Source organism: Pseudohalioglobus sediminis, from assembly GCF_008370495.1.
Lineage (GTDB): Bacteria > Pseudomonadota > Gammaproteobacteria > Pseudomonadales > Halieaceae > Halioglobus.
In genome coordinates this window covers 113,880-227,997 of the sequence record NZ_VTUX01000003.1, presented here as the reverse complement: position 1 = coordinate 227,997, position 114,118 = coordinate 113,880, and the positions used below count along the sequence as shown (strand labels likewise).

Annotated in this window: 103 protein-coding genes and 1 riboswitch (2 of these 104 only partly in view); of the genes, 50 read left to right on the top strand and 53 right to left on the bottom strand. The window is 60.2% G+C overall.

The window, feature by feature from the left end; translation table 11 throughout:
- From F0M18_RS07655 to F0M18_RS07630, 6 genes are all read right to left on the bottom strand, one after another.
- On the bottom strand, positions 1-305 hold the start of the coding sequence (locus F0M18_RS07655; protein WP_027948881.1) for a tyrosine-type recombinase/integrase. The gene continues 859 nt to the left of window position 1, outside the view; 305 of the gene's 1,164 nt are visible here — the first part of the coding sequence; the start codon lies at positions 303-305; its stop codon lies off the left edge, out of view.
- Positions 306-526: 221 nt separating this feature from the next.
- On the bottom strand, positions 527-1,393 hold the full coding sequence (locus tag F0M18_RS07650; RefSeq protein WP_027948882.1) for a phage integrase N-terminal domain-containing protein: 867 nt from the start codon (positions 1,391-1,393) through the stop codon (positions 527-529).
- Positions 1,394-2,443: 1,050 nt separating this feature from the next.
- Complete coding sequence (locus F0M18_RS20170) at positions 2,444-2,845, bottom strand: PaaI family thioesterase (RefSeq protein WP_076001765.1); 402 nt, start codon at positions 2,843-2,845, stop codon at positions 2,444-2,446.
- Between the two features lie 5 nt (positions 2,846-2,850).
- Positions 2,851-3,318, bottom strand: coding sequence for a PaaI family thioesterase (locus tag F0M18_RS07640; RefSeq protein WP_027951252.1), 468 nt, complete (start codon positions 3,316-3,318; stop codon positions 2,851-2,853).
- 5 nt (positions 3,319-3,323) lie between these two features.
- On the bottom strand, positions 3,324-6,401 hold the full coding sequence (locus tag F0M18_RS07635) for an efflux RND transporter permease subunit (protein ID WP_051230677.1): 3,078 nt from the start codon (positions 6,399-6,401) through the stop codon (positions 3,324-3,326).
- Complete coding sequence (locus F0M18_RS07630; RefSeq protein ID WP_158413443.1) at positions 6,388-7,509, bottom strand: efflux RND transporter periplasmic adaptor subunit; 1,122 nt, start codon at positions 7,507-7,509, stop codon at positions 6,388-6,390. The genes F0M18_RS07635 and F0M18_RS07630 overlap by 14 nt, the downstream gene beginning before the upstream one ends.
- Positions 7,510-7,609: 100 nt before the next feature.
- Between F0M18_RS07630 and F0M18_RS07625 the strand changes: the two genes are divergently transcribed.
- Positions 7,610-8,071: a MarR family winged helix-turn-helix transcriptional regulator gene (locus tag F0M18_RS07625; protein ID WP_051230679.1), complete on the top strand. Its 462-nt coding sequence runs from the start codon at positions 7,610-7,612 to the stop codon at positions 8,069-8,071.
- Positions 8,072-8,140: 69 nt separating this feature from the next.
- The gene (locus F0M18_RS07620) at positions 8,141-9,376 is read left to right on the top strand and encodes a cytochrome P450 (RefSeq protein ID WP_076001762.1); all 1,236 of its coding nucleotides are present in this window, start codon (positions 8,141-8,143) and stop codon (positions 9,374-9,376) included.
- 416 nt (positions 9,377-9,792) lie between these two features.
- Here the strand turns inward: F0M18_RS07620 and F0M18_RS07615 are convergent, their stop codons facing one another.
- The 3 genes from F0M18_RS07615 to F0M18_RS07605 all read right to left on the bottom strand — a co-directional run bounded on the left by F0M18_RS07615 (position 9,793) and on the right by F0M18_RS07605 (position 11,879).
- Entirely contained in the window at positions 9,793-9,996 is a 204-nt protein-coding gene (locus F0M18_RS07615; protein WP_035526823.1) for a type II toxin-antitoxin system RelE/ParE family toxin, read from the bottom strand.
- Positions 9,993-10,238, bottom strand: coding sequence for a type II toxin-antitoxin system ParD family antitoxin (locus F0M18_RS07610; RefSeq protein ID WP_027949335.1), 246 nt, complete (start codon positions 10,236-10,238; stop codon positions 9,993-9,995). Before F0M18_RS07610 ends, F0M18_RS07615 begins: the two co-directional genes overlap by 4 nt.
- 417 nt (positions 10,239-10,655) lie before the next feature.
- Positions 10,656-11,879: an ISL3 family transposase gene (locus F0M18_RS07605; RefSeq protein WP_149610822.1), complete on the bottom strand. Its 1,224-nt coding sequence runs from the start codon at positions 11,877-11,879 to the stop codon at positions 10,656-10,658.
- A 489-nt stretch (positions 11,880-12,368) separates the two neighbouring features.
- Between F0M18_RS07605 and F0M18_RS07600 the strand changes: the two genes are divergently transcribed.
- From F0M18_RS07600 to F0M18_RS07590, 3 genes are all read left to right on the top strand, one after another.
- A complete protein-coding gene (locus F0M18_RS07600) occupies positions 12,369-12,836 on the top strand; it encodes a PA2779 family protein (protein ID WP_149610821.1) in 468 nt (155 codons plus the stop codon).
- Positions 12,833-13,873 carry a PA2778 family cysteine peptidase gene (locus F0M18_RS07595; RefSeq protein WP_188109636.1) on the top strand — a complete coding sequence of 347 codons (1,041 nt, stop codon included), beginning with the start codon at positions 12,833-12,835 and terminating at the stop codon, positions 13,871-13,873. Before F0M18_RS07600 ends, F0M18_RS07595 begins: the two co-directional genes overlap by 4 nt.
- A gap of 130 nt (positions 13,874-14,003) precedes the next feature.
- Positions 14,004-14,276 carry a hypothetical protein gene (locus tag F0M18_RS07590; RefSeq protein WP_149610819.1) on the top strand — a complete coding sequence of 91 codons (273 nt, stop codon included), beginning with the start codon at positions 14,004-14,006 and terminating at the stop codon, positions 14,274-14,276.
- Between the two features lie 89 nt (positions 14,277-14,365).
- Here the strand turns inward: F0M18_RS07590 and F0M18_RS07585 are convergent, their stop codons facing one another.
- A complete protein-coding gene (locus F0M18_RS07585; protein WP_149610818.1) occupies positions 14,366-15,052 on the bottom strand; it encodes a hypothetical protein in 687 nt (228 codons plus the stop codon).
- Positions 15,053-15,137: 85 nt separating this feature from the next.
- Entirely contained in the window at positions 15,138-15,749 is a 612-nt protein-coding gene (locus F0M18_RS07580) for a glutathione S-transferase family protein (RefSeq protein ID WP_188109635.1), read from the bottom strand.
- Between the two features lie 232 nt (positions 15,750-15,981).
- Here F0M18_RS07580 and F0M18_RS07575 point away from each other — a divergent pair, with 232 nt between their 5' ends.
- Complete coding sequence (locus tag F0M18_RS07575) at positions 15,982-18,024, top strand: molybdopterin-containing oxidoreductase family protein (RefSeq protein WP_149610816.1); 2,043 nt, start codon at positions 15,982-15,984, stop codon at positions 18,022-18,024.
- Between the two features lie 72 nt (positions 18,025-18,096).
- Here the strand turns inward: F0M18_RS07575 and F0M18_RS07570 are convergent, their stop codons facing one another.
- From F0M18_RS07570 to F0M18_RS07560, 3 genes are all read right to left on the bottom strand, one after another.
- Positions 18,097-19,416: a sigma-70 family RNA polymerase sigma factor gene (locus tag F0M18_RS07570; RefSeq protein WP_149610815.1), complete on the bottom strand. Its 1,320-nt coding sequence runs from the start codon at positions 19,414-19,416 to the stop codon at positions 18,097-18,099.
- Between the two features lie 147 nt (positions 19,417-19,563).
- A complete protein-coding gene (locus F0M18_RS07565; RefSeq protein WP_149610814.1) occupies positions 19,564-20,073 on the bottom strand; it encodes a fasciclin domain-containing protein in 510 nt (169 codons plus the stop codon).
- Positions 20,074-20,318: 245 nt separating this feature from the next.
- Positions 20,319-20,927 (bottom strand): OmpA family protein, encoded by a 609-nt coding sequence (locus tag F0M18_RS07560; protein ID WP_149610813.1) that lies wholly within the window; start codon positions 20,925-20,927, stop codon positions 20,319-20,321.
- A gap of 316 nt (positions 20,928-21,243) precedes the next feature.
- On the opposite strand from F0M18_RS07560, the gene F0M18_RS07555 reads away from it, so the two are divergent.
- Positions 21,244-22,359 (top strand): FAD-dependent oxidoreductase, encoded by a 1,116-nt coding sequence (locus tag F0M18_RS07555; protein ID WP_149610812.1) that lies wholly within the window; start codon positions 21,244-21,246, stop codon positions 22,357-22,359.
- 70 nt (positions 22,360-22,429) lie between these two features.
- Here F0M18_RS07555 and F0M18_RS07550 read toward each other — a convergent pair whose 3' ends face one another.
- The 4 genes from F0M18_RS07550 to F0M18_RS07535 all read right to left on the bottom strand — a co-directional run bounded on the left by F0M18_RS07550 (position 22,430) and on the right by F0M18_RS07535 (position 25,950).
- The gene (locus F0M18_RS07550) at positions 22,430-22,954 is read right to left on the bottom strand and encodes a hypothetical protein (RefSeq protein ID WP_149610811.1); all 525 of its coding nucleotides are present in this window, start codon (positions 22,952-22,954) and stop codon (positions 22,430-22,432) included.
- Positions 22,951-23,268, bottom strand: a complete 318-nt coding sequence (locus tag F0M18_RS07545; protein ID WP_149610810.1) for an antibiotic biosynthesis monooxygenase family protein — start codon at positions 23,266-23,268, stop codon at positions 22,951-22,953. Before F0M18_RS07545 ends, F0M18_RS07550 begins: the two co-directional genes overlap by 4 nt.
- Before the next feature lie 3 nt (positions 23,269-23,271).
- Positions 23,272-24,489, bottom strand: a complete 1,218-nt coding sequence (locus F0M18_RS07540) for a saccharopine dehydrogenase family protein (RefSeq protein ID WP_149610809.1) — start codon at positions 24,487-24,489, stop codon at positions 23,272-23,274.
- Between the two features lie 90 nt (positions 24,490-24,579).
- Positions 24,580-25,950, bottom strand: coding sequence for a GH1 family beta-glucosidase (locus F0M18_RS07535; protein ID WP_149610808.1), 1,371 nt, complete (start codon positions 25,948-25,950; stop codon positions 24,580-24,582).
- A 127-nt stretch (positions 25,951-26,077) separates the two neighbouring features.
- Here F0M18_RS07535 and F0M18_RS07530 point away from each other — a divergent pair, with 127 nt between their 5' ends.
- From F0M18_RS07530 to F0M18_RS07520, 3 genes are read left to right on the top strand one after another with little or no spacing between them, the layout of a single operon-like run.
- Positions 26,078-26,923 carry a phytanoyl-CoA dioxygenase family protein gene (locus tag F0M18_RS07530; protein ID WP_149610807.1) on the top strand — a complete coding sequence of 282 codons (846 nt, stop codon included), beginning with the start codon at positions 26,078-26,080 and terminating at the stop codon, positions 26,921-26,923.
- Positions 26,920-28,101, top strand: a complete 1,182-nt coding sequence (galK, locus tag F0M18_RS07525) for a galactokinase (protein ID WP_149610806.1) — start codon at positions 26,920-26,922, stop codon at positions 28,099-28,101. Before F0M18_RS07530 ends, galK begins: the two co-directional genes overlap by 4 nt.
- Positions 28,101-29,126, top strand: a complete 1,026-nt coding sequence (locus tag F0M18_RS07520; RefSeq protein ID WP_149610805.1) for an aldose epimerase family protein — start codon at positions 28,101-28,103, stop codon at positions 29,124-29,126. The genes galK and F0M18_RS07520 overlap by 1 nt, the downstream gene beginning before the upstream one ends.
- Before the next feature lie 4 nt (positions 29,127-29,130).
- Here the strand turns inward: F0M18_RS07520 and F0M18_RS07515 are convergent, their stop codons facing one another.
- Entirely contained in the window at positions 29,131-30,162 is a 1,032-nt protein-coding gene (locus tag F0M18_RS07515) for a UDP-glucose--hexose-1-phosphate uridylyltransferase (RefSeq protein ID WP_149610804.1), read from the bottom strand.
- A 147-nt stretch (positions 30,163-30,309) separates the two neighbouring features.
- Between F0M18_RS07515 and F0M18_RS07510 the strand changes: the two genes are divergently transcribed.
- The gene (locus F0M18_RS07510; protein ID WP_149610803.1) at positions 30,310-31,098 is read left to right on the top strand and encodes an SDR family NAD(P)-dependent oxidoreductase; all 789 of its coding nucleotides are present in this window, start codon (positions 30,310-30,312) and stop codon (positions 31,096-31,098) included.
- Between the two features lie 13 nt (positions 31,099-31,111).
- Here the strand turns inward: F0M18_RS07510 and F0M18_RS07505 are convergent, their stop codons facing one another.
- Positions 31,112-31,777 (bottom strand): TetR/AcrR family transcriptional regulator, encoded by a 666-nt coding sequence (locus tag F0M18_RS07505; protein ID WP_149610802.1) that lies wholly within the window; start codon positions 31,775-31,777, stop codon positions 31,112-31,114.
- A 210-nt stretch (positions 31,778-31,987) separates the two neighbouring features.
- Here F0M18_RS07505 and F0M18_RS07500 point away from each other — a divergent pair, with 210 nt between their 5' ends.
- The 9 genes from F0M18_RS07500 to F0M18_RS07460 all read left to right on the top strand — a co-directional run bounded on the left by F0M18_RS07500 (position 31,988) and on the right by F0M18_RS07460 (position 42,121).
- Positions 31,988-32,812 (top strand): SDR family oxidoreductase, encoded by an 825-nt coding sequence (locus F0M18_RS07500; RefSeq protein WP_149610801.1) that lies wholly within the window; start codon positions 31,988-31,990, stop codon positions 32,810-32,812.
- Between the two features lie 5 nt (positions 32,813-32,817).
- A complete protein-coding gene (locus tag F0M18_RS07495; RefSeq protein WP_149610800.1) occupies positions 32,818-33,654 on the top strand; it encodes an SDR family NAD(P)-dependent oxidoreductase in 837 nt (278 codons plus the stop codon).
- A 38-nt stretch (positions 33,655-33,692) separates the two neighbouring features.
- Positions 33,693-34,550: an acetoacetate decarboxylase family protein gene (locus F0M18_RS07490; protein ID WP_149610799.1), complete on the top strand. Its 858-nt coding sequence runs from the start codon at positions 33,693-33,695 to the stop codon at positions 34,548-34,550.
- 40 nt (positions 34,551-34,590) lie between these two features.
- The gene (locus F0M18_RS07485) at positions 34,591-35,337 is read left to right on the top strand and encodes a hypothetical protein (RefSeq protein WP_149610798.1); all 747 of its coding nucleotides are present in this window, start codon (positions 34,591-34,593) and stop codon (positions 35,335-35,337) included.
- 49 nt (positions 35,338-35,386) lie between these two features.
- Complete coding sequence (locus F0M18_RS07480; protein ID WP_149610797.1) at positions 35,387-36,379, top strand: Coq4 family protein; 993 nt, start codon at positions 35,387-35,389, stop codon at positions 36,377-36,379.
- Positions 36,372-37,862 (top strand): MFS transporter, encoded by a 1,491-nt coding sequence (locus F0M18_RS07475; RefSeq protein WP_188109633.1) that lies wholly within the window; start codon positions 36,372-36,374, stop codon positions 37,860-37,862. Before F0M18_RS07480 ends, F0M18_RS07475 begins: the two co-directional genes overlap by 8 nt.
- A gap of 110 nt (positions 37,863-37,972) precedes the next feature.
- Positions 37,973-38,491: a 2,4'-dihydroxyacetophenone dioxygenase family protein gene (locus tag F0M18_RS07470; protein WP_149610795.1), complete on the top strand. Its 519-nt coding sequence runs from the start codon at positions 37,973-37,975 to the stop codon at positions 38,489-38,491.
- Between the two features lie 111 nt (positions 38,492-38,602).
- The gene (locus F0M18_RS07465; RefSeq protein ID WP_149610794.1) at positions 38,603-41,296 is read left to right on the top strand and encodes a TonB-dependent receptor; all 2,694 of its coding nucleotides are present in this window, start codon (positions 38,603-38,605) and stop codon (positions 41,294-41,296) included.
- 159 nt (positions 41,297-41,455) lie between these two features.
- Complete coding sequence (locus F0M18_RS07460; RefSeq protein ID WP_149610793.1) at positions 41,456-42,121, top strand: TetR/AcrR family transcriptional regulator; 666 nt, start codon at positions 41,456-41,458, stop codon at positions 42,119-42,121.
- 27 nt (positions 42,122-42,148) lie between these two features.
- Here the strand turns inward: F0M18_RS07460 and F0M18_RS07455 are convergent, their stop codons facing one another.
- Entirely contained in the window at positions 42,149-43,477 is a 1,329-nt protein-coding gene (locus tag F0M18_RS07455) for an MFS transporter (protein WP_188109632.1), read from the bottom strand.
- A 183-nt stretch (positions 43,478-43,660) separates the two neighbouring features.
- Between F0M18_RS07455 and F0M18_RS07450 the strand changes: the two genes are divergently transcribed.
- Together F0M18_RS07450 and F0M18_RS07445 are read left to right on the top strand one after the other, a co-directional pair.
- Positions 43,661-46,075, top strand: coding sequence for a TonB-dependent receptor (locus F0M18_RS07450; RefSeq protein ID WP_149610791.1), 2,415 nt, complete (start codon positions 43,661-43,663; stop codon positions 46,073-46,075).
- 10 nt (positions 46,076-46,085) lie between these two features.
- On the top strand, positions 46,086-46,793 hold the full coding sequence (locus F0M18_RS07445) for a Coq4 family protein (protein ID WP_149610790.1): 708 nt from the start codon (positions 46,086-46,088) through the stop codon (positions 46,791-46,793).
- Between the two features lie 12 nt (positions 46,794-46,805).
- Here F0M18_RS07445 and F0M18_RS07440 read toward each other — a convergent pair whose 3' ends face one another.
- Positions 46,806-47,606 carry an acetoacetate decarboxylase family protein gene (locus tag F0M18_RS07440; RefSeq protein ID WP_149610789.1) on the bottom strand — a complete coding sequence of 267 codons (801 nt, stop codon included), beginning with the start codon at positions 47,604-47,606 and terminating at the stop codon, positions 46,806-46,808.
- A 286-nt stretch (positions 47,607-47,892) separates the two neighbouring features.
- Here F0M18_RS07440 and F0M18_RS07435 point away from each other — a divergent pair, with 286 nt between their 5' ends.
- A complete protein-coding gene (locus F0M18_RS07435; RefSeq protein WP_149610788.1) occupies positions 47,893-49,065 on the top strand; it encodes a family 1 glycosylhydrolase in 1,173 nt (390 codons plus the stop codon).
- 136 nt (positions 49,066-49,201) lie between these two features.
- Positions 49,202-50,170 (top strand): NAD(P)H-dependent flavin oxidoreductase, encoded by a 969-nt coding sequence (locus F0M18_RS07430; RefSeq protein WP_149610787.1) that lies wholly within the window; start codon positions 49,202-49,204, stop codon positions 50,168-50,170.
- A gap of 93 nt (positions 50,171-50,263) precedes the next feature.
- Here the strand turns inward: F0M18_RS07430 and F0M18_RS07425 are convergent, their stop codons facing one another.
- Complete coding sequence (locus F0M18_RS07425) at positions 50,264-50,935, bottom strand: SDR family NAD(P)-dependent oxidoreductase (protein WP_149610786.1); 672 nt, start codon at positions 50,933-50,935, stop codon at positions 50,264-50,266.
- Between the two features lie 123 nt (positions 50,936-51,058).
- Here F0M18_RS07425 and acuI point away from each other — a divergent pair, with 123 nt between their 5' ends.
- A complete protein-coding gene (acuI, locus tag F0M18_RS07420) occupies positions 51,059-52,042 on the top strand; it encodes an acrylyl-CoA reductase (NADPH) (protein ID WP_149610785.1) in 984 nt (327 codons plus the stop codon).
- Here the strand turns inward: acuI and F0M18_RS07415 are convergent, their stop codons facing one another.
- The 3 genes from F0M18_RS07415 to F0M18_RS07405 all read right to left on the bottom strand — a co-directional run bounded on the left by F0M18_RS07415 (position 52,043) and on the right by F0M18_RS07405 (position 54,934).
- The gene (locus F0M18_RS07415; RefSeq protein WP_149610784.1) at positions 52,043-53,227 is read right to left on the bottom strand and encodes a thiolase family protein; all 1,185 of its coding nucleotides are present in this window, start codon (positions 53,225-53,227) and stop codon (positions 52,043-52,045) included.
- Between the two features lie 107 nt (positions 53,228-53,334).
- Positions 53,335-54,204, bottom strand: a complete 870-nt coding sequence (locus F0M18_RS07410; RefSeq protein ID WP_149610783.1) for an alpha/beta hydrolase — start codon at positions 54,202-54,204, stop codon at positions 53,335-53,337.
- A gap of 34 nt (positions 54,205-54,238) precedes the next feature.
- On the bottom strand, positions 54,239-54,934 hold the full coding sequence (locus tag F0M18_RS07405; protein ID WP_149610782.1) for a class II aldolase/adducin family protein: 696 nt from the start codon (positions 54,932-54,934) through the stop codon (positions 54,239-54,241).
- Positions 54,935-55,156: 222 nt separating this feature from the next.
- On the opposite strand from F0M18_RS07405, the gene F0M18_RS07400 reads away from it, so the two are divergent.
- From F0M18_RS07400 to F0M18_RS07390, 3 genes are all read left to right on the top strand, one after another.
- Positions 55,157-55,684 carry a DUF4124 domain-containing protein gene (locus F0M18_RS07400; protein WP_149610781.1) on the top strand — a complete coding sequence of 176 codons (528 nt, stop codon included), beginning with the start codon at positions 55,157-55,159 and terminating at the stop codon, positions 55,682-55,684.
- A gap of 184 nt (positions 55,685-55,868) precedes the next feature.
- A complete protein-coding gene (locus tag F0M18_RS07395; protein WP_188109631.1) occupies positions 55,869-56,315 on the top strand; it encodes a winged helix-turn-helix domain-containing protein in 447 nt (148 codons plus the stop codon).
- 172 nt (positions 56,316-56,487) lie between these two features.
- Positions 56,488-56,838: a DUF3718 domain-containing protein gene (locus F0M18_RS07390; protein WP_149610779.1), complete on the top strand. Its 351-nt coding sequence runs from the start codon at positions 56,488-56,490 to the stop codon at positions 56,836-56,838.
- Positions 56,839-56,956: 118 nt separating this feature from the next.
- Here F0M18_RS07390 and F0M18_RS07385 read toward each other — a convergent pair whose 3' ends face one another.
- From F0M18_RS07385 to F0M18_RS07370, 4 genes are read right to left on the bottom strand one after another with little or no spacing between them, the layout of a single operon-like run.
- Positions 56,957-57,730 carry an SDR family NAD(P)-dependent oxidoreductase gene (locus tag F0M18_RS07385; protein ID WP_188109630.1) on the bottom strand — a complete coding sequence of 258 codons (774 nt, stop codon included), beginning with the start codon at positions 57,728-57,730 and terminating at the stop codon, positions 56,957-56,959.
- A gap of 49 nt (positions 57,731-57,779) precedes the next feature.
- The gene (locus tag F0M18_RS07380) at positions 57,780-59,042 is read right to left on the bottom strand and encodes a sulfotransferase family protein (RefSeq protein WP_149610777.1); all 1,263 of its coding nucleotides are present in this window, start codon (positions 59,040-59,042) and stop codon (positions 57,780-57,782) included.
- A 16-nt stretch (positions 59,043-59,058) separates the two neighbouring features.
- A complete protein-coding gene (locus tag F0M18_RS07375) occupies positions 59,059-60,348 on the bottom strand; it encodes an MBL fold metallo-hydrolase (RefSeq protein WP_149610776.1) in 1,290 nt (429 codons plus the stop codon).
- Between the two features lie 29 nt (positions 60,349-60,377).
- Positions 60,378-61,403, bottom strand: coding sequence for a zinc-dependent alcohol dehydrogenase (locus tag F0M18_RS07370; RefSeq protein WP_149610775.1), 1,026 nt, complete (start codon positions 61,401-61,403; stop codon positions 60,378-60,380).
- A 161-nt stretch (positions 61,404-61,564) separates the two neighbouring features.
- Between F0M18_RS07370 and F0M18_RS07365 the strand changes: the two genes are divergently transcribed.
- From F0M18_RS07365 to pnuC, 3 genes are all read left to right on the top strand, one after another.
- A complete protein-coding gene (locus tag F0M18_RS07365; RefSeq protein WP_188109629.1) occupies positions 61,565-62,440 on the top strand; it encodes a putative RNA methyltransferase in 876 nt (291 codons plus the stop codon).
- Positions 62,441-62,491: 51 nt separating this feature from the next.
- A riboswitch (TPP riboswitch) is annotated at positions 62,492-62,594 on the top strand.
- A gap of 66 nt (positions 62,595-62,660) precedes the next feature.
- Positions 62,661-64,796, top strand: coding sequence for a TonB-dependent receptor (locus F0M18_RS07360; protein WP_188109628.1), 2,136 nt, complete (start codon positions 62,661-62,663; stop codon positions 64,794-64,796).
- 43 nt (positions 64,797-64,839) lie between these two features.
- A complete protein-coding gene (gene pnuC / locus F0M18_RS07355) occupies positions 64,840-65,454 on the top strand; it encodes a nicotinamide riboside transporter PnuC (protein WP_188109627.1) in 615 nt (204 codons plus the stop codon).
- Here the strand turns inward: pnuC and F0M18_RS07350 are convergent.
- Positions 65,411-66,727 (bottom strand): MFS transporter, encoded by a 1,317-nt coding sequence (locus tag F0M18_RS07350; protein ID WP_149610771.1) that lies wholly within the window; start codon positions 66,725-66,727, stop codon positions 65,411-65,413. The genes pnuC and F0M18_RS07350 overlap by 44 nt on opposite strands.
- Before the next feature lie 33 nt (positions 66,728-66,760).
- Here F0M18_RS07350 and F0M18_RS07345 point away from each other — a divergent pair, with 33 nt between their 5' ends.
- The gene (locus tag F0M18_RS07345) at positions 66,761-67,591 is read left to right on the top strand and encodes a glycerophosphodiester phosphodiesterase (RefSeq protein WP_149610770.1); all 831 of its coding nucleotides are present in this window, start codon (positions 66,761-66,763) and stop codon (positions 67,589-67,591) included.
- A gap of 67 nt (positions 67,592-67,658) precedes the next feature.
- A complete protein-coding gene (locus tag F0M18_RS07340; protein WP_149610769.1) occupies positions 67,659-68,966 on the top strand; it encodes a DEAD/DEAH box helicase in 1,308 nt (435 codons plus the stop codon).
- Here F0M18_RS07340 and F0M18_RS07335 read toward each other — a convergent pair.
- From F0M18_RS07335 to hexR, 7 genes are all read right to left on the bottom strand, one after another.
- Positions 68,963-70,765 (bottom strand): long-chain-acyl-CoA synthetase, encoded by a 1,803-nt coding sequence (locus F0M18_RS07335; RefSeq protein WP_149610768.1) that lies wholly within the window; start codon positions 70,763-70,765, stop codon positions 68,963-68,965. The two genes, F0M18_RS07340 and F0M18_RS07335, sit on opposite strands and share 4 nt — an antisense overlap.
- Entirely contained in the window at positions 70,762-71,529 is a 768-nt protein-coding gene (locus F0M18_RS07330; RefSeq protein WP_149610767.1) for an endonuclease/exonuclease/phosphatase family protein, read from the bottom strand. Before F0M18_RS07330 ends, F0M18_RS07335 begins: the two co-directional genes overlap by 4 nt.
- A 4-nt stretch (positions 71,530-71,533) precedes the next feature.
- Positions 71,534-72,088: a CDP-alcohol phosphatidyltransferase family protein gene (locus tag F0M18_RS07325; protein ID WP_149610766.1), complete on the bottom strand. Its 555-nt coding sequence runs from the start codon at positions 72,086-72,088 to the stop codon at positions 71,534-71,536.
- A gap of 15 nt (positions 72,089-72,103) precedes the next feature.
- Complete coding sequence (locus tag F0M18_RS07320; protein WP_149610765.1) at positions 72,104-73,708, bottom strand: wax ester/triacylglycerol synthase family O-acyltransferase; 1,605 nt, start codon at positions 73,706-73,708, stop codon at positions 72,104-72,106.
- Positions 73,709-73,861: 153 nt separating this feature from the next.
- Positions 73,862-75,112 carry a PQQ-dependent sugar dehydrogenase gene (locus F0M18_RS07315; RefSeq protein WP_223177923.1) on the bottom strand — a complete coding sequence of 417 codons (1,251 nt, stop codon included), beginning with the start codon at positions 75,110-75,112 and terminating at the stop codon, positions 73,862-73,864.
- Positions 75,109-77,814 carry a cation-translocating P-type ATPase gene (locus F0M18_RS07310; RefSeq protein WP_149610764.1) on the bottom strand — a complete coding sequence of 902 codons (2,706 nt, stop codon included), beginning with the start codon at positions 77,812-77,814 and terminating at the stop codon, positions 75,109-75,111. Before F0M18_RS07310 ends, F0M18_RS07315 begins: the two co-directional genes overlap by 4 nt.
- A gap of 98 nt (positions 77,815-77,912) precedes the next feature.
- Complete coding sequence (gene hexR / locus F0M18_RS07305) at positions 77,913-78,752, bottom strand: transcriptional regulator HexR (RefSeq protein ID WP_149610763.1); 840 nt, start codon at positions 78,750-78,752, stop codon at positions 77,913-77,915.
- Positions 78,753-78,982: 230 nt separating this feature from the next.
- On the opposite strand from hexR, the gene eda reads away from it, so the two are divergent.
- The 5 genes from eda to F0M18_RS07280 all read left to right on the top strand — a co-directional run bounded on the left by eda (position 78,983) and on the right by F0M18_RS07280 (position 84,956).
- Entirely contained in the window at positions 78,983-79,600 is a 618-nt protein-coding gene (eda, locus tag F0M18_RS07300) for a bifunctional 4-hydroxy-2-oxoglutarate aldolase/2-dehydro-3-deoxy-phosphogluconate aldolase (RefSeq protein WP_149610762.1), read from the top strand.
- A 20-nt stretch (positions 79,601-79,620) separates the two neighbouring features.
- Positions 79,621-80,643, top strand: a complete 1,023-nt coding sequence (locus F0M18_RS07295; protein WP_149610761.1) for a type I glyceraldehyde-3-phosphate dehydrogenase — start codon at positions 79,621-79,623, stop codon at positions 80,641-80,643.
- Positions 80,643-81,641 (top strand): type I glyceraldehyde-3-phosphate dehydrogenase, encoded by a 999-nt coding sequence (gap, locus tag F0M18_RS07290; protein WP_149610760.1) that lies wholly within the window; start codon positions 80,643-80,645, stop codon positions 81,639-81,641. The genes F0M18_RS07295 and gap overlap by 1 nt, the downstream gene beginning before the upstream one ends.
- Positions 81,638-84,280, top strand: a complete 2,643-nt coding sequence (gene ppc, locus F0M18_RS07285; RefSeq protein ID WP_394349392.1) for a phosphoenolpyruvate carboxylase — start codon at positions 81,638-81,640, stop codon at positions 84,278-84,280. Before gap ends, ppc begins: the two co-directional genes overlap by 4 nt.
- Before the next feature lie 100 nt (positions 84,281-84,380).
- Positions 84,381-84,956: a lipid-binding SYLF domain-containing protein gene (locus F0M18_RS07280; RefSeq protein WP_149610758.1), complete on the top strand. Its 576-nt coding sequence runs from the start codon at positions 84,381-84,383 to the stop codon at positions 84,954-84,956.
- A 30-nt stretch (positions 84,957-84,986) separates the two neighbouring features.
- On the opposite strand, the gene F0M18_RS07275 is transcribed toward F0M18_RS07280, so the two are convergent.
- The 5 genes from F0M18_RS07275 to F0M18_RS07255 form a co-directional block, all read right to left on the bottom strand.
- On the bottom strand, positions 84,987-85,709 hold the full coding sequence (locus F0M18_RS07275) for a LutC/YkgG family protein (RefSeq protein ID WP_149610757.1): 723 nt from the start codon (positions 85,707-85,709) through the stop codon (positions 84,987-84,989).
- On the bottom strand, positions 85,702-87,120 hold the full coding sequence (locus F0M18_RS07270; RefSeq protein ID WP_149610756.1) for a lactate utilization protein B: 1,419 nt from the start codon (positions 87,118-87,120) through the stop codon (positions 85,702-85,704). Before F0M18_RS07270 ends, F0M18_RS07275 begins: the two co-directional genes overlap by 8 nt.
- Positions 87,121-87,124: 4 nt before the next feature.
- The gene (locus tag F0M18_RS07265; protein WP_149610755.1) at positions 87,125-87,892 is read right to left on the bottom strand and encodes a (Fe-S)-binding protein; all 768 of its coding nucleotides are present in this window, start codon (positions 87,890-87,892) and stop codon (positions 87,125-87,127) included.
- A gap of 61 nt (positions 87,893-87,953) precedes the next feature.
- Entirely contained in the window at positions 87,954-90,950 is a 2,997-nt protein-coding gene (locus F0M18_RS07260; RefSeq protein ID WP_149610754.1) for a hypothetical protein, read from the bottom strand.
- Positions 90,951-91,038: 88 nt separating this feature from the next.
- Positions 91,039-92,586: a peptide MFS transporter gene (locus tag F0M18_RS07255; RefSeq protein WP_149610753.1), complete on the bottom strand. Its 1,548-nt coding sequence runs from the start codon at positions 92,584-92,586 to the stop codon at positions 91,039-91,041.
- Between the two features lie 149 nt (positions 92,587-92,735).
- Here F0M18_RS07255 and F0M18_RS07250 point away from each other — a divergent pair, with 149 nt between their 5' ends.
- Together F0M18_RS07250 and F0M18_RS07245 are read left to right on the top strand one after the other, a co-directional pair.
- Positions 92,736-94,409, top strand: a complete 1,674-nt coding sequence (locus F0M18_RS07250; protein ID WP_149610752.1) for a M28 family metallopeptidase — start codon at positions 92,736-92,738, stop codon at positions 94,407-94,409.
- Positions 94,410-94,617: 208 nt separating this feature from the next.
- Positions 94,618-95,088, top strand: a complete 471-nt coding sequence (locus F0M18_RS07245) for a hypothetical protein (protein WP_149610751.1) — start codon at positions 94,618-94,620, stop codon at positions 95,086-95,088.
- Positions 95,089-95,109: 21 nt separating this feature from the next.
- Here the strand turns inward: F0M18_RS07245 and F0M18_RS07240 are convergent, their stop codons facing one another.
- Entirely contained in the window at positions 95,110-96,087 is a 978-nt protein-coding gene (locus F0M18_RS07240) for a tRNA dihydrouridine synthase (RefSeq protein WP_149610750.1), read from the bottom strand.
- A 172-nt stretch (positions 96,088-96,259) separates the two neighbouring features.
- Here F0M18_RS07240 and F0M18_RS07235 point away from each other — a divergent pair, with 172 nt between their 5' ends.
- The 3 genes from F0M18_RS07235 to F0M18_RS07225 are packed head-to-tail and all read left to right on the top strand — an operon-like array spanning position 96,260 to position 99,654.
- Positions 96,260-96,505: an OadG family protein gene (locus F0M18_RS07235; RefSeq protein WP_149610749.1), complete on the top strand. Its 246-nt coding sequence runs from the start codon at positions 96,260-96,262 to the stop codon at positions 96,503-96,505.
- A 40-nt stretch (positions 96,506-96,545) separates the two neighbouring features.
- Positions 96,546-98,348 carry a sodium-extruding oxaloacetate decarboxylase subunit alpha gene (gene oadA / locus F0M18_RS07230; RefSeq protein WP_149610748.1) on the top strand — a complete coding sequence of 601 codons (1,803 nt, stop codon included), beginning with the start codon at positions 96,546-96,548 and terminating at the stop codon, positions 98,346-98,348.
- A 1-nt stretch (position 98,349) separates the two neighbouring features.
- Positions 98,350-99,654 (top strand): sodium ion-translocating decarboxylase subunit beta, encoded by a 1,305-nt coding sequence (locus F0M18_RS07225; protein ID WP_149610747.1) that lies wholly within the window; start codon positions 98,350-98,352, stop codon positions 99,652-99,654.
- Positions 99,655-99,699: 45 nt separating this feature from the next.
- On the opposite strand, the gene F0M18_RS07220 is transcribed toward F0M18_RS07225, so the two are convergent.
- From F0M18_RS07220 to F0M18_RS07200, 5 genes are all read right to left on the bottom strand, one after another.
- Positions 99,700-100,233, bottom strand: a complete 534-nt coding sequence (locus F0M18_RS07220; RefSeq protein WP_149610746.1) for a nuclear transport factor 2 family protein — start codon at positions 100,231-100,233, stop codon at positions 99,700-99,702.
- A gap of 1 nt (position 100,234) precedes the next feature.
- Positions 100,235-100,996 (bottom strand): pyridoxine 5'-phosphate synthase, encoded by a 762-nt coding sequence (locus F0M18_RS07215; protein WP_149610745.1) that lies wholly within the window; start codon positions 100,994-100,996, stop codon positions 100,235-100,237.
- Positions 100,993-101,565, bottom strand: a complete 573-nt coding sequence (locus F0M18_RS07210; RefSeq protein WP_149610744.1) for a peptidylprolyl isomerase — start codon at positions 101,563-101,565, stop codon at positions 100,993-100,995. The genes F0M18_RS07215 and F0M18_RS07210 overlap by 4 nt, the downstream gene beginning before the upstream one ends.
- A gap of 11 nt (positions 101,566-101,576) precedes the next feature.
- Positions 101,577-102,248: a TIGR04211 family SH3 domain-containing protein gene (locus F0M18_RS07205; RefSeq protein WP_262500866.1), complete on the bottom strand. Its 672-nt coding sequence runs from the start codon at positions 102,246-102,248 to the stop codon at positions 101,577-101,579.
- 82 nt (positions 102,249-102,330) lie between these two features.
- On the bottom strand, positions 102,331-102,915 hold the full coding sequence (locus F0M18_RS07200; protein ID WP_149610742.1) for an inner membrane-spanning protein YciB: 585 nt from the start codon (positions 102,913-102,915) through the stop codon (positions 102,331-102,333).
- 97 nt (positions 102,916-103,012) lie between these two features.
- On the opposite strand from F0M18_RS07200, the gene F0M18_RS07195 reads away from it, so the two are divergent.
- The 5 genes from F0M18_RS07195 (at position 103,013) to rluB (ending at position 107,244) form a co-directional block, all read left to right on the top strand.
- On the top strand, positions 103,013-103,861 hold the full coding sequence (locus F0M18_RS07195; protein WP_149610741.1) for a PHP domain-containing protein: 849 nt from the start codon (positions 103,013-103,015) through the stop codon (positions 103,859-103,861).
- Entirely contained in the window at positions 103,861-104,484 is a 624-nt protein-coding gene (locus F0M18_RS07190; protein ID WP_149610740.1) for an L-threonylcarbamoyladenylate synthase, read from the top strand. The genes F0M18_RS07195 and F0M18_RS07190 overlap by 1 nt, the downstream gene beginning before the upstream one ends.
- 71 nt (positions 104,485-104,555) lie before the next feature.
- On the top strand, positions 104,556-105,452 hold the full coding sequence (locus F0M18_RS07185) for a segregation and condensation protein A (RefSeq protein WP_394349391.1): 897 nt from the start codon (positions 104,556-104,558) through the stop codon (positions 105,450-105,452).
- Position 105,453: 1 nt separating this feature from the next.
- Complete coding sequence (scpB, locus tag F0M18_RS07180; RefSeq protein WP_149610739.1) at positions 105,454-106,347, top strand: SMC-Scp complex subunit ScpB; 894 nt, start codon at positions 105,454-105,456, stop codon at positions 106,345-106,347.
- A 9-nt stretch (positions 106,348-106,356) separates the two neighbouring features.
- Positions 106,357-107,244, top strand: coding sequence for a 23S rRNA pseudouridine(2605) synthase RluB (rluB, locus tag F0M18_RS07175; protein ID WP_149610738.1), 888 nt, complete (start codon positions 106,357-106,359; stop codon positions 107,242-107,244).
- Positions 107,245-107,482: 238 nt separating this feature from the next.
- Here rluB and F0M18_RS07170 read toward each other — a convergent pair whose 3' ends face one another.
- The 4 genes from F0M18_RS07170 to F0M18_RS07155 are packed head-to-tail and all read right to left on the bottom strand — an operon-like array spanning position 107,483 to position 110,995.
- The gene (locus F0M18_RS07170; RefSeq protein ID WP_149610737.1) at positions 107,483-108,241 is read right to left on the bottom strand and encodes a YciK family oxidoreductase; all 759 of its coding nucleotides are present in this window, start codon (positions 108,239-108,241) and stop codon (positions 107,483-107,485) included.
- 11 nt (positions 108,242-108,252) lie between these two features.
- The gene (locus F0M18_RS07165) at positions 108,253-108,954 is read right to left on the bottom strand and encodes an HAD family hydrolase (protein ID WP_149610736.1); all 702 of its coding nucleotides are present in this window, start codon (positions 108,952-108,954) and stop codon (positions 108,253-108,255) included.
- A complete protein-coding gene (ubiG, locus tag F0M18_RS07160; RefSeq protein ID WP_149610735.1) occupies positions 108,951-109,661 on the bottom strand; it encodes a bifunctional 2-polyprenyl-6-hydroxyphenol methylase/3-demethylubiquinol 3-O-methyltransferase UbiG in 711 nt (236 codons plus the stop codon). The genes F0M18_RS07165 and ubiG overlap by 4 nt, the downstream gene beginning before the upstream one ends.
- Positions 109,658-110,995, bottom strand: coding sequence for a TRZ/ATZ family hydrolase (locus tag F0M18_RS07155; RefSeq protein ID WP_149610734.1), 1,338 nt, complete (start codon positions 110,993-110,995; stop codon positions 109,658-109,660). The genes ubiG and F0M18_RS07155 overlap by 4 nt, the downstream gene beginning before the upstream one ends.
- Positions 110,996-111,295: 300 nt before the next feature.
- On the opposite strand from F0M18_RS07155, the gene gyrA reads away from it, so the two are divergent.
- Entirely contained in the window at positions 111,296-113,878 is a 2,583-nt protein-coding gene (gene gyrA, locus F0M18_RS07150; protein ID WP_149610733.1) for a DNA gyrase subunit A, read from the top strand.
- A gap of 222 nt (positions 113,879-114,100) precedes the next feature.
- Positions 114,101-114,118: the 5' portion of a 3-phosphoserine/phosphohydroxythreonine transaminase gene (gene serC / locus F0M18_RS07145; protein WP_149610732.1), read on the top strand. 1,062 nt of this gene lie beyond the right edge of the window; the window shows 18 of its 1,080 coding nt (coding positions 1-18); the start codon lies at positions 114,101-114,103; its stop codon lies off the right edge, out of view.

Genomic DNA, 114,118 nt, shown 5'->3' with positions numbered 1-114,118 from the left:
AGTGCGCCGATATACACGAACAACTGGTCCAGATGTATCGCTATCGTTTCTGCCGATGACGACTGTGCAATATCTTCGAGGTATCGCAGTGCCGCTGCCTCGAAGGTATAAACCGCTGCGGCTTGTTGCTTTGCCTCCTCTTGAATCTCCGCCAGTCGACGGATCAGTTTTTGCTCTGCCTCAGTGCGGCCAGATACTCCTGTGCTTTCGCGGAGCCAGCCGCCGGGGGCGTACTGCGAGCGTTTTTCGATATGCCAGATCCCGTTTTTGAGGCGGAGCCCCGGCATTTTGTTGCGCTTTGACATAAATCGTCCTCCAGAATTGAGCCTAAAGGACGACGCCCGTTGCGTTGGATATAGTCCTCCGCCCAGGCGTCGATTTCAAGTCTGTCGAAGAGAATGGTTTGTTGTCCCAGGGAAACCTCAGACAGGGCAGGGCGCACCACGCGATTAAAAGTATTCTTGTTGATCCCGAGGTAGGCCGGGGCATCGCGGAGTCGGATCAGGCGGGGTTGGATCTGCATGCCCTATCTGCCTATGTACACAGCAGTTATCTGGGCTCTGACATGGCCTATTTCAGCACTGATGGTCAGGCGGGCCTGCTGGTCGACCTGACGCTGTGACCCGGTTAATTGCTCTTTGGCGGGCCCGCCCGCATGGGGGCAGGGCCAACCTGTGAGTTCCCGGTACCGCTGCTGGGCATAGGCATGGCGCAGGCCGTGCATTTTGGATAAGCCGGCGTTGGCGGTGTGGCGTTCGTAGATCCTGAGCTGCTCGATGTATTGCCGGCCCCGGGGGATCAGCGAGCCGAAACCGGCCAGCCGCTTGGCCTGTTCCAGCAGGGCGCGTTGTTCCAGGGTGCGGATGGGGACGGTGCGTTCCCGTCCGCCCTTGGTCCAACTGGCCTTGAGGTGCAGGTGATCACCCCGGTCTGCCCAGCGGGGCTGGATCTTCAGGGCTTCCTCCCGTCGAAGCCCGAAGGCCTGTTGCAGGCGCAGGCTCATCCTCACATATTCATCTTTCACCAGGGCGAGTTGGTCCCTTTTCAGGTCCTTGGCCTTGCTGGTGCCGGATACGAACTGCCGGTCCGGTATGCCATAAAAGTCGTTGGAGCTGGCAACCACGGCCCGCTTGTTAACCTTCTCGGCCCACCAGCGTAAACAGCTCATCCGGTTCTTGATGGTGCCGGGTGAAAGGTTCTGTTTCAGCCACTCGTCCACCAGGGCCTGGACATGCTTTTGTTTGAGGGAGGAGGCCTTCAATTGCCGGAAGCCCAGCTCGTGCAACTGGTTGGCGATTGCGCTCAACTGGCGCTCACGGCCTACGCGGGTTTCGAAGCTGCCTTCATGGCTGTGTTTGCACAAGAGTTTCAGTTGGTAGTTCAGGTCTCGCATAGTGTTGTTTCCATCGGTGAGTGTTTCTGATCACCTGGCAACAATGCTGCGCAGGTCCGACGAGCGGTACGATCACGGGACACCAATCCCGGTTGACCTGAATGTGTCTGGCCATAGACAGCACGGTGTGTTTTCGCAAGAAAACTGGCCCGTGCAAACCAACGGTCATCCAGCCAAAGGCTGGTGGTGGATTTCTCCTTTTTAAGTTGAGCAGAGCGCACTGACCGCCAGTGCGTTTGCGTGGTTGAAGAAACTGTCTTTCAGGCCGGCATATATGCCCGGCCATCCACAGCGCTTATGGAACCGATCCCCGTACCAGGCGGGAGGGATTTGAAGGTGCGGTACCCAGACGAAGCGGCACTGCGATAGTTCGAAGAGGGACCCGGTCATCGCTGACCGTTGCGTCAAGAAGGGTCCTGAGTGACGCGTTCAGCAGATTCCAAAACTACCTGAATCCACCTACCCCGTTCGCTTTCGCAAGGTGGGGTCTTCCTTGCCACTTTAAGCGCAGTGGCAGCGACAAAATTCAGTGTTGGGGCCGATTATAGGAACACAGAATACGCGTGTCACAGAGAACTTCACCTGAATCGGGAGTGGTTTCTGCCCGGCAGCTGAAAACTTGCTGCCATCAAACGCCCTGAAAGCTCTCTGCAATGCAATTTTGGCCATATTTGACTGTGCCTACACGACCCAATCCACCTTTGAGGGGGTGGTTCCACTGTAACCACCCCTGAAAAGACGTTAAGCCTCGGTGTTGCCAAGATTGCCGCAATGTGCGCGCTGCCCACGTCACTACTCGCTTCGCGCCTTAGTGACGTGGGGTTTTGATGCGGAAAACGATATGCTCCGCTGTGAAAAGCCTATCAACGCCGGACGAAAACTGCACATTTGTACCCGCAAAAATCCACCATTGCCTTGGGGGAAGAGTGTTCTTCCAGACTCTTACCGAGAATTCTCTCGGGCGAGCGGCTAATGAGCTCGCGCCGGAACGCAGGCGGTACGGGGTGGTTTTTCGTGAATTTAGCGTTAAATCGAACAGAAGGATGGTGACTAACTACGTCTTGCAAAAGTCAGTGTTGCCGCAGCAGTGGGCTCTTGCAGCGAGATTTGCCAGGCGATGACATCGATATTCAGAATCTGCCTCCCACTTCGAACAAGGTAAGCGCGTGTATGCACGGCTAGATCACCCTTGGTGGGACGTAGAAAATTGATGTTGGCTGATAGGAGTGGGCACACTTCGTCGGCTGATACCTTTAAAGTTTGCAACGCACCGGTAAGCTCGAGAACGCCTACAACTACTCCTCCGTGCCACGCTTGCAACAATGGGTTACCAGTAAAATGCTCTGCCCAAGGAGTCAGGCATTCGACATCTGGTTCGCATCTGACAAGCTCGGTCCCGTAATTTTTCGCATAGGGCGTCTCGTCGAGAAACTGGAGTAGATGTTTGTCCATCTTGATTAATCACCTCGTCGATAGAGCAAGCTTCGATCCAGGGCAGGACCTGGGCTGCCAATTTTGAAAATACCTTGCGCGTTACACAACATCTTTCTTCCGTCCAGGCTGCTGGCGAATGCACTGACATAGGCAAACCCGTTAATCTGCTGGTAGCACTCCGCCTGGATTCGAACATCAGTGCCTACGGGGGCGGAATGTATGTGGTCGATTCGCAGGTTGATGGTCGCAATGGCCTGTGGCACCGCGAGGCTTTGGAGGACTACGAAACCGCAGGCACTGTCCAGTGCGGCTGCCAGAGCGCCAGGGTGCAACGAACCATTTTCGTGCGCTGTTGCATGCTTTTCCTGGAAAGGCATTTCCAATACGACTCGGTTTTCCTCGGTAGAAACAAATTTCAGTGACATATCACTGTGAGCACCGATCCCGGCGCTGAACAACTCGTAAACTTTTTCCAGTTGGAGTGCATCCATCTTGTTCAGATTTCCGATTTTAATAGACGGGCAAGCTGACTTTCGGCGTCGGCGAGTAATGTGTAAACCACTGGAACAACAAATAAGGTAAGCACGGTTGAGGAAATTAGTCCGCCTATTACGAGTATACCCATTGAAGTGCGTAACTCAGCGCCATCAGACGTGGCCAGCGCTATAGGGATCATACCGAATATGGTAGAGAACGCAGTCATCAGTACTGGGCGTAAGCGTAAATGAGCCGCTTCGATCATAGCTTCCGCTGCGCTGTGGCCTTGCTCTATGGCCTGATTGGCATAGTCCACCAGAAGAATGCCGTTTTTCATAACCAGACCCATCAGCGCGACCAGACCGATTTGTGTCAAGACTGAAAGCTCGGAGTTAGTCCATGCGAGCAAGCTGAATGCGCCCACAAAAGACAGCGGAGCGGTAAGCATGATCACTACTGGTTGAGTATAGCTGTTGAATTGACTAGCCAGAATCATGTATAGACTGAGCATCGACATTGTTAGTGCAAAAAATATTGCCTCGACAATATCATTGATTTGCTCTGAAGTGCCTAGATATGAACTCTCGTATCCTGTAGCCATATCGAGATCACTAATAATCTCATCCATTTTTTTCATCAGCTCGCCTGTCGCGATCCCAGCGGGAGCGTTTGCAGAAATACCGATCTTTCGAGCCCGATTGTAGTGATCGATTTGTGCCGGGCCACTGGTTACGCTTACCTCTGCGACGTTACGGAAATCTATTAAGCTGTTGTCTGCCGCGCGTAATTGAATGAGGTCAAACTTTCCGATCTCGTCGCGGTACGTTTCTGCATATCTCAGGCGCACGTCATAGCGATTACCGAACTCTTCGTAACTTGTAACATCTACACCACCCATCGTGGCTCCAACAGTAGCGGCGATATCTCGAACCGAAATGCCCAAATCAGCGGCCCTGCGCCGGTTTATCGTAACCTGCAATTCAGGCTTGCCTGGCTCATAGCTGGACTTGATATCCCTGAAGAGGCCAGATTCTTCCATCTGGCTCGTGATAGTATCCGCGTATGTTCGAAGTTGTTCTAAATCATCGCCGCTTAAAGCCATCTCCATGTCGGCACCAAAGAATCCTCCTCCGGATATCCAGGGCACATCTGTCAAAGAGATGTGCTTGGCATCGGGTATGGCCAAAGCGAGCGCTGTGCGGACGTCATCCATCACTTCATACTGATGACTGCTCCTTTGTTGTTTCGGCGACAGACCAAAATAGAATGATAGTTCGTTTGCCTTGGCCTGAGCGCCGGAGCCAATAACAGTGAACACCAATTCAATATGTTCCAGGTCACTGACAGTTTTACTCACTTGAGTGGCAACACGCTTGGCCTGGGTAAGACCGGTTCCCAGAGGAAGCTCGACTTTGGCGAGAAACTCGCTTCTATCAGTTGCGGACGTAAATGAGAGGGGAACCTGACCCGCATTATAAACACCCATACCGACAGTGGCAGCGGCCAACAGCAGAACAAGCCAGCGAGCGCGAAGTGCGAAGCGAACGCCCTTAACGTAGGTTGTTTCCAGAAGTACATAGCCCTTATCCAGTAGCGCAAACATTCCTCTATGGCCGGAACTTTTTTTGAGCAGACGAGAGCTCAACATAGGCGTAAGGGTAACGGAAACAAACAGAGATAGTGCTACTGCCACAGCAATGGTGACACCGTATTGATAGAAAAACACACCAACCAGACCTGTGGTAAAGGAAATCGGCAAGAACACCGCCATCACACAAAGGGTGGATGCGATGACGGCAGTGGCAACTTTTCGCGTGCCCGTTGAAGCAGCTTCATTGAGGTCGAGCCCAGCTTCAACTTCGCGGTGTATAGATTCCAGCACAACTATGGCATCGTCTACGAGCAGGCCGACACACAGTGATATGGCAATCAGCGATACCATATTGATAGAAAAATCGAGTAGGTAGAAAGCGAAAAAAGTAGCGATGATTGCCGTTGGAATAGCGGTTGCAACAATTAGCGTGGCGCGTACGCTGAGTAAAAAGCAAAGTGTGACAATGACAACCAGGAGGATGCCTAGCAAAATATCGTTTGACACGTCTCGCACTGCGGACCCGATAAATCGCGAACTGTCCCTTACCGTGACAATGTTGATTTCAGCTGGTGTTTCTGTCTGAAGTTTGGTCAGCGCTGCCTTAACTGCTTTGGCAATACTGGTGGTATTGGTTCCAGATTGTTTGCGAATTTCGAGGCTTACTCCTGTTCTACCATCTAGCTCCGCGTAGCTGCGTTCATCCTCCAGACCATCCTCAACTTCGGCAACATCTATCAAGCGCACCATCGCCTTATCATCGCGAGAAATAATGATTTCACCCAACTCTTTTAAGCTGGTTACTTCGCCCATGGTTTTGATGGTCAGTTCCGTGGACCCGCTGTGGTAATCCAGGCGGCCGCCAGGGATGTCAGCATGCTCACGTTGGATAGCGCTGATTACATCGGCCGCAATTACGCCGTAACCCCGCATTTGTGGGGCTTTCAACCAGATGCGTACTTCCCGCTCGCGGCCCCCGACAAGAATCACGCTGCCAACGCCAGGTACTCTCTGCAAACGCTCTTTGACGACATCTTTGGCGAAGGCTGTGAGTTCACCCACTGGCCAGGGGCCGGATACAATCACCGAGACAATGGGTTCAGAATCCGGATCAAGTATGGAGACGACAGGCTGACTAACTGTGTCAGGCAGAAGCGGCAGAGTTTGACTGATTTTGTCCCGTATCTCCTGGGCCTTCAGGTTGGGATTTTCCTCCATATCGAATTCAAGGATTATCTGTGAAAAACCGTCACCGCTAATCGAGCGCATTGTATCGACGCCAGATATAGCGATTAGCTCTTCTTCAAGCCTCTCGGTAACTTCTGTCTCTACCGTGCTGGGAGAGGCTCCTTCGAGTATTGTTTCAACCGTTACAATGGGCACTTCAACGCTCGGGAACAGATCGATGCTTATTCGACCCATGGAGACCACGCCCAGCATCATGAGCGCAGCGGTCATCATGATCGCCAGCACTGGCCGGCGAATGCAGAGGTCAGCTATCCACATAGGGATGTTCTGAAATAGTGACCCGTGAACCATCAGAAACCTTGTGCATACTGGGGCCTACAACAAGGATCGCATTTGAGCTTACGCCCTGGAGTATCTCAAGCCGACCATCACTAAGCTCACGTACTTGCACTGTGCGTTGACTAACTACGCCATCTTCAACCACCAGGACAGAGCGGCTGCTTCCCAGTCCCATAGTAGCGTTGGGTGATAACATTAGCCCCTGTCTTGAAATGGGCATCAGCTCGACTTCAATGAAAAGCCCAGGTTTGATCGCATAATCCACATTTGGTATTCCCAGTCTTACATCGATAGTGCGAGTTTTGTGGTCTATTCGATCGTTGATCAGCGCCACTTCCGACTCATAGGTTTGATTCATACTCGGTATGTGAACCCTTCCGAGCGTACCCAACTGAATGGAAGTTAAATAAACTTCGGGCACGAACACCAGTGCCACCATGACATCAATCTCCTGGATTTGGAGGACTGGGTGCTCAGAGCGCATGATTGATGGGACGTATGCGCCTTCATCCACATGTCTCTGGGTGATAACGCCACGGTAGGGTGCTCGGGTTATTGAGTCGTCCAGTTCCTTCTGCGCCTCGGCAAGATTAGCGCTTGCAATACCGAGCTTCGCAGCCGATACCTCAACTTGTGTGCGCCTGTCATCGAGTTGCTCGACAGAGAATGCTTGCTTCTCTCTGAGTGCGATGGCGTTTTCAAGATCGCGTACCGAGTCTTTGTACTCTGCCTCTGCCAGGCGCTTAGCCTCAGAAAGACGCAGGACATTAATCTCGAAATCTTTCTGGCGCATACGCAGCAAGGGCTGCCCTTCTTCAACACGGCTTCCAACGTTGACATAGATTTCTTCGATGAGGCCACCAACCATCGGCGAAATATTGGTGGAGCGGCGTGCGAGAATGGTGCCGGTAACAAAAATAGGCTCAGATAATGCCGCTATTTCCGGACTCGTAATCGATACTACAACGGGTGACGAGGGCTGTGGAGTAATCCCAGTACTGGTTGTGCCATTTTGGGGTTCGCCATCGCAGCCCATGAGTATCGCTGCGGCCAAAATGGGTCCCACGGTCTGCATGATGTAACGCATACTATCGCTACCAACTAGTTCGAGAGGCATCATGAATTGACAAACCGCGATACCTACAACTAAAATATTAACTGTAGTTATATTAACTAGGATAACTAAATTGTCAACGCAAGATATAGCAAGCCAACAATCAAGGCGGCAAGACCAGCCTGTTAGTACGCTAATTCACGAAATTAGTTTGATGGTCGCCCGGCTCTTTAACAGGCAGGTAAAGGACTTGGGGTTAACTCGCACACAATGGCAGGTGCTCTACCTGCTCTACATGAACGGCGAGCAGACGCAAACTAGTATTGCCGATTCCCTGATGATGGCGAAACCACCACTGGGCAAAGTTGTGGACCGACTAGAGTCAGCGGGATGGATAGCGCGACATCAGGATACTAGTGATCGCCGTGCGAAGATGGTTCGCCTTACGGATAAAATCGACCCCATGCTGAAGTCGCTTGAAGATCTGGTAGGCGATATTGGCAGAGCGGCAACGCGCGGCATGTCTGCTAAAGAGGCCAAGGAATTTTACCGTTTACTCAAATTGGTACATGCGAATTTGCTGTCGGAAAACTGAGAGTATTGGAAGTTGGACAAGATGCCAGCCGATTTGGTGGGTGGTTGTCCCGAATAGGAGAAATATACCATGTCTAATGAATTTCCATTTCTCTCTGCAGAATACGCTGCGCGGCCACAACCCTTTTGGAAGAATCTTCGAGAGACCGATCCAGTTTACTATGCGCAGGAGTATGGGTTTTGGGTTATTTCAAAGCATGAGGATATCCTCGAGATGCTCAAGGACCCATACACATACTCGTCCGCAGCCGGACCCGGTGGGGGCCTCGTAGCAGGAGAAGACGGCGAACAGCGCGATGACAATGGCGGCATGGGTTTCCTACCCTTGATTCAGCATGATCCGCCAGAACACACCAGAATTCGTTCGCTGTTTGCAAAGGCTTTCACGCCAAAACGCATCGCCGAAATGGAACCAGCGGTGGTGGAAATAGCCACAAATCTAATGGACGAACTCCACCAGAAAATTCGCAATGGTGAAGCGCTGGATCTGGTAGATGATTTTGCCAGTCCGCTGCCGGTGTATGTAATTGCTCAGATGATGGGGATTCCGTTGGAGGAACGTCATCGCTTGCGCATGTGGTCTGATTCCCTGGCCATTGGTGCTGGAGAAGGGTATTCCATTCAGCAGCAGCTCGGCTCACGTAAAGAGATGACGGAAGGCTTGAGCGAAATCATCTCTGCGGCGCGTCATAATCCACAGGCAAATACCCTTATCAGCGCCATGCTTGATGCTTCCGAGGAAGGTGAGAATCTACGTACAGAAGAAATACTAGGTTTAAGCAAACTGCTGTGGCTTGCAGGGAATGAAACAACGACCAACTTGATCAGCAACGGGGTAGTGTTCTTATTGAATCATCCCGATGTGCTGGCGGACTTGCGAAATGATAGGACATTGATTTCTGATTTCGTTGAAGAAATGTTGCGTTATGACGGCCCTGTAATGGGCCTTTTTCGAATTGCAACCAGAAATGTTGAGTTCAGAGGCAAAAACATCAGTAAGGGTGATACGCTTTGGTTGCTTTTCTCCTCCGGGAATCTCGATGCTGATACTTATGAAGCCCCAGAGACTTTTGATCTGCATCGACGCAACAAAGATCACCTAGCGTTGGGGAAAGGTATACATTTTTGCATGGGCTCCGCGCTGGCACGGCTTGAAGCGAAGGTCGCTTTCGAATGGCTCATCGATCTACTTCCTCATATGAAACTGGATTTTGAGAATGGTAAACGAATTCCTGTCCCGATACTTAGCGGCTGGGTAAAGCTACCGATGTCTGTTGATGTCGGGGCCCTTGAAGTGGCGTCATGACGGATATTGCAAAGTTTCAATGTAATACCACCTCCTCCCATGGGCAGGGTAATACTTCAGCTACCCTGCTCACAGACAGCTATTCTGCAGCACTTCGTGTATGCCTTGTGCCTCGTCGCATAAGATACAGCGGCGTCTTTATGAAATTCCCAAAAAGTTTACGAGCAGATTTGTTATGGAGGATGCAGTCAAAGAGGGAGTAGGGGGTAGTTGCGGCTTGATGTGACATTCTCATCGGCAGCTCAGCAGGATTCCCTATCTGTATTCAAAGCGAGCTCGCCACCGACAATGGCTTGAAAGAAGTGCCAAGGAAAGGAGGGGCCTCAAGCTTAACCGTAGGGTATCTACTAGAGAACACGGGTCGATACGGGGTGTAATGAGGGCGGGCCGTATCCAGGTGATCGATTTACAAGGGTCTAAATTGCCACAATTGTGGCTACGAACCAGTTGTTCAATGGATAGTAGCCAACGCTGGGGTTGTCGGCCAGCAAATTCAGGCGGGCAAGGATAGAACTGGTATAGGCATCAGCCTGTTCTAGACTCCACCCCGACAGGGTAAAGAGCCAAATTTCCTCCAAATCTCTTAGAGCGAGTTCGCGAATGAAATAGCGCTTCTTCACCCAAGAGGCTTTTTATGGAGTTTTTCCAGAAATTCCCGGCTATCAAAGTTTTCAGCAACGGGGCTGTCCTCCCCCGCCCTTAGTCGAGTCCTCAACATATCAAGCCTGGCTTCATCCTCCTCCAGCTTTCGCAGCCCGGCGCGGACTGCTTCGCTGACAGATTGAAAGCGACCCTGTTCTATCTTACTGGTGATGAACGCTTCAAAATGATCACCGAGGGTGACGGAGGTGTTTCTGGCCATGTGCGCGTACCTGAAAAACTATGTATTAAATATTAATACTGGGGATGGACCTTGTAAAGTCAGTATTTTTACGGTGCATTGAGCCTGCGAAAATAGCTCGATCGACAACGTTTACAATTCCGACAAATTTCCGACATCAGCGTGCTCAGTGGTGCGTTGTCGTGCTTGGTCGGCAACGGGCGTCGCCAGAAAAGCTATTTAAAACAATACGTTAAATTTCATTTGTTGAGCTACGAACCAGGCGGTCGCACGTTCGAATCGTGCCAGGCGCGCCATACAGACAAAAAGGCCTCACCCTCGGGTGGGGCCTTTTTGTTTGTTGGGTGGGTTTGGTCGAGAGACGTGCTCCGTTCGACAAATTGCGCCAGCAATTTGCACCGAGGCGCGAAGCGCCGAAGCCCGCAGGGTCACAAGGCTCTACCCAATTAACGGGGGATGGGCATTCATCCGTACCCGATTGATAATACCGTCCCACCCGCAGTGGGTCAGCACTCTCAAGCGATAGTTCTCAAAGTTCCTGAAACCATAGGCCCTCCTGGAGATCATTTCCATCTTGTTGTGGAAGCCCTCCGTGATGCCGTTACTTTTGCTGAATCGCCACATCGCAACGATGGGTTCCAGCCATCTTGTCAGCGTCTTTGCCAAGGCCCGCAAAGGGCTGTCTCGCAGCTGATCAAGCAATTCGAACAACTGGGGTAGTTTGGCCCTCGCTCTCTTGGCTGTGAGCGTCTTCAACAGCATCAGGCGTACCAGCCTCTGCTTGGCCACATAGAGCTGCTGTAACACCGGGTAGTCGGCCAGGTAGTGCATCAGATTGGCATGCTGCTCATCTTTGAGATTCCATTGATGACGGCGCATCAGGCTGATCAATCCCCTGTTCTTGCGGCCCTCAGGATCGTGCTGCTGCCACACCTTCAAGAAGTGTTGGTTGATCAGCCGAACGACGTGGAACCGGTCAGCCACAATCGTGGCGTTGGGGAAGTATTGCCGGGCGATACCGCGGTAGGTTTCTGACAGGTCCATGACCATCACCTGGACATTGTCTCGGCCCCGTAAACCCTTTAAATACGGGCGTAAACTCGATTCTGAGCGCCCCAGCTTTACGTCAAACACCTTATGGTTCTTGAGGCCCACAAAGGTGGTGGCATAGCCCTTCCTGCGGGTAAAGAAATGCTCGTCGATACCCAGCACCCGCGGACAGCGCCGCCTATCCATCTCGGAGTGCTTGATGCCCAGATGATCCCGATACCACCGCTCCACAGTGGCGCCGCTGATCTGGTGGGTGCGTGAGAGCTTGCGCTGGGTCACGCCGCCATCGTGAGCCTCGTACACCTCCATCTGGTAGGTGTCTGAGGATCGGTAGCGCGGCCTGAGACCGGCAAAGGCGTGGCGGAAATAGCGCCCACAACTCTGGCAGTGATACTTGGGCACCTTCAGATGCAGGATCATCACCTGATTACCCCGCCGGGTATGCTTCACGGTGCGCTTGTGGGTGGCCTTGATCCGCAACTTTGCGCCACCACAATGCTGGCAGCTGGCCTGTCGCCGGAACGGCCTGGCCCAGACATCAATACGCCGTTTGCTCTTGACCCGCATTACTTCCAGGCCAGGTATGCCTATAATCATACTTGCGTGGGACATCGGTGTTCTCTCCATTAAACGATCTTCGCAAAATCAGTTTAATGAATGCCGGTGTCCCCCGTTAATGATGAAGAGCCCAAGGGTGTTGTGGGTCATCGTGCCAGGCGCGCCATACAGACAAAAAGGCCTCACCCTCGGGTGGGGCCTTTTTGTTTGTTGGGTGGGTTTGGTCGAGAGACGTGCTCCGTTCGACAAATTGCGCTAGCAATTTGCACCGAGGCGCGAAGCGCCGAAGCCCGCAGGGTCACAACAGCCTGCAAGGGTGTTGTGGGTCATCGTGCCAGGCGCGCCGTCCTGCCGGGGACAGGAACTCGGTGAGCGGGTATACCTGGCGCCCCGATGTGTTGATCCCGGGGCTCGATCCAGCGGTAGTTATTGCCAGTGTCCACGAATGGGCCAATTCACTTTTTGTGCAGTTTCCCCGCAGATGTCTGTCAAATTAACGTAGTAGCGCTGGTATAATCAGCAATCAACATATGCAAGAGCATCATGGTACTGATGCCCTTCTGCTACTGTTCTTCATGCACAATTATCTTTTTTCTGTTTTCTCGGGGGTCATATATGTCATCGATTAAGAAACTCACATCAGTTTTGCTCAGCGTAACCATGCTGCTACTCAGCGTGCAAGTCAGCGTCGCCAGGGCGGAGATGATTGGTACAGAACAAGCCCTGCAAACGCAATCGCTGCAGCTGAGTCAACAGGCGCTGGTCGACATGTTCCAGCGAGAGGATGTTCAGGCACAACTCGCCGCTTTCGGGGTTGATCAGGAGGCTGCAATGACTCGGGTACAGGCGATGACCCCGGCCGAGGTTCGCCAGCTGAATTCCCAGCTTGGTACGCTACCTGCGGGCTCTGGATCGATTGTCGGGTTGGCCGTTCTTGTACTGCTGATACTGGTGTTTCTGGACATCTTTGGGGTCACCAACATCTTCACCTTTATCAATCCGGCGAAGTGATATTCAGCACTAAAGCTCGCCCAGGTTCAGGTGGCCGCAGCATTGCGGCCATTTTTTTAGTTCCCTTTTTCCTCTTTATCTCGGCTTGCAGCGCACCCCAAACCCGGGATCTGCTGTCACAAAAGCAAGCGAATGTGCCACAAAAACAGCTCCTGCAAGTGCCATTTTTTCCGCAGGAACAATATCAATGTGGGCCCGCGGCGCTGGCGGGCCTCTTGAAGTTTCACGGGGTAGAGACCAACCCGGAGGAACTTCAGCCGCTGGTCTATTTGCCCGACAGGCAGGGCAGCCTGCAGGTGGAAATGAAAGCCGGCTTGCGGCGTTACGGTTTGATCGCCTTACCGCTTACCGCGGTGAACGGTGAGGCTATGAGCAGGCTGATCGCCGCACTGGATGAAAATTATCCGGTTCTGGTTTTGCAGAACCTTGGTATCGACCTGGCACCTCAGTGGCACTACGCAGTAGTGACCGGATATGACCTCGGCAGCGGAGAAATTATTCTCAATTCGGGTACTCAGCCGAATCTCCGCCTGAACATGTCCAGGTTTGAACACACCTGGCGTCGCAGTGGCTACTGGGCCTTGCTTGCCAGCACGCCGGATAGAATTCCGAAGCTGGCGGACCCCCTTGGCTGGAATAGTGCAGCGCTTGAATCGGAGCAGACGGGGCAACTGCTTGTTGCATTCACTGCCTATCAGGCAGCTTTGCAACGCTGGCCTGATAACGAGTTAGCGTTGCTTGGTAGCGGTAATACGGCGTACTCCCTGCATAGGTATGGCCCGGCTGCCGAGAGTTTTTATCGGCTTGCTATCAGCAACGGCGATCAGGCGGCAACGGGATGGAACAATCTGGCCTATGCGCTGATGTCACTTCAATGTCTGCCGGAGGCTCGCCTGGCCGCGGCAAAGGCACTAGCGCTGCAGCCGGATAGCGTGTCAATAATGCATACCGTAGAGGAGGTTGGGCGTTGGTCGGCGAATCCAGGTCCCGGCCCAGTGGCTCATTGCGAGCCCTGGAGGCTGCGGCTGGCAGATTAGATGGCGCTGCGGGTAAGGCAACCCACTTGCGATCACCTGTGCCAGTGATGTCAGGCTTGAGCCAGCGCAATGCAGTTGTGTTGCCATAGCGTTAGCATTGGGTTCTATTCACGGAAGAGAGGTATTTGTGATGAGTCTGATTGATCTGCTGAAAGAGAAAATAGAAAGGCAACTGGCTGCCTATGATGAGCAGCTGGAAGCGGCGCAGGCCAAGGCCAAGGCCAAGCAAGCACAGGCGGAGGCGGACGTTGCCGGCGCAGAACTTGAGCAGCAGTTTCTGGCCGAGATTAATGGCATAAAGGACAAGATGGCCGAGGGGCAGGCCTATCTGAAGGAGTTGTCGGAAGCGGGGGACGAGAAAGCCGAGGAGATAAAGTCGAAGGTGGCCAGATTCTTCGATTGACGCGTAGTCTAAAGCGAGTGTTGCGCCGGGCCTACCCTGTGTCTGCGGCCCCGGCAATGTGGTTTGCCATCCGGCTGGCCAGTGAATGCCTACTCGAAGTAGTACTCACTCATCGCCAGTGACACCATGCTGCCCAGGTCACAAAAACCCGGTAGATGCCCGATCATCGTCTGCACGGCCTGTTCAGAGCCGAAGTAACGCTCATCTTCGACATAGTCTTCGAGCGCGTGAAAATGCTCGCAGACAATTGCCAGATAGTGCGGAGCACCAGCAGTCAGCGGGCGCGCCACGGCATTGCGTACATAGGACCAGCGCAGCGGGTGAAGTTCGAAGGACTGTTCGGAGTGCAGCACCTGCCAGGTATGGTAGAAATCCTCCAGCGAGACATTGTCCGGTTTCCCGTTCATGCCGAACTGGGTCACTCCGGGGCGTCGTGCTCCACCTTCCCATTCCACCTTGAATCCCTGCGGCACCGACTCCGTGACCAGGTAGCCGTAAAGGCCGTCACTTTCTTGCTCCAGTAACGTTTCTATGGGGCCGCGGTCGTCCAGCGAGTCAAGCCAGAAGGAGACCACCGCCGATATTTCCTGCCATGGCCCCATGAGCCGGCCGGGTGCACTGGCCTCTATCTGGTCATTCAGGTCGGCCACGTTAATGGTGATCTGGCCTGCGCCCCGGGAACGGATGCTATCGATGACGTTGCCGAACAGGCGCTCCCGGAACTGTTCCACCGGCAAGGCCGCGTCAGATTTTAGAATGTAGATGAGTTTTTCCAATGTTCTACCCCGGAGCTGTAAGTGGATTGAATAGCGCGTTGCCGCCTGGCTGAAAGTATTGGGCCGGTGTGGTTGGCACTTTGTATTACAGCGCCACGGCCTTCTGGAATGCTGGCCGCGCCATCGCCCGGTCCAGGTAGGCGCGCAGACGCGGCGTGTTGTCTGTTACATATCCCAGGTGGTCCGCAATCATCATACCGAAAACGAGCATGATGTCGGCTGCACTGAAGTCGTCACCGAGTATCCACGACGTCTCCTCCAGCGCGGCTTCGACCACGTCCACCAGTTCCCCGGCAATGTCGCTACCGCGATCGACCAGCGCCGGAATGCGCCGGGTTTCGGGCAGGGCGCCGCCGTGGGCCACGATCTCGCCCATGATGACGGTCAGTGGGTTTTCACCATACTCCATCCATTGCCGGGCCAGCGCTCCCTCCCGGGTGTGAGCTGCCGGGATGAGTTGACCGTGGCCATACTTCGCGTCCAGGTACTGCAGGATGGCGCCGGTTTCCCAGAGCACGAAACCGTCATCCTCTATTGTGGGCACCTTGCCCAGCGGGTTGATGGCCAGGTATTCCGGGCGCTTCATTGCGGCGCTGAACATCTCCACTGTCTCCAGCCGGTAGTCGATGCCTGTTTCTTCACAAAACCAGACCACGCGCGTGGATCGCGACAGGGGAGAATGATGGATGGTTATCATGGTGAGCTGAATCCTTGTGCGGGTGCCTGTAGGGACGCACGGCAACCAAACGTTCGGTACGGCCCCGCGCCAGTATATAGAAATGCCCACCTGTGCACATTGGCACGTCGCGAGTGCACGCTTGCGGATTGCGTTATCATCTGCAAAACCGTGTATTTGTGCACGGTCAGTGCGCATTGCCGGGCGATGTCTGGCGGTAGTGTAATGCGCCGGCGTGAGAGAGTGAACGATCATGAATAAAGCCCTGGATAACCGCGACGGCGTCAGCAGTGTCTGTCCGCTGGATTGCGCCGATACCTGCAGTCTCAGTGTGGATGTGCACGAAGGTGAAATCTCACGGGTGCGCGGCAGCCGCGCTAATCCATTCACCCGCGGCAAGATATGCGCCAAGGTGGCACAGGCTTTACCCGGGCAGGTTCATGGGCCGCAGCGGCTGACGCGGCCGATGGTGCTGGATGGGCCCAAGGGAGCGGGGCACTTCAGGCCGGTGAGCTGGGACGAGGCCCTCGACATTATCCATGCCCGCTTCACTGACATTATCGCGCGTTACGGCGCCGAGGCGATCGCGCCGCTGACCTATGGCGGCCCCATGGGCCTGCTTGCCAAAGGCTCAATGGATGCGCGGTTTTTCCATCGACTGGGGGCCAGCAAGGTGGACGCCACCACCCTGTGCGCGGGCACCTCCAGCGCCGCGTGGGAGAGTGTCTACGGCAGCGCGGGGGGCATTCCCTATACCGAGTTGCCGCATTCGAGGCTGATTGTTGTCTGGGGTAACAACATCACCGGGTGTAACTTGCATGCCACCACCTTAATCCGCGAGGCCAGGAAAAACGGCGCCAGGCTGGTGGTGGTGGACCCAAAGCGGACGCGAATTGCCGACGAGGCGGATCTGCACCTGCCAATAGTGCCCGGCACTGACGTGGTGCTGGCGTATGCAGTGGCCGCGCGCCTGCAGGTGACCGGTGGGCTCGACAAAGGTTTTATAGAGCGGTACGTGCATGGTGCGGAAGCGTTTCTCAAGGAAGCGTCCCGTTACCCGTTACAGCGGGCTGCAGACCTGTGTGGCGTCGATGCAACACTCATCGAGCAGTTCGCCCAGCTCTGGCAAACCCATTCACCGGCCGCAGTTTCTATCGGGGTCGCGCCTGAGCGCAATCGCAACGGGGGTTCGGGCGTACGTGCGGTGTTGGCCCTGCCCGCGCTCACGGGTAACCTGGGCCCGAAAGGAGCGGGGGTGTTTGATGTCTCGGGCTTCTTCCCGGTGCAGCGCGATGCCCTGTCGCGGCCCGACCTTTGTCGTGAGCCGGTGCGAGAGTTCAACGCCCTCGACCTGGCCAGGCATATTCTCGATCCGGGCGACGCGACACCGGTCAAGGCGGTGTTTATTTACAACCACAATCCCGTCGCTGTCCACCCAAGGCAACGAGAGATGCGTGCGGCACTCTCGTCTGAAGAGCTGTTCGTGGTGGGCTCGGAAATCAGCATGACTGACTCCATGGCCGTTGCCGACCTGGTACTGCCGGCTACGACGCACCTGGAGTACGACGACCTCTACAAAGCCTACGGTCACCAGTTTTTGCAGCGCTCAGCTGCCGTCATTGCGCCGGTGGGGGAAGCCCTGCCCAATACGGAACTGTTCAGGCGCCTGGCCCGGCGCTTCGGTTTTGCAGAGTCCTGCTTCGGGGACTCCGATGCAGAGCTGATGGACCAGGCATTTCCTTCCGATATGGCGCAGTTGGCCGGTCGCCGGGCCAGTGAGCTGGCTCTCGATGAGGCCGTGGATATGGCGGCGGGTAATCCGCCTTTGCTGATGCGCGGTATGATGCCGGATACGCCCAGCGGCAAAATCGAGCTGTTCAGTGAGCGTTTGCAATCAGCAACGGGAAACGGGGTGCCCGGTTACCGCGCCCTGCCTGCACAGCGCGGTTTCCTGCTGGTGTCGCCGGCCTCCGAGCGCAGGATCAATTCCACCTTTGGCGGCATCACCGGCCATGACACGGATATGGTTTGCGAGATGGCGAGCGCTGACGCAGAGCGCCTGGGCTTGCATCACCAGCAACGGGTCAGGCTGTTCAATGACGGGGGCGAGGTCGAATTGCCGCTGGCAGTCTCTGACAGGGTGCGGCCGGGCACGGTGTACGTGCCCAAGGGCGGCTGGATCAAGGGCAGCCCTACCGGCCAGACCATTAACGCCCTGGTCCCCGGGCACAAGTCCGATCTCGCGGATGGCGCCTGCTATTACGACTGCAGCGTGGACATCGTTGCCTGCGCCTGAGGCACACTGGCTACTACCGCTGCAGCAAGGCCAGCCTCGTTAGGCTGCGGCGCCGCGCGGCAGCCCGACAGGTTAATTTTCCACCTGTGTTTGCCGGGGTACAGGTGCTGCGTGGTCACGGTATACCGCCTTGACGACGTCGCTCTGCGCGAGTTTCTGCAGTGCTGACCTCTCCAGTTGACGCACCCATTCCTTACTCACGGAGAGTTGCTCAGCAATCTCGGCCCTGGTGAGTGCCACACCCTGTTGCAAGCCCCAGCGCTGGATAACCACGCGTTTTTCCTCCGGTTTCAGCTTGTCCAGCTCATCGAGCAGCCGGTTATGGAGTGATGTCTGCTCGCTGGCTTCGTCCGGCGTGCCAAACGGTCCGCCCGGTGTGGCGTCCAGTAAACTGGTGCCAGGTTCTTCCTCGAACCGGGGTGTGTCCAGCGATATGCCCAGGCTGTGCAATTGCAACAGCTCTCGAGTCCTGGAAACCGATAACCCGAGTGCTTCCGCCAGCTCCGTGTCAACCGGTGCCCGGCCCAGGTTCGCCTGCATCCTGCTTCGCTCGCCATGAACCTTGCCCAGCTGTATCTGCACATTGGTGGGGTAACGAATGGTGCCGGCCGCGTTGGCTATGGTGCGCTTCACGCCCTGGGTTATCCAGTTAAATGCGTAAGTGCTGAAGCGATTACCGCGCTCGAAGCGGAACTTTTCGGCAGCCCTGAGCAGGCCCAGGTTACCTTCCTGGATCAGGTCGAGGAAGGCCACCCCCTTGTTGCGATTGCGCCCGGCGATAGTGAATACCAGGCGGAGGTTGTGTGTCACCAGCAGGTCGCGCGCTGCTGTGTAGCGTTCGATTTCGGCAGCTATTACCGCTTTTGCGCTATTGCCCGGTGCGGAGACATCCGCGTACTCGGGTGCCCAGAAGCGTTCCCATGCGCGCAGAGCGGCGGCGACTGAGCTGCCCTTGCCGGGGCGCTCACCATCCATCACTACTTCGGCAATGCCGACGACAAGACTGCCTGGCAGAGACAGCTGCGTTAACTTCTCCAGCAGAGTGTGTCCGCAGTAGGGTGCGCGGAACTGCAGCGCAAATTCCTGCATTTGTGCCGCCAGCGGTCCCCCGGGGACGTAGTCGGAAAGCTCGCGCCGCAGTAGAACGCGATGGTTGCGATCGCTGAACTGTTCGATTTCAGGCAGCGGTTCAAGGCACTGCCGACTCCATCGCGCGAGGTAGTGGCGCGAAAACGGGTCGTCGATCAAGGCTTCAAGGATGCGATTGATGGCCGCCCACTTGCCTTCGTCAATCTGCTCTTCTTGCTCGCGGCTTAGCAGATCATACTGCCTTGCCTGGGCATAAAGTCGTTCGAGTTCCGGGTCGTCCTTGACGGGTGTCTGTGCATTCATGATGTTGCTCCGCAATACTGTGTCAGTACTCGCGGCTCTACTGGCCGTTCAAAAACATGCTGCTGACTGCCAGCCGGGTGCGGCATCGTAACCGGCCTGGCGCTGAATGCTGCGCCAGGCTGGCAGTTTCGGGTCGTGTTGAGTGACTCAGGATCCTGGCAGGATAACGGTGTCGATGACGTGAATCACACCGTTGGAAGCCTTGATATCGGTCGCAGTCACATTGGCGTTGTTCACCTTTACGCCCTTGTCTGAAGCGCTAATGGCGACAGTGCTGCCTTCAAGCGTGGTGGCTTCACTAAGCTTCACCACATCTGCTGCCATGACTTTTCCGGCAACCACGTGGTAAGTCAGTATCGCTGTCAGCTTGTCCTTGTTCTCGGGCAGCAGCAGGGACTCCACGGTGCCCTCGGGCAGCTTGGCGAAAGCTTCATTGGTGGGTGCAAATACGGTGAACGGACCTTCGCCGGAGAGTGCGTCAACGAGATCCGCTGCTTTAAGTGCCGCAACCAGAGTGGAAAAATCCGCGTTGCCTGCGGCGATTTCTACGATAGTGGGTTTGGCCTTATCGCCATGGTGAGCCGCCATCGCCAGGGTGGTGCCGAATACTGCACTGCACAGTAAAATGATGGAAAACAGTTTTTTCGAAAGTGTCATGCTGGTGTCCTCGCAAGATTCAAGCGAAAGAGTAGAACAACTCTTTCGTAAGGAATCTACGCGAGCTTGTCGGCGCTAGATCTATGCTCCCGGCCGATTTCTTTAGCCGCTGATGGGGATGTCCACTGTGTGGCAGACGCTGCGGACCCCTTCCATCGCCAGCCGTCCCGGGCTTCTTGAACCCTGCAACAAAAAAAGCCACCGGCGAGGGTGGCTCTTGAGCACTGCCGGGGTGTCGGTGACGGCTATTGCGGTGCCTTCACACCCACATTGACGTCTACACGACGATTCTGTGCACGGCCCTCTGCGGTGCTGTTGTCTGCAACAGGGTCAATTTCACCCTTGCCGATCACGTCGATGATGCTGGCGTCAACGCCGCGCTCATTGACAATGTAGTCGCGCACTGACATCGCCCGGCGTTCAGACAGTTTCTGGTTGTAGGCCTCTGGCCCGGTGCTGTCCGTGTGGCCGATGATGTCGATGTCGACTACCGACGCACCTTTGGCGCGGATGTCGTCACCCAGTGCCTGCAGGGCCGCTTTACCTGCCGCAGAGAGCGTGGCGCTATCGAATGCGAACAGGGCCTCTGCAGACAGTGTCACCGCCTCATATACCGGCTCTGCTGCTGTGGCGACGGGTTCGGGGAACAATTCCGGGTTACATTCACGGTTGGCTGTTTCCTTGCTCCAGGCGGCCGTGCGCACGCACTTGCCCTCATGATCACGCACGTACTTGCCGGCATTGTCTGTCACATATGCCTTGACGGTGTTCCCATCCTGGGCAATCGCCATGCCGCTTACCAGTGCCGATGAAGCAATGAGCGCTATGGCGGCTTTGAGCTCGAAGTTTTTCATTATGACCGCTCCTTGTAAAAGTATTGTCTGAACGCAAATGGTTTCACGCTAGCACAATCTTAGTCATAACGCGGACGCAGTTGAACGCGACCAACGTCGAATAGGCTGGCCCCTCTACGGTAGTGGACTGTGAGAAACGGACTGATGATTCAGTGGCAAATTTACCGGTTTTATTCACGATCATCTACTTATCCAGGATTGGCTATAATGAAACGATTGTTTATTCGTATCCAGGGACGGACGCGCCGATGAACGGCGTGTTTGTGCCGTAGATGTGGCAGGCAACAGTTGTACTTCGCTGGCCTTGGGGTAAAGCATGCAGCAGTTTGATATTGCCATCGTGGGCGCCGGTTTTGCCGGCCTCAACCTGGCTCATGCCACCGCCGCGCAAGGGCTGGATGTGGCCGTGGTCGACAAGCGCACAACCTGTCCGGATATTTTTCGCGCTGAAAAGATTGAGCCAGACCAGGCAAGCGTTATGCGCGACCTGGGCACATTGCAGTTTCGCTCGCCAAAATGTGAGCCGATCGGCAAGACCCTCAGAATCAGCGGTGGCAACGTCTCTGAGGTCGATACGGTTGAGCAGTATGGGATATCCTATTCCGATACCATCAATTCATTGCGCGACAATCTGCCCTCGGAAGTAACCTGTATTCACGAGACTGCCAGCGAGATTGTCCCGGGCGATGTCGCCAGGATAGTGTTGAGTAACGGAGAGGAAGTTGTCGCGAGGCTGGTCGTACTGGCCTGTGGCGATTACAACAAGCTCATTGGTGCGATTGGTATACCCCGACAACAGCATGATGACCTCGTGTCATTGAGCTTTGGTTTCGATATCCGCAGGCAAGATGGTTTGGATTTCGATTTCAATGGCCTGAACTATTTTTTGCCGGATATGCCCAATGGCGTGCAGTACCTGACCGTATTTCCCATTGGCAGCAGAATGCGTGTGAACCTGTTTACCCGTATGCGGCGCTCTGATCCGCTGGCCACTTCACTGCGCCAGGATACGCTGGCGACACTTAACAAACTGTTCCCGGATCTTCCCGGATACCTCGGTGACGTGGTCCTCGATTCGCGGGTGCAGGTGATGCCCACGACCTATTATCGACTCGAAGAACAAGTGCTGCCGGCGGTAGTCGTGGTGGGCGATGCGTTCCAGAGCGTCAGCCCGGCCACGGGTTCGGGCCTCAGCAAGGTATTGATCGACGTGCAAACCCTGAGCGAGGATTTCATTCCCAGGTGGCGTAACCAGCGTGTTATCAGTGCGGATGACGTTGCTGCCTATTACCGCAACCGGTGCAAGGTAGATAGCGACAGGAATTCGCTGAAATCCTGGTTCTATGAGGACTACGGTTCACAGGAGCGGCCGCCACTGCTGACCAGGGTGCGGCGGTTCGTGCAGTTGTCACTGCGTTTCGGGAGTCCCTGAACGCCGCAACGGGGCCGACAGGGCATCGTGCTGACAGCGGGTCTGATGACAAATCGACTCTTCTGTGTCACTACTTACCGCAAGGCGTCAGTGCAGCCTGCTGCATCGACGAGAGTTGATGAATCCCATGTACGCTGCCATCAGCGCTGACTGAAAAGTACTCGGCGCCAAGCCGGTAGATGGGTCCGCAGCGGGTGGTGTTTTCCAGTTCTGGCATACCGGCAGTGATCGTCACACAGCGCAGGTCATCTTGTGTATGCCACCTGCCGCGTATCTCGCCGGCATACTTGCCGTTGTTCCACTGGCTGCTCATCCGGCCATCTGCAAACCACGGGTTGACTGCGGTTGTGCCCGCGGTGTCCTGCACGCGGGCCCGGTCACAGACGTTGGCAAATGCCTGTTGTATCTGCGCCGAAGACAGGCGCACGGCGTCTGTGGGCTGCGCGCTGGATTCAAATGGCAGCAACAGGCACACCGCTGTACCTATAGCGCACAACATGCGCAGCTGGATGCGAGAGGTGTAAATCCCGGGCACTTGTCGATCCGGCTTTGTCGATGCCAGCGTATAGGTGTACACGCGGTGCAGCGAATTCATGTAAAACCCGGGGGAATGACTTCCCACTCGGGGGCCTCAAATTCGCCGATCAGGCGAAATTCCACATGGGGCATCTGGCTGTCTATTATCGCCTGCACCCGCGGGTCGTGAGTGTTCTCCATTTCGTCACGCCTGGCCTTCGATTCCCAGCTGGCGATAGCCAGAAGCACGTCGGGCTCGCCGATCTTGCGATGCAGGCGCGTGCCACGCGCACCCGGTGCCTGCTGGATAATGCGGCTGGCCTCAAGCCAGCCCTCGGCGTACTGCTCTGCTGTATAGCCCGGCTTCAGGCGTATCTCGAAGATGTAGTGCATGGCTCAAACGGCCTCCTCCGTAAAGGTGATGCCGGCGTGTTCTGTCAGTCGACGGACCAGTTTGTCGCCCATTGCCGCGGCCGGTGTCCAGATGCCGCCGGGTAGCGCCTTGCGTGAGGGCAGGTCCCACAGCAGGCACAGCGCACTTTCGCTGAGCATTTTCGAGGTAGACCCGTAGCCGGGGTCCTCGTCCCCGTGCACACAGATGGCAAGTGTATCCCCCGCCTGTGTGGTACCCACGAACAGCAGGTCGTAGTAGCCGGCATCGCGCTTTGCCCGGGACGGGCCTTCTCCCGGCTTGGCCAGCACCGTTTTCTGCAGCAAGGTGCGCAATGGCTTGATGGCCAGTACTTTTTCCGTCAGCCGCACGCGGGCGGCGATAGCCTTGGCCTTGCGCTGGCCGGCTTTGCCATCGCCGGTCATGGCCATCTCGTCGTAGCGGAAATCCTGACCGTAGGCATGGCCGAGCAGGGCGTTGCTGCGGTGCACGTTCTTGGTGTTGATGGTGGCCATTTCGAATGGCGCCACCCATGAAGCGATGTTCGCGTCGTATTTGGCCGCGCTGTCGTCCGGTTGGGGTGCACCGGTAAACCCCGGCACCAGTGAAAACGGGTTTTCCACGCGCTGGCGATAGACCTCGTCGCGCGCCGCGGTTTCGAAAGTGGCGATGCCGCTGGCGATGGTGCCGCCGGAGAGTTCGCCCTTGGCATCGCGCACGCGCCCGCCTACCGCCGTCAGCGGCTGGCCGCTGTGCGCCTGCGCCAGTTGCTGCAGCGTGAACACGCCGAGGTCGAAGGGCACTGAGTCGAAACCGCAGGAGAATACGATGCGCGCGTCGCTGGCAGCGGCCTGCTCGCCGTAGCGCTCGATCATTTCCGACATCCAGCCGACCTCGCCGCACAGGTCCACATAGTCGGTGTTGTTCTCGATACAGGCGAGCAATAGCGGTTCGCCGTAAAACTGGTAGGGCCCCACCGTGGTGATCACCGCACGGGTGCGCGCAGCCATGGTGCGCAGGGATTCGGGCGCACTGGCATCGGCGATAACGATGCCGACCTTCTCCGACGCGCCGATGCGCGTGCGCACCTCCTTGAGCCTGGCGGCGGAGCGCCCGGCGATAGCCCAGCGCAGGTCACCGTCGCTGCCGTAGGCGTTGTTGAGATATTCGGCCACCAGTGCGCCGGTGAAGCCGGTGGCGCCGTAAACGATCACGTCATACATTGTCGAACTCCGCGGTTCTGTAATGCCCATATACAGGTTAACAGAGGATGATACGCCTGTTCAGGCAGATTGGCGCTGCCTCCGGCGTCCTCAAGATGACGCCGACAGGCCGTTGCGGGCGATGACCTCGGCATACCACCTCGCGCTGTCCTTCAGCGTGCGCTGTTGGGTCGCGTAGTCCACGTGGATCAGTCCGAAACGTTTCTGCAGGCCTTCCGCCCACTCGAAATTATCGAGAGTTGTCCATACAAAATAGCCGCGGATATCGCAGCCTGCCTGCACAGCGCGATGCACCGCGCGCAGGTAGCTATCTAGCAGGTCGATGCGTTCACTATCGTGGACCGCGGACCTTCCATCTTCCACGACCAAATTGTCAGCGAAAGCACCGCCGTTTTCGGTGATCAGCAGGGGTTTACCGTAGTCCTGCCACAGGCGCATCAGCACGCGGTACATGCCCTGGGGATAGATCTCCCAGCCCATGTCGGTGTAGCCGGCTCCGGTGACTCGGTGTTCAGGTATGATGCTCGCGCCTGTCTCGCTCTCCGGGTCGTGTCGCGTCCAGTAGCGGGTATAGTGATTGACGCCAAGGAAATCCGTTGGTGTGGCGATCACAGCCATGTCCTCATCGGTCGCATTGACACTCGCGGCGTCCAGCATCGGCCGGATCGCTTCCGGGTACTGACCAGTCATTATCGGATCGAGGAACAGACCGTTGAAAGCCATATCGGAGAAGGCCGCGGCCTGTTGGTCAGCGTCTGTGTCAGTCAGCGCTTCAAACAGGGCCTGGTGAGTGACCAGGCCCACCCGGGCACCGCTGGCCTGTGACCTGATGGCATTGACGGCAAGGCCGTGGGACAAGTTCAGATGGTGCGCGGTGGACAGATAGATGCTGACATCCTGCAGCCCCGGGGCATGATTTCCCAGCAGGTGGCCATTGAAGGCGTGAACGTTGGGCTCGTTGTGCGTAAACCAGCGCGTCACCCGGTCGCCGAACCGCGCGGCCACGGTCTCCGCGTAGCGGGCAAAGGCCTCCACGGTGCGACGGTCGGCCCAGCCGCCACGATCCTGCAGGGCCTGCGGCAGGTCCCAGTGGAACAGGGTAGGGCAGGGCTCAATGCCATGAGCCAGCAGTGCGTCGATCAACTGGTCATAAAAATCCAGCCCGGCGGCGTTCGGTTCGCCATCACCCAGGGGAAAGATGCGCGGCCATGCCAGGCTGAAGCGATAGGCCTGCAGGCCTATCTCGTTCATCAGGCCGACGTCTTCCGGCCAGCGATGGTAGTGGTCGGCGGCGACGGCGCCATCGGTGCCATCATCAATGTTCCCCGGGTGCTTGCAGAAGTTGTCCCAGATGCTGGCACCGCGGCCACCCTCGCAGACACCGCCCTCTATCTGGTAGGCGGCGGTTGCACTGCCCCAGAGGAAATCGTCTGGAAACGCCAGTTTGTTGTTATCGGGCATACACTTTCTCCATGACAGCGGTTGATGCTTTTTTTTTTTCGCAAAGGTTACGGCTTGCATGTTCAAATGAAAAGAATTATTTTCATGTCACCGGCAGGCGCTGCCGATACGGAGAAAAATGCGAGTGATGAACACCCAACAGCAAACAGTTGACGGTGGTGTGTGCAATGGTGATGCTGCGGCAGACTATCGGCGCGACGGGCACGTCACTGTCCGGGAGCTGCTTTCCCCGACTGAAGTGGCGGCTATGCGCGATGCGGTCACGGCGGCGGTGCAGCGAGATCTTGACGCGGCATCGGTGTCGCCCCTGGAAGAGCGTGATACCTACGGCAAGGCCTTTCTCAAACACATGAACTTGTGGGCGCGTTATGAAGAGGTGGCGGAACAGGTGTTGTCGCCGCAGCTGGGACGGGTCGCGGCTGATCTGATGGGTGTTGAGGGTGTGCGTATCTACCATGACCAGGCGCTGTTCAAGGAACCGGGGGGTGGCCCCACACCCTGGCACCAGGACCAGTACTACTGGCCGATAGACACCGTCAATGCCATCACCATGTGGCTGCCCCTGGTCGACCTGCACCGGGATATGGGCATGTTGCAGTTCGCTTCCGGCTCGCACCGCAAGGGTTATCTCGGCCACCTGCCCATCTCTGACCAGTCCGAGGAGGTGCTGGACAACCATGTGCGTGAGCAGGGCTACCCGATTGTGTCCGAGCCCGCTATGCGCGCCGGCGATGCTACGTTTCATGCCGGTTGGACACTGCATGCCGCGCCCGGTAACAGCAGTGGCCTGATGCGTGAGGTGATGACCGTGATCTGGGTGGCTGACGGGTGCCGCGTCACCGAGCCGGTCAATCCCAACCAGGCACGCGATATCACGCGCTGGATGCCCGGCTTGCGCCCTGGCGACGCGGTGGCCAGCGAACTCAACCCACTGACCTATAGCCGCGCCAAGGCGCCTGTAGCCCGCAAGTGAACAGCGTGCAGCGCCGCCAGCGCATGGCCGATGCGTTTCAGCAACGGTTTTCTCGAAGTGCCACGCACTGGGTGCGCGCGCCTGGCCGCGTGGATGCCATGGGTAGTCATACCGACTATAACGGTGGTTTCGTGCTCACCGTGCCTATTGATCGCGATACCTGGATCGCTGCGGCGCCGCGCAATGACAGCCGGGTGCGCATGGCATCCCTGAACCTGCCCGAAGCTGCCGAACTCGATCTCTCAGCAGTGCCGGCCTCCCCGCTCGCGGGCTGGCCGGTGTATGTACAGGCGGTGATCAGGGCGCTGCAGGATGAAGGTATGACGCTGCGGGGTTGTGACCTGCTGGTACACGGAACGGTGCCGATTGCCAGTGGCCTGAGTTCGTCAGCGTCCCTGGAGGCGGCGAGCGCCGTGTTGCTGACAACACTCGCCGGTACTGTCATGGAGCCGGTGCGCATGGCGCTGCTGTGCCAGCGCGCCGAGAACGAAACCGTTGGTGTCAACTGTGGCATTCTCGATCAGTACAGTGTGATCCTCGGTGAGCAGGGCTCCATGCTACTGCTGGACTGTCGTGACCTGCGCCATCAATACGCCCCGATACCCGCTGGTCTGGTGCCGGTGATCTGTAATACCAACAGGCATCGGGAGTTGTCGGGTTCCGAGTATGGCGAGCGGCGCAGCAGCTGCGAGCAGGGCATGGCGGTGCTGCGCCGGGCCCGGCCCGAGATCACCTGCCTGCGCGACCTGACGCCGGACCAGTTCGATACGCTTGCCACGCTCCTGGATCCGCTGGTGGCGCGGCGCTGTCGCTTCGTGGTGGAAGAGAACGCGCGGGTTTTGCGCATGGCTGATGCCCTGCGCGATGGGGACCTGCAAGTCATTGGCGAGCTGTGCGCGGCATCCTTCGCGGGAGCCAGGGGCCTCTACGAAATCACTATTCCCGAGATGGAGCAGATGTACGCGGCGGCTATGGCGGCACCCGGGGTGGTCGGGGTACGCCAGGCCGGCGCTGGCTTTGGCGGCTGCATGCTGGCCCTGGTGGCGAGCGCCGACGTCAATGAGTTCATCGCGGCGACAGGCTCAGGCTATCGCCACGCCAGCGGTATAGAAGCGGATATCTACCCGGTGCAACCGGCGCCGGGGGCGGGGTTGCTGGCACAGGAAACGCTGAGCTGATGCAGCAGGATCTGTTTGGGCTGACGCCCGCGGGAGAGGCGGTGTATGTCTATACCCTGCGCAATACGGCCGGTATGGCGGTGCGATTGCTGGATTACGGCGCCACCCTGATGCAATGCTGGGTGCCGGACCGAGAGGGTCACTTTGGTGACGTGGTACTGGGCTGCGATACCTTGCATGACTATATCCAGCACTCTCCGTACTTTGGCGCGACAGTGGGCAGGGTCGCCAACCGCATTGCCAATGCGCGCTATGCACGGGAAGGGCGCACATGGCAGTTGGATCACAACGACGGCAAACACCACTTGCACGGCGGGCATCAGGGCTTCGACAAGCGCGTCTGGCGGGTCGAGTCCATTGCCGGAGAGCGCAACGCGCTGGATTTTCACCTGCTCTCACCGGATGGCGACGGGGGCTACCCGGGTGAACTGGCGGTGTCAGTCCGCTACACGCTGCTTGAGGATAACAGCCTGCAGATCGATTACAGTGCGCGGACTTCTGCCCTGACGCCCTGCAACCTGAGCAACCACAGCTACTGGAACCTGGCCTGCCATGACTCGGTACTGCAGCATACGCTGGCGTTGCATGCTGAGCATTATCTCGAGGTGGACCCGGAACTGATTCCGACCGGGCGTGTCCTGCCGGTCGCGGATACGCCGTTTGATTTTCGCCGTGCCAGGGCACTGGGGCGCGACCTGCAAGTCCTGCCCGACGGCTATGATCATAATTTCGTTGTCGCCGCAGCCCGCCGCAGCCAGCCGGAACCCGCGGCGGAGCTCTACGACCCCGAGTCCGGCAGGTACCTGCAGGTATACACAACCGAGCCCGGCATACAGTGCTACACCGGCAATTTCCTCAATGGTGTGCCCGGTAAGGCCGGTGCGTCCTACGCGCGATTCGGCGGCATATGCCTGGAGACCCAGATGTTTCCCGACGCGGTACACCACGATCATTTCCCATCGGTATGGTTACATCCCGGAGAGCATTATCACCAACATACTCGCTATGCATTTTCGCTGCGCTAGTCGCTCAGGTAGCGCGGTAGTGCCGCTCCGCTTGCTGGCGTAACTTTTCCGCCGCCTGCTCCGGCGTCAGATCGCGCTGGGCTTCCGCCAGTAATTCGTAGCCCACCATGAATTTGCGCACGGTAGCCGAGCGCAGCAGCGGTGGGTAAAAGTGCGCGTGTAGTTGCCAGTGCCGCGCGTCCCCTGTGTCAGGCCCCGGTGCGTTGTGCCACCCCATGGAATAGGGGAAGCTGGTGGCGAACAGGTTATCGTAACGCACCAGCAGCCGTTTCAGTATGGCTGCCAGGCTCTGTCGTTGGGTCGCCGTCAGCGCATCGATGCGAGCAACCGCAAAACGCGGCAGCAGCAGGGTTTCAAACGGCCAGGCTGCCCAGAAGGGCACTACTACCAGCCATTCATCGTTGGCGACGACGACCCGCTCCTCACGTTGCACTTCCAGTTCGGCGTAGTCCAGCAGCATGGCCCTTCCGTGTTCGCTCCAGTAGCCCTGCTGGCTGTGTTGTTCTTTTACTGCCTCGTTGGGCAGTGCGCTCGTCGCCCAGACCTGCCCGTGGGGGTGTGGGCTGGAGCAGCCCATCATGGCGCCCTTGTTTTCAAACAATTGCACCCAGCGGTAACTGGCAGACAGCTCTGTGTGTTGCTCTGCCCAGGTGTCGATCACGCCGACGATATCTGTCTCAGCCATCTCCGCCAGGGTCAGGTCATGGCGCGGCGAGAAGCAGATGACGCGACAGCAGCCGCGGGCGCTTTCCTGCTGTAACAGTGGGTGATCCGCAACCCCGGGAGCTGCCTTTTCGAGCAGCGCAGGGAAGTCGTTCTCAAAGACATAGGTGCCGGTGTAGACCGGGTTGTCGAGGCCGGAACTGCGCTGGTTGCCGGGGCAGAGATGGCAGTCCTTGCTGAAGCGCGACCGCATCGTCTGTTCGTTCGCCTCCTCCTGGCCCTGCCACGGGCGCTGCATACGGTGGGGCGATAACTGCACGAAGTCCCCGGTGAGAGGGTTGCGGCGTCGATGCGGTAAGTCCGTAGGTTTCATGCTCGGGTCCTGCCGTGGCTGTGGCGTAGTGGCACCACTGGGTGCCCTCAACAACTCTATATTGACAGCTGCAACGCCAGCTGAAAAGATATCGTTTCAAAAAGGATTGGTTGCGCCGATGAAGCCGCAGCGATAAGGGGTCAAAGCATGCATGTCTTGGTAACGGGTGCAGCCCGCGGAATTGGTGCTGCCGTGGTGGCCGCGTGTCGCGCAAAGCAGCATCGGGTGACCGCCTGCGATATCGACGCTTCTGCTCTCGCGGGGGTTTACGCAGAGAGGGAAGGCGTCGACTGCGTAGCGTTGGACGTGGCCGACGCCGGGTCCTGGGATTCGGTGCTCGCCGAGGTCTGGGCGAGGCAGCCGGTCGATGCGCTGATTAACGTGGCCGGTGTGCTGCGTGCGGGCGTGACCGGAGAACTGGACCCGGCAGACGTGGCCCTGCAACTCAACGTCAATGTGCGGGGCGTCATTTACGGCACCGATGCCGCCGCGCGGCTGATGCGTGGGCGTGGCAGTGGACATATCGTCAACATCGGTTCGACATCCTGCCTGTTTGCTGTACCCGGCAACGGCGTTTACTCCGCCAGCAAACACGCCGTCCGCGGCTTTACGATTGCTGCCGCCGGGGACCTGCGGTCCCATGGACTCAATGTAAGCCTGGTGTGCCCGGGCGCCGTCAAAACCGACATGCTCGAGCAGCAGCGTGGCGATGACCGCGCGGCGCTGACGTTCGAGGGCAAGCGCGCCCTGGATGCGAGCGAAGTTGCTGATGTAATTGTCGATCATGTGCTGGTGAAAAAGCCGCTGGAAACCTATCTCCCCGGAGGAGACCAGTGGAAAGGCAAGCTGTGTACGGTGCTGCCGGAGGTGTTCCTTTCCAGCGTGGAGAAATCGCGCGAAAAGGGCATTCGCAACTTCAAGTCCCCGCAGCACTAGTGGCGCCTGTGGTTCAGGCTTCCAAACCCTGAATGATCACCCCATAGAGGAGTTTGATCTCCCGGGTCAGCGCCTCGGGACTGGGTCGTGGCCTGGTACCCAGCCAGTCTCTCACCAGTTCGTTGCAGGCGCCGATGATCGCCACCGGCAGCTTGCCTGCCAGTACCTTGTCGTTTTCCGGGAAGCGCTGGTGAAACTCGTTGCGAATCAACGCAGCAAAGCGTTCGTGGGCTTCGCTCCGGATCTGCTCGAGTTCATCGGACACGCCGACTGAGTCCAGGTAGGACAGGCGGGCGTAGCGTTCATCGTGCGTATAGGCGTGCACCCAGGCATCAATGGCGGCGTCTAGGCGGGCGTCCCAGTCATCCACCGGGGCACTGGCCAGTGCCTGCAGCACGCAGGTCTCCGCGAATCGCGCAACACGCTGGTACACCTGCGCCATCAGCGCTTCCCGATTCTTGCCCAGCTTGTAAAAGTCGCGTGTGGAGACGTTTGCCGTGCTGCAAAGCAGTTCAATCGGCGTATGACTGAAACCGCGCTCGGTGAACAGGTCGAAGGCGGCAAGGGTCAGCCGCTCCAGGCGCTCCTCGTCACGCTGTTCCTTGGTCAGGCTTTTGCCGGGCCCCCGTGAGAAATCGCCTCGCGGCAGGGTGGCGGTAGAGCGGTTGGATTTGTTCATGTATACACCTTGCAGTGTGAAGTCCGCGGCTAAACGCTCGTGGGCTTCCGATAATTGGCTTGCCATGCGACAACTGAAAAGATATATTTTCAACAATAAGTGTTCGCTGGGCTAGTGGGAATTGTGCCCTGTTTTAATCGGCTGACCAACCCGAATCGCCCCGGGCTGCCACAATAACGTCACAGCAGCCGGGAAAGAGAGGAAAGAATTATGCCACGCCCCCGTACCGTCCTGATCACCGGCTGTTCTACAGGTATCGGCCGCGCGCTGGCGCTGGCCATGGCCGACGCGGGCTGCGAAGTGTTCGCCAGCGCCCGGCGCCCGGAGACCCTGGCCGATATCGCGCGTGACAATCTTCACCCCCTGCAACTGGATGTCCTTGATGGGGCAAGTATTCAGGCGGCGCTGGCAAAAGTATACGACCGGGCGGGTCGCGTAGACATGCTGGTCAATAATGCCGGCCTGAGTGTCACGGCACCGTTGGTGGAAACCGATCTTGCCCGTCTGCAGGGCGTGATCGATACCAATTTGACCGGCTGCATAGCGATGATACAGGCGATTTTCCCGCACATGGCTGATGCCGGCGGGGGCCGCATCGTGAATGTGGGCAGCGTGGTGGGGGAACTGCCGGTGCCGTTTACGGCGACGTATTGCGCGACCAAAGCGGGCCTGCACATGCTGTCAGACGTGTTGCGTATGGAAGTGCATCCTTTTGGTATCGATGTGGTCACCGTGCAGCCCGCGGCGGTGAGTACAGAGATAGAGGCCCGCTCCGGCGAGGGCGTGGAGGCCTTTGCCAGCGAGCAGTCCCGTTACCACCGGTTCTACCAGAGCATCCGCAAGCGCTTCGAGGGCCAGGATGGCTCGGCCATGTCGGCGGCGGATTTTGCTGCACATATCACACCCCAACTGCTGGCGGAAAAGGCGCCGCGTGTTGTCCACGGCGGTGGTAAGAACGGCATGCTGCGTGCTCTTGCGCGTTTGCCAGCCGGGGTGCGCGACAAGCTCATGCGCAACGAATACGGTCTGCAGTAGGGAAGATGGAGTCGCTGGCGGGCAGTATATGTGTGGTCACGGGTGCCGCCTCAGGCATTGGCCTGCACACGGCCCTCGAACTGGCGGAGCAGGGGGGCACGGTGGCCTTGCTGGACGTCCGTCAGGAGGCTCTGGATGCCTGTGTAGAGGCCTTCGCGCCGCTGTCCGGTGACGCGCTGAGCTTCATCTGTGACGTGACCTCCGACGTGGACCTGCAGCGGGTGCGCGGTGAACTGGAGGCGCGTTTCCAGCGCGTGGATATACTGGTCAATAACGCGGGGACCGCTGTTTTCGATTATTTTGAAGCCATGCCCGCTGACTTGTTTGACCGTGTCATGGCAGTCAATTTCGGTGGCGCGGTCAAAACAACGCGATACCTGCTGCCATTGTTACGGAGGTCAAAAAGGGCGCAACTGGTCAATGTAGCCAGCATTGGCGCGTTTAGCACGGCCCCCGGCTACAGCAGCTACGGCGCCAGCAAGTACGCGCTGCGTGCCTTCTCCGAGGCGCTGTCCCAGGAGTTCCCGGAGGAGGAGTTACAGGTGCTGACGGTCTTTCCGGGTGGGATTCGCACCGGGCTGGAGCAGAATTCAGTGGCCATTCTGGGCGTGGGCGACGCTGCCGCGGCGGCAGATGAAACCCGCGGAGGCACCTCGGCAGACAGTGCCGGCAAGCAGATCGTGCGCGCTATCAGGCGGCGCCGGCGGCGACTGTTTATCGGTGTGGACGCGAAACTGCTGTACCTGTTTGAGCGCGTGGCGCCCGGGTTGCTGTTGACGCTGATGGGGCGCTGGGTGCGTCGCGCCAGTGCCAGGGCGGCACAGGAGAGCGCCAGTGAATAGCGCGAGCGCAATCAATAAAGCACCGCAGGAGAGAGACTATGAGCAGGCAGCAGATGCCGGATGACCCGCACCAGGACCCCTATTTCGATGTCCCCAGAACCATCCACCACACCACTGAGGGTCGGGTGGACCTGCCTATGCTGTTCTTCAATACGGCATTGCGGCAGGTCAGCTACTGGGTGCCGCTGGAGCGGGCAGCGGCAGTGCTCGAGGATACCGGCCTGGTGCCTTGCCGCTTCTTCAACGGCAAGGCGCTGGTGACGCTGATCTTTTTCCAGTACCGCGACGTGACCGTGGGTGCCTACGACGAGGTCGTGATCAATATCATGGTGCGGCCGAAGATGCTGCCCGATGCGCGTTTTTACCTGCCCAACCTGCTCAAACAGAATGCCGACGACTGGAACGTGATGGCCGGTTACGTACTGGAGATGCCGGTGACCATACCCGAGGCACGGGCTGCCGGTCGCGAACTGTGGGGCTACCCCAAGTTTGAAACCAGGATACCGTTCCGGCTTGGCGAGCGGGACTTCGAGTTCGGTGTGGATGATCCTGACAGCGGCGAAGCGCTGATGCGTGCGCGCGGGGAGATGGGCCGGGGCATAACCCTGCCAGGCAGTGATTACCTGACCTATACCAATTTCCAGGGCAAGATCCTGCGCACCGTGACGCGGGTCAAGGCGAAGGTAACGACCTCCTTTCGCGGGCGGGTCGACCTGCAGGTGAGTGACTCCGGGCATCGCCTGGCCAGCAACCTGCGCACACTGGGACTGGCGCAACTGCAACCTTTCCTGTTACAGCGCTGTGATCATGCCCGCACGCGACTGGAGGTGGGCGAAGAGGTGGCCGAATGGCCCACCCCGCCGCTGGCCTACGCCAAAGAAGGGGTGCACCCTTGAACGCCATGGGTGTCATTTTTACGCCCAGGAGAGAGGTGTTGTGAGCATGCTCAGCACATTGCAACGTACGGCGGTGCTAACGGGCAAGTCCTGTGCGTTTATCGCCCGCAACGGCCCCAAACCCACCGGTTCACTGCGCGTTTGCCGGGCGGAAATTGCCCTGCCCACTGATTCGTATCCGTTGTACGAGGCACTGGTGCAGATGGAAACCGCGAGACTGGAAATGCCACAGCAACCCCGGCTGGTCCTGAATTTTATTGAAGTGGCGGATCACGGTTACCGCGAGTTCCAGGTGATGATGCGAGCGGCCTATGGCGGCCAGGAGCGCTGGTATCTCAACCATATCCTGATCAATAATTTTTTTGGCTGGATATACGGCCTGAAGGACTACGGTTACAACAAGTACCTGTATCAACTCGACTACCGGTTTGACGACCAGAACGCAAGCATGGACATGTTATTGCCGGCCGGTAAACCCTATATGCGCGCCGCGTTTCGCGCAGACCCTGCTGCACCGGTCCTGGAGGTTGACGACGATGGCTCCTACTCTGTGAAAGACAACAAGCTTATCTACTGCAAGACCGCTATGTCGTCCATTAAAGATGTCAGCTTGCATCACGGGTATATTGATGTGCAGAGCAACCACTTCGTGCAGCACCAGGCCGAGATCGATTATCCCGTTGAATGGTCGCGCCTGATACCCGAGGGGCGGCACGCGGCGAGTCTCTACCATGGCGATGTGAAGGAAATCGGCATGGAACCGCTGCAGGTTCTGGAAACGTGGTAGCCGTGGTCTGGGAGCGCACTTTCAAGCCGGCCGGGTATGGAGGAAGTACATGAGCGATCAGGTCGCCGGGCAGTCGGCAGAGACTGCGAGAACGTACAGAGTCAGCCGTCTCAAAGGTTTACGCCATTTGCTCAGGTGGTTGCGTAACCCGGTGAGTTTCGAGGGCGCGAGCCAGGTACCGAAGATGAAAATGGCTACCGGCGCCCCGGAGTTCGCTGCTCGGGTCGCGGACATGCGCCAGCATCCGGTTGGCCAGCGCATTCTCAGTGATCGGCCGGACCTGGGCGCCGCCCTGGGTGATCCGGCGCTCGCCGCTTTGCCAGAGGCTTCACTGGGGCGGCATTACCACGCCCACGCCAGCGTCGATGGTGCCGTGCCCGGCTACATGCTCAGCGGCCTGCTCTATCGTGGCAGCGAATTCGATACGCTCGACTGGAGCCAGGACATGAAGTACCTGCTGGTGCGTTTCAACGCCACCCACGACCTGGTGCACCAGCTATGCGGCTACGGCACGGATCTCGCCGGCGAGGCGCTTACCATCAGCTACACGCTGGGCCTGGAGGCAATGCAGGCAAGCGGGGCCAGGCGCGCGGCCAGGGCATGGGCCGGCGTGTCGTGGTTGATGATGTCACCGTCCATAGGCTGGCAGCGCTACCGGGCCCACGTGATGGAAGCCTTTGAGCGGGGGCTGGCGACGTCGACCACGCGCGCCATGCACAATATCTACTTCGAAGAAATGTTGCCGCAGCCGCTCACCGCGGTGCGCGAAGAACTGGGTGTGCCACCCCTGACACAAGCCGTTGACACTGCGCAGTGGCGGCTGAGCCGCCTCGGGCAGAAGATCGCCAGCGGGTACCGCAAGGCCGAAGATGCCGCGGGCATGCGCATGCGCAACATGGATCAACTGGTGCGGGCCGGAATCTCAGTGCGTACCCTGGTGAACCTGGACGAGCAGGTGCTTGCAGACCTGCTCGAGCGCGTGGACGCGGGCGCCGACGCCGAGGCTCTGCGCCGATTCGCCGAGGGCAGGGCGGTTGCCTGAGACGACGGCGGCAACGCTGCCTGCTGATACCGCGCAGGCCTACCAGCGGGCCGCCGAGCGCGAGGGCCCGGTTCCCGTCTCGGTAAAGTTATACCAGGCCATCGGCGCGCTGCCCGATACCTTCAAGAACTGGGCGTTCAACACCTTCCTGTTGTTGCTTTATAACCAGGTCTTGGGCATGCCCGCATCGCTGGCCTCGCTGGCGCTGATGATTGCTCTGGTATTCGATGCCATCACCGACCCGCTGGTGGGATCGTTTTCCGATGGCCTGCGTTCCCGCTGGGGGCGACGGCATCCGCTGATGTACCTCTCCGCACTGCCGCTGGCGGTATCGCTGTTGTGCCTGTTTAGTCCGCCCGCGGCCCTGGGGGAGTGGGGCCTGTTTGGCTGGCTGCTGTGTTTTGCCGTCACTACACGTGGCGCCATGACACTCTTCCTGGTGCCCTGGAGCGCCCTGTTCGCAGAACTCTCCGACGACTACGCCGAGCGTAGCTCCATCATCACCTTCCGTTACGTGATGGGCGCGGTGGGGACCGTGGTCTTCGCCTGGGTGACCTGGACCTATATTTTTCCCAGTTCCGAATCCTACCCTGTGGGCCAACTGAATCCGCAAGCCTACCCGGTGTTTGCCCTGGTGCTGGCCGCGGTGGTACTGCTCTCGGTGCTGCTCACCACCATCCTCACCATGGGCGAGATCAAGTACCTGCGGCAGCCGCTGCACAAGTCCGACTTCGGGCTCGGTTCAACTTTTCGCGATTTGCTTGCCGCGGTGAAGAACCGCGATTTCATGGTGTTATTTGGCGGCCTGCTGGTGTCCTCGGTGCTCAGCGGGATAGTCGCCGCCTTTGAAATTTACTTTCACACCTTCTTCTGGGGCTTTACCTCCGAGGACCTGCGCTGGTTTACACTGGCCATTATCGGTGCGCTGATCGGCTCGGCGATGATTCCTGTCATCCAGCGTCATTTCGATAAAAAGCACATCCTGCTGACGGCGATGGTTTTTTCCCTGGTGGACGGCGTCGCGGTGATAAGCCTGCGCCTGCTGGACATCCTGCCCGCCAACGGTGAGCCCCTGTTGCTGCAATTACTGATCGTCAACGAGGTCTTTCGCCTCGTCGCACTCACTGTCACTATCATCATGTTCGTCTCCATGGTAGCCGATACCCTGGATGCTCAGGAGCTCGACACCGGCCTGCGCCAGGAGGGTGTTTTTTCTGCCGCGATTTCTTTCTCGGGTAAGGCAGTATCCGGCTTCGGCGTACTGATCACCGGCCTGTTGCTGGACTACGTGATCGGTTTCCCACAGAGCGCATCGCCCGATACAGTCGCTACAGAGACGGTGTTCAGGCTCGGTGTCGTTGGCGGCATTATTGTGCCGTTGTTTTATATCGTGCCGTTTTATATGGCCACTCGCTACAACATCAGCCGGCAGCGACATGCCGAAATTCGTACGGCGCTGGCCGAGCGTTATCAACAGTCCTGACAAATCCTGATCGCGTGCCCTATCGGCTATTGCATTCGTATTTGTTGTGGCCTATATTTGAGCAAACGCTCAATAAAAATAAACTCCCATGGTGGAGACGGAGGTTTGATATGTCGCAACAAGAACAATCCGCTGTAGCAGCAGTGACACTACCAAAGATACCCAGCTGGGACACCGATACGTTGCACGTGGGTGCGGATGAGCTGGACTATGTCACCATCGCGGAAGGCGTCGAGGTAAAGGTGGTGCATGTGGATCTGAACCAGGGCATCTGGATTGTGTTCAATCGCTTTCACCCCGGTGCCAAGGTGCCTGCGCACTACCATTCCGGCCAGGTTTACGCGGTTACCCTGGAAGGACGCTGGAGTTACAAGGAATCGCCTGAGGCAGTGAATGAGCCGGGTTCCTACCTTTTTGAGCCGGCCGGGTGCACACATACCATCGAGATTCCACAGGATCAGGAAGGCCCCACAGTTGTGTGGTTCGCCGTGCACGGTGTCAACGTGCAACTGCAGGATGACGGGGAACTGGACATGGTCGTGGACGCCAGAACCATGCTTGAGGGCTATCGCATGCTGCTCGGCGCCATGGGCAAACCGGCTCCCAAAACCCTGGTTTTCGGCGAGTAGCACAAGTTCGGGCGCCTGACCGAAACGCCGCTTTAAACCAATCTTTTGTGAACCCCAAGAGTATAAGAGGGAATATCCGTGAGCACGTATAAAAAAGCAAACACTCAAAAAATGTCTGTTCTTGCCACCGCAGTAGCGGTGGCGTCCGGGCTGACTTTCAGCATGGCCGCACAGGCGCAACTGGAGGAGGTGATCGTGGTTGCGCAGAAGCGCGCCGAAAACCTGCAGGATGTACCGATTGCGGTGACGGCCTTCGACTCTACACAGCTGGAAGCGAAACAGATCACCAACGTGGCCGATGTACGCTATACCGCCCCGAACGTCACCTTCACCAAGGACAACTTTACCGGCAGCAACTTCAAGATCCGTGGCATCGGCAGCGACCTGATCACCGCCGGCGGCGATCTCGGCGTGGGTATTCACGTCAACGAGGTGCCGTTGCAGCAGCCGAGAATATTCCAGACCGAGTATTACGACCTGGAGCAGCTGGTGATTCTGCGCGGCCCACAGGGCACACTGTACGGCCGCAACTCAACCGGAGGCGCAGTCAATATGATCACCAACCGCGCCAATCCGGACGAGTTTGAGGCCAATCTGGAAGGGCAGTTCGGCAACTACGACCACATTCGCCTGAAAGGCATGGTGAACATTCCTTTCGGTGACAACTTCGCGGTTCGCCTCGCCGGGATCGGCCTGCAGCGCGATGGCTACACCGAGAACATCTACACCGGTAACGATATCGACGATCGCGACCAGTACTCACTGAGAGCTTCAGCGCAATGGTTCATGACCGAAGACACCACCATCAACTTCATGGTGTCATACATGGATGAGGACAGCAGTCGCACGCGCAGCCAGAAGCAGCTGTGTCATAACGACCCGTCGGGCCTGCTGGGTTGTCTGCCTGACAAACTCGCTTTCGAAACCGTGAACCAGACCGCGCAGGTGACCTCGACCCTGGCCGCTGCCCTGGGCCCCCTGGGTCCCGTGCCCGGTTTCAGCAACGAGGCCAGGTTTAATCCACGCGACATGCGCAAGGTCAACGCGCAGACCGACCCCAGCTATAAGATGGACGAAACGCTGGCGATGATCCGCCTCGAGCACGATTTCGATGAGCACTCGCTGACGCTGATGGGTAGCTACCACACCACAGACCTGGTTTCGAACCAGGACTTCAACATGGCCGCCAGTGACACCGAGTTTTTCCCCTCGCCGCTACTGGAGTTCATCGCGCCGGTAACTCACGCGACCTACTTCGCGGACAACACACTGCCGATTTCCTCCACATCGGGCAATAACACTGGTTCGGTAGGCGGCAATATCGCTCGCTTCACCAACACCATGGAAGTGTACGACGAGTCGGCGAACTCCGCGGATGAATACAGCCTCGAGGCCAACTTCGCTTCCGAGTACGATGGCCGTTTCAACTTCATGGTGGGCGCGTTCTACCTGAACTATGAGCTGGAAGACGACTACATTGTGCTGGGCACCGGCCTGGATTACTTTGCCCTGGTATTTCCCGCGGTACCGATTGCGCTGGGCGGCGCCATCGGTGCGGACGGGCTTGGCTGGGTCAGCCCGGCTTTCCACAACACCACTGAGAAGTATGAACTCGATTCGCAGGCGGTGTTCGGCGAGGCCTATTACGACCTGAACGATACCCTGAAGCTTACCGTTGGCCTGCGCTATACCGATGACGAGAAAACGATTCGAGATGCCGCCCTGTTCCTGGCCAGCGACGCCAACGGCATACCGGTATTGCAGCCCTTTGGCGCAGACCTGCCCTACGGCGACCAGGCGGTCAGTCGTGAGGACACGCAAAGCTGGCAGGAGACTACCGGTCGAGTGGTGCTGGAGTGGATGCCGGAATTCAACTGGTCTGACCAGACCATGTTCTACGCGTCTTATTCTCGCGGTTACAAGGGCGGTGGTTTCAACGCACCCTTTGACGAGCAGGAATTCCCGAACATCTCCAAGACCTTTGAGCCCGAGTACGTGGACGCTTTCGAGGTCGGCACCAAGAACCAGCTGTTCGATGACACGCTGCAGGCCAACGTAACGGGTTTCTATTACGATTACGAAGGCTACCAGGTATCCAAGCTTGTAGATCGCACCGCATTTACCGAGAACACGGATGCGGAGATATACGGTTTGGAGGCTGAGTTCATTTTCGCACCCACGGCCAACTGGTTGTTCAACGCAAATCTTGCTTACCTGAAAACGGAAATCAAGGACTTCGCCTCCTCGGATCCGCGTGACCCTACCCAGGGTCGGAGTGACGTGACCCTGTTGAAAGACAGTTTTTCTGCCTCCAACTGCGTGGTGCTGCACAACGGTGCGCCGGCGCCGGACATGCCCGGCTTCAACAGCTGCAGCGCGCCGGTGTTGAGCGACGGCTCACCACTGCCTGAGCCTTACACGCTCGATGGTGGCGTGGCTGTAGACCTTTCCGGTAACGCCTTGTCCAATTCGCCGGAGTACACCATCAGCGCGGGCGGGCAATACACCTGGCCGCTGAACTCAGTGGATGTCACCCTGCGTGTCGACTACTACTGGCAGGACGAGATGTACGGTCGCATCTACAACCGCCCGATCGACAAGATCGATTCCTTTCAAATCTGGAATGCACAGTTGAGTATCGATTCGCAGGATGACACATGGTACGCCCGGGCGTATGTGAAAAACATCGGCGACGAGGACGATACCGTGGGCATGTATGCATCGGATGCGTCTGCGGGCCTGTTCACCAACGTGTTCCTGGTGGAACCACGACTGTACGGTGTCACCCTGGGATACAACTTCTGACACCTCTATTGGCCGGGCCTTAGGGCCCGGTCTTTTTTGACGCATGGTGCCCGGCACTGCGCATGCATTTCTCCCTACAGCTGTTTTCCGCGTATACTGCCGGCCGAGCGCCGCCGCATCGGCGCTGTTTCTGGCGCCTGAACAAGTTGGTTAGCGATTATGACGAAGAGAACCCGGGCGAGCCGCGAGGCGGGTAACCCGCCCGCCGCATCCGCGAGTAAACAGAATGACAGGGAACAGCGTGTCATCCGCGCTGCACTCAGCGAGTTTGCCGAGAAGGGTTTCGACGGCGCAACCTGGCGCAGCATTGCTGACCGCGCCGGTGTCAGCCAGGGCCTTATCAAGTTTTATTTTTCGGACAAGGAGGGTTTGTGGCAGGCGGCTCTGCTGCACGCCCACGATTCCATGTCCGAGGATTTGCCGCCGCCACCTTTCGAAGTAGAAAAAGATCCCGACCGCGACCTTACCGAGGAATGGATTCGCGCCTACGTCCGGCATGCGGCCAAACACCCGGACTATTTCAAGATGATCATGCGCGAGGCGGCCGCCCCCAACCCACGCATCAGCTGGGCAGCCCAGAATGTGCGCCGTTTTTCACACGGCGATTTCCAGCACGGGCTCGAGCTACTGCAGAAGCGTGGCTACTTCCCCGGCATGAACCCGATCCTCCTGCAGTATGCCTTCCTGGGCGCCGCCCACCAGCCCTTTCTGGCCAGTGAGGAAATCCGCGCAATCTACGGCGTGGATACCACGACCAATAAAATGATTGAGGCCCATGCGGATGCATTGATATCGCTGTTCCTGGGCCCGCGGGATGGCGACTAGACTGCCTTCTGGCTGACAGTCACCGGTTCAATCCAGCGCTGCCTGCGCCTTTGCCAGTTCACTGCGATCGAGCGGGAAGCGCCAGAACAGCGGCACCGCTGCGAGGAAAAACAGGCCCGGCATCCACGAGTAGGTGCCGATTACCGAGAACAGGGCCGTGTCGCTGTTGGCGTGGCTGGTAGCGTCGAATCCAAAGAGTCCGGGTATCGCCAGCGCCGCAGCCACGCCCACGGTAATGGCGAACTTCACCACGATGCCGCCGAAAGCCATGTACACCCCCGTGCGTTGTGTGCCTGTTGTGGCGGCGTCCAGATCGATTACATCGGCGATTATCGCCATGGGCAGCATGAGCAGGGCGCCGAGCGCCAGCGAGCGCAGGGTAATGGTCACGATAATCCCCCATACACCGAAGGCTGCCATCAGTGGAATCACCGCGGTGAACAGCGCGATCCACAGCAGTGCGTAGCTCAATGCGCGGTGCTTGGAAGTGCGCACGGCAATTGCCGTCCATACCGGCAGGCCGATAAAGCTGGCGATGAACTCCAGCAACAACGATGGGGCGTAGAGATCGGGCCGCGAGAAGTAGTGGTCGAACAGGAACCATCCCACTGCGCCTCCCGGGGTAATGCCGATATAGAGCAGCAATATGGCGAGCGCGAAGAGGCGAAAACTGCGGTTTCTAAACGCGATCATGGCGCCATGGAAAAACGGCACGTGCTCGCCGATATGGGGGTGACCCGCCGGCACACGGCGTACCGCCAGTAGTATCAGCGGCGGCAGGCACAGGAAGATCACCCAGGTCATCACCTCCAGCACCGGGCGCAGGTTTTCATGGCCGGCGCGGGCCACAACGAAGGCGGTTAGCAGGGCGCAGATACTGCCGAGGGCGCCAACGCGTTCGCGCAGGCTGGTGACGCGTGTGCGGCCATCATAGCTGCTGGCCAGCTCCGCGCCCCAGGCGACATAGGGTAGCTGCACCATGGTCAGGCCCAGGAACAGGATGGAAATGCCGGCGAGAAAATAGAGCTTGCCGGCATGGTCCGGCGGCAGGAACAGTAACCAGCATCCCAGCAACAGCACGGGCGCCCCCGCAAGAATCCAGGGCTTGCGCCGGCCGAGCCTGGAACTTGTGCGATCACTCAAAAAACCGATCAGGGGGTCGGTGATGACATCGAGCCCGCGAGACAGCAGCATCAGCGCACTGATGGCCAGCATCGGTATGCCCACCTCACTGGCATAGAAGGCCGGGACATAGTTGACAATGGCCAGGGTGACATAGGCGATAAGTAGCTGTAGTGACGCATAGGTGAGACTGGTGCGCGGTGAGGGATCAAGGCTGTGTGGCGTTGTTGGCAACGGTGCATTCTCCGCATCGCCGGCGCCCCGGGTTTGAATCACTGGCGGGCGGGCTGGTCGATTATCAGTTATTGGTTTTTTTGAGCGTTTGCTATATTATTTTTGATACTAGCACGGTTGAACATGACCGCTACAGTGTTACGTGCCGCCGATGACGAATAACAATAATGTTGAGGTTACACTATGCGTACTATCGAAAGATCCCATTTGTTCGTGGCCCTGGCCTCGGCACTCTCCCTGGCCGCCCCGGCCGCTGCCCAGGACGTCCTTGAGGAAGTGATTGTCACCGCGCAGAAGCGCAGCGAGAACATGCTCGACATCCCGGTGGCCATGAATGCCCTGAGCGGTGTGAAAGTTGACGAAGAGTTTATTACCGGGGTGGAGAGCCTCACCCGGCTGGCGCCGTCGCTGACCATACTCGACGATGATATCAGCATACGCGGTATTGGCACCGGTGGCTTCGCGCTCCAGGTGGAACCTACGGTGGCTTTCTCCATCGACGGTGTCGTGCTCGCCCGCACCAGCCAGGCCTTTATCAACCTGATCGATGTGGAGCGCATCGAAGTGCTGCGCGGCCCGCAGGGCACCCTGTTCGGCAAGAACTCCTCAGCAGGCCTGGTGCAGATCATCACGCGACGGCCCTCACGCGAGGCACTGGAGGGTGAGGCGGAACTGCAGTTGATCGAGGATGACCAGTACATCTTCCGCGGGGCCCTGTCTGGCCCCTTGACCGACAGTACCGCCGCCGGTCTCAGTGTTTATTATGAGGACAACGACGGATTCACCCCCAACCCATCCGTGAGCGGCAAGAATAACGGTGAAGAGACCTACACCGTGCGTGGCAAAATAGACAGTGACCTGACCGACAACATTAACCTGCTGGTGACCGGCTACGTCAGGGAGTCGGACAAGACCGGCCCGGACCTGCAATGGCGCAGCATCAGCGAGCCCGCACTGCAGGATATCGTCAGCGGCCTGGGTGTCACGGCAGATGACGAAAACGAAACCTCGACATCGGACGGGCAGGGCTTCGAGAACACCGATGAATGGAGTCTGCAGGCGGAGCTGAACTGGGATGTGGGTGATTTCACGCTGACCTCGCTCAGCGCCTACATGGAATGGGAGATCGAGACCCGGGACGACGTGGACGAACAGCCCACGCCGATTCGCGAAACCCGGTTCTACTACTTTACTCCGTCCCCGTTCGGGAATGTTGGGCCGGTAAACTTCCAGCAACGCGTTGGCCAGACCATCGACCAGTTCTCCCAGGAGCTGCGCCTGACCTCGCCGGCCGGAGAAAAACTCGAGTACATCGTCGGCGCTTATTTTCAGACCTATGAGCTTGACGACAGCGTGCGCCGGGATTTCGACCTGTGTACCCTGCCTGGCCTGATCCTGGGCTTTCCGCCGGGGCCACCGTCGCCGTCATTGGTGCCGGGGCAGGCCTGTGTCGACCCGACCTTCTCGATCATTTCCCTGACCGATGCCAGCCGCCTTGTCGGTTTTCCCGACGTGAACGGCCAGCCGGCGCTGACCGTCGCCGAGGTGGTGCGCAACGTGAAAGGTGATAACTACGCGGTGTTCGGCCAGGGCACCTATCGCTTCACCGACGCGCTGGCGCTCACCGCCGGCATGCGTTACCAGTACGATGAAACCGACCTGGATTTCGAAGTCACCATACCCAATATCGTCCCCGGTTGGGGCTTTGGTCCCGCTGCCACCCTCAGTGATTCAGTCAGTGGTGACGGCGCCTCCGGCAAACTGGCGCTGCAATACGATGTGACCGACGACACGATGGTCTACGGCAGCTACGCGCGAGGCTATAAAGGGCCAACAGGTGTGTTCGAAGGCGGTGCGATTGCCGATATCGACGCCGAGACATCCGACAACTTTGAGGTGGGTTTGCGCACCGCCATCCTGGATAACCGCGGCTTCGTGGCTTTGACCGGCTTCTGGAGCGATTACGAGAACTTCCAGGAGGAGCAGTTCAGTGCCGTGGAGCAAACCTTCATCCTGTCCAATGTCGGCGAGGTGCGCTCCCGCGGCGTGGAACTGGAGACCCGTGCCAACATCGGCGAACACTGGGTATTTGATGCCGCGGTATCCTATGTGGACGCCACCATCGAGGACTACCCCGGAGGCCCCTGCTATGTGCCGGTCACCTCGGACCCGGGTTGCGTGTTTACACCCGGCCCCGGCGGTACCGTCTCCACTACCAAGGACCTCGCCGGCGGCGACATGCCCAATTCCCCGGACTGGAAGTACTACGTCAGCGGGCGGTACCAGCGCGACCTCGGCGGCAGTAACCTGCGCGTGTTCGGCCAGTTGAGCTATGCCTGGCAGGATGAAGTCAACTACAGCATCAGCCAGAACCCGCTAACGGTGCAGGATGATTACGGGATCCTCAATGGCAACATTGGTTTCGGTAGCCAGGATGGGACTTACCAGGTCACGCTGTTTGCGCGTAACCTGCTGGATGAAGACTATGTGACCAACGTGTTCCAGGACTTCATAATCGGATACTCAGCCAATACCCTGCACTATCGCCCAAAAGACGCCGAGCGTATTTTCGGTATCGCCTTCCGCGGCAGTTTCTAGGAGGACCATCATGAGTAACGCGATAGACCGCCATTTCGCAGAGAAACTGCTGCTGACCTTCGATAACCCGGATGAGCACGGCGTTCACTTCCTGTTCAACGAATGGTGGCGGCACGCACCCGCGGCCGTAACGCAACAGTATCTCGAAGCGTTTCGTTCAGTACCGGAGGCTGAGGCGTTCCTTGCTTCGGGCTATTACGCGGACCCGCTGGATCTCGACACCCTGGCCGGTTACCGTCATGAGACCCTGGGCCACAGCTATTACCATTTCATTGTCGACAATGGCCTGGAGGCGAAGATCGCCACCAACTACCGCATGCTGCACGAACACATGGAGAGTTCCGGCGCCCTTGACGGCATGCCCGAGGAATTCAAGTACGCGATCATCCGCGGATTCCAGATTCATGACTTCATGCATCTGCTCACCGGCTATGACCCGGATGGTCCGGGCGAAATCGCCCTGCAGGCGTTCACCCTGGCGCAGATGCACTTTCCCTATATGGCGATGTGGATGAGCGTATTGACCACGCGCATGACCTTCCTCGAACCGGACAGCATCCCGACGGTAATGGACAATATCGCCGAGGGCTGGCAGTTTGGAAATCGCGCCGGGAATATCGCCTTTCTCGAGTACGAGAAGATGCTGGATCGCCCGCTGCTGGATATACGCCGCGAATACGGCATCGACCCCGCTGGAGGCGGGGCCCTGGCCGGCTAGGAGATTGTCTGCCTAACGCAGCACCCTTGCCAGGTCGCCACGGAGGATGTTTTCCGCATCCATAATCACGGCCGGCCCCGAAGGTTTGCCCACTGGTAGCGTCGCCAGGGCGCTGATGATGTGGTGTTGCGTCGGGTTTTGCCACAGCGGTGGCACACTCCACTCGATCGTATTGTGTGCGAAACGAACGCGCGTGCTCACGAACTCCTGTGGGAACACTGTCGCCTGGGACAGTTCCGCGCCGCCAGTGGGACCGGTGCGGGGGATATAGCGCCAGGCCATCCATTGCATGGTGGAGAAGGCGTCGTCGATTTCAGCGCGGCGCCGTTCCTCGGCGTCGACGATCCCGGTGAGATGCAGCTGGCAGAAAGTATGGCCTGAGAGGTGTGCCCAGGTGCGCATTGTGTCCGCGTCAAAGCGGAAATCCTCGATTTCACCGTAGATCTTGGGAATGCCAGTGCCCTCGCGGCCCGGGAGAATCGGGATCGCGTTGTTCTCCCAGACCACCAGGCAATACCAGCCCGACAGTGTGTCCTGTGCACCACGATAGGTGGCCGGCACGTTCACGGAGAGGATGTTGTAGGCTTCTCCCGCCATCCATTCCACACCGCGGTTCATCACCGCGGAGACCATTATCTGTGGGGCATCCAGTGTGAACCCGGGGGGCAGCAGCTGTGCCAGTTGCTCACCATCAGTCTCGTACCATACGGTTGCGCTCACGGTGTCGCGGTAGTGTAGCGGGTACATGCCTCCCGGTTCGCCACCGAAGTGGGCGGGCATGGCGTAGCGGTGATCGTCGGCGAATGTGGCCATCGTGTTCCTCCTGCAAGGTAGCCGGCTCGGCTGTGGCGAGCACGCTGGTGGTTTGTGTTGCTGAATCCCGTACTAGTGAAAAGAAATCTTTTCATAAATGTGTTTGCAAGTCCAGCCTGTACTCCATTTGGCATGCTCTTAATCAATTTATTTGTCGTAAAACGCTGAATAAATACTTATCAGCGCATCGCTTGGAAGGAAAACAAACGTTTTCAAGCATCGAAAAGCTTTGTATGATTCGTGACAAATCAATAATGAAACACAAGCCCATCCCGCGGAGGCAAGCATGTCTGGTTTACCCGAATTTCTCTGGTCCGTCGGTGAGGAGTCCTCGGACCCCTGGTCGGTAAAAGACGGTCAGCCTTATCGTATCGACCAGCTGGACTACAGCGGCCATATGCGCCATCAGCAGGCCGACCTGCAGAGTATCGCTGACCTGGGTGTGCGCCACGTTCGCTACGGTATGCCCTGGCGGCTCACGGAAACGCAGCCCGGGCTATACGACTGGTCGCTCTGGGACAGAGCGCTGGAAGCCTGCGAGCGCGCGGGCCTGGTACCGTTAATCGATATGCTGCACTTCGGGCAACCGGACTTCTGTCGCGGCTACGCCGACCCCGCCTGGGTCGATCATTTCGTGCGCTATGTGGAAGCGTTTCTGGCAAGGTACCCGCAGGCGCGTTACTTCACACCGGTGAACGAGCCGGCCTGGACGGCGATCACCGCAGGATACCTTGGCGCCTGGAATGACCGCCTCGCCTCGGAGCCCGATTTTGCACGCATCCTCGCCAATATCACCCTGGCGAATCTGGAAGCGCTGGCGCGCATTGATGCCGATCGCGATAACGTCTGGGTCAGCGCGGAAACGTTCAATATACCCATCGCGTTGAGCCCAGACCTGCAAGCGGAAGTTGAGCGGCGCCGTTACCTGGGTTGGCTGGTATGGGACCTGCACCTGGGCCTGGAACCGAGGGAGGAGGGTGCCGAGTTCCTGGGCGCCGTGGACCCCGAAACGCTGCAGCGTATCAAAGCACTGGCGCGCAGGGACCGATTGATAGCGGGTCACGATATCTATCCGCACAATTTCCAGTTCTTTGGCGGCGAAGCGCCCGCGTTGAGCATTCGCGAGCGCGTGGCTCTTTATGAGCGGGATGCACGCGACTGGTATCAGCGCTACCAGGTGCCTTTCTGGATATCGGAAACCTCGAACTTCGGCCTGCCCATTGCCGAACAGGAGCAGTGGCTTGACGAACTGCTCGCCGCAGTGGGGCGCATGCGCGCTGATGGTCTGCCCATGGTCGGTTTGTGCTGGTACAGCCGCGGCGACCAGTACGACTGGCAGACCCTGCTTGTCGAACCCACCGGGCAGGTTACCGAAGTCGGACTGTTTGACACGGCGCGATCGCCGCGTCCGGTGGCGAAAACCTTTGCGGATCACGTCCGCCGAGGCACACCGATCTAGTCGCCAGGCTGTTTCTATCGCGCCGGTTTCGGTGATGAATGCCTACCCTGCATGGTCTTGGTAATTCGCGGCGATAAGTGCCAGAATTGACCGCTTTGGCCAAGTGCCCCTTTTCCCATCTGCAGGAGTAGAATTTGTGAAGACCCGATTGACCGAATTGCTTGGAATTGAAACCCCGATCATCTGCGGCGGCATGATGCGCGTCGGTACCGCAGAGTTGGCAGCAGCGGCTTCCAACGCCGGTGCATTGGGCGTTATGACCGCACTGACCCAGCCGACCCCGGAAGGGCTGGTGGCTGAAATCGAGAAGTGCCGTTCCCTTACCGACAAGCCTTTCGGCGTCAACCTGACCGTGGGCGTGGTGGCCACGGAGATCAACTACGACGACTATGTCGACGCCATCATCGACTGCGGCGTGAAGATCGTGGAAACGGCGGGACGCAGCCCGGAGCCCTTCATGGAGCGCTTCAAGTCCAATGACGTCAAGGTTATCCATAAGTGCGTCGCGGTGCGCCATGCATTGAAGTCGGAGCGTATCGGCGTTGATGTGGTCAGTATCGATGGCTTCGAGTGTGCCGGTCACCCCGGTGAGCAGGACGTGGGCGGCCTGGTATTGTTTCCCGCTGCGGCACAGGCGCTCAAGATTCCTGTCGTCGCTTCAGGCGGCATAGCCGACGGCCGCGGCCTGGTGGCAGCACTGGCGCTGGGTTGTGAGGGCATCAACATGGGCAGCCGTTTCCTGGTCACCCAGGAGGCGCCAATTCATGAGGGTATCAAGCAGAAGATTGTGGAAATGGACGAGAACCAGACGCGCCTGATTTTCCGCAGCTACAAGAACACGGCCCGGGTTTATCGCAACAGTATTGCCGACGAAGTCGCCGCGATCGAGGCCGCGGGCGGCGATTTTGGTCAGGTACACCACCTGGTATCCGGTGCCAACCAGGAAAAAGCCTGGTCCACCGGTGACATCGAAGCGGGTATGGTCACCGTGGGTATGAGTGGTGGCCTGATCAACGATATACCCACCTGTGAGGAGCTGGTGCGCAATATCATGGCTGATGCCGAAGAGATAATCGGCCAGCGCCTGGCGTCGGCTATCGCCTGATACCGGGGCCGACGGGGCTGGCCATGCCAGCCGGATACCGGCGCTGAGCCGCGGCCTGTTCCAGGCCGCGGTGTTTCACTTCCCTACGCTTGCTCAGGACAAGCCGCGCACGGGCACCAGTGCCCCGTGCACTGCAGCGGCAGCCGGCGACGCCAGGAAACACATTACTTCCGCGAGGTCACGGGGCGAAACCCAGGTGCTGAAGTCGGCGTCGGGCATGCCCTCCCGGTTGGGCGGTGTATCGATGATGCTCGGCAGCACGGCGTTGACGTTGATATTGTCGCCACGCAACTCATCCGAAAGACTTTCAGTCAGTTTCATGACCGAGCCCTTGGCGCAGCAGTAGGCACTCATCGAACCCTGGCCCTGCAGGGCACCGAGGGCGCCCACATTGACGATAGCGCCGCGCTGCTGTGCCTGCATCACCGGTACCACCGCCATGGTGGTGTTGCGCAGGGTATCCACATTGAGGCGAAACATCTGCTGCCACTGCTCTGAATCCGGATCCGCGGCGCTATCGCCCATGGCAAAGCCACCGGCGATGTTCAGCAGTGCATCGATGCGCCCAAGTTGCTGTATAGCGGCCCGTGTCGCCTCGCGGTCCAGCAGGTCCAGTGCCTGGTAGTGCTGGGTGTGGGGCAGGGTATCCGCATCGCGAATGTCCAGGCCGGTGACGCGGGCGCCATAGGCAGAGGCGCGCTCGGCCGCTGCTTGCCCCAGGGTGCCGGCGGCGCCGGTTATTACCACATGTAGATCTTCGAGCATGCTGTTGTAAGCTCCCATTGTTGTGTGTGGCTGCTCATCTTACTATGTATGGCTGCCGCTGCATGTCTGCTGCGTGTTTTTTTAGCGGCCGGACCCGGGAACAACTCAAACCAAGGAGCCAACATGTTCAAGGCATTGCTTATCAATCAATCTGGGGATGATCGCTCGGTGCAGGTGGAGTCGCTGGCGCCGGACCAACTGCCGGAGGGCGAAGTACTGGTGCGCGTCGATTACTCCACCATCAACTACAAGGACGCCCTGGCGATTACCGGTGCCGCACCGGTAGTGCGCAGCTATCCGATGGTGCCGGGGATTGACCTGGCTGGCGTGGTGGAGGAAAGCAGTGATGAGCGCTGGGGGGTCGGCGACAAAGTGGTGCTTAACGGCTGGGGCGTGGGCGAGGGGCACTGGGGTGGCCTGGCGCAATATGCGCGCTTGCGCGGCGACTGGCTGGTGGCGCTGCCCGATGCCTTCGATACCCGCCAGGCCATGATCATCGGTACTGCCGGCTACACGGCCGGGCTATGCGTGGATGCGCTGGTCAACCACGGCATCGCGCCGGGGGACGGCGAAGTCCTGGTCACCGGGGCCAGCGGTGGCGTGGGCAGCATTGCTATCGCCCTGCTCAAAACCGCCGGTTACGACGTGGTCGCCTCAACCGGTAAGGCCTCCGAGGAGGCCTACCTGAAGTCACTTGGCGCCAGCAGCATTATCGATCGCGCCGAGCTGTCCGAGGCCGGCAAGCCCATGCAGCGTGAACGCTGGGCCGGCGTGGTCGACGCCGTGGGTGGCTTCACCCTGGCCAACGCCTGCGCCCAGACGCGTTACCGCGGTGCCCTGGCGGCCTGTGGCCTGGCCCAGAGTATGGACTTCCCCGCCAGTGTTGCGCCTTTCATCCTGCGCGGTGTCACGCTGTATGGCATCGATTCGGTGATGGCTCCGCTGGCGCCGCGGGAACAGGCCTGGGCCCGGCTGGCACGGGACATCAAAGCCGATACTCTGGAAGCGGTGGCGACGGATATCACGCTCGGGGAGGCGCCCGGTGTTGCGGCAGATGTCCTCGCCGGCAAGATCAAGGGGCGCCTGGTGGTGGACGTCAACGCCTGATCAGGCCAGTTCCAGGGCCACGGCGGTGGCTTCACCACCGCCGATGCAAATGCCGGCGACACCGCGGCGCAGGCCGCGCTGCTCCAATGCAGCCAGCAGGGTGACCAGTATGCGTGCCCCGGAGGCGCCGATAGGGTGACCGAGGGCGCAGGCGCCGCCGTTAACATTGATTTTGTCGTAGGGGATAGCCAGGTCGTGCATGGCGATCATGGCGACCGCGGCAAAGGCTTCGTTGACTTCGAACAAATCCACATCATCGACCCCCCAGCCCGCCGTGGTCAGCGCCTTGAGCATGGCCGGCCCCGGTGCAGTGGGGAACAGGCCTGGCTCATGGGCATGGCCGGCCGTCGCCACGACCCTGGCGCAGACCGGCAAGCCCAGCCGCTCGGCGACGCTGGCGCGGGTCAGGACCAGCGCGGCCGCGCCGTCTGAAATGGAGGAAGCGTTGGCGGCGGTAATGGTGCCGCCCTCAACGAAGGCAGGTTTCAGGGTGGGGATGCGTTCCAGTTTGGCCTTGCCCGGCTGCTCATCCACGCTTATGGTCTCCTCGCCGCTGCGCGTCTTGACCGTGACCGCCGTCACTTCCCTGTCGAAGGCGCCACTGCTGATGGCGTGGTTGGCGCGGGTCAGGCTTTCGACCGCGTAGGCGTCCTGTTCCTCGCGGGTTAAGCCGTAATTGTGCGCATTGCGCTCCGCGAATACCCCCATCGGTGTGCCTTTATCGTAAGCATCTTCGAGGCCATCGAGAAACATGGAATCCTGCATGGTGTCGTGTCCGGCACGCGCGCCGCGGCGATGCCTGGCAAGGAGGTAGGGCGCGTTGCTCATCGATTCCATGCCCCCGGCGATGATGACGTCGGCAGTTCCCGCTGCCAGTGCCTCGCAGGCCATGATCGCTGCCTGCATGCCGGATCCGCACATTTTGTTGACCGTGGTCGCCTCTACCGACGGGGGCAGCCCGGCGCCCAGCGCGGCCTGTCTGGCGGGAGCCTGCCCGAGGCCGGCGGGCAGCACGCAACCCATATAAATGCGGTTGATGTGCTGTGTATCGACGTTTGCGCGCGCCACAGCAGCGTGTACCGCGGTGGCCCCGAGTTCGGTGGCGCTCACTGTCGACAACGCGCCCAGCAGGCCACCCATGGGCGTGCGGGCATAGGAAGCGATCACGATGGGGTCGGAAGACATAGTGCGTTACCTGCTTAAAGAAATAGTTGGCGAGACAATAGCGACATGCGCTTTCTGAGTCCACAGTCAAAACTGCGGCTGGTCTTCAGGCGGCGGGCCCGGTGTGCTCAGCCCAGGCTTCGCATCCATTGAGCATGCATGTCCAGCAATTGCCGGTGATCGGCATTGGGTCCCTCGGAGCAGGCAAAACCGTGCGCCGCATCAGCAAAGTGACGATAGTCGACCTCGACTCCGTCGGCACCGAGTTTTTCGGCAAAGGCGATGCCCTCGTCGCGAAGCGGATCGAACTCGGCGGTCACCAGCAGGGTAGGGGGCATTTGCGCCAGGTTGCTCGCGCGCAGGGGGAAAACGCGCTCGTCGCCAGCCTTGCCAGCCAGGTAGGTGTCCCAGAACCATTGCATCAAGCTGCGCGTGAGTGCCTGTCCGGTAGCACGTTCCTCGTAGGAAGCGTGCGCGGCTGTGTAGTGATCCACAGCCGGATAGATCAGTGCGGCGCCGGCGACCTGCTCACGCAGGGCGCCGTCGAGCGCGAGGCAGGTGCAGGCGGCCAGGTTACCGCCGGCGCTGTCGCCGGCAATTACCAGTTTGCCGTTGCTGGGGCCGAAATCGGCAATGTGATCGGCGATCCAGCGCACGGCAGTGAGGCAGTCATCTGCTGCGGCTGGGTAGGCGTGCTCCGGGGCGAGACGGTAATCGATGGCAATGACCGTGCAGTCAGCGTGTTCACTTAGTGCCAGGCAAAACGGGTGATGCGTCTGCAAATCACCGATCACCCAGCCGCCGCCATGGAAGTATATGACCAGCGGCCGTTCAGCGCCGCCGCTGGCGTTGTAAAGACGCCCGTGAATCGGCTGCCCCGTCGCGGAGGAAATTTCCACGGCGCCCCAGTGTATGGTGCTGTGCTGGCCTTTCCAGGCCCGGGCGCTGATGATGCGGTAATAGCGGCGCAGTGCCCAGGTCTTGATCTTTTGCAGCATGATGATAAGTCTCCTTGCCGGCGGGCACGGCCGCCTATTTACCCAGCTTGTTACCGCGCGCCAGATCCATTCTGGTTTGCTGTTGGCCATAGCTGTCAAACGCACGCATGACCTCACTCATCTCGCTGTCATTCAGCAGCACCGGCCCACCGATACACAGGGTTCCCCAGTAGCAGTGCGCCTGCTCTTCCACCAGTTCAGCCAGTTTCAGTGCGCGCGACAGGTCCGCTTCGGTTGCCAGTTGACCGTGATTGGCCAGCAGACAAGCCATGGACTTATCCAGTGCCGCCAGGTTGGCGGCAGACAGCGCGCTGCTGCCAAAGGTCGCGTAATCAGCAAGCGGAATGTGATCGGTACCGGCAGCGGCAACCATGTAATGCATTGCCGGGATCGGCTTGCGTGCACAGGCGAGTATGGTGGCATACGGTGAGTGGCAATGCACGACCGCCGCCACGCCGGCTTTGTGATGATAGATATCGGCATGCATCTGCCACTCACTGGAGGGGGAAAGCTGGCCCGCATCCGGCTCGCCGGCGAGCGTCATGTGCACAATGTGCTCGGGTAGCAGGTCGTCTGCCGCGACGCCAGTGGGTGTGATCAGCATGCCGGCATCGGTGGCCACAGATACATTGCCTGAGGTGCCCTTGTTGAGCCCCTTGTTGCCGAGTGCGCGCAACGCGTCGACAACGGCCTGCCTGCCGGCATTGTCATTGCGATAGGTCGATGTCATGCGCGGTTGCCTCGCCGCAGATGGGCAGAGCATATACCCTCGCGGGAATGCGGGCAGCAACGGTTGTCAGTCATGGCCGGGCGTGTCCTTTTCCTGGGTTCCTGGAGAGCTGAGCTTACCAGAGCTCAGGGCCCAGTGGGGGCTGTCGTGATGCACTCCGAGCAGCGCTTTTGCCGACCCTGTTGGTCTATACTGACGGCTGCAATACGGGGTAACGAATCTATGAGATACCTTCTGACAGGGCTGTTGTTATGGGTCGCTGCTGCGACACTGGTACAGGCGCAGCAAACAGTGTATCGCACCGTGGACGAGAGCGGTGCGGTGAGTTTTTCTGACACGCCGCCCGAGGGGCAGCAGCCCGTCGAGACCGTGACGCTGGATGTCGCGCCGCCTGCCGACCCGGAGGTGTATGAGGAAAACCTGCAGGCGATGCGCGATACCACCGACCGCATGGCCGAGGATCGTCGCGCCAGGGAAAAACACCGCGCCGAGATGCGAGAACTGGCGGCCAGGAGTGCGGCGGCAGAACCGGCGCCACCGCAAAACCTGGTGGACCAGTATTCCACCTCCTGGTCAGGCGGCTATTACGGCGGCCATTATTACCGGCCCGGGCGCCCCCCCTGGCGCCCCGGTTATCGCCCGCCCAGCCCGGGGCATCCGATACATCGCCCCCCGGTGCGACCTGTACCCAGCGCCTCGCAGCAGAACAACTCCCAGCTGATGCGACCCATCCTGCCACGCGGTCAATGACCCCGCTCGCAGCCCGGGTACAGCGCCCGGGCCGGGTCGTGCCAGCGCAATAGATTGTTTTGGCGTTACTGACGCTGCCTATATGGCGAATCTGTTTAAACACTGGCGCATTTTCCCGGCCGCCGATGGCGCCCGCAGCTATACTTGAATACAACGTGATGCCACATGGATGTTGTGGTATGTGATGCGCTACCTGATTGGAGATGTTGAGTTCAACCCTGCTGCCAGCGAAATTATCAGCCATGGCCGGAGCACACATCTGCAACCACAGGTCAGCAGCGTGCTGGAATGCCTGGCCAGGCACCATGGCGAGGTCGTCTCTAGAGAGCAGATATTCGATGAGGCCTGGCACGGGCGCCATGCCGGTGACGAGTGCCTCACGCGTTGTATCTCCCTGTTGCGACAGCACCTGCACGACCGCGACCAACGTCACCTTATCGAGACCATTCCCAGGATCGGCTATCGCCTGACCGGCTCCGTGCAACTTTGCGACGCGCCCGGCACTCCCAGCCAGGTTGTACCTTTCTGGCGTCGTGCGCTGTCCGGACATTCACTGCGGATGTTGTTGTTCGCGGGGGCGCTGCTGGTGTGTCTGTCCGGCTGGCTGATAGCTGCCATGATCGTGTATTGAATCGGCTTTCCCTAAGCAAAGTATCCGTTATTTATCAGGTATTGATCACCCATTGATCAGGCGTGATTCAGGCCATGTCGTTATTTTCCAGCGAGCTGCCGACCCCGGGCAAAGGCCAGCAGCGCTTGCAGATGGAAACTGTATCCCGTGCAGCGGGAAAGGAGAGCGGCACATGTGTAATCAAACCGTGGTGAATACAATCAGGACGCTGGTGCTTGTTGGCGTGGTCTCCACACCGGCCTGGGCCGATGAGCAGGTCCGGATTGTCTACAAGGGAGAAGGCTCCGCCGAGGCGGTCTGCATGTCAATCGCGCGCGACAGCGTTGCCGACCTGCGCAAGGCATTTCGACAGGGCCGCACGCAGCGGCTGGAGCGCTCACACCTGCTCTATGAATGCAATCGGCTGGCCCTCGACGAGTTTGCCTTTAGCATGAACGCTGACAGTGTCAGCACCTATCTCGCGCCGATGTTTGGCAACGAGGGTCGGGTAACTGTCGAACAGGTGGGCAGTATCCAGGAGTAGGAGTGCGCAGTGAATCGCCTGTATCACTTGGTGCAGGCTGTTTGCAATGTTTCTCAGTCGGGCCCGGTGGAACTGCGCGCTGGTGCAGGGCCCAGCGCGCGATGAAGTGTCACCGGGCCTACTCGTTGTGAAGGTAGCCCCCGTCGACAATCAGGGTTTCACCGGTAATGAACGCGGCGCGATCAGATGACAGGAACAGTACCGCATCGGCAATTTCCTGCGGTTGCGCCCAGCGCTGCAGCGGCGTGCGTTGTATCACTGCCGCGTTGGCTTCGGCCATATCTTTTACCGGTGCGGTGAGTGGAGTCTCGGTGTAACCGGCGGAGACACAGTTGCTGCGAATACCCAGGCCAGCCCAGAGCTTGGCCTGTGTTTTTGCCAGTTGCACCATGCCGGCCTTGCCAGCCCCGTAGCCTGGCACCCAGGGAGCTGCCATGAAGGATGTCAGTGAGGTGATGCCAACCACGCTGGCGCCACCAGGCAGTGCGCTGGCACTGAGCATGTCCAGGCATGCCTGAGACAGGTGATGCCCGGAAAGGAGGTGCACGCGCACCATTTCCTCGAAAACCGATTCCACACTGGCGTCAGGGCCGGCGAATTTGGCGTTACCGGCATTGTTGACCAGAATGTCCAGTCCGTCGAGGCTGTCCGCTACGGCCTGGATTTCCGCGTTGTCGGTCACGCGTAACTGGCGGTAGCGGAACTGATCCAGCGCCACGTCATAAGCGTCAGCGCCAGCGCGGGTGCCAGTGATGGTGACGTGAGCGCCAGCCGTGGCGAAAGCGCGGGCGGTTGCCAGGCCGATGCCGCTGGTACCGCCGGTTACCAGTACCCGGGCATTGCTGAAGTCAAAGCTGGCAGTGCCTCTGGCAGTGGCGTGTTTGTCGCTCATGATGGTGTCCTCGTTGTGTGCGCAGGCGTGGTCTTCAAGTTGTTCCGGGTCATTGCCCGGTCTCGGCAATGGCCGGGGAAGCGTCGAAATAAAACTGGAAACGCTGGCGCAACACCTCCGGGTCTGCGCCGAAGTCGCCTTGCAGATCATAGACGACCTTGCCGTGTTTGCCGCGGGGGTGGTCCTCAATAAACTGCGCCATTTCCCGCCGCGCCACCGCGTTCAATTTCAGGCCGGCCTTGTTGTAGATTTTTTCAACCGTGCCCTGCTCGTCAGCCATAAACGCGTGAAAGGGCACATCGATGCTGCGCTCGTCCGGCAGCAGGTGGCGTGTCTCGAGGCAACGCCGCAGCAGGTGTTCAATGCGGTCTGTCCAGTAGTCGATCAGCTCATCTATCAGGATCGATTTGCGATTCATGCGCTGGCCGTAGGCAAGCATCGTCACCGTGGACTGGATTACCGAAACCGGGTCACGGTGGGTCACCACGAAACTGGCATCGGGAAATACCGCCTGCAGTTCCGGCAGGTTTTCCAGGTGCATCGGTGATTTCAGTACCCAGCGTGTGGGTGCAGTTTGCGGTTGCAGGAATTGCATGATCTTGATGACCGTCTTCATGTACACATAGTGCGGCAGCTGGTCCATGGCCAGGTAGTGGTCGCGATACCGCGGGGAGTGCGTGAACCACTCAAAGTTGTAGGAGGCGAAATTCGGCAGCATCAACTCGATCTCCTCGTTGATGTGATCCGGGTCCATGGGGTGCATGGCAGCGAGGTGGGGTACAGTCTGCTGCATCATGGCCCAGGCCTCAGCGCAGCGCTGGTAGCGGGGGTCGGTGCCATCTGCAAGCAGGCCCTCACCGGGTGTCGGTACCGGTTCGTAGCTCTCCCACAGCGGCATTGCGCGCAAGCGCGAATCCGCCGCCAGCAGGTTGACCAGGTGCGTGGTGCCGGAGCGAGGCAGGCCGACCACGATGATGGGCCGGTTAATCTCGATAGCGTGGATCTCGGGATGGCGCCGGAGAATATCCTCGATCAGCAGGCGGTTCCTGGCATAGCCCAGCAGGCGGTTTCGCAGCGAGTACCGACCGAGGCCGGTCAGCCCGGAGTCCGCATCCCACTCCGCGCAGATCAGGTCCAGGCGCTGGCGAAATTCCGGGTCGCCGAAATCCGCCAGCCCCAGCGCAGCGCTCGCCTCGTCCAGGATGCCCTGCGGATCGAAACAGGTTTCGATAGACTCACCATAGGCCAGTGCAGCCCGCTGGAAGTCGTTGTACTCCGGTCTGGCCAGGTCGGTGATGCGCAGGTCAGTCATGGCAGCGGCTCTTTTGTCAGTAGGAAAGGGGCGAGTTGTTGCCGCCCCGCAGCAGCCGGATCTGGTGTTCCAGCCAGCCCTCCAGCCAGAAATTACCAGTATGGCAGAACGCGCGCGCGTCCCGTAACAGGTGCTCGTGAACGACTATGGCCAGTTCGGTGGCGGCGGGGTGGCCGGCATCAGCCCCGAGCACGATGTCCAGCAGGTGTAACGCTTCCTCGTATTCACCCCGTGAAGCTTTTTCTCCGGCGCGCGTTACCAGTGCATCAGCGCCCGCCAGTTGGAGCAGATCGGCATAGATGGCAGTGGCGGGGACGCTGTACAGCTCAGTGGTGGATTCATGTTTGAACCATCCTGCATAGTGTTCCCAGATGGCGCGGATGCTCCAGTTCAGCTTGCCGTAACCCTGGCCTACCTCGCATTCCTGCGGCAGGGTGATGTCCTGCTGCAGCTGGTGCAGGGGTATGCCGGCGTTCATGCCCGCGACCACCGCGTCGTGCACATGGTGTATGGCGTCGCGGTAGGCAGTGATTTCCGATCTGATCACCTCGGCTCCCTCAACGGGTGCGTGATGACCATAGAGCAGCAAATCAGCGTTCAGGTCGAGCACCGTCTGTGCAGCCGCCGCGCAGGTCAGGGCATCGCGGTAACGGTCACCGCGAATGGTGACCAGGTTGGGGAAGTGGCCGAAGGGGCAGCCGAACAGGTTGCCGGTCAGCACGATGCGCTGCTGTGGCAGCCAGATCACCAGCGAGTCGTTGGTTTCGGCTCCGGGCGCGGCGATGAGTTCTATCTCCAGGCCGCCCAGTGACAGTGTGTGACGCTCGCTGAAGGTAATGTCGGGTGTCGGGCTGTCCTGCGCATTGAGGTCGGTATAGCCCGCTTCCGCGTACTGCCGGAAGGTTTCGACGAAGGCCTGCTGGAAGCGAAACGCGGAGCGTGCGGCGCGAAATGCCTGCAGACGCGCATCGTAGGCCTGGTGTTCCGCATTGCCGGCCTGTGCGATGCACCGCAGCCCGGGATTGCGCTCGCGAAAATACTGTACTCCGCCAACGTGGTCGACATGCCCCTGGGTCAATACCAGGTGGCGGATCGGTGCTTCGGAAAATTGCGCCAGGTTATGGGCGTGCACCGGTGCTTCAAAGCCCATGCCGCTGTTGACGAGAATATTGCCCGCCGGTGTTTCGATCAGGTAGACGTTGGAATTACCCTCGGACATGACGATGAAGTCGTTGATTCGCTGGCAGCGGCCAAATGCCGCTGCCTCCGGGCCCACCGGCCGTTGCCTGTAAAGTGGTTCGCGCATCTGTTGCCTTACTCCCTTGCCGGGTCGATTCAATGCTGGCAGTCCACCAGCACCTTGACCGCCTGTTCCGGTTGCCGCGCCTGTGACAGGGCCTCTTCAAACCGCGAGAGCGGAAAGCGATGGCTGATCAGCGGGCTGACGTCGATCTCCCTGCGCACCAGCATCGCGATGACTTCGTCGAACTCGTCAGGGTAGGCCATGGACGCGGTTACCTGCAGCTCTCGCAGCAGGAAGTTGGTCATGTCGAATTCCACCGGGGTAAAGTGCACCCCGACCACAACAATGCGAGCGCCTTTGCGGGCGGTAAAGGTGATCTGCCGCAGCACCTCGCCGACGCCGGTGGCCTCGATGTAGACGTCGGTTCCCGGCTGTGGGCCCAACAGTGGGTCATTGGTGACCGTGCCATGGCGCTCGCGCAGTGCGCCGGCGAGATCCCCTGTATCGGCTGCGAGCACCTCAAAGCCCATCTGCTGCGCAACCTGCAGGCGTCGCGCGGACAGGTCCACCAGCAGCACCTCGGCCGCCCCGAGGTGCCGGGCGGCGACCGCCGAGGCCAGCCCGACCGGCCCGGCGCCGAAAACAGTCACCTTGTCATCCCGGCTGATGCGTCCCTGGTGGCCGGCGTGCATGCCCACGGCCAGGGGCTCCACCAGCGCGCCGGTCTCGAAATCCAGCTCATCCGGCAGCTTCAGCAAACCTTCCGGGTCACCGGTTGCGTTACGGTACAGCACGTGACTGGCAAACGCGCCCTGCAAGCCGCCACTGCCAATGGCATTGTCGCCGCGATCGGGGTTGGCTACCACGCGATCACCCACCTGTACATGGCTGACGCGTTCTCCCGTTGCGACCACCGTGCCGGCAAATTCATGGCCCAGGGCAAAGGGGCTGGCGGCGCCCGGTATGCCGCCGAGCTTGACGTAGCTCAGATCCGAGCCGCAGATACCGCAGTTGGCGACCTCGATCAGCACATCGTCGGCACCCGGTCGGGGGCGTTCAACTGTATCCACGGCGACGCGATCCGGGGCGTGAATCCGTACCTGGGGCATAGTGTCCATGGCTGCCTGTCCTGTGTGGGCTGTTATCGTTTTCTGGCCTGAGCTGCCGATGATAGAAAGGATTGGCGGGCACCGCCACGTCCGCGGGTGCCGTGGCAGGACCTCGACAGTAAAATGACATCCGGGTTCGAAAAGGTACACTGGGCGCCGGGTAAGCAGCAGTGGAGACGGGGCGAGATGGAAACAACGACTATGGTGGGCAGGATTTGATGTCGGGGAACTGCGCTGACCCACTGTGGTTATGTCCTCTGTGCCGCGGCAGTCTGGCGCGCACTTCCGGCTCACTGCGCTGCCCGCAGGGGCACTGCTTCGATTATGCGCGCGAGGGCTATGTCAATCTGCTGCCGGTCAATCGCAAGCGCAGTCGCGAGCCGGGTGACAGTCGCGAGATGATCGATGCCCGGCGGCGCGTACATGTCGCGGACCTCTATCGCCCCCTGGTGGATGCACTGGCCAGGCTGCTGGCGGCAGAGTGCGGTGCCGCGCCTGTGCTGCTGGACCTCGGCTGTGGCGAGGGCTATTACAGCAAGTGTGTACAGCAGGCGCTGGCCCCGGCCTTGCTCTACGGCATCGACATTGCGAAACCTGCGGTCCGCCTGGCTGCAAAAACCTTTCCGGAAGGACATTTTGCCGTGGCCAGCGCATTCGCGGTGCCGCTCCCCGATGCCAGCGTAGACGCTGTCTTCTGCGTATTCGCGCCGCGCAGCGAGGCAGAACTGGCGCGCCTGGTGAAGCCCGGGGGCTGTTTTATCGAGGTGTCCCCCGGTGAACACCATCTCTGGGAACTGCGCCAGCTCATCTACGACACACCGCGCCCGCATAAGCCGCCCGAGGCGCCGGCACAGGGCTTTGCGCCATTGCAGCCTGTGCGTGTGCAGTTTGACCTGCCCCTGCGCGGCAGCCTGCTGCGGGACCTGCTGGCGATGACGCCCTACGCCCATGGCGGGCAACGCGAACACAAGTCGCAGCTGGATAACCTCGATGCCCTGGATACCCGCGCCGAATTCCTGCTCTCGGTCTATCGCCGCACCGGCTAGACCACTGTCGGCGACCGCATTGCCCGCGGGCGCGTAATCGTCTAGACTTTCGCTCGTCCTAGGGGGTGGCCAGCGTGCCTGAGATGTTGCCTGCAACAGACCCTTCGAACCTGATCCGGATAACACCGGCGTAGGGATAGGTTTCTGCCGTTGGTGCTCTGCCGCGGCCTGTCACTTTTCCACCGCTGTCCGGGTCTCTAGTGAATACATGGAGACCAAGATGAAAACCCTTTCCCGTAGTACTTTGCTTGCCATCGCCGTGGCTGCCCCCGGCGCTTATTCCGCCGAGGAATTGGAAGAGATCGTAGTGACCGCCGATTTCCGACAGACGCAATTGATGACCAGCGCCGCCAGCGTCAGCGTGCTGGGTGAACTGCAGTTTGAGGAACGTGGCGCGCAACACCTCGAGGATGTGCTCAGCGCAGCACCCAACGTGAGCTGGTCGACCGGCGCGTCTCGTAGCCGTTTTATCCAGATGCGCGGGGTAGGGGACCTGGAGCAGTATGCCGAACCCAAGTACTACCCGTCGGTGGGAGTCATCGTGGACGACCTCGAACTGGGTAGTGCAGCCAATGCGGGCATGTTGTTTGACGTGTCCCAGGTTGAGGTCCTGCGCGGGCCGCAGGGTACGCGTTTCGGGGCCAGCGCCCACGCGGGCCTGGTCAAGATCAGCAGCAAGGCGCCCACTGATGAATTCGAGGCACAGCTCAGTGGTGGGGTGGGCAACTATGGCAGCTATCGCTACGGTGGTGTCGTCAGCGGGCCCCTCGGTGAGCAGGTAAGTGGCCGTATCGCCGTGCAGCAGAACAAGGGTGACGGTTATTTGGAAAACCGTGCCCTGGGTCGCGACGACAGCAATGGTTATGATGAGGTCACTGCCCGCGGTCGGCTGCTGTGGCGGCCAAGTGATACTGCGAGCTACGACCTGGCGGTCTTCAGTTTCAATGCCGACAACGGCTACGACGCCTATTCACTGGACAATGACCGCAACAGTTGGGCCGACCAGCCCGGCGCGGACGAGCAGGACACCCTGGCCTTCACCGCGAAGGGCGCGTGGCAGCTCGGCAACAGCAGCCTGCAGGCGACGGCGACCCACCTCGATGCTGACCTGTACTACGGGTATGACGCGGACTGGGTGTCCCCCGAACTGTGCGCGCGCTTTACCTGTTCGGGCGGGTTCGATACCGCGCAGGAGATATTTGAGCGCGATCGCACGCAGGACACGCTGGAGGTGCGCTGGCTCGGGGGCGGTGAGACCCTCGATCGCGGCGACCTGCGCTATGTCGCCGGGCTGTATGCCAACCGTAACGATGAGGACCTCGATTACGCCTACCCCAGTGCGTGGTTCGGCCTGTATGAAAGCAGCAGTCGCTACCAGACCGAGCGCTACGCCCTGTACGGCGAGCTGGAGTACGGCCTCAGTGACCGCCTCAGCGTTAGCGGCGGCGTGCGCGTTGAACGTTTCGAGGATGACTATCGCGACAGCAATGGGGTCGCCCACGACAACAGTGATGATCTCTACAACGGTGAGCTGAGCCTGCAGTACGACCTCAGCGACAACAGCTTCCTGTACGCCACACTGGCCCTGGCCAGCAAGCCCGGCGGTGTCAATGTGGCGGCGAGCTCGCAGTTTGCCTTTATGAGCCCCGAGTTCCAGGGCTTTATGCAGGGCAACCTGCGTTTCGACAGCGAATCCCTGTTCAACCGGGAAGTCGGCTACAAGACCCGCCAGTTTGACGGTCGCCTGGCATTGCGCACGGCCCTGTTCTACACCACGCGCGATGCCGCCCAGCTGGAGAGCTGGATGTGGGACGAGTCCGCCGGACTCTGGATCGGCTACCTGGACAGTGGCTCCGACGCCACGGCCTATGGCCTGGAGCTGGAGAGCAGTTTTGACCTGACCGCTTCAGTGCAGCTGTTTGCGAATCTCGGCTGGCTGGAAACAGAAGTGGATGAGATAAACACCTATGATCTCGACGCAGGTGACTTCGTCAGCAAGCGTGATCGCGAGCAAAGCAAATCACCGGGCTACCAGTACAGTGTGGGTGTGCGCGCCCGGTTCCCGGCCGGCTTTTCCGGCGCTATCGAGGCGGAGGGGCGCGATGAAAGCTACTTTGGTTATTACCATGACGGCAAACTGGACAGCTACGACCTGTTCAATGCCAACCTGACCTGGAGCAACGGCGACATCACGGTCAACCTGTGGGGACGTAACCTCAGCGACGAGGACTACGCTACCCACGGCCTGTATTTCGGCGCCGATCCGCGCGATGACTTCGGCGCCTGGAGCAACCAGAGCTATTACCAGTTGGGCGCGCCGCGCACTTACGGCCTGGACGTGTCCTGGTGGTTATAAGCCGGTTTGCAGGCCGGCGCCTGGCGATGACCGGGGCGCCGCTGTGAGCGTCAATACCCTGGTGGAACTGCTCGCGGTGCTGGCGGGCCTGGCGTACGTGGTGCTGTTGATCCGCGAGCGGGTGCTGGCCTGGCCCTTCGGTATCGCCGGATCCCTGTTGTCGATCTACCTGTTTGTCGACAACAAACTCTATTCAGAAGCCAGCCTCTACCTGTTTTACGTGTTTGCGGGAATCTGGGGTTGGATGCGCTGGCGGCACCGGGTAGCCGCCAACGACAACCCGGTGGTGGTGTACACGCCGATGGTGCACCTGCTGGTTATCGCCATTGCCAGTTGCGGCGCCATCGCCCTGGGGACGTTTTTCGGCGAACAGACCGACGCCCAGCGCCCGTATATCGACGCTTTCACCACCATGTTCAGCTTCGCCGCTACCTACCTGCAGGTGAAAAAGGTGCTGGAAAACTGGATATACTGGATCGTGCTCAATTGTGCGTCCATATGGTTATACATGGATCGCTCGCTGGATATTTACGCGGGGCTGGTTTGCGTCTACGTGGCCCTGTCCGTGTGGGGATTGCTGCAGTGGAGCCGCATCTATCGCCACCAGCAGGCACCTAGTGATAGCGCATGGCGTCCTGATGACCCCGCCGTTCATTGACCGTGAGCAGCAGTCCCAGCCCCAGTACGAAAAACGTCAGTGTGGAAATCAATGACAGCTGGTGATCGCCACCGCCGAGTCGGTTGATCACGCCATAGCTGATCGGGCCGAGGATTGCCGCAGCCCGGTTCGCCAGCCCCCAGAGCCCGAAAATCTCCCCGTTTTGCGCCGGCGGCGTCAGCTGCCCCACCAGGCCACGGCCGCCGGCCTGGGTGGCGCCCATGGCCAGGCCAATCAGGTTGCCGGCAATCCACACGTCGGCGTCGGTGGAGGCCTGCAGGGCCACGGCAATAGCCAGTATCCACACCAGCAGTGCGCCGGCGAGGCTCGGCACGGAACCAAAGCGGTCCTGGGCGAAGCCGAACATAAACGCGCCCAGGGCCGCAGTGAGATTGACCAGCATGATCAGCACAATCAGTTGCTGGCTGTCGAAGTTCATGACTTCCTGCGCGTAGATCGCAGCCAGGACCACCACAGTGGAAACGCCGGCCTGGAACAACACAATGCAGATCAGGAAGCGAAACAGGTCCGGCAGGCGAGAGGCGTGTTGCAGCGTGCTCGCTACCTGGCCGAGGCCGGCTGCCACATAACCCTGCCCGGGGGGCAGGGTGCGCGGCTGTGCACGCTCGCGCAGCCAGACAAAGGTCGGCGTGGCGGTCAGCGCAAATATCAAGGCCGTGATAAGCAGGCACACCGGCACATAGTGGTCGGCGCCAAGGCCACTGGCCTCGCTGTACTGTATGTAGCCCAGGCAACAGCCCAGTGTGAGCAGGCCGCCGAAATAGCCCAGGCTCCAGCCGTACCCGGATATTCTCCCCATGTTGTCGCTGCGGGCGATTTCCGGCAGAAAAGCGGCAATCAGGTTCTCGCCGAGGGCAAAGGCGATCGCAGAGAGGCACAGCAGTAGCAGGGCCGGCGCCACCTGGCCCGGTTCCGCGCCCGCCAGCAGCGCGGTGGTACTGATGCACAGAACCGAGGACACCAGCAGGAAGCGCTTCTTGCTGGCGCGCACGTCGCTGATGGCACCGATGACCGGGCCGCTGACCAGTACCACCAGGTTGGCAGCACCGATGGCCAGGGTCCACAACAGCGTGGCTGTCCCCGGGTGTTCCGCCTCCAGCCCGGCGGCGACCACGCCAACGAAATACGCGCTGTAGATGGTGGTGAGAACCACAGTGGTGTAGCCTGAGTTGGCGAAGTCGTAGAATGCCCAGGCGATAATCTCTCGCAGCGGTGCCGGTGATTCTGGCCTGGGGGCAGCGGTATCTGTCATCGACCGGCAAACCAGAGGAGCGACAGGGCGCAAGTGGCGGTAAAGCAGCGTTTACAGGGCCTGGCTATGGCCACCGTGGATAGTGTGATGGCAAAGGTACCCCGGAAGGTGCCCGACGTGGCCGCATTGCGTGATTGCAAAATAGTCTCCCATCGCGGCGAACACGATAACCGCACCGTCATGGAAAATACCCTGACGGCCTTCGACATTGCAAGCGCGGCGGGCGTGTGGGGCCTGGAATGTGATATTCGCTGGACGCGTGACCAGGTGCCGGTTATCTGCCATGACGCCACCCTTGAGCGCGTGTTTGGCGACACGGCGCGCGTTGCCGAACTGTCTTTTGACGCGCTGCGCGAGCGCGCTCCCGCGGTGCCTTCGCTGCAGGAAGTATTGCTGCGCTACGGCGCCAGGCAGCACCTGATGCTGGAAATCAAGGCCCTGGACACGCAACGCTTGTCGCAGCAGCGTGACATTCTGCGCACACTGCTTGCCGACCTGCGACCTGCCGCAGACTTCCATGTCCTGGCTCTCGACCCACAACTGTTCACGCTGGTGGCATTCCTGCCGTCGCATACCCTGTTGCCGGTTGCGGAGACCAACGTAGCCGCGCTGAGCCGTGAGGCACTGGCGCGCGGCTACGCTGGCCTGGCGGGGCATTACCTGCTTCTCAACCGTCGCCTGCAGCAGCGCCACCGGCAGGCAGGGCAGTGCATAGGCACCGGCTTTCCGCGCTCGCGACGCGCGCTGCTGCGCGAAATCGGGCGCGGGGTGGACTGGGTGTTCAGCAATGATGCGGTTTTCCTGCAACAGCAGCTCGATGACCTGTGCCAGCGGGCGGTATCTATTCGCGGTCCGATACAGTAAGATTCGCGCCCTCTGCCCCGGCTGGCTTTCACGGCCGCGGCTTTTACTCCAGTAACAGAGATTTCGCATGACATTCGAGCAACTCGGCCTGTCACCCGCACTGCTGCAGGCAGTGCAGGAAAAGGGTTATACAGAGCCGTCCCCGGTCCAGGCGCAGGCTATTCCCGCCGTACTTTCAGGTCGTGACGTGATGGCGGCAGCGCAGACCGGCACCGGCAAGACCGCCGGCTTCACGCTGCCTATTTTGCAGCGCCTGCAGGAAAGCGGGCCACTGAAACCGCATCGTACGCGCGCTTTGATACTGACCCCAACCCGGGAACTGGCGGCCCAGGTGGCAGACAGTGTGGACACCTACGGTGCCCACCTGCCACTCAAGTCCACCGTCGTATTCGGCGGGGTAAAAATCAATCCGCAGATTGCCCGCTTGCGTCGCGGCATCGATATCCTCATTGCCACGCCGGGTCGACTGCTGGACCTGCATGGCCAGGGCGAGGTGAGCTTCGACGATCTCGAGATACTGGTGCTTGACGAAGCTGATCGCATGCTCGACATGGGCTTTATCCACGACATACGCCGGATACTCAAATTACTTCCCGCGCAGCGCCAGAACCTGCTGTTTTCCGCGACCTTCGCCAATGAGATCCGCGAGCTGACCACCAAGCTGCTGCACAACCCCGTGGAGGTGGAAGTGGCCGCCGCCAACGCCACCGCCGATACGGTGGAACAGTGGGTCTATCCCGTGGACAAGAAGCGCAAGAGCGCACTACTGCGTGAACTGGTGGAAACCAATAACTGGACCCAGGTGCTGGTATTTTCGCGCACCAAACACGGTGCCAATCGCCTGGCCCAGCAACTGGACAAGGCGGGACTGGAAGCGGCCGCGATTCATGGCAACAAGAGCCAGAATGCGCGCACCCGGGCCCTGGACGGTTTCAAGCGCGGCAAGGTCAGGGTGCTGGTGGCCACGGATATTGCGGCTCGCGGGCTGGATATCGCGCAACTGCCGCAGGTGGTCAACTTCGATCTACCCAATGTGCCTGAGGACTATGTGCACCGTATCGGCCGTACCGGTCGTGCCGGCGCTTCCGGGCGGGCCTACTCCCTGGTCAGCGCAGACGAGATCAAGCAGCTGAACGCGATTGAACAGGTTATCCAGCGCCACCTGACGCGTGAATATATCGGCGGCTTTGAACCGGAGCATGAAGTACCCGCGAGCGCGCCGCTGCGGCGCCCGCAGAAGTCCGGGCAAAACCGCCCGAAACATAGCGGTGGTGGTGTTGGTGACGGCAAGCACACATCGCGGGGACGTGGCAGTGAGGGGCACAATCGCCCGCGCCGCCGCCGCAGGTCACGCGCCGGGGCGAAAGCCTCCTAGTAGCCGCCTTTTCCGGCGAGGATGTCAGCGGCCAGGTCCGGGCTCAGCGGTTCGTAACGTGCACTGCCGGGCTTCATTACCATGATCGGGTCTGACACCTTTGCCGGGTCAAAACCCTCCTTGCGCAGCGTACCCTTGACCATCTTGAAAGTGCCGGTGGTGTCCATGTTGGGCAATATGCGCAGAAACAAGGGGCGCGCATACGCCGGCAGCTGATCGACAATCAGCGCAGAGAAACTCTCCAGGTCCAGTTCCCGGCTGTCGCCCTCAAGCAGCAGGGCGGCCATGCCGGCACGCCCGTCGGTGCCCGGCACTTCCACTCCGTAAACATTGCAGAAGTGTACCTGTGGGTGCGCGTTGATGACTTCGCCGACCTCGTTGGTGGAGACGTTTTCGCCTTTCCAGCGGAAGGTGTCGCCAATTCGGTCCACGAACTGGTAGTGGGGCAGGCCGAAGGCAAATCCGACATCCACGGTCTTCAACAGGTCGCCGGTATTGAACCAGGCATCGCCCGTTTTGTAGACATCGCGCAGGATCTTTTTCTCGGTGGCCTCGGCGTTGGTATAGCCTTCAAATTCTGTTACCGCGGTTATCTTGCCCAACAGTAGCCCGGGCTCGCCGCGCTTGACCTTGATGCAGCGCCCGCGTTTGTCCCGCACCACCTCGTCAGCATCGATATCGTACTGCACCAGTGTGTGCGGCAGGCTGCCGGTGCCGACAGTACAGTCTTTGTTGAGCAGGTTGATGAAGCCCATGTTGCCTTCGCTGGAACCGTAGAATTCCGATACCCGGGTAATGCCGAAGCGGGTCTTGAAAGCCTGCCAGATGTCCGGGCGCAGACCATTGCCCATGACCGTGCTGAGTGGGTTGCGGTAGTCGTCTTCCCGCGCGGGCGTGGCCAGCAGGTAGCGACAGATTTCGCCGATGTAGATAAAACAGGTGGTCTGGTGTTCGCGTACCTCATCCAGGAAGTGGCTGGCGGAAAACTTGCGGCGCAGGAACAGGCTGGCGCCGCTGTTGAATGCGGCGCCTGCACCCAGGAACAGGGCGGTGCCGTGGTACAGGGGCAGACACAGGTAGATACGGTCGTTGACGTCGCAGCGCAGGCCGCCAAGCGAGGACATCAGTGAACTGAGAATAAAGCGGCGATTGGTCATCACCGCTGCTTTCGGTAATCCGGTGGTGCCGGAGGTGAATATGTACAGCGCTTTCTCGCGTATGGTGTTGCTCTGGGTTTCTTCCGGGTTGCCCGTCGCTGCCGCCGCGCTGGCGGCGCCCAGGTCATGCGCCCAGGCGGGGCAGGGAAGATCGCCGCTATCGCTGACGAACAGCCATTGCTCGATGCCGCCGCTGTCCGGTCTGACGGCGTCGATCACGTCCATACGCTCTTCGCCGAACAGGCACCACCTGGCGTCGGTGATCTGCAGACAGTGAGCCAGTGCGCGGCCGTTGAGGTTGGTGTTGATAAGCGCCGCTATCGCACCGAGTTTATTGAGCGCGATGAGAGTGGTCAGAAACTCGATGCGGTTTTCCATCATCAGCGCAGCGCAATCCCCGCGCCCGAGGCCCAGTTGCTTCAGCGTGTGCGCAAACCGGTTAGCCTCTGCGTTGAGTTCGCTCCAGTTGAGTTCGCGACCCTCGAAGATCACCGCGCTGCGCTCCGGGTGCTCGAGGGCCAGTTTTTCTACCCGCGCGGACAGGCAGTCCCTGGTCGTCATTGGGCGCGGTTTCAGTGCGCGGGCCAGGGAGGCGATAGCGGGCAGTTGACGTAGGGTACGGCTGATTTCCTTGATGCTCATGGCAGTTTGAATACTCCGAATAGTGCGGCGTGATCTGACAGTTCCCGCCAGTGCCCGCCGGCCAGTCGGCGACAGCTGACAGGCCCCAGGCCGCGGTAGTAGATACGGTCCACTGGCAGCAGGGGCGCCCAGACGGGAAATGTACGTGCGTGCCGCCCCTGCAGGTTGACAAATAACTCTTCCAGACCCAGGTCATCATGTAAATGGTTTTCAGCCTGCCGCCGCCAGTCATTGAAGTCTCCGGCAATAATCATCGGCTCGTCGCGTGGCACGTGCTGGTCTATGCGTTCGGTCAGGGTCTGCAACTGCTCCCGTCGCTCCTGTTCGAGCAGGCCGAGATGCACACACAGCGTGTGCAGCCGGGTCTTGCGGTGGGGCAGTTCGATCACGCCATGCAGAATGCTGCGACTGGAGCGCGGAAAAATGGAAATATCAATATTCTCCCAGCTGACAAAGGGGTGCATGCTGAGGATGGCGTTCCCATGATCACCCTTGCGGTAAATTGCATTGCGCCCGTAGGCAAAGTGCGGCCATGCCTGGTCAGCCAGGTACTCGAAGTGCGGTTGTTCCGGGTAGGAAAATTTGCGCTGCTTGGCCTTGCTCTTGATGGCAGTGCCGTGTATCTCCTGCAGGAATACGATATCGGCACCGGTCTCGGCAATGCGCTCGCGCATGGCGTCGAGCATGAAGCGCCGGTTACCCGTGCAGTAACCCTTGTGCACATTGTAGGTCAGTATGTGGATTTCGTCGGCGTCGCTACGCATGGGCTCAGCTTGCCGAGGCATTCTGTTGCCGGGCCTTGCGCGACCAGGTCAGTACGTAGTCAGCGCCGCTGACTACGGCAATAGCAATCAACAGCACGGTAGCGCCCTGCAGCAGGTACGCAGGCAATGGTGGCAGCAGTTGCAATGCCAGCAGCATGACGCAAAAACAGATCTGTACCAGCATGTTCAGCTTGCTCAATTTGCTTGCGGCGAACTCGATGGGCCCGACTAACAGCCGGTAACAGATAGCGCCCACGACGATGACCAGGTCGCGGCCGATGACCACGGCGGCAACAGCGATCGGTACCAGTTCGATCATTGCCAGGCAGGCAAACGTCACCAGTATCAGTAGTTTGTCCGCTATCGGGTCCAGGGCCGCGCCAAAGCGGGAGAAATAGCCAAGGCGTCGCGCCGCGAAGCCGTCCAGCGCGTCAGTAATGCCGGCCAGCAATCCCACGGCCAGGGCCATGGCATAGTCCTGCTGCAGGATCAGCATTCCCAGCGGGAACGCCAGCAGCAGCCGCAGGCTGGTGATTGCGTTGGGCAGGTATTTCAGCATTGCCTTGGCGTCGCCTCAGTCGCGCACGCGTGTCTTGGGTCGTACCGCGGCCCGCCTGTTGGCGCCGGTCCTGGCGGGCTTGTTAGTGGCTGTCTTGTTACCACTTCTCGCTTTCGCCCTGGTTTTCGCCTTTGCCCCGGTCTTTGTCTTTGTCTTTGCCTTTGATTTGGTCTTCGCTTTCGTCTTCGCCTTGGCACGGGTTTTTGCCCGGGCCTGCGTTGCCGTTGTTGCCTTTCGGCCCCGCCGATTGCCGGCCAGCAGGGCTTTCTCCATCTCCGCAAACTGCCGCACAATGGCATTCGCTACCAGGTCCAGGTCGGGCAGGGCGTGACGATCCGCAAGCAGGCCGAAGTCCAGGGCATTACCGTGGGAAAGCAGGGTAACGTTGAGATTCACTCCCGGCAGCAGCGTGGAGATAGGATAGCTGGCCACCATGCGGGAACCGCACAGGTAGAGGTCTTCGTCCCCCGGCCCCGGCACATTGGATACCAGTACGTTGTATGACGGGGCGACCAGGCGATCCAGCTTGCTGCGCTCCATCAGTTCATACAGGGCAAAGACAATCACCCCGTAGTCCATCATCGCCTCTGCAGACAGGGAGGCGACTTCAGATTTGGAGGCGGTAGAAGACTCCACCACCTGCGCCAGGCGCCGCCCCGGGCTGACCCCGTGATCGCCCAGGCGCACGTGCACGGCGGATACCTGGGTGCGTGCGCTGTCATCCTGTGCACTGCGCACCGACATCGGGCACAGGGCCACAAGCGGGGCCGAGGGTGGTTCGCCGTGGGCGCTGAGATAGTCGTCGAGGGCCGCACCGACCACAGCCAGGACCACCTCGTTCACGGTGCAGCCCCGCAGCCGCCCCAGTGCCTTGATGCGGTCCAGCGGCAGGGTGCATATGGCAGCGGAACGTGTGTCCCATTCTATGGGTTTATTCATGCGCGTGCGCCGGGCGGCGAACAGTGCCTGCGCGTCACTGTCGCGCAGCTTCATCCACTGCAATGCCATCTTGGTGAGGAACTGATAGGCCTCGAACATGCCTTTTGCCTGCTTCGCAAGCGGGTTTGGCCTGCTCCCCGATGATCGACTGCGCTGCTTGCCACCGGTATCGGGATTGAAAGACCAGGTGGTGACCACCTCTTTGCTGCGGGGCGAGGTCGACAGCGAGCCGTACATGCGTTTTACGCCGGACATGCCGTCAATGTAGGCGTGGTGAATCTTGGAATACACGGCAAACCGGTTGCCTTCCAGACCCTCGATGACATGGCAGATCCAGCAGGGACGGCGGCGATCCAGCAGGGTGCCGTGCAGCCGCTGCACAACCTCCATCAGCTGTGCCTGCGTGCCCGGGGCGGGCAGGGCGGAGTGGCGCACGTGGTAATCGATGTCGATTTCCCCGCTGGTCACCCAGCGCGGCCGGCCCACCCGTGGAAATTCGGGTGTGTAATTGAAAGGCGCGACCACCGGGGCCTGCTTGAACTTCTCTACCAGTTTCTGCAGGTAATTCGCCGGGGCATTGGCGGGCAGTTCGAACACCTGTACAGCGCCAACGTGCTTGGGACTCTGCGCTGACTCGGTGAGGAAAAACATCAAGTCGAGCGGGGGAATGGCATTGCTCATAGTCTGTCTCGTGCGTCTGTCTGGTTATTGTAATGCTGCTGCCACGACGCGGGCCAATAGCGTCTTTCCAGCCCGTCCAAAGATTGCGTGGCCCTGTGGCACAGGGAAGCAATTGCTGATATCGATCATGGCAGATTTACCGGTGCACTGCAGCTATTCCGGCTGCGCCGAATTGACCCTGTCGCGAGTGCCTTCGGTTGCCAGAACCGCTTTGCTGCCGGCGGCAACAACGCTTATGCGATACACGGCTCCAGCGTAGTCGTCGGAAACAAATATGTCGCCATTGGGCCCCTGGGTGACGTCCACCGGCCTGCCAAGCACTGTCTTGTCGTGCAGGAAGCCGTTGAGAAAATCCCGTTCCTCGATGCCGTTGCCATTGAAGTGCAGGGAGACGACTTTATAGCCATCGGGCGTGCTGCGATTCCACGAGCCGTGCAGGGCGACAAGGGCGACTCTGTCATAGTCGCCGGGCCAGCCCCGGGTGTCGACAAAGCGTATCCCCAGCGGGCTGTTGTGGGCGCGAAATCGATGAGCCGGCGCGCTGGGCGTGCGCTGTGAAGACAGCGGGTCCGGCCCCATGTCCGGGTCCGGTACGTTGGCATCATTGAAATAGGGCCAACCGTAAAACTTGCCTTGCTCAATGCGGTTGAGTTCACAGGCGGGGAAATTATCCCCGAGCATATCCCTGCCATTGTCGGTGGCGTAAAGTGCGCCATCCCAGGGCGCCCAGTCAAAACCGACACTGTTGCGCAGCCCGGTGGCGACTATCTCCGTATCCCTGCCGTCGGGCCGGAAGCGCATCATGGTTGCGCGCCGTGGATCCCGTTCCTCGCAGATGTTACAGGTGGAGCCCACGGTCAGGTATATGAGACCGTCGGGCCCGGTGCGCAGGGTCTTGCTCCAATGGTTGCCGTCCCCGGGAAGCTCGCGCAAAACCTCTCGATATCGCCCGATACCGCGCCCGCTGGAAAAGTTAATGCGACCGACACGATCGCGCTCGGCGATATAGAGCCAGCCGCGATAGAAGTCCATGCCGTGGGGGCGCTTGAGATCACCGATGACAGATTCCCTGCCATCGTGGCGGCCGTCACCATTGGCATCCCTGCGCAACAGTACGATATCGCCTTTGTGGGGGCGGCTGACCAGCAGGTCTCCTGCCGGCGTGAAACTCAGCATGCGTGCGCCGGGCACATCGTCGGCATAGACCTGCAGTGAAAATCCGGGCGGCAGTGAAAGCCTCTCGCGAGCAGTACTGTCGCTGGTTGCAGGGCCCTCGACCCCTAACATGACATTGGCCAGCATGCGAAAACTGCCCGGCGATACCACGCCACTGGCCAGCAGCAAGCCCAGTGTTGCCAGCAATAGCACAACGATGGCGAGGGCGATCTTCAAAAGCTTGTTCACGACAGGGTCCTGCGCAGCAGTTTGTCGGTTTCAATCGCTATAAAGCTGGGCAGGAAGCAGAGCAGGATCAACGGCCACCACGCGCTGGGAAACGGGGCAGTGCGGAACAGTGCCGCCGCCTCCGGTATCAGCGTCGGAATAAAGCGGATGGCAATACTCAGGGCAATGCCCGCCAGCAGCCAGCGGTTGGATAGCGGATTGAAACTGAATGCCGAGGCCCGGATTGAGCGTGCGGAGATGACATAGCCAAAGTGGGCCAGCAGGATAGCCCAGAAGGCCGCAGTCTGGGCCTGGGTGAGCAGCAGTGCATCAATGATTTCACCGTTGGCGTCGACGGCAGCGTGACCGAAGTGGTAGTAGACCAGGAAGCCCGGTATCGCGATAGCCAGTCCCATTACCACCACTCGCTGCAGGAACAGGGCATTGATAATGTGGGACCCCGCGGGCCTCGGTGGCGTATCGAGCAGGCCTTTCTCCTTGCCTTCCATCATCAGCGGCATGGTCAGCAGCACCGAGTCGAGCAGGTTGATCCACAATATCTGCACCGGTTCCAGTACGAAGCGTGCGGAGAACAGCGGTATCCAGGCCGCCATGATGATTGCCCCCATTATCAACAGCGCCTGGGCAGCGTTTGTCGGCAGCGTATACAGGATGGCTTTTTGCAGGTTGTTCCAGGCGTGGCGGCCTTCTTCCACTGCAGCGACGATAGTGGCGAAGTTGTCGTCGGCAAGTACCATGTCCGAAGATTCCTTGGCCACTTCGGTGCCACTGATACCCATGGCGATACCGATGTCGGCAGCTTTCAGGGCAGGGGCGTCGTTGACCCCGTCGCCGGTCATGGCCACAACCAGGCCCTGGGACTGCAGGGCCTCGGCAATGGCTTTTTTGTGTTCCGGCGCGACCCGGGCGAACACCGATACCCTGGCGGTGGTATCACGCAGTGCTGCTGCGTCCAGGTGACTGAGCTCTGCCCCGGTCACCACGTGGTCGGCGGCGATGCCGAGTTGGCGAGCAACGGCCTGCGCGGTATCGGGATGGTCTCCGGTGATCATCACCGTGCGTATGCCAGCCCGTTTGCACTGTTCGACGGCCTCGATGGCCGATTGTTTGGGTGGGTCGATCATGCCCTGCAGTCCGACGAAGCACAGGTCGTTCAGGTCCTCGTGGCGCAGGTCGGACTGCTCTGCGGGTACCTGCTTTATGGCAAAGCCCAGTGTACGCAGGGCATCCTGGGCAAAAGACTGCGCCGTGCCGAGCGCTTGCTCACGCGCAAAGGTGGTGCTTTCTCCGCCCGCGCTGAGAGTGCTGCTGCACATACCCACAATCACTTCCGGCGCGCCCTTGGCCAGTATCCAGCGCCGGCCCTGCACTTCTACCAGCACTGCCATGTACTTCACGCCGGAATCGAAGGGTAGCTCCACCAGGCGGTGGGTCTGGTCGGCAGCGATCTCCGCCTTGGCGCCTGAGATGCGCAGGGCCAGTTCGGTCGGGTCCCCGGTGCCGCCGCTGCCCGAAAGATGGGCGTTATTGCACTCAAAGCCGCAGTGCAGCAGTCGCATCAGCGCGGTGTTGTCACCCGCGGTGATCGCACGGCCATCACGCAGGAAGTCACCCTCGATATCGAATCCAGTGCCGGTCACAGCGAGAATTTCACCGCCGGCATAAACCCGCGTCACGGTCATCCGGTTCTCGGTCAGGGTGCCGGTCTTGTCGGAGCAAATCACCGAGGTTGCGCCCAGCGTCTCCGCCGCCGGCAACTTGCGGATAAGGGCCTTGCGACCGGCCATTACCACACCCGACAACGCCAGGATCGAGGTGACCAGTGCCGGCAGCATCTCCGGGATGGCCGCTACGACCAGCGAAACCGCGCCGAGGAAACTGTAGGAAACGGCATAGCCCAGGTAGATGCCGTAGGCGAAGTTGAAGGCGCCGACAATGAGAATGGCAATGATCAGGGTGCGCACGAACTCTTTCATCTTGCGCTGCAGCGGGGTGGTGCCGGCGTCGGCTTCCTTGACCATGTCCGCGATCTGTCCAAAAACGGTATGCGCCCCTGTTTCCACCACCATGGCCCTGGCCGTGCCCTGGGTCAGGTAGGTCCCTGAAAAGCCGATATTGACCTGGTCCCCTGGCACCAGGTCGGCGCCTGTTATCGCTTCCGTGCGTTTCTGCACCGGTACCGACTCCCCGGTGAGGGAAGACTCGTCGACGTGAATATTGGCAACATCCAGGAAGCGCACGTCCGCGGGAATCTTGTCGCCGCCCTCGAGCACCACCAGGTCGCCAGGCACCAGCTCGCGCGCAGGGATGCGGCGTTGGTCGCCCGCGCGTATCACCAGCGCCTCCTGCACCATCATGTTGCGCAGTGCGTCCAGGGCGCCTTCCGCCTTGCCCTCCTGTACAAAGCCGAGGATGGCGTTGAGCAGTACCACGGAGACGATGACAATGGTATCGGGCAGCATGTGGCTGCCCAGGGCGGTGAGCACGCCGGTAACCAGGGCGGTAGCCAGCAGGATGATGACCATGGGGTCGTTGAACTGGCGCAGGAACAGTACCCAGGCAGGCGTCTTCTGGAAGGCTATTTCGTTGGGCCCAAGCGCTTCCAGTCGCGTCGCCGCGACCGTCTCATCAAGCCCTTGCGGGCTGCTGTCAAGCGCCTCCTCAATTTGCTGCGTCGTCAGCGTATACCACGGTTTGCGCATACCATTGCTCCCACCAGGACTCACTCTCACTCACAGTGTAAGCCGCTGCCGGCGAAGGCGGCATGCGCGGTATCAACAAAATCGCGGATTGTGACCCGCTAGCCCCGCCGGGTCGGGCCGAGGTTGCTCTTCACAGTCTGCAGGTGTTGCGCCAGGGAATCATCGGCATCCAGGGCCATGCAGGTGGCGAGGATATCGACAAGCACCAACTGTGCGATGCGCGATGTCATCGGCGTGTACATTTCGGTGTCTTCGCCGGTTTCCACACCCAGCAACAGGGTGCATGCCCTGGCCAGCGGGGAGCCCGGTGCGGTGATGCCGATCACCGGGCAGCCGTTTTCCTTCGCCAGCCTGGCCACGTCGACGATGGCATGGGTGCGCCCGGTGTGGGAAATGCAGACCAGGCAATCCTCGCTGGCCAGGCCGGTTGCCACCATGCGCTGGTTGATGATGTCGGTGTGGCTGCTCACGGCCCGCGGAAACCGCAGGAACTTGTGTTCTGCGTCCCGCGCTACCGAGGCGGAGGCGCCGAGGCCGCAGAACACGATGGCGCGCGCAGCGGAGAGGGCGGCCACAGCATCCTGCAGGGCCGCCAGGTCCAGCTGTTCCTCTGCGCTGCCCAGGCTGGCATGCGTACTCTCGAAGATCTTTGCCACGACCTTGCCGGTGGAATCGCCGGCCTTGATATTGCGCGTGATGCGCGGCTGCAGGCGTGCCAGCTCCGCGGCCAGGGCGAGCTTGAAGTCGGGAAAACCCTTGTAGCCAAGCCCCGTACAGAAGCGGTTGACTGTGGGTTCGCTGACCTCGGCCCGCGCTGCCAGGGAGGCAGTGGTCGCCGAGAGGATGGCCTGGGGATCTGCGACCACAATGGCGGCGATCTTATGGGCGGATTTGCTGCGTTTGCAACGCGTATCGGCCAGGTCAGTAAGCAAACTCATGGGCGCGTTGTTCCCTGTTATTAAAAATGTAATAAAACTACGATATAATTTCGCACTAGTCCAGCGCGATTCCCGGCTGTTTTTCCCTGGTGCGGCGGGCTTGCGGCATTAAAAATGGATTATTGTGAGATTTTCAGATGTCGCGCCGGGAATCTTCCGCGTGTTGCTTGCATCCCTCCAGCTCACCGTCTAAAGTTACAAATGAAATAAAATTACATCAGAGTGTGACGATGACAGTTGACGATTTAAGTGCGTTTCGTGTCCTCCCCGTGGTGACAGCGCGTGAGGTGGATGCCACGGTGCGCCTGGCGCGGGCACTGCACGCGGGCGGTATGCGGGCAATTGAAATCACCCTGCGAACCCCGGAGGCGCTTGCAGCGATTGCGGCGGTGCGCGAGTCGGTCCCGGACTTGCTGGTAGCGGCGGGCACGGTGACATCCGCGGCAGAGCTGGAGCAGGTTGTAGCGGCAGGTGTGCCCCTGGCCCTGAGCCCGGGCTGCACAGATGAGCTGCTGGCGGCTGCCGTAGCTGCGCCGATCGAGTTCATTCCCGGGGTTGCCACAGCCTCGGAAGTCATGCGCGTGCGCGACGCCGGCCTGCGAGTCAGTAAGTTGTTTCCGGCTGTACCCCTCGGCGGGGTAGCTATACTGAAGGGGCTGGCCGGGCCGTTCCCGGATATGTTGTTCTGCCCCACCGGCGGCCTGACCCGGGATAACTTCCGCGATTTTCTCGACCTGCCCAACGTGGTTTGTTGCGGTGGGTCATGGATGGTGTCGGACAAATTGGTGGACAATGCACGTTGGCAGGACATTGAACGCCTGGCTGCTGAAGCCATGGCTGTGAGTTGAGTAATACGAGGAGATTGAGGATGACGCAGCGAGCGCCCATTCGTGTGGGCATTATGGGCTTCGGCCAGACCGGGCGACAGATTTTCGAGCTGGCATCACGCAGCGACGATATCGAAGTGGTGGCGATAGCCGATATTGGCAAGCCTGAAATTCTGCATTACCTGCTCTGCTCTGAAGTTGAGCAGCCCGAGCGGCATCGCCTTGAGGGAAACTTCCTGGTAAACGAGCGCTGCCGTGCTCGACTGATGGAAATCGACCGTCCCGCAGAGATGCCCTGGGATATCTTTGGGGTCGATATCGTTATCGACTCCACGGGCAAGTACCGTGAGCGCGAATTCATGGCCAGCCACCTGCAGAATGGCGCGCCGCGTGTGCTGCTGCGCACGCTGCCCGCAGACCATATTGACCGCATTGTCATTCCAGGCCTGAATGCAGATAGCGTCAGTGTCGATGACCGTATGATCTCGGCTGGCTCGGCTACCACGTCAGCCCTGGCGCTGCTGCTGAGCAGTCTGGGCGACAGGTTTGCCATCGAGTGTGGCAGCATGACCACGATTCACGCCTTCACTTCGGATCAGGCCTTGCAGGACTACGCCGGGTCGGACTTCCGGCGCAGTCGCTCGGCAGCCAAAAACATCATCCCCAACACGCATGAAGCCAGTCTCTGGTTGGGGCATATCCTGCCCGCATTCGATGGCAAAATCCTGACCTCGGCGCTGAATGTGCCGGTGCAGGAGGGCTGCCTGCTAGATGTCAACCTGATCATGCGCGATGCCGATGTAGAAGTCGAGCAAATCAACGAGGCAATGCGCGCCGCCGCGGCGCGGCACCCGGATATTATCGGAGTGGTGGAGGATCCTATTGTCTCCTCTGACGTGATCGGCAACCCGCTGTCCCTGCTGTTTGACGCCAAGGGCACCATTAAAGCCGGTGCCAACACAGTGAAGACGCTGAGCTGGTACGAGAACCTGGGTCATGCAGCGCGCCTGCTGGATGTGGTGAGGCTCTACCATGCATTGGATCAGCAGCAGGAGGCAGCGTAATGAAAATTGGAATCAATGGCTTTGGCCGCATCGGTCGATCAGTATTTCGCATCCTGGAAAATGTCGAAGGTGTGGATGTGGTAGCGATCAACGACCTGTTTGACTATGACGCCCTGCGCTACCTGCTCAGCTATGACACGGTCATGGGGCCCTTCGGGCGCAACCTCAAGCTCGAGGACGATCACTTTGTCACCGACAAGACCCGGGCGAAGTTGATCAGTGTGCGTGATCCGTCAGAGCTTCCCTGGCGCGAACTGGGCGTGGATGTCGTGGTGGAAGCGACCGGCGTGTTTCGGAAACGCGAGCAGCTGGAGCAACACCTGCAGGCCGGCGCACAGCGCGTGGTGTTGACCGTGCCCGCCAAGGACCCGGTGGACTACACGGTGGTTCTGGGTGTCAACGATGATGCGCTGGATGCATCACACCGCATTATTTCCAATGCCAGCTGTACCACCAACTGCCTGGCGCCAATGGCGAAGGTACTCAACGATGCCTTTGGTATTGAAGAAGGCGTTATCAACACCGTGCACGCCTACACCAACGACCAGCGTCTCGCTGACGTGCCGCACTCTGACTGGCGGCGCAGCCGGGCGGCCGCGGAGAATATCATTCCTACCTCCACGGGTGCTGCCAAGGCAGTGGGGCAGGTGCTGCCCGATCTCCAGGGCAAGCTGCACGGTATTGCCGCGCGGGTGCCGGTGCCCGACGGCTCGGTGGTGGACTTGTTCGTCAAGCTTGGCAAGTCGGTGACAGTAGATGATGTTCACGAGGTGGTGCGGGAAGCGTCGTTGTCCCCCGGGCTGAGCGGTATCCTGCAATACAGCGACAAGCCGATAGTATCGTCTGACATCATTGGCAACTCGCATTCATCAATCTATGACGCCGGCTTCAGCGGTGTGACTGCCGAGCGCTATCTGCGTGTGCTCAACTGGTACGACAACGAATGGGGCTACTCCTGTCGTGTTGTAGACCTGCTGCGCAGGGTTGCCAACTGGTGAGCGCAGGGCAGGTGAGAGAGCCGGATTACAGCGGGCTGCGCAGCAATGTCAGCCAGCTCGGTCATATTCTCGGTGAGACCATGGCCGCGGCGGAGGGTGATGCTTTCCTCGAGCTGATAGAGCGCATCCGTGTCCTGTCCAAGGGCGCGCGTGACGGCTCGCCGGCAGATCGCGAGGCGCTGCTGTCACAGCTGCGCCAGCTGGACGATGAACAGCTGGTGCCCGTAGCCCGCGCCTTCGCCCAGTTTCTCAACCTGGCCAACATCGCCGAACAGCAACACATGGTGTCACGCACTATGGCGCCGCTGCTGTCTGCCTCGCGCAATCTCAACAAGAGCCTGCTTGAGTTGCGCGAGGAGGGTGTTGCAACGCAACAGATTGCCGATACCATCGCGGCGTTGAAGATTGAGCTGGTGCTCACCGCTCACCCGACCGAGATTACCCGGCGTACCCTGATCCACAAACACGGGGAGATCGGTGAATGCCTCAGCCAGCTGGAGCTGGCCGGCCTCACCGAGCGTGAGCAGTCGAGATTGCATGCGCGTTTGCGTGAGCTGATCGCGCAGATCTGGCACGGCGACGACTTCCGTCGCGAGCGCCCAACGCCGGTGGACGAGGCCAAGTGGGGCTTCGCCGTGGTGGAGGAATCCCTGTGGCGGGCTGTGCCCGAATTCATGCGGCGCCTCGATGAAGCGCTGGAGACGCATTGCGGTACCGGTTTGCCGCTGGACGCGGCGCCAGTGAGCTTTGTGTCCTGGATGGGCGGCGATCGCGATGGCAACCCCAATGTCACCGCTGAGGTCACGCGCGAAGTCATGCTGCTGTCGCGCTGGCAGGCGGTGGACCTCTACCAGGGTGATATTGAGCGCCTGCTGGAAGAGCTGTCCATGACCCGCTGCAATGACGCCTTGCGCGAACTTGCCGCCGAAGCCCACGAACCCTACCGCGCTATTTTGCGCGGACTGCGGGACCTGCTGCGACGCACCCAGCAGCATATCGAGGCGCTTTTGCGCGGAGAGACCCCGGCACCGGTCGACATACTGGTCAGTGAAGAACAGCTCTGGGAGCCGCTGCTGGCCTGTTACCAGTCACTGGTGGACTGTGGCATGCAGTTGATTGCCCGCGGCAGTTTGCTGGACGTCCTGCGCCGGGTGCGCTGCTTCGGCGTACACCTGGTGCGTCACGATATTCGCCAGGACAGCGCCCGTCATACCCAGGCACTGTCGGAGATCACCCGCAGCCTTGGCCTGGGTGACTATGCCGAATGGGACGAGGATACGCGCCGCGCCTTCCTGTTGCGCGAGCTTGGCAATCGACGGCCATTGACGCCGCGGCGCTGGCAGCCCTCTGCCGACGTGCAGGAAGTGCTGGATACCTGCGCGGTAGCCGCAGAGCAACCGACGCGTGCACTGGGTGCCTACGTGATCTCGATGGCCAGGCAGGCCTCGGACGTATTGGCCGTACACCTGCTGTTACAGGAAGCAGGGGTCGAGGAGGCTATTCCGGTAGCGCCGCTGTTTGAAACCCTGGACGACCTGTCACGCGCGCGCGAGGTCGTATCCACGCTGCTGCGCGACAGCTGGTACAGCGGCCAGGTCGCTGGTCGCATGATGGTCATGATCGGCTACTCCGATTCCGCCAAGGACGCTGGCGTGCTGGCGGCGTCCTGGGCCCAGTATCGCGCGCAGGAAGAATTACTTGAGGTCTGTGGGCAATACGGTGTTGAGCTCACCCTGTTTCACGGTCGAGGAGGTACCATCGGTCGAGGTGGTGCCCCGGCCCAGCAAGCGCTGCTGTCACAGCCCCCGGGATCGCTCAAGAACGGCCTGCGGGTGACTGAACAGGGAGAGATGATCCGCACCAAGCTGGGCTGGAGCTCGCTGGCGGTGAAAACCCTGGCCTTGTATACCGTAGCCATCTGTCGCGCCAACCTGCTCACGCCGCCGGCGCCGCGGGATGACTGGCGGCAGATGATGGAGGCGCTGTCTGCGGACTCCTGTGCTGCTTACCGTGCGGTGGTGCGGGAGGAGCCTGAATTTGTGCCCTATTTTCGCCAGGCCACGCCAGAGCAGGAGCTGGCCAAGCTGCCGCTGGGGTCGCGACCGGCGCGTCGCAAGGCGGGGGGCGGTATCGAGAGTCTGCGCGCTATCCCCTGGATATTTGCCTGGTCCCAGAATCGACTGATGCTGCCGGCCTGGCTCGGAGCCGGTGCTGCGTTGGCCAATGTCGTGGCGCAGGGCAAAGCGGCTCTACTGCAGCAAATGGCGCAGGAGTGGCCCTTTTTTGCCACCCGGCTGTCCATGCTGGAGATGGTCTATGCCAAGGCGGACGAAGGTCTGTCCGCCTACTACGATGACGTGCTGGTGCCCGCGGAACTGCAACCCATCGGTGCCGGCCTGCGCAAGCAACTGGCCATGGATATCGCTACCGTGCTGACCATTCAGGGCGCAGAGGTGTTGTTGTCTGAGCAGACCTGGACAGCGGAAACCATTCGCTTGCGCAATATCTACACTGACCCGCTTAATTTCCTGCAGGCAGAACTACTCAAGCGCAATCGGCAGCGCCAGAGCCCTGAGCTTGAGCGCGCGATCATGGTGACCATCGCCGGCATCGCCGCGGGTATGCGCAATACGGGTTAGATGTCGTGAACTGCGCTTGACCCGAAGGGGGTGCCTGTCGACAATGGGCGCGCGCATGAGGCGCGCCCGAGCACCCTTCAATCCATTTCGAGGATACAGCATGCAAAATGTCATCAAGGCCGCGTTGATGTTACTGGTCATGGCGTTTTATGGACAGACCGTCCAGGCCCAGGATACCTATGACAAGACGATAACCGCCTTCAAGAATGCGGGCGAGAGCGCTGACTATTTCCCTTCATCCTATGGCTATGCCGTATTCCCGACCATTGGCAAAGGTGGCATTGGTATTGGCGGCGCACATGGCAAGGGCAGGGTGTACGCCGCTGGCCGCCATGTCGGCAACGTGACCATGACCCAGATCACCATGGGCTTCCAGCTGGGTGGCCAGGCCTTCAGCCAAATTATCTTTTTCGAAGACCAGCGCGCTTTCCGCGAATTCACCTCGGGCAACTTTGAGTTCAGTGCCCAGGCCACCGCCGTTGCTATCACCGCAGGCGTGTCGGCAGAGGCCAATACCGGTGGCGGCATGGTTGCGGGGGCAAGCGGCGGGCAGAACAACGCCAAGACCACTCACGGTGGTTTCCGCAAAGGCATGGCCATCTTCACTCTTGCCAAGGGTGGCCTGATGTACGAGGCGGTATTGGGTGGCCAGAAATTCAGCTATACCCCGCTGTAAATCCACCGGCGGGGGCAGGGCGCCGGCGCCTCAGTCCTTGCTGGCACCCGCAGCGGCGCCTGCATGCAGTGCCCGCGCCATGTCCAGCTTCTCCGGGTCCACTTCGCCGAGCAGGATGACATGCCAGGCGCGCGGGCCGTGGGCGCCATAGACCAGTTGCGCTTCGATGTCGCCGGTGCTGGAAGGCCCCGCGATGCAGTAAATGCCGCGCGGCCTGCCGTGGCGCTCCAGTACCGGGTTGACCTGTTGCCACATCGATTCCATGTCTGGCAGTAGCGTGTCCACATCCACGATAACCACATGATGCTCGGGTAACAGGTTGTTGCGGGAGGGGTTGTGCTTGCCTGAAAGCAGCACTGTAGCACCGGTCTCGGCAACGCCCCAGTCGGCATGGCTGAGCGCTATTTGCTCGCCAGCCTCCAACTCACCGAAGCGAGGCAGCACGCCACCATCGCGCCAGGGCATGGCCGCGAGCCGCGGGTCGTTACCTGCTACCAGGCGATGACTGCGATAGTGGTCGTAGAGGTAGTTGCCAATGCGCTTCACCGCGTCACTGCGGTTGGCCGCGACTTCCAGGGTGCCCTGGTTGCGCAACACATTGACCATGAAGGCAATGCAGGTGTCCTCGTGCGGCAGTGCCGCCGCTGGCGCGACACCCAGAGCGGCCAGTTCTTCTTCAATCCGGGTTGCGCTGTTGCCCTGGCAGGCACCGCGCACCCGCGCCATCACCCGGGTACGGGCATCGCTATTCATCCGCCTGGCTCCTTTGCCGGTACTGTTGCATGAAGGTCTTGCCTGCCGGCGCGGGGAAGTCACGTTTGCTGGTCCAGCCCGAGGCGAAGGGAAGCTTGCTGAAGGCGCCGCTGCGCTTGCCGAACCGGTGTAGCAGGTTGATCGCGACGCCGGTAAGGCGATGGTATAAGCCCGGTCTGGCAGCGAGCCAGGCGTGCGCCCGCAGACCGTAACGCCAGGCCGGGGCGGTGAGGCCACGTGCGCTCTCTTCATGGCGCAGGTCACGCAGTAAATCCGGCAGCGGTATATCGCTGGGGCAGACTTCAGCGCAACGACCGCAACTGGTACAGGCGTTTGGCAGCGCCGAGCTCTCTTCCAGTGACGTCAGCAGGGGCGTCAGCACCGAGCCCATGGGCCCGGGGTAGACCCAGCCATAGGCGTGGCCGCCGCTGGCGGCAAAAATCGGGCAGTGATTGAGGCAGGCGCCGCAGCGGATGCAGCGCAGCATATCGCGATAGTCACTGGCGAGAATATCTGTGCGCCGGTTGTCCAGCAGTACGAAGTGAGTTTCCAGGGGGCCGTCCGCATCCTGCTCACGTCGCGGTCCGGAGTAAAAACTCGTGTAGCAGGTGTGCGGCTGGCCGGTTGCGGAACGCGCCAGCAGGCGTTGTATTGCGGTGGCGTCCTCCCCCCTGGGGAGCACACGATCGAGGGTGGTGCAGATAATCAGGACCTTGGGTAGATTGGCACAGAGATCGCCATTGCCCTCATTGGTGATGAGCATGGAGTAGCCGTTTTCGGCGATCAGGGCGTTGGAGCCTATGATCCCCACTTCTGCCTGCAGGAAGTGCTCGCGCAGTACCTGGCGGGCCTCGCCCACCAGCTCGCCGATGGAATCCAGTTCGCGCTCGCCCAGGTCGTGACGCTCCAGGAACAGGTCGCGGATCTGTTCCCTGGTCTTGTGCAGCGCCGGGCCGACAATATGACTGGGCGTTTCACCTGCCTGCTGGATGATGTACTCACCCAGGTCTGTCTCCAGCACGTCGAGTCCGCCGCGCTGCAGATAGTCGTTGAGGCCGGTCTCCTCGGTCACCATGGACTTGCCCTTGGCGATTTTGCGGGCTCCGTGTTGCTGGCAGATGTCCAGCACGATGGAGTTCAGGTCCTCGGCGGTTTCCGCATAGTGCACCTGGTTGCCATTATTGGTGGCCTCCAGTTCAAATCTGGCCAGGTAGTAATCCAGGTTATCGAGGCTGTGTTGCCTGACGCGTTTGACATGTTGCCGCAGCGCTTCGAAATTGCCGAATCCCTCTACGGCGGCATCGCGCAGCAGGGGCGCGAACAGCGCCATGATGTCGCGCTGGGCGACGCCGCCCGCGTCGGCCAGGGCAGTGCTTGCGTTGTCCAGGAACTGCTGGCTGTGTTGCTCCACTGACTTACTCCCCCTCACCAATCGCCGGAGAATAGAGGTCACCGCTGAGCAGTTCTGCCACGTGTCGCACTTCCAGGTCCAGGCCGCGACGGCGCGCGCGACCGGCGATATTGAGCAGGCAGCCGAGGTCGCCCCCGGTCAGCAGGGTGGCGCCGGTTTCAGCCGCGTGGCGCAATTTATCGTCAACCATTTTTTCCGATATGTCGGGCATCTTGGCGCAGAAGGTGCCGCCGAAGCCGCAGCAGACGTCCGTCTGTTGCATTTCTGTGACCTCGACGTCGCATAGCCGCTGCAGCAGCTCCCGCGGCTGTTGCTTGATGCCCAGTTCGCGCAGACCGGCACAGCTGTCATGGTAGGTGATGGTGGGAAGTTCGGTGGTGACGGCGGGTGCGGATTGCAGCTTTACCACATCATTGAGGAATGTCGTCAGTTCGTAGGTTTTCTCTGCCAGCGCCCTGGCGCGCTCCGCCCACTCTCCTGTAAGCAGTCTGGGGTAGTGTTCGCGAATCATGCCGGCGCAGGAACCCGAGGGCGCGACCACATACTCGGCGTGCTCAAAGCGCGCTATGGTCTGCTGGGCAACAGGTATGGTGGCCTCGAACTCTCCGCTGTTGTAGCCCGGTTGCCCACAGCAGGTCTGCTCCAGGGGCACATCGACAATGCAGCCGGCCTGCTCCAGTAACCGTATGCTGGCAAAGGCCACTGAGGGTCGCATGAGGTCAGCGAGGCAGGTAACGAACAGTGAAACGCGCGGGGCGGTAGTATCACTCATGCTGGCAAGGTCCGGTCTTATGTGGCACCAGTATATCGGATTCCTGCCCTCACTCTAGTCCTTAAAGTGGCAGGAAACTGACAGTGATCAGCAGTGCACCCAGCAGTCCCAGGCCCAGTATGGCAAGGCCGCCCCATGCCAGTGGGTGACGGCTTTGCAGCAGCTTCACGGCAATGGTTTTCCGGTCTACACGAATGCCGGCCGACACGCGCGGCGCCAGCAGGGTCTTGACCTGTTGCGGGTCGAGTCCGGGCAGCAAGCGGGTACCGACAAAGATGATGACATCATCCACCACCACGAAAGGCCCTCGGTACTGCAGGCGCGGTCCGGCAGCGAGGTGGTACATTTCACGGTAGTCCACGAGCAACACCTGGTTGTCGTGAATACCCGCGTGCTCCGGTGGACTGCGCAGGAGTAACTGCAAGGCGAGTGCGGGACCGAGCAGGCATGTCATGGCCCCCAGTAACTGCAGCAGCGACACACCAAGGCCAATGAGCATGACCAGCGCGGCGAGTGCCGGTACGCTCCAGGCCAGGGTCAGCTGGCGCAGGCGACGGCTGCGATGAGGCGCCATTTCCAGCCAGCGGATATCACCGGCAATGTCGTCCAGCGGCGCCGCGCCGCGCGCGGGTCGGCCTCGGTAGACCAGGGCCCGGGTTGACTGCAGGTAGCTATAGGCAAACCCACCCAGCATGGCGATCAGCACCAACAGCAGTACTGACTGCCAGGCCAGTCGGGTGAGCCACTGCCGCTGGCTGCTGGCGGCGACGAGTTCTGCCAGTGCCGGGGACTCCAGCGCCACCTCCTGCATGCCGTCTCCGTTGAAGCGTATTACGGATGCACTTGCAGGCGAATACACCAGGGTTCGTCCGCCCCAGTTAACCAGCCGGGCGCCCTCAGAAAGCGCACCCAGTGGTAGCTCGCGCAGGAAAGACCACTGAGTATCGAACAGGTAAAGCCCGTTGCTGCCGGTGTCGGGATTTTGCAGCAGCACCCACCAGAACTTGCCGTTGCCCAGGAAGTCAGTGACGCGACTTTGCTCGCGCTCCAGGGCGGGTGGCGGCAACAACAGGATCTCATCCAGCTGCTGGCCAAAGGCCTGGTCTTCGTAACGCAGAACTGTAATTGCCGGACCGGTAGCGCTGTTCATGAACAGTAGGCCGGAATCCAGTTGCAGGACAGGGGCTGCCGCCATCGCCAGGTCGACCTGGGCACGCAGGGACTGATCAGGGCCCAGTTTGCGCAGCCTTCCCGCGCGGGCATCGAAGGTGTTTCCGCTAAGTTCATGAAAAACCATGGCGTCCGGGGGTGGCGTATAGCGGTCCGTGGGCATGGGCTGGCATGCGGCCCGGTCCAGGTCGCAACGCCACATGCCGCGCTCGCCGGCGGGCTCTTCGGCACTGCGCCCGGCGATCAGCAGCTCCCCTTGCGGATGGAACAGCATTGGCGTCGACAACTGTGCCAGGCCCAGTGCCGCCGCATCCAGGGTCTGGTCGGGCACACCGGCCCGGTCGTGCAGCAGCAACTGTTCGCCGGCCAATATCACCAGTCGCCCACCGGGGGCGGTGGCCAGTGCTTCGGTGCCCGTCACCGGCGGCGGAGGCTCCAGGCTGATGAAGCGCCCGAGCAGCATCAGCAGTGCAGCGAGGGCCACCCCGCCAATGACCATGCCCTTGCGACTCTTGTGTTGCGCCCGTTCTGCGCGTGTCTTGACATGCTTACTGTGGCGAAAGGGCAACAGGCGGTAGGGGTTTGGCGATCCCGCTGGTGGTCGATGGCCACGCTGGTCCTGGTCTTCGCCACGTCGCGACAGGCCCAGACGAGACGTCACGCCGCTGCGAGCACGCTTCAGACGGGAAGTATCGCGCAGTGCGAGAGCGCCAGCATGGATGGCTTGCTCTTCCAGAACCGCGCTATTGTCGATATCAGCTTGCGGTGTTGCTCTGCCACGCGCAGCGATGGCCGCTTTGCGTTTACGGGCCTCCGCTGTTTCGGCCTGCCGGTGCGCGGTTTCAGCTTCTTTGCGCGCAGCCTCGGCTTCCTTGTGCTTGCGAGCTTCCTCGGCTTCAGCCTGTTTGCGCGCAGTCTCGGCTTCCTTGCGCTTGCGGGCTTTCTCGGCTTCGGCCTGTTTGCGGGCGGCCTCGGCTTCCCTGCGCTGGCGGGCTTCCTCGGCTTCGGCCTGTTTGCGGGCGGCCTCGGCTTCCCTGCGCTGGCGGGCTTTCTCAGCCTCGGCCTGTTTGCGGGCGGCCTCGGCTTCCCTATGCTGGCGGGCTTGCTCGGCTTCGGCCTGTTTGCGGGCGGCCTCGGCTTCCCTATGCTGGCGGGCTTTCTCGGCTTCGGCCTGTTTGCGGGCGGCCTCGGCTTCCTTGCGCTTGCGGGCTTTCTCGGCTTCGGCCTGTTTGCGGGCGGCCTCGGCTTCCTTGCGCTTGCGGGCTTTCTCGGCTTCGGCCTGTTTGCGCGCTGCCTCGGCTTCCCTGCGCTGGCGGGCTTTCTCAGCCTCGGCCTGTTTGCGCGATGCCTCGGCTTCCCTGCGCTTGCGGGCTTTCTCGGCCTCCGCCTGCTTGCGAGCTGCCTCGGCCTCAGCCTGCTCCTTGACTGCGTTTTTGTCCGTCGATTGGTCTTTTTTACGCTGCTGCGCGGCAGTGCGTAAGCGATCCAGCGCTTCGCGTTTACGCGCCTTGTCGTTGTCCTGGCTTTTCGTCTTGCGGGCACCCTGCCGGCGAGCAAGCAGGCGCTGTTCCAGCTCATGTTGTGTTTCTTGCTGGGCAGCCTGCCACTCTTTGTCGGAGTCACTCAAGCCGTCTGCAGGCGCCTGCCCGGCGTCCGGGTCGACTTTGACCAGTTTTGCTTCCAGCCCGAGTTGATTTAGCTTGAGGTAGTACTCCGCAGCCGCTTTGCGCTCCAGATTGCGTCGCAGCACTACGGTCTCACCGGAAAAGAACAGCTCCAGGCGCTTCGCGTCCTGTATGTCGAACAGGCTGGCGAAACCTGCCCTGGCTGCTTCCGGGTCGATGCCCGGTAGAATCTCGCCCCTGAACGTGAGGTTAAACCTGTTCACCTCGCGTCGTTATCCCCGTTATCGTCGTTGTGGTTTAGAGGGCCAATGTACGGCGAATAGCCGGTCTTTGCCAAGCCAAGTTTGGCGTTTAGTGCACTCCGTGCATCAGCTTTTTCAATAGTGGGGACAGCAGTAACAACAGGACGCCCACGCCAAGCCCCACGTAGAGCAGTTCATTAAACAGGTTGTTGTAGGTTGCAAGCGCCGCACCGACATCGGCGACTGCGCCATCAACGGTCTCGACAGCCGCGAGCTTGGCCAGCTGCGCGGCGACAAACTCCGAATAGGCCGTCGCCAGGAACCAAGAGCCCATCATCACGCCGACGATGCGTGGTACGGCTAGCTTGGTCACAGCGGAGAGCCCCACGGGGGAGAGGCACAACTCACCACTGGTATGCAGCAGGTACGCCAGTACCATCCAGTATCCGGCCACCAGGCCAGCCGCATTCGGGTTAGCCGCGCCCCAAACCAGGGCACCGAAACCGAGCCCAGCCTGGGCGATGCCGAGTGCGAACTTGACCGGAGTGGAGGGTTCCAGCCCGCGTTTGTCGAGCGCTGTCCACAGCCATGCAAAGAACGGCGCGAGCAGGAAAATAAACATCGCGTTGAGCGAGCCGTACTGTGCCGCGGTGAGATTCAGGCCGAATATCTCGCGATCCATAACGCGATCAGCAAATAGCGTCATCGACGCTGCCGCCTGTTCAAACAGCGCCCAGAACACCACGGTGGACATGGTCAACACCACCAGGGCAATCATGCGATCACGCTCTACCTTGTTGCACTGGGTGAATATGAACCAGCCCAGTGCTGCCAGTACAGCCAGCGACAGGACGTTCAGTGTTACGCCCACTGCGCCATGAAACTGCAGCATCTGCCAGGCCACTGCCACGCCGAGGAATGCGCACAGGTAGATGGTCCACTCCTTGTTGAGCCCGAGCGGCGACTTCTCGCGCAAAATGGCGGGATTGTGCGGTTCAGCATGGCCATGCAGGTGTTTCTGGCCGCTGAGAAAAGTGATCAGTCCCACCAGCATACCGATGCCGGCGGCACCGAAGCCATAGGCCCAGCCGAAAGTTTCGCCAAGATACCCGCACAGCAGGGTGGCCGTGAACGCACCTATATTGATGCCCATGTAAAAGATAGTGAACCCGGAATCCCGGCGGTGATCGTCTTCACTGTAGAGGCGCCCGACGATGGTGGAGATATTGGGTTTGAGGAAGCCGACACCGACCACGATGAGGGCGAGTGAGAAATAGAATACCTGCAGTGCGCCCTCGTCGCGCTGTATCGTGCCCTCCACCACGCGTGCCTGTTCTCCCTCCACGGCCATGCCAAGGTGCCCCAGCACCAACAGGATGCCGCCAAACACCACGGCCTTGCGCATACCCAGATAGCGGTCCGCCAGCAATCCACCGATCACGGGCATGGCGTACACCAGGGCCGCGTAGCCGCCAAGCACCTCCAGGCCGTTGGCATCTGTGAACAGGTGATACTTGGTGAGATAGAGCAGCAGCAGGTACTTCATCCCGTAAAAAGAGAAGCGCTCCCAAAGCTCTGTGGCGAAGCAGACCAGCAGGCCGCGAGGATGACCGAAAAAACCGGTATCCAGGGCAGGATCGTAAGCGGGTGTCGTCATTCCCCAATGTCCTTTTCTTGTTCTGGATTTATTTTTGGCGTCCCGGCGCCAAACAACAGCCGTACTGTTGCTGCAAGATCAAGGCGCGATGCGCGCGGGCGTCTTTGCCAGTATGATAACCCCGTTTTCAATCCACTCAGGAGTTTTTCATGAGAAAACTGTTCCAGGCCGCCTGTGTGATGGCCACCATACTCTTGCCAGCAGGTGCAGCACTCGCAGCTGACACCGAGGCGGACAGGATTTCCGCAGAGTTGCATCGTCATATCGCTGAACTGGCAGCTGACGAGTACGAGGGCAGGGCGCCGGGCACGCCTGGTGAGGATAAAACCGTTGCCTACCTGTCAGAGCAGTTCAAGGCTCTCGGACTCAAGCCGGGCAACAATGGTTCCTGGTTCCAGGAGGTGCCCATCACCTCGGTGGCCACTGCCCACGATGCGCAGTTGTCTCTCAAGGGCCGTGATTACAAGGCCACACTCAGCTACGGCGACCAGATGATGGTTTTTACCAGCCGCCAGGTGGAAGAGGTAGCGCTCGAGGAGTCTCCGCTGGTCTTCGCCGGTTACGGCATTAATGCACCGGAGCGTGGCTGGAATGACTATGCCGGCGTCGATGTGCGCGGTAAGACCGTGGTGGTGCTGATCAATGACCCCGGATTCGCTACCGGGGATCCCGAGCTGTTTAACGGTAATAGCATGACCTACTACGGGCGCTGGACATACAAGTACGAGGAGGCGGCGCGACAGGGCGCGGCCGGCGTATTGATCGTGCACGAGACCGCCCCGGCCGCCTACGGCTGGGACGTTGTGCGTAACAGTTGGTCAACGGGCCGGATCGGTCTGACCGCCAGCAATCGCAACGCGGATCAGGTGGCGGTAGAGGGTTGGATTCCGCTGCAGCAGGCGCAGGCACTGTTTGCCGCAGCAGGTATGGACTACGCGGAAATGAAAGCGGAGGCGGCGAAGCCGGGCTTCCGCGCGCGCCCGCTTGCCGATATCACTGCCTCGGTAAGGTTGCAGAACACGGTGACCAGCCAACTCAGTCGCAACGTGGCCGCGTTGCTGCCCGGCAGTGAAACACCCGATGAGGTGATCATCTACACCGCGCACTGGGATCACCTGGGAATGCGTCCGGGCGAGGGTGAAGATAGTATTTATAACGGCGCATCCGATAATGCCTCCGGTACGGCGGCACTGTTTTCACTGGCGCGAATGTTCCAGGAGCAGGCGCAGCCACCCAGGCGCTCGCTGCTGTTCCTCGCCGTCACCGCTGAGGAATCCGGTTTGCTGGGCTCGGAATGGTATGGTGAGAACCCGATTTTCCCCCTGCAGAAAACCGTGGCCAACTTCAACATGGACAATATCGCCGCAGGCCAGATAGGTTTGACCCGGGATATAGCGCTTGTTGGATTTGGCAACAGCGAGCTGGAGAACTACCTGCTGGATGCCGCAAAAGAGCAGGGTCGCACCGTGGTGCAGGAGCCCTTCCCGGAAAAAGGGTTTTATTATCGCTCCGATCATTTTTCCCTGGCGCGTGTCGGCGTACCGGCGCTGTACCTGACCCGGGCTACCGATAGCATCGAGCACGGCAAGGCCTGGGGTGAGGCGCGTATCAACGACTACATTAGCCAGCATTACCACAAGCCCTCAGACGAATACTCACCTGACTGGGATCTCGCTGGTGCGGTACAGGAGGTGCAACTCCTGTATAGCATGGGTAAGCGCCTGGCAGACAACCGGGATTTCCCGCGCTGGAATGATGGCGTTGAATTCAAGGCGGCCCGTGAGGCAACCATGGCTGCCCCGGGGCCGGCTGGCACGAAATAGCTCGCTGACGGGGTGCGCGGCGCTCGCTGCGTCCCCGGCATTCCAGGCGGCCAAACCTGCTCGCCGGTGCCCTGGCCGCCCCTACAACTGCTGAATCCATCGCCTTGTCGCGCGTGGCCATGTTGGTGGCGTCGCTGGCCATACTCTGCGCGCCCGGATTCCGGTGCAATAGTTCCTGTGATAGGCACAATTAAATCGGAGTGAGACTATGAACCTGTTTACCCGCCTCTTTGGCAGGCCCGACAACGGCGTACGCGAAATGGACTTCATCGGCGCCCAGCGCATGGTGCTGGACTATGCGCGCTATCTTGAGGGCGCATCGCCCATGCCCGGACAGGTCCTGGATGCCTCGTGCCTGCCCCATGACAAGCAGCTGCTGCGTGACGCCTTGCTCTTCTGCATCAGTAACAGTTCCGACCCGCGCCTCGAGGAGCATCTCAGGGCGGGCTTCCTCATGCTTTCAGCGTTCCAGCACGGTGTTGGGGAGGCGGGGGCCGGTATCAACTTTGCGGATCTTGACCTGGATGCGGATATGCTGGATACGGCGCACGAGCTGGAGATGCAACAGGAACAATCACAGCATTGGAGCCTCATTGCCGGGCGTGAGCTGCAGCAGATGCAGGAGGAACTCAATGAGCTGGAGCTTGAACTGGCACAGTCCATGCGCCTCTCTGCCTAGGCCACTGGCGCGCGCCAGGGCTCATGCCGCTTCGAGTCGGCAGCCGTGGTCGGCCATCTCCCTGCGCAGGCCTGCGCCGATTTCATCAGCATCGCGCAGGCGCTTGATGCTTTCGAAAAGCAGGGCCGCCTGAGGGTAATAAGTGCGCAGGTACACCAGCCATTGCTTGATCGGGTTGCCGGCATAGCCGGCGTCGTAATGCATCAAGGTTAGCCGGAAGTAGCGCATCAGCAGTTCCAGTACCTCCGGCCAGGCCAGGGCTGGCATCGATGCACCTGCGGCCGATGCGCGGACCAGTCGTGGCAGGTCGGGGCGGCAGAGTGCTCCCCGGCCCAGCATCAGGTCGTCACAGCCGCTCACTTCGCGGCAGCGCAGGGCGTCTTCTGCACTCCATATCTCACCGTTGGCGATAAGGGGTAGTGATACCACTTCCCGTGCCCTGGCAATCTCTTCCCAGTAGGCCGGGGGGCGGTAGCCGTGGCGCTTGGTTCTTGCGTGTACGGTTATTTCGGTGGCGCCGGCATCGGCAATGCCCCGAATGATGTCCAGGAACTGCTCATGGTGCTCGTAACCCAATCGCGTTTTTACCGTCACCGGCACCGCCTCTGGCACCGCCCTGCGCACGGCGGCGGTGATGGTCGCGACGCGTTCAGGCTGGCGCAGGATGATCGACCCGCCGTCTGATTTGTTCACCGTTTTGGCGGGGCAGCCGAAATTCAGGTCAATTCCCGGGGCGCCCAGCTCCGCAGCGCGCGCCGCATTTTCCGCAACCACGTTGGGCTGCCCCCCGAGTAACTGCAGGTATACGGGCACGCCGGACGCGGTTCTTCCGTTATTGTGCAACTCCGGGCAAAGCCGGTAGAACACACGCGGGGGCAGCAGGCGTTCGCTGACGCGCACAAACTCCGTAACGCAGCGATCCAGCTCACCCAGTGAGGTGATCAGCTCGCGCATGGTGTGATCCACAACCCCTTCCATCGGGGCGAGCATTAAGCGCATGTTTTCAACCGGGAGTGATTCAGGGGCCGGGATTGTACTCCGTAGCGGTTACCAGTCACAGCGAATTCGGGCAGGTGATGGCGCTCATCAGGCACCTGCTTTATAGTTATCGCACAGGGCACCGCCGCCGACGGCGATGCGATATCAGGCGGCATGCAGGGGCGAACGCAATATGCAGGGCAACATCATGGCACAGGGTGTCGAACTCATGGTTTTCGGCATGGGTACCGTGGTCGCTTTTCTTGCGTTGCTGGTGGTGGCCACCACGGTCATGTCTTCGCTGGTGGGGCGCTACTTTCCCGAACCGCACAAGCCTTCGCCGAGCCGGCCGCAGCCGGCGCCGGGCGCAGTGCAGGATGATGCGGAACTGGTGGCCGCCATCAGCGCCGCCCTGCACCAGCACCGTCGCAAAAAGTAGTACCGGAAACATCCTGAACAGCTAAACAAGAGGTCTTCCCATGGACGATAACAAGCGCCCCCTGGGCATTACGGACGTTGTGTTGAGGGACGCCTCGCAGTCGCTGCTGGCCACACGCGTGCGCATCGAGGATATGCTGCCTATCGCTGCGAAGCTCGATGAAGTCGGGTTCTGGTCTCTCGAGTCCTGGGGTGGCGCCACTTTTGACGCCTGTATCCGCTATCTCGGTGAAGACCCCTGGGAACGCATCCGCGAATTGAAGAAGGCCATGCCGAACACGCCTCAGCAGATGCTGTTTCGTGGCCAGAATATTCTCGGTTACCGTCATTATGCGGATGACGTGGTTGAGAAATTTGTCGAGCGTGCGGCCGTCAATGGCGTGGATGTGTTCCGCGTGTTCGATGCCATGAACGACATGCGTAATATCGAGGTGGCGCTGAAGGCAGTCAAAGAGGTTGGCAAGCACGCCCAGGGCACCATCTCCTACACCATCAGCCCGGTGCATGACATCGAGACCTGGGTAGAGCAGGGCAAGCGCATCGAGGATATGGGCGCGGACTCTATAGCCATCAAGGACATGGCGGGCCTGCTGCATCCCTACGACGGCTATGAACTGGTGCGCAGGCTGAAGCAGGCCTGCGCTATTCCGATACACATGCAGTGCCATGCGACGACGGGTTTGTCCACGTCAACCATTCTCAAGTGTGTGGAGGCCGGCATCGACAACGTTGATACCTCCATCTCCTCCATGTCCATGACCTATGGCCATTCGCCGACGGAATCCGTGGTCGCCATGCTCAAGGGGACTGACCGCGATACCGGCCTGGATATCGGCAAACTGGAAGAAGTGGCGGCCTATTTCCGCGGCGTGCGCAAGAAGTACGCGAAGTTTGAAGGCGCGCTGCGCGGCGTGGATGCGCGCATCCTGGTGGCGCAGGTACCCGGCGGCATGCTCACCAACATGGAGAGCCAGCTCAAGGAGCAGGGTGCGGCAGACAAACTGGACGAGGTGCTGGAAGAAATCCCGCGGGTGCGCGAGGACCTTGGCTATATTCCGCTGGTCACACCCACCTCGCAGATCGTCGGTACGCAGGCGGTTATCAACGTATTGACGGGGGAGCGCTACAAGTCCATCTCCCGCGAAACCGCCGGTGTGCTCAAGGGTGAGTACGGTGCGACGCCGGCGCCGGTCAATCACGCATTGCAAGAACGGGTGCTGGAGGGCGCCGAGCCGATTACCTGTCGCCCGGCCGACCTCCTGGAACCGGAAATCGACCGACTCAGCGAAGAGCTGCGCATGCTGGCTGCTGAGAAAGACATCCGCCTGACCCAGGGAGAGGGTGAAATTGATGATGTGCTGACTTATGCGCTGTTTCCACAGATCGGGCTCAAGTTCCTTGAGCACCGCGGTGACCCGAGTGCATTTGAACCTGCACCTGGCAGCGAACCCGCACCGGCGCCGGCGCCCGCAGCAGCCCCCGCGGCGCAGCAGGAGGCTGATGTCTACACCGTCACCGTAAACGGTAACCGCTATGTGGTGGAGGTTGCCGAAGGGGGTGATGTGACAGCCCTGGCCGCGGCCCCGGCTACGTCATCTGCGGCGCCGGCGTCGTCGCCAGCGACCGGCGGAGGTGAACCGCTGACCGCGCCACTGGCCGGCAACATCTTCAAAGTCAACGTGAACCCGGGCGATAGCGTGGCCTCCGGTGACGTGGTGTTGATTCTTGAAGCCATGAAAATGGAGACCGAGGTGCGCGCCAGTCGTGATGGCACGATAGTCAGTGTAGATGTGAAGGTCGGCGATACCGTCGCCGTTGGCGATACCTTGATGACCGTGGGTTGATATGGACAACCTGCTGACACTGTGGAACGCCTCCGGTCTCGCCCAGATTGCGCCGGGGCAGGTGTTCATGATCCTGATCGGGCTCGGCCTCTTGTTCCTGGCCATACGCAAGGGCTTTGAGCCACTGCTGCTGGTGCCTATTGGTTTTGGCGGCATACTGGCGAACATTCCCGGTGCCGGGCTGGCCTATTCAGCCGTGGACAACGCACTGCAGGCGGCTGATCCCGCGCAACTGGCGGAACTGGCCCGCGTGCTGGGAGTGAGTGTCGAGTCCGGCAGCAAGGCGCTGCTCGCAGCTTATGATGCCAGCGGCGCGGCCACCCACCTGGCGATACAGCAGTGGGCCCAGGATGCCGGCTACAGCAATGGCATGCTGTACAACTTCTACTCAGTCGCAATAGCCAGCGGTGTCGCGCCACTGGTGATTTTTATGGGCGTGGGCGCGATGACGGATTTTGGCCCACTGTTGGCGAACCCGCGCACACTGTTTCTCGGTGCGGCGGCGCAGTTCGGGATTTTCGCCACCGTGCTTGGCGCTGTCGGCCTCACCTCACTTGGGGTCATGGATTTTTCCATCGCCGACGCTGCGGCTATCGGTATCATCGGCGGCGCCGACGGTCCCACCGCCATCTACGTCTCCTCAATACTGGCACCCGACCTGCTTGGCGCCATCGCCGTGGCGGCTTATTCGTACATGGCGCTGGTGCCCATGATCCAGCCGCCGATCATGCGTGCCCTGACCACCGAAGCCGAGCGCAAGATCGAGATGGTGCAGCTGCGCCACGTTTCCCGGCGCGAGAAGATCGTGTTTCCACTGGTGCTGCTGATCCTGGTGGCACTGCTGTTGCCCGATGCGGCGCCACTGTTGGGCATGTTCTGTTTCGGTAACCTGATGAAAGAGTGTGGCGTGGTTGACCGCCTTTCTGACACGGCACAGAACGCGCTGATCAACATCACTACCATTTTCCTGGGCCTGTCCGTGGGCTCGAAGCTGGTGGCGGACAAGTTCCTCGATATCAACACCCTGGGTATTCTCGGCCTCGGCATCGTCGCCTTTGCCATTGGTACCGCTTCGGGTGTACTTATCGCCAAGCTGATGAACCGCTTCGGCAGCACACCCCTTAATCCCCTGATCGGCTCCGCCGGCGTCTCCGCGGTGCCCATGGCCGCGCGCGTCAGCAACAAGGTAGGCCTGGAAGCCAACCCGCACAACTTCCTGCTGATGCATGCGATGGGGCCCAACGTCGCCGGTGTCATCGGTTCCGCGGTGGCGGCCGGGGTGATGATAAGTCTTGTCGGTGGCTGAGCCTGGGGTAGTGGCTACCGGCGCAACCGCCAGCCGGGGCGAGGTTTATCTCTGGCCCCACTGCAACAGCCTGAAGAAGTCGTAGGACGGGTCGTCCCTGCCGGGCCTGCCGAGATGTGAACCCTGCACCAGCGGGTGATCCAGTTGCACCGTCGAGGGGTTGTTCACCATCGCCCAGTCCGCAACCACCGCCTTGGCGCTGAATTTCCATACGCCATCGCGCTTCTCGTAACGATCGAAGTAGCGCCCGCCGATAAGCAGGTCCATAGGCTCGGTGTCGGTGCGTATCTTGTGGAAAGCCAGGACGTAGATTTCGCCCTCGGCATAGTCCCCATCAAGGGCCAGGTTGATGTTGGTGATATTGTGATGCAAGATTTCCATAGGCGCCTGGATCGCCGGCAACTGGTCGATAAACTCCATCGCCAGCCCCTTGAAAAAACCGCCGTGATCGTCAGTGGCATCAGGATGGTAAAGCTGGCGCAATTTATCGTGGTCGTGACGGTCCGATGCGTTGCAGTAGGCGTAAACGAGATCCGTTATATCCTGCTTGTCCAGCAATTGTTGCAGTCTTGCGTCCATACTATTTACCGAGTGCGCGCTGGTAAGCGGCGACCGTGTTGGCCAGGCCCATGCGAATGGCGTCCACCGTCAGCGCATGGCCGATGGAGACTTCCAGGAGTCCCGGAACCGTGGCGAAACGGGGAAGATTGTGCAGGTCCAGGTCATGACCCGCGTTGAGGCCCAGGCCGACGTCTGCCGCGACCTCGGCTGCGGTGATGAACTGGGCGAAGATCGCCTCCACGTTGTCGCCGCTCTTGCAGGCATGGGCGTAACTTTCGGTATACAACTCGATACGATCGGTACCGGTCTGCGCCGCCAGGCGGATCTGTTCCGGGTCCGGGTCCATGAACAGGCTGGTGCGAATGCCCAGTGACTTGAGTTCCTCGACCAGCGGCGCCACGCGCTCGCCATCCTTTTTCAGGTCGAAGCCGTGGTCCGATGTCAGCTGGCCGTCCGTGTCCGGCACCAGGGTGCACTGAGCCGGACGGATTTCCCGCACCAGGGCCATGAACCCCGGGTAATCCCCCACGCCCTGCCGGTCGCTCTTGCGTGCCTCCGTGAACGGGTTGCCCTCGATGTTGAATTCAACGCTGAGCATGCCGGCCAGGTCAAAGCAGTCGCTGGCGCGTATATGGCGCTGGTCTGGCCGCGGGTGCACGGTGATGCCGTCGGCGCCGGCATCAATACACATTTGCGCGTGCGCGGGCACACTGGGATTGGTGGTGTCGCGCGAATTGCGGATCAGCGCGATCTTGTTGAGATTGACCGACAGGGCAATCATAGGGCTGACTGTCGCTTGGCCTCTACGATAAGGATGGGCTCGAGGGGTACGTTCTGGTGACTGCCGGCATTGCCGGTGGGCGCGGTGACGATGTAGTCCACCACGCTCATGCCCTCGATAACTTCGCCAAATACCGTGTACCCAGGCTGCCCCGGCGTCCAGTCCAGCCGCAGGTTGTTGCGCACGTTGATGAAAAACTGCGAAGTCGCGGAGTCCGGGTCATTGGTGCGTGCCATGGCCACAGTGCCGCGCGTGTTGTGCAGGCGGTTCTTCGCCTCGCTGACGATCGGGGCAAGGGTTTCCTTTTCTGTCATGTCGGGCAGGAAACCGCCACCCTGTACCATGAAGTCCGGGATCACGCGGTGAAAGATCGTACCGTTATAGAAACCGGAATCCACGTACGCCAGGAAGTTTTCCACGGTGACGGGAGCCTTGTCGCGAAACAGGCGCAGGGTGATGTTGCCCTCAGACGTTTTCAGGGTCACCAGCGGGTTGGGCAGGTGCGTCTCTTCCGCCGCAGCCAGCGGCATGAAAACCAATCCCAGGGCAAGTAACAGGGTGCGTAGCATGGGTATCTCCTTTAAGCCCAGCTGGAACTCTTGCGGCGCTTGGGCCACAGGCGGGGTACCACCAGGGTGATGATGACGCCCAGCAGTACTGCCAGCGCGCCGTTGAGAAAGTCCTCACTCTGCAGTTTGTCCTGCAGGCGTGCGTTTTCAGCTTGCAGCATACCCACATCGTCGCGCAGCTTCTCCGCTTCCTGGACCAGCCGGCGGTTGTCCGTATCCAGCTGCACGGCCTTGCCGGATATCTTTTTCAGGTCCGCCAGTTCCTTGGCGACACTGTCAAGTTCGGAGCCGGTAGAGGTGGCTGTGGTGAGCAGCTCGGTTTTTTCCGTTTCCAGGGCTGCCATCGCGGCCGTGAGCTCCGCGTTCCTGGCCGCCAGCTGCTCGGCGCGCGCCTCGGCATTCGGCAGCCGCACCTGGGCCGGTGCAGTGGAGGTCAGGAATTCGGTGGTAACCCAGCCCGTGGTGCCGCGGGAGGTGGTGACCTCGGCCCACTTGCCATCGCTGCTGGTGCGCGCCACGGTGAGGCGCGTGCCCGGTGTCAGCTTGGCTGCCCAGCGGTACTCCTTGCCGGGGCCTGTGTGCAGCACGACGAACACCTCGTCACTGATGTAGCGCACTTCCTGTGCGAGGGCGGGGAGGGCGATGCACAGGGCGAACAGGGCGGTGGTAATGGAACGCAACACAATCATTTTCCTTGTTGGCGTGATTTTGAGCGGCGCTAGTGTAACGCCGATGTAGCGAGAATTGTAGGCGCGCCCGGCGCCATCACGGCTGTGTATTCTCTTCTTTCAGGTGCGGACTGATCATCATCGCTGTCAGGATCGTCAGTGCCACTGTGAAGCCAATGGCGGAGTAAAGCTTGTAGCTGACCCAGGTGGCCTCTGAAAAGCCGTAGGCCACCACCAGGTTGAGCGCGCCGACGATGGCAAAATTACTCACCCAGAGCAGGTTGAGTCGGGTCCACACGGGTTTCGGCAGTCGAATCTGGCTGCCCAGGGTGCGTTCCATCAGGTTTTTGTCGCCGATGAACTGTGAGGCGCCGAAGGCGATCGCCAGCGCCCAGTTGAAAATGGTCGGTTTCCACTGGATGAACAGCTCGTTGCGCAGCATCAGCGTGGCACCGCCGAAAGCGAGCACGGCCAGTAACATCCACATGGCCCGCTTCTCGAATTCGCCGGTCAGGGCATAGGTCAGCACCACCTGCACCAGCGTGGCGGCCATCAGTACCGCGGTGGCGGTGTAGATGCCGTCAAAGGTATACACCCAGCTGCCCAGTGACACGGTCTCACCATTGAGCTGGTAGACGATGAAGAACAGAGCGATGGGTACGAATTCGGCCAACTGCTTCATGGTGTGACGGCTGCCTTGGCTGTTACCATGGGGACTTCCCTTGTTTCTGGTGGATGCTGGCAGTGTATACGCTGCCGGGCCGAGTAGTGTAAAGATTGTGTTGATTGACTTCCATACCCATACCACCGCCTCTGACGGTGCCCTGACCCCGCGCGAGCTGCTGGCGCGGGCGGCCGCGCGCGGGGTCAGCCAGCTGGCGATTACCGATCACGACACCGTGGCCGGTTATCTGGCAGCGCGGGATGCCATGGCTGCATATCCCGCCTTGCAGCTCGTATCCGGCGTCGAGTTTTCCTGTCGCTGGTCTGCCACCACCATTCATGTGGTTGGCCTGGGCATGGATTGCACGCACGCGGCCATGCAGGAGGGGCTGGCGCTGCTCGCTGCAGCGCGGGCGGAGCGCGGGGCCAAGATTGCCGAGCGCCTGGCCCGCTGCGGTTTTGCGGGCGCGCTGGAGGGTGCCAGGGAACAGGCCGGTGACAGCCAGCTTGGCCGGCCCCACTTCAGTGCCTGGATGGTGCAGCAGGGTCACGTGAAGGACCACAACCAGGCGTTTGACAAGTACCTGGGGCAGGGCAAGCCCGGGGACGTCAAGGCGTTTTGGCCGGAGCTGGCGCAGGTAGTGCAGTGGATAACTGCGGCCGGTGGTGTGGCGGTGCTGGCCCATCCGCTCAAGTACAAGTACACCCGCATGAAGCTGCGGCGGCTGGTCATCGACTTTGCCGCGGCGGGTGGCACCGCGTTGGAAGTGCTCAGCGGCCGGCAGACCCCGGACCAGGTCGCTCAGCTGGAGCGCCTGGCAGATGAATTTGAGCTGGCGTATTCGGGCGGTAGTGATTTTCACCGCGATGCTCCCTACAGCCCTGACTTGGGTGTAGAATTGCGCCGACTCAACAGCCGGGCAGCCGTATGGCAGCACTGGCAGGGGGCGACCGAGGACGCGTAGTGAGCCAGTTTTTCCAGATACATCCAGACAATCCCCAGGCCCGCCTGGTGCGCCAGGCCGCGGATATTATTCGCGGTGGCGGCGTGGTGGTCTATCCCACCGACTCGGCCTACGCTATCGGTTGTCATATCGGCGACAAGAATGCCCTCGACCGCATCCGCCGCATCCGCAAACTCGATGATCGACACAACTTCACCCTGGTCTGTCGCGACCTGTCGGAGATTGCCACCTATGCGCGGGTGGACAACGCGGTTTACCGGTTGCTGAAACACTGCACGCCCGGGCCCTATACCTTCATACTGCGCGCCACTTCCGAAGTGCCGCGTCGGCTGATGCACCCGAAACGGAAAACCGTGGGACTGAGGGTGCCGGAGAACAACATCGCCCAGGCGCTGCTGGCAGACCTGGCGGAACCGATGATGAGCGTGACCCTGATCATGCCCGGTGATGAATACCCCCTGATCGACCCCTACGATATCCGCGAAACCCTGCAGCACGATGTCGACCTGGTGATCGATGGTGGCTATTGCGGGATGGAGGCCACTACCGTGGTCGACCTGGTGGAGGATACCCCGCTGGTATTGCGTGCCGGCAAGGGAGATATTGCCCCATTCGAGGATTGATCAGGTATACTGGCGACAGGACCGCGGACGCAGGCAGCGTCAGTGCTCACTCGATAACAACAGGTACGCCCGTGGCAGTCAACGAACCCAATTCCGAAGCGCCCGCCGGATCGCAGGAGAACAAGCCTGCAGACCCCGTGGCGGCCGCCAGCGAAAACTCCCCGTCAGCACCCGCGACCCCGCCCCAGCAGGGCGAGATGCCGTTTGCGGTGGTGATGGGCCAGGCCATGACCGAGCTGCCCAAGGACCTGTATATCCCGCCACAGGCACTGGAAGTGTTCCTGGAGGCATTTGAAGGCCCGTTGGATCTTCTGCTTTACCTTATCAAGCGCCAGAACCTCGATATTCTCGAGATCGACGTCTCCAAGATCACCGAGCAGTACATGCACTACGTGGACCTGATGGACGCCATGCAGTTTGAATTGGCGGCGGAGTACCTGTTGATGGCGGCCATGCTGGCTGAAATCAAGTCGCGCATGCTGCTGCCTCGCTCCAGCGACGTGGAAGAAGACGAGGAAGATCCGCGGGCCCAGCTGATACGCCGCCTGCAGGAGTACGAGCGCTTCAAGAAAGCGGCGGAAGACATCGAGGAGTTGCCGCGCGTAGAGCGTGACACCTGGATAGGGAGTGCCAATCCCCCGGATATCAACCGCGCCCGGCCTGACCCGGATGTGGATATGCGTGAACTGCTGGTGGCGCTGTCCGAGGTGTTGCGCCGTGCAGACATGTACGAAAGTCACCATATCCAGCGTGAGGCGCTGTCCACCCGGGAACGCATGTCAGATGTGCTGGAGCACCTGGCTGGCCAGCAGTTCGTGCCTTTCGTGGCCCTGTTCAGCGCGGAAGAAGGACGCCTGGGCGTGGTGGTGACATTCCTCGCGGTGATGGAATTGATCAAGGAATCATTGGTGGAAATAGTGCAGACCGATTCATTCGGTCCGATTCACGTTAAGGCAAGGTCGGAATAGCATGTCGGATACAGGCCTGGTGCAGATACTCGAGGGCGCGCTGCTGGCAGCGGGCAAACCACTTACCGTGGTGCAGATGGCAGAGCTTTTCGAAGAGCATGAGCGGCCCGAAAACGCGCAGATTCGGGAGGCTTTGCAAGAAGTTGCAGAGCGTTGTGAGGGGCGGGGGTTTGAGCTCACCGAGGTTGCCAGCGGCTTTCGTTTCCAGGTGCGCCAGAGTCTCAGTCCCTGGGTGGCGCGCCTGTGGCAGGAGCGCCCGGCAAAGTATTCCCGCGCCCTGCTGGAGACCCTGGCGCTGATCGCCTACCGACAGCCGATTACTCGTGGCGAGATCGAGGAGATACGCGGCGTTGCCGTAAGCTCCAACATTATCAAGACGCTGCATGAGCGCGAGTGGATTCGTGTAGTAGGCCACCGCGATGTACCCGGGCGCCCGGCGATGTACGCCACCACCCGTCAGTTTCTCGACTATTTCAACCTGAAGAATCTCGACCAACTCCCGGCGCTGGCGGAAATTCGTGATCTGGAGACCCTGAACGCTGAACTCGGATTCTCTGAGCCGCTGGCAGAAGAGCAGAAAGCCGGTGACGCGGCAGCGGGTGAAAACGCCAGCCCGGAATTGACCGTGGTCGGTGGCATTGATCACAAGCCCGAAACCGTCGCCGCTGAGTCCGAGGGCGGCGAACCCGCTGCGGGCGGGGAAGACGATACAGCTGGCCCGGTTGAAACCTCCGGCCAGCTGGAACCGGAAACCGCCAGTGACCTGGCCGCCGCCGTCGACTCCATGCAGGGCAGCAGCGACCAGGCTGCCGATATGCCCCCTACCGTGACAGACGGCGCGGATGCGGGCGACGGTGAGGCGATCAACCCTGCCAAGCCCGAGAACCAGGCCTGACGCATTCCCATGACTGACGATAACCGACCCGGCGCTGAACAGGCTTCCGGCAAAGCACCCGCTGGCGAGAAACTGCAGAAAGTACTTGCGCGCACCGGGCTTGGCTCGCGCCGGGAAATGGAGCGCTGGATCGAGCAGGGCCGTATCAGTGTAGACGGCAAGCCGGCTGCCCTGGGCGACCGCGTGTCCGGCACCGCCAGGATAGCCGTCGACGGCAAAGCCCTGAATACCGCCCCGGCGCAAGAGACGCGTTGCATCCTCTATCACAAGCCCACCGGCGAAGTCTGCTCGCGCAAGGATCCGCAGGGCCGACGCACCGTGTACGAGCGTTTGCCCAAACTCAAGGCCGGTCGCTGGATATCCATAGGCCGACTCGATTTCAACACCTCGGGCCTGCTGCTGTTCACCACCGACGGCGAGCTGGCCAACAAGCTCATGCATCCCTCATCGAACATCGAACGCGAGTATATGGTGCGGGTGATGGGCGAGTGGGACGAGGCTACCCTGCAGCGCCTGCTCGAAGGGGTCATGCTGGAAGACGGCATGGCGCGCTTCACTGATATCCAGGACGGTGGCGGTGACGGCATCAATCACTGGTTCTACGTGGTCATCATGGAAGGTCGTAACCGCGAGGTGCGCCGTCTGTGGGAATCACAGGGCCTCACGGTGTCGCGGCTCAAGCGCGTGCGTTACGGTGAGGTATTCATTCCTTCCAGGGTCAAACAGGGGCAGTGGGTGGAACTTGAACCCAAGGAAGTGAAGTCCCTGTATCGCATGGCCGACCTGCCGCTGAAGCAGCAGAAGCGCGGCACAATGAAAGAGCGCGAGCAGATGCAGCGCCAGTTTGCCAAGCGACGCGGCGCCGCTCCGGCGCGCGGGAAATCCCGGAAAAAGTAACGGTAGGAATGCCTCGCCGGAACTGCGGCACCTGTAGATTCTACGAACCAGCCCCCGAGGCTGACCTGCCGCGCAGAGAACGTGCGGAGCCATGGAAGGCGCAGCTCGAGCCTGTCAGGGATGACGCTTTTTGGCGATTCTCTGCGCGGCAGGTCAGCCTTGGGGGCGGCGCTTCAAAAAATCACGACTCAAGGCGAGCATTTCCGACGCATGGCGTGCGTGGCCGCTTCGACACTATCTATTGCGCATCAAACGAGATCCCGGTGACCCCTTTGCAGTCATCCCCCATCAAGTAAAGATAGACACCCATAATGTCTTCCGGCGAGGGATTGTCCGTGGGCTGCTCCGCGGGATAGGCGGTGCGGCGCATGCTGGTGTTGGTGGCGCCGGGATTGATGCAGTTGACGCGAATCTTCGAGGTGTTCTCCAGTTCCGCAGAGAGTACCTGCATGAAGCCCTCGGTGGCGAACTTGGATACGGCATAAGCACCCCAGTAGGCGCGACCTGTGCGTCCCACCCCGGATGAGGTAAAGACAATAGAGGCGGCGGGCGCGGCCTGTAACAACGGCAGCAGGTGACGCGTCAGTACAAATTGCGCGTTCACATTCACCTGTATGACTTCCTGCCACGCGGCGTAGGTTGCGCTTTCGATTGGGCGTCGCTCACCGAGCAGGCTGGCGTTGTGCAGCAAGCCGTCGAGGTGGCCGAACTCTTCGGCCAGACCCTGGGCGAGGTGCAGGCACTGTTCGTCCGTGACCGTGGCCAGGTCCATGACCACCAATGCGGGCTTGGCCAGGCCCGCGCGTTCAATGTCATCGTACACGGCTTCCAGTTTTTCTTCCGTGCGGCCCAGGAGAATCACTGTCGCGCCGTGTTCGGCATAGGTCATGGCGGCGGCCTTGCCGATGCCATCGCCCGCTCCGGTGACCAGGATGGTCTTGCCCTTTAGCAGGTCGGGTTTGGCCTGGTAGTCGGTGGGTGCCGGTTGGATGTTCATCGCTTCGGTCCTTACTGGGGATTCAGAATCAGGTCGCTGAGTGCCGTGCTGCAGTCAACCAGTGCGTCCGCGCCCCAGCTGGCGGGGTCGTCGCCCGGTTCGATGTAGCCGTAGGCGGCCGCCACCGTGTACATGCCGGCCCGGCGACCGGCCTCAATGTCGCGCAGGTGATCGCCGACGTAAACCGTGCTGTGCGGCGCGCAATCCAGCTCGCGGCAATTCCGGTACAGGGACTCGGGATGTGGTTTGCGTTCACGCACGTCATCGGGGCAGACCAGGCTGCCGCAGAGCATCGCAGCGTCGGGTTCGCTGTCGGGGCCGGGCAGCATGCCCAGCGCCTGCAGCAGGGGTTCCGCGTAGGCGCGTGGTTTGTTGGTAGCGACTCCCCATGCGATGCCGCGGTCGGCGAGTTCCTGCAGCAGCGGGGGAATGCCGGGGTAGGGCCTGGCCGCGCTGCCGAGTACCTCGCTGTACAGCTCCAGCAGGCGCAGGCGTTTACTTTCGAAGCGGGGGTCGTCCTCGGAGAGATCCAGTCCCAGTGCCACCAGTGCCCGTGCACCGTTGGACACCGAGGCGCGTATACGCTGCGGGTCCATCTCGTCCAGGTCGTGTTCTGCCCGCAGCCGCTGCACTACCACTACGAACTCGTCGGCAGTGTCGATCAGTGTGCCGTCCAGGTCGAAAAGTACCGCTTGTGTTTGTCTGCCGCTCATGCGGGTTTCACCGCATGCACCATGTAATTGACGCTGACATCGCGGGGGTTGAGGCGATAGGTCCTGGTAATGGGATTGTAGGTGAGCCCGGTCATGTCTTTCAGCACCAGGCCCGCATCGCGCAGCCAGCCACCCAGTTCCGAGGGCTTGATGAACTTGTCGTATTCGTGGGTGCCCGCTGGCAGCAGCTTCAGGATGTGCTCGGCGCCGACAATCGCAAACAGGAAAGCTTTCGGGTTGCGGTTGATGGTGGAAAAATACAGGTTCGCGCCGGCTGTGGCGAGATCCGCGCAGGCCTTGATCACTGCGCCGGGGTCCGGCACGTGTTCCAGCATCTCCAGGCAGCAGACCACGTCATAGCTTGCCGGGCGCTGCGCGGCCAGGTCCTCGGCGGTGCTGTGCAGGTATTCGACCTCTACACCCGATTCCAGCTGGTGCAGTCGCGCCACGGACAGGGGCGCTTCACCCATGTCGATACCTGTCACCGAGGCGCCGCGCTGCGCCATCGATTCGGCGAGGATGCCTCCGCCGCAGCCCACATCGACGAGTTGCGTGCCCGCCACCGGTGAGCGCTCATCAATATAGTTGGCGCGCAGGGGGTTGATATCGTGCAGTGGTTTGAATTCGCTGTTGCGGTCCCACCAGCGTGATGCCAGTGCCTCGAATTTGGCGATTTCCCCGGGATCTACATTACTTTTGCTGTTCATGAGTGGCTGCTCTTCACGCTGATGGTTTCCTGCCAGACGCGGCTCCGCTGCAACACGTCTTCGACGTTAATACGGGTGGGCGTGCGATCGCAGATCAGCTGCTCTCCGGCCACCCAGCTGTGCCTGACCTGGCTACCGTTGCAGGTATACACAAGCTGCGACAGGGGGTTGTACAGTGGCTGGCAGGCGGGGTCTGAGAGATCTACTGCAATCACGTCTGCCTGCTTGCCGATTTCCAGGCTGCCGATCTCCTGCTCGAGTCCCAGTGCGCGAGCTCCGCCCATGGTGGCCATATACAGCGCGTCCGATGAGCCCATCACCGTCGCATCCCCGGCGGAGAGCTTACCCAGCAGGGCTGCGGTCTGCATTTCCGCGAACAGGTTGAGGTCATTGTTGCTTGCAGCGCTGTCTGTGCCCAGCGCCACGTTTACGCCGCTTGCCAGCAGTTTGCTCACCGGACAGGTGCCGGATGCCAGCTTCATGTTCGACTGCGGGCAGTGCACCACGTGAGCCCCGGTGGCCGCCAGCAGTGCGATGTCCTGGTCGCCGAGATCGGTCATGTGCACGCACTGGGTGCGCGGCCCGAGCAGCCCGATCGCATTGAGCGTGTCCAGTGGGCGCTCACCGGTCTCTTCCACAGCGGCGAGGACCTCGGCCGCGGTCTCATGCAGGTGTATCTGCACCGGCGTGTCCAGTTCCGCTGCGAAGGTGGCGACCTTGTGCAGGTTGTCACGGGATACGGTGTAGGTTGCATGTGGTCCAAAACCAATGCTCACCAGTGCCTGGTGTTTCAGTTCATCGCGCAGGCGCAGGCCCTTGTTGATGTAGTCGTCGGCATCGCGGGCCCAGGCGGTGGGAAAGTCCAGTATCGGGAATACCAGCTGGCAGCGGATGCCGGTGGCCAGCGCCGCGCCCGCCGCAGCATCCGGGAAAAAATACATGTCGCTGAAGGTCGTGGTGCCGGACAGCAGCATTTCTGTTATCGCCAGTTCGGTGCCGTCGCGGACGAAATCGGGGCTCACATGTGCGGCTTCTGCGGGCCAGATGTGCTGTTCCAGCCAGGGAGTCAGCGGCAGGTCATCGGCGTAACCACGCAGCAGGCTCATGGCGGCATGCCCGTGCGCATTAACCAGCCCCGGCATTAGCGCTTGCCCGGGCAGGGACAGTTCCTGCCTGGCGGTGAGGTTCTGCGCCTCGGCCCGGGGCAACAGGTGGCTTATGCGTCCGTGGTTTATGGCCAGGCTGTGTTCACGCATGACCGCGCCACGAGGTAGCACCGGTATGATCCAGTCGGGGTGCAAGAGCGTGTCAACGTCGGTTTCTTTAGTGCTCATTCTCTGCTGCCGGTGGCTCGAAAAAGTGGTGTAAACGGTTTCGCCGCTCGCCGCTGGCGAGGGTCTGCCGGGTCATTCGGCAGGGCAGGCCAGAGTATAACCGCAGCAGGCCGGGATTGTCGGTTAAATTCTTTAAAAACATGGTAGTTACGCGCCATCTTCCGTATAATCGGCGGTTTGAATTTTGGGGCGCGAAACGTTTTCTTTGCTGTTCTCCCGGGGCTTGCCCACAGGCCTTTCCAGGGAGCGCTGCAGACATAATAAAGCCTTGTAGCTGGACCTGAAGGATACCTTCTGAACATGGGTGATTTAGCCAAAGAAATTCTTCCCGTCAATATCGAAGACGAGATGAAACAGTCCTACCTTGATTACGCGATGAGCGTGATCGTGGGCAGGGCCCTGCCGGACGTACGCGACGGCCTGAAACCGGTACACCGGCGAGTCCTGTTCGCGATGAACGAGCTCAACAACGACTGGAACAAGGCCTATAAGAAGTCGGCGCGCGTGGTGGGGGACGTGATCGGTAAATACCATCCCCACGGTGACTCCGCCGTTTACGACACCATTGTGCGTATGGCGCAGCCGTTTTCCATGCGTTACATGCTGGTAGATGGCCAGGGCAACTTCGGCTCTATCGACGGCGACAACGCCGCAGCCATGCGTTACACCGAAATACGCATGCAGAAGATCTCCCACCAGATGCTGGCCGACCTGGACAAGGAGACGGTGGACTTCGTCGACAACTACGACGGCACCGAGCGCATTCCCGCGGTACTGCCTACCCGGGTGCCCAACCTGCTGGTCAATGGCTCTTCCGGTATCGCTGTGGGCATGGCGACCAACATTCCGCCGCACAACCTGACCGAGGTGGTCAGTGGCTGCCTGGCTTTGCTGGGTAACCCCGAGCTCACTGTCGACGAGTTGATGGAGCATATCCCGGGCCCTGATTTCCCGACCGGCGCGATCATCAACGGCCGTGCCGGCATTATCCAGGCCTACCGCACCGGACGCGGTCGCATCTACGTGCGTGCCCGCGCGGAGGTGATTACCGATGAGAAAAAGGGCAAGGATACGATCATCATCCACGAGATCCCCTACCAGCTGAACAAGGCGCGCCTGATCGAGCGCATCGCCGAGCTGGTAAAGGAAAAGAAAATCGAGGGCATCACCGAGTTGCGCGACGAGTCCGACAAGGACGGGTTGCGGGTAGTGATAGAGCTGCGGCGCGGCGAAGTCGGCGATGTGGTACTGAATAACCTGTACGCGCAGACACAGCTGCAATCAGTATTCGGTATCAACATGGTGGCCCTGGTTGACGGGCAGCCGAAGATTCTCAATCTCAAGGAGATTATCGAGGCGTTTATCCGCCATCGCCGTGAGGTCGTTACCCGCCGCACCGTGTACCTGTTGCGCAAGGCGCGCGAGCGTGGGCATCTGCTGGAAGGGCTGGCGATTGCGCTGGCGAATATCGATCCGGTGATCGAGCTGATCAAGGCCTCGCCGAGTTCGGCCGAAGCCAGGGAAAAACTGATAGCCCGCCCCTGGAATCCGGGTGATGTGATCGGGATGCTTGAACGTGCCGGTGAAAATGCCTGTCGTCCCGACGGTCTCGAACCGCAGTACGGCCTGCGCGACGGCCAGTATCACCTGTCCCCGGCCCAGGCACAGGCCATCCTCGAATTGCGCCTGCACCGCCTGACAGGACTGGAGCATGAAAAACTGCTGCAGGAATACGAGGAAAAGCTGCGCGAAATCGGCGGTTACCTGGAAATACTTTCCGATCCGGAGCGCCTGAAGGCGGTTATCCGCGAAGAACTGGAAGAGATCGTTACCGAGTTCGGCGACGAGCGCCTGACTGAGATTACCGCATCCCAGCACGACCTGACCGTGGAAGACCTCATCACCGAGGAAGACCGGGTGGTGACCATCTCCCATGGCGGCTACGCCAAGACCCAGCCCTTGTCCGATTACCAGGCCCAGCGTCGCGGCGGCATGGGTAAATCCGCCACCGCGGTCAAAGATGAGGATTTCGTGGAGCACCTGCTTATCGCCAGCACCCACGCGACCATTCTCTGTTTTTCCAACCTCGGTAAGGTTTACTGGCTCAAGGTGTACCAGATTCCGCTGGCCGGGCGTAACTCCCGCGGGCGGCCCATGGTCAACCTGTTGCCGCTGGAAGAGGGCGAGCGCGTCACCTCGATCCTCCCGGTTGAGGAGTACACGGAAGGGCATTACATCTTTATGGCCACTGCCAGCGGAACAGTGAAGAAGACGGCACTGACAAACTTTTCCCGCCAGCGCAGCGTGGGTCTGCGAGCACTGGAGCTGGAAGAGGGCGACGTGCTGGTTGGTACCGCGGTAACCGACGGCGATTGTGACGTCATGCTGTTATCCAGTGAAGGCAAGGCAGTGCGTTTCCGTGAGGAGGATGTGCGGGCCATGGGTCGTACCGCCAAGGGCGTGCGCGGCATCAAGCTGGGTAGCGGCCACACCATGATCTCGCTGATTATTCCGCAGGAGGACGGGCGTCTCCTCACCGTGTCCGAGAATGGCTACGGCAAACGCACCGAGATCACTGAGTTCCCCACCAAGGGTCGCGGTACCAAGGGCGTGATAGCGATGCAGACGAGTGATCGCAACGGCCGCCTGGTCGGCGCGGTGCAGGTCTTCGATGGTGACGAGCTGATGCTGATTTCCAACCAGGGCACCCTGGTGCGCACGCGTGCCGACGAGGTGTCCGTGTTGGGCCGCAACACCCAGGGCGTGCGCGTGATTCGCACCAAGGACGGGGAGTCGCTGGTGAGTGTAGAGCGTATCGACGAGCCGGAGGAGGTTGAGGTGGAAGGTGCGCCAGAATCCGAAAGCCCGGAGAGCGAAGACTAAGGACCCGGAACCGTCATTCCCGCGCACGACTGCATGGATGCAGGAGGTAGAGCAATGCAGAAGCAATTGCCGAGGCGGGAATCCGGTTCTACAAGGGCCTGGAACTGTTATTCCCGCGCAGGCGGGAAGCCAGTGAAATATGAGGATGTTCCCCAAGCTTCACTCATTTCCCATCTGCGCGGGAATGACGATGGCGGGGGACGATTGATTAAGGGATAGATGATGACCCGTTGTTACAAT

Excerpts from the sequence above, each read along its gene's own strand:
- F0M18_RS07500 (WP_149610801.1), top strand. The coding sequence starts at position 31,988 with ATGCCACGCCCCCGTACCGTCCTGATCACCGGCTGTTCTACAGGTATC.
- F0M18_RS07460 (WP_149610793.1), top strand. The coding sequence starts at position 41,456 with ATGACGAAGAGAACCCGGGCGAGCCGCGAGGCGGGTAACCCGCCCGCC.
- F0M18_RS07235 (WP_149610749.1), top strand. The coding sequence starts at position 96,260 with ATGCAGGGCAACATCATGGCACAGGGTGTCGAACTCATGGTTTTCGGC.
- F0M18_RS07295 (WP_149610761.1), top strand. The coding sequence starts at position 79,621 with ATGACGCAGCGAGCGCCCATTCGTGTGGGCATTATGGGCTTCGGCCAG.
- F0M18_RS07535 (WP_149610808.1), bottom strand. The coding sequence starts at position 25,950 with ATGCCCGATAACAACAAACTGGCGTTTCCAGACGATTTCCTCTGGGGC.
- F0M18_RS07600 (WP_149610821.1), top strand. The coding sequence starts at position 12,369 with ATGGTACTGATGCCCTTCTGCTACTGTTCTTCATGCACAATTATCTTT.
- F0M18_RS07640 (WP_027951252.1), bottom strand. The coding sequence starts at position 3,318 with ATGGATGCACTCCAACTGGAAAAAGTTTACGAGTTGTTCAGCGCCGGG.
- hexR (WP_149610763.1), bottom strand. The coding sequence starts at position 78,752 with ATGAGTTTGCTTACTGACCTGGCCGATACGCGTTGCAAACGCAGCAAA.
- F0M18_RS07570 (WP_149610815.1), bottom strand. The coding sequence starts at position 19,416 with ATGAATGCACAGACACCCGTCAAGGACGACCCGGAACTCGAACGACTT.
- F0M18_RS07415 (WP_149610784.1), bottom strand. The coding sequence starts at position 53,227 with ATGTCTTCCGACCCCATCGTGATCGCTTCCTATGCCCGCACGCCCATG.
- F0M18_RS07360 (WP_188109628.1), top strand. The coding sequence starts at position 62,661 with ATGAAAACCCTTTCCCGTAGTACTTTGCTTGCCATCGCCGTGGCTGCC.
- F0M18_RS07490 (WP_149610799.1), top strand. The coding sequence starts at position 33,693 with ATGAGCAGGCAGCAGATGCCGGATGACCCGCACCAGGACCCCTATTTC.
- F0M18_RS07505 (WP_149610802.1), bottom strand. The coding sequence starts at position 31,777 with ATGAACAAATCCAACCGCTCTACCGCCACCCTGCCGCGAGGCGATTTC.
- F0M18_RS07555 (WP_149610812.1), top strand. The coding sequence starts at position 21,244 with ATGCAGCAGTTTGATATTGCCATCGTGGGCGCCGGTTTTGCCGGCCTC.
- ubiG (WP_149610735.1), bottom strand. The coding sequence starts at position 109,661 with ATGAACAGCAAAAGTAATGTAGATCCCGGGGAAATCGCCAAATTCGAG.
- F0M18_RS07465 (WP_149610794.1), top strand. The coding sequence starts at position 38,603 with ATGTCTGTTCTTGCCACCGCAGTAGCGGTGGCGTCCGGGCTGACTTTC.
- F0M18_RS07215 (WP_149610745.1), bottom strand. The coding sequence starts at position 100,996 with ATGATTGCCCTGTCGGTCAATCTCAACAAGATCGCGCTGATCCGCAAT.
- F0M18_RS07610 (WP_027949335.1), bottom strand. The coding sequence starts at position 10,238 with ATGGCCAGAAACACCTCCGTCACCCTCGGTGATCATTTTGAAGCGTTC.
- F0M18_RS07515 (WP_149610804.1), bottom strand. The coding sequence starts at position 30,162 with ATGAAACCTACGGACTTACCGCATCGACGCCGCAACCCTCTCACCGGG.
- F0M18_RS07435 (WP_149610788.1), top strand. The coding sequence starts at position 47,893 with ATGTCTGGTTTACCCGAATTTCTCTGGTCCGTCGGTGAGGAGTCCTCG.
- F0M18_RS07470 (WP_149610795.1), top strand. The coding sequence starts at position 37,973 with ATGTCGCAACAAGAACAATCCGCTGTAGCAGCAGTGACACTACCAAAG.
- F0M18_RS07390 (WP_149610779.1), top strand. The coding sequence starts at position 56,488 with ATGTGTAATCAAACCGTGGTGAATACAATCAGGACGCTGGTGCTTGTT.
- F0M18_RS07320 (WP_149610765.1), bottom strand. The coding sequence starts at position 73,708 with ATGAGCAATGCCATTCCCCCGCTCGACTTGATGTTTTTCCTCACCGAG.
- F0M18_RS07325 (WP_149610766.1), bottom strand. The coding sequence starts at position 72,088 with ATGCTGAAATACCTGCCCAACGCAATCACCAGCCTGCGGCTGCTGCTG.
- F0M18_RS07225 (WP_149610747.1), top strand. The coding sequence starts at position 98,350 with ATGGACAACCTGCTGACACTGTGGAACGCCTCCGGTCTCGCCCAGATT.
- F0M18_RS07265 (WP_149610755.1), bottom strand. The coding sequence starts at position 87,892 with ATGAGTGATACTACCGCCCCGCGCGTTTCACTGTTCGTTACCTGCCTC.
- F0M18_RS07580 (WP_188109635.1), bottom strand. The coding sequence starts at position 15,749 with ATGATAACCATCCATCATTCTCCCCTGTCGCGATCCACGCGCGTGGTC.
- F0M18_RS07280 (WP_149610758.1), top strand. The coding sequence starts at position 84,381 with ATGCAAAATGTCATCAAGGCCGCGTTGATGTTACTGGTCATGGCGTTT.
- F0M18_RS07405 (WP_149610782.1), bottom strand. The coding sequence starts at position 54,934 with ATGACATCGACCTATCGCAATGACAATGCCGGCAGGCAGGCCGTTGTC.
- F0M18_RS07560 (WP_149610813.1), bottom strand. The coding sequence starts at position 20,927 with ATGAAAAACTTCGAGCTCAAAGCCGCCATAGCGCTCATTGCTTCATCG.
- F0M18_RS20170 (WP_076001765.1), bottom strand. The coding sequence starts at position 2,845 with ATGGACAAACATCTACTCCAGTTTCTCGACGAGACGCCCTATGCGAAA.
- F0M18_RS07425 (WP_149610786.1), bottom strand. The coding sequence starts at position 50,935 with ATGCTCGAAGATCTACATGTGGTAATAACCGGCGCCGCCGGCACCCTG.
- F0M18_RS07450 (WP_149610791.1), top strand. The coding sequence starts at position 43,661 with ATGCGTACTATCGAAAGATCCCATTTGTTCGTGGCCCTGGCCTCGGCA.
- gyrA (WP_149610733.1), top strand. The coding sequence starts at position 111,296 with ATGGGTGATTTAGCCAAAGAAATTCTTCCCGTCAATATCGAAGACGAG.
- F0M18_RS07495 (WP_149610800.1), top strand. The coding sequence starts at position 32,818 with ATGGAGTCGCTGGCGGGCAGTATATGTGTGGTCACGGGTGCCGCCTCA.
- F0M18_RS07630 (WP_158413443.1), bottom strand. The coding sequence starts at position 7,509 with ATGCGTTACATCATGCAGACCGTGGGACCCATTTTGGCCGCAGCGATA.
- F0M18_RS07335 (WP_149610768.1), bottom strand. The coding sequence starts at position 70,765 with ATGAGCATCAAGGAAATCAGCCGTACCCTACGTCAACTGCCCGCTATC.
- acuI (WP_149610785.1), top strand. The coding sequence starts at position 51,059 with ATGTTCAAGGCATTGCTTATCAATCAATCTGGGGATGATCGCTCGGTG.
- F0M18_RS07240 (WP_149610750.1), bottom strand. The coding sequence starts at position 96,087 with ATGCGCTTAATGCTCGCCCCGATGGAAGGGGTTGTGGATCACACCATG.
- F0M18_RS07395 (WP_188109631.1), top strand. The coding sequence starts at position 55,869 with ATGCGCTACCTGATTGGAGATGTTGAGTTCAACCCTGCTGCCAGCGAA.
- F0M18_RS07620 (WP_076001762.1), top strand. The coding sequence starts at position 8,141 with ATGTCTAATGAATTTCCATTTCTCTCTGCAGAATACGCTGCGCGGCCA.
- F0M18_RS07340 (WP_149610769.1), top strand. The coding sequence starts at position 67,659 with ATGACATTCGAGCAACTCGGCCTGTCACCCGCACTGCTGCAGGCAGTG.
- F0M18_RS07410 (WP_149610783.1), bottom strand. The coding sequence starts at position 54,204 with ATGCTGCAAAAGATCAAGACCTGGGCACTGCGCCGCTATTACCGCATC.
- F0M18_RS07605 (WP_149610822.1), bottom strand. The coding sequence starts at position 11,879 with ATGTCCCACGCAAGTATGATTATAGGCATACCTGGCCTGGAAGTAATG.
- F0M18_RS07635 (WP_051230677.1), bottom strand. The coding sequence starts at position 6,401 with ATGTGGATAGCTGACCTCTGCATTCGCCGGCCAGTGCTGGCGATCATG.
- oadA (WP_149610748.1), top strand. The coding sequence starts at position 96,546 with ATGGACGATAACAAGCGCCCCCTGGGCATTACGGACGTTGTGTTGAGG.
- F0M18_RS07445 (WP_149610790.1), top strand. The coding sequence starts at position 46,086 with ATGAGTAACGCGATAGACCGCCATTTCGCAGAGAAACTGCTGCTGACC.
- F0M18_RS07370 (WP_149610775.1), bottom strand. The coding sequence starts at position 61,403 with ATGGACACTATGCCCCAGGTACGGATTCACGCCCCGGATCGCGTCGCC.
- F0M18_RS07250 (WP_149610752.1), top strand. The coding sequence starts at position 92,736 with ATGAGAAAACTGTTCCAGGCCGCCTGTGTGATGGCCACCATACTCTTG.
- F0M18_RS07170 (WP_149610737.1), bottom strand. The coding sequence starts at position 108,241 with ATGAACATCCAACCGGCACCCACCGACTACCAGGCCAAACCCGACCTG.
- F0M18_RS07200 (WP_149610742.1), bottom strand. The coding sequence starts at position 102,915 with ATGAAGCAGTTGGCCGAATTCGTACCCATCGCTCTGTTCTTCATCGTC.
- eda (WP_149610762.1), top strand. The coding sequence starts at position 78,983 with ATGACAGTTGACGATTTAAGTGCGTTTCGTGTCCTCCCCGTGGTGACA.
- F0M18_RS07245 (WP_149610751.1), top strand. The coding sequence starts at position 94,618 with ATGAACCTGTTTACCCGCCTCTTTGGCAGGCCCGACAACGGCGTACGC.
- F0M18_RS07550 (WP_149610811.1), bottom strand. The coding sequence starts at position 22,954 with ATGAATTCGCTGCACCGCGTGTACACCTATACGCTGGCATCGACAAAG.
- F0M18_RS07530 (WP_149610807.1), top strand. The coding sequence starts at position 26,078 with ATGAACACCCAACAGCAAACAGTTGACGGTGGTGTGTGCAATGGTGAT.
- F0M18_RS07565 (WP_149610814.1), bottom strand. The coding sequence starts at position 20,073 with ATGACACTTTCGAAAAAACTGTTTTCCATCATTTTACTGTGCAGTGCA.
- scpB (WP_149610739.1), top strand. The coding sequence starts at position 105,454 with ATGTCGGATACAGGCCTGGTGCAGATACTCGAGGGCGCGCTGCTGGCA.
- rluB (WP_149610738.1), top strand. The coding sequence starts at position 106,357 with ATGACTGACGATAACCGACCCGGCGCTGAACAGGCTTCCGGCAAAGCA.
- F0M18_RS07350 (WP_149610771.1), bottom strand. The coding sequence starts at position 66,727 with ATGACAGATACCGCTGCCCCCAGGCCAGAATCACCGGCACCGCTGCGA.
- F0M18_RS07480 (WP_149610797.1), top strand. The coding sequence starts at position 35,387 with ATGAGCGATCAGGTCGCCGGGCAGTCGGCAGAGACTGCGAGAACGTAC.
- F0M18_RS07510 (WP_149610803.1), top strand. The coding sequence starts at position 30,310 with ATGCATGTCTTGGTAACGGGTGCAGCCCGCGGAATTGGTGCTGCCGTG.
- F0M18_RS07590 (WP_149610819.1), top strand. The coding sequence starts at position 14,004 with ATGAGTCTGATTGATCTGCTGAAAGAGAAAATAGAAAGGCAACTGGCT.
- F0M18_RS07155 (WP_149610734.1), bottom strand. The coding sequence starts at position 110,995 with ATGAGCACTAAAGAAACCGACGTTGACACGCTCTTGCACCCCGACTGG.
- F0M18_RS07650 (WP_027948882.1), bottom strand. The coding sequence starts at position 1,393 with ATGCGAGACCTGAACTACCAACTGAAACTCTTGTGCAAACACAGCCAT.
- F0M18_RS07385 (WP_188109630.1), bottom strand. The coding sequence starts at position 57,730 with ATGAGCGACAAACACGCCACTGCCAGAGGCACTGCCAGCTTTGACTTC.
- F0M18_RS07310 (WP_149610764.1), bottom strand. The coding sequence starts at position 77,814 with ATGCGCAAACCGTGGTATACGCTGACGACGCAGCAAATTGAGGAGGCG.
- F0M18_RS07540 (WP_149610809.1), bottom strand. The coding sequence starts at position 24,489 with ATGTATGACGTGATCGTTTACGGCGCCACCGGCTTCACCGGCGCACTG.
- F0M18_RS07440 (WP_149610789.1), bottom strand. The coding sequence starts at position 47,606 with ATGGCCACATTCGCCGACGATCACCGCTACGCCATGCCCGCCCACTTC.
- F0M18_RS07375 (WP_149610776.1), bottom strand. The coding sequence starts at position 60,348 with ATGCGCGAACCACTTTACAGGCAACGGCCGGTGGGCCCGGAGGCAGCG.
- F0M18_RS07330 (WP_149610767.1), bottom strand. The coding sequence starts at position 71,529 with ATGCGTAGCGACGCCGACGAAATCCACATACTGACCTACAATGTGCAC.
- F0M18_RS07255 (WP_149610753.1), bottom strand. The coding sequence starts at position 92,586 with ATGACGACACCCGCTTACGATCCTGCCCTGGATACCGGTTTTTTCGGT.
- F0M18_RS07400 (WP_149610781.1), top strand. The coding sequence starts at position 55,157 with ATGAGATACCTTCTGACAGGGCTGTTGTTATGGGTCGCTGCTGCGACA.
- F0M18_RS07220 (WP_149610746.1), bottom strand. The coding sequence starts at position 100,233 with ATGGACGCAAGACTGCAACAATTGCTGGACAAGCAGGATATAACGGAT.
- F0M18_RS07210 (WP_149610744.1), bottom strand. The coding sequence starts at position 101,565 with ATGCTACGCACCCTGTTACTTGCCCTGGGATTGGTTTTCATGCCGCTG.
- F0M18_RS07275 (WP_149610757.1), bottom strand. The coding sequence starts at position 85,709 with ATGAATAGCGATGCCCGTACCCGGGTGATGGCGCGGGTGCGCGGTGCC.
- F0M18_RS07575 (WP_149610816.1), top strand. The coding sequence starts at position 15,982 with ATGAATAAAGCCCTGGATAACCGCGACGGCGTCAGCAGTGTCTGTCCG.
- F0M18_RS07165 (WP_149610736.1), bottom strand. The coding sequence starts at position 108,954 with ATGAGCGGCAGACAAACACAAGCGGTACTTTTCGACCTGGACGGCACA.
- gap (WP_149610760.1), top strand. The coding sequence starts at position 80,643 with ATGAAAATTGGAATCAATGGCTTTGGCCGCATCGGTCGATCAGTATTT.
- F0M18_RS07545 (WP_149610810.1), bottom strand. The coding sequence starts at position 23,268 with ATGCACTACATCTTCGAGATACGCCTGAAGCCGGGCTATACAGCAGAG.
- F0M18_RS07520 (WP_149610805.1), top strand. The coding sequence starts at position 28,101 with ATGCAGCAGGATCTGTTTGGGCTGACGCCCGCGGGAGAGGCGGTGTAT.
- F0M18_RS07380 (WP_149610777.1), bottom strand. The coding sequence starts at position 59,042 with ATGACTGACCTGCGCATCACCGACCTGGCCAGACCGGAGTACAACGAC.